The 115343-nt window shown below is 70.8% G+C and carries 96 protein-coding genes, 2 tRNA genes and 1 riboswitch (2 of these 99 cut by a window edge); of the genes, 38 read left to right on the forward strand and 60 right to left on the reverse strand.

The features are described from left to right. On the reverse strand, positions 1-506 hold the 5' end (the start) of the coding sequence (locus ACFPQ9_RS00995; protein WP_380844892.1) for an SIS domain-containing protein. It extends 583 nt beyond the left edge of the window; 506 of the gene's 1089 nt are visible here — the first part of the coding sequence; its start codon is at positions 504-506; its stop codon lies beyond the left edge, outside the window. 263 nt (positions 507-769) lie between these two features. Here ACFPQ9_RS00995 and nagB point away from each other — a divergent pair, with 263 nt between their 5' ends. After that, positions 770-1555 carry a glucosamine-6-phosphate deaminase gene (gene nagB / locus ACFPQ9_RS01000; RefSeq protein ID WP_380844895.1) on the forward strand — a complete coding sequence of 262 codons (786 nt, stop codon included), beginning with the start codon at positions 770-772 and terminating at the stop codon, positions 1553-1555. 94 nt (positions 1556-1649) lie between these two features. Here the strand turns inward: nagB and ACFPQ9_RS01005 are convergent, their stop codons facing one another. The 4 genes from ACFPQ9_RS01005 to ACFPQ9_RS01020 form a co-directional block, all read right to left on the reverse strand. Continuing rightward, on the reverse strand, positions 1650-3134 hold the full coding sequence (locus ACFPQ9_RS01005; RefSeq protein ID WP_380844898.1) for a glycoside hydrolase family 3 protein: 1485 nt from the start codon (positions 3132-3134) through the stop codon (positions 1650-1652). A 10-nt stretch (positions 3135-3144) separates the two neighbouring features. Beyond that, the gene (locus ACFPQ9_RS01010; RefSeq protein ID WP_380844901.1) at positions 3145-3975 is read right to left on the reverse strand and encodes a carbohydrate ABC transporter permease; all 831 of its coding nucleotides are present in this window, start codon (positions 3973-3975) and stop codon (positions 3145-3147) included. Further along, positions 3972-4970 (reverse strand): carbohydrate ABC transporter permease, encoded by a 999-nt coding sequence (locus tag ACFPQ9_RS01015; RefSeq protein WP_380844904.1) that lies wholly within the window; start codon positions 4968-4970, stop codon positions 3972-3974. The genes ACFPQ9_RS01010 and ACFPQ9_RS01015 overlap by 4 nt, the downstream gene beginning before the upstream one ends. Before the next feature lie 79 nt (positions 4971-5049). Then, on the reverse strand, positions 5050-6327 hold the full coding sequence (locus tag ACFPQ9_RS01020) for an extracellular solute-binding protein (protein WP_380844907.1): 1278 nt from the start codon (positions 6325-6327) through the stop codon (positions 5050-5052). 321 nt (positions 6328-6648) lie between these two features. On the opposite strand from ACFPQ9_RS01020, the gene ACFPQ9_RS01025 reads away from it, so the two are divergent. From ACFPQ9_RS01025 to mctP, 5 genes are all read left to right on the forward strand, one after another. Then, positions 6649-7413: a GntR family transcriptional regulator gene (locus tag ACFPQ9_RS01025; protein WP_380844910.1), complete on the forward strand. Its 765-nt coding sequence runs from the start codon at positions 6649-6651 to the stop codon at positions 7411-7413. 175 nt (positions 7414-7588) lie between these two features. Further along, positions 7589-9727 carry a carbon starvation CstA family protein gene (locus ACFPQ9_RS01030; protein ID WP_380844913.1) on the forward strand — a complete coding sequence of 713 codons (2139 nt, stop codon included), beginning with the start codon at positions 7589-7591 and terminating at the stop codon, positions 9725-9727. Continuing rightward, entirely contained in the window at positions 9699-9896 is a 198-nt protein-coding gene (locus ACFPQ9_RS01035; protein WP_380844916.1) for a YbdD/YjiX family protein, read from the forward strand. The genes ACFPQ9_RS01030 and ACFPQ9_RS01035 overlap by 29 nt, the downstream gene beginning before the upstream one ends. A gap of 139 nt (positions 9897-10035) precedes the next feature. Beyond that, positions 10036-10302, forward strand: coding sequence for a DUF3311 domain-containing protein (locus ACFPQ9_RS01040; RefSeq protein WP_380844919.1), 267 nt, complete (start codon positions 10036-10038; stop codon positions 10300-10302). Beyond that, the gene (gene mctP, locus ACFPQ9_RS01045) at positions 10299-11927 is read left to right on the forward strand and encodes a monocarboxylate uptake permease MctP (protein WP_380844922.1); all 1629 of its coding nucleotides are present in this window, start codon (positions 10299-10301) and stop codon (positions 11925-11927) included. Before ACFPQ9_RS01040 ends, mctP begins: the two co-directional genes overlap by 4 nt. A 39-nt stretch (positions 11928-11966) precedes the next feature. On the opposite strand, the gene ACFPQ9_RS01050 is transcribed toward mctP, so the two are convergent. Continuing rightward, positions 11967-15584, reverse strand: coding sequence for an NACHT domain-containing protein (locus ACFPQ9_RS01050; protein ID WP_380844925.1), 3618 nt, complete (start codon positions 15582-15584; stop codon positions 11967-11969). A 156-nt stretch (positions 15585-15740) separates the two neighbouring features. Here ACFPQ9_RS01050 and ACFPQ9_RS01055 point away from each other — a divergent pair, with 156 nt between their 5' ends. From ACFPQ9_RS01055 to ACFPQ9_RS01065, 3 genes are all read left to right on the forward strand, one after another. Then, a complete protein-coding gene (locus ACFPQ9_RS01055; RefSeq protein ID WP_380844928.1) occupies positions 15741-16247 on the forward strand; it encodes a GNAT family N-acetyltransferase in 507 nt (168 codons plus the stop codon). A gap of 52 nt (positions 16248-16299) precedes the next feature. Then, a riboswitch (cobalamin riboswitch) is annotated at positions 16300-16436 on the forward strand. A 125-nt stretch (positions 16437-16561) separates the two neighbouring features. Then, positions 16562-18919 (forward strand): ribonucleoside-diphosphate reductase subunit alpha, encoded by a 2358-nt coding sequence (locus ACFPQ9_RS01060; RefSeq protein ID WP_380844931.1) that lies wholly within the window; start codon positions 16562-16564, stop codon positions 18917-18919. Next, positions 18919-19932 carry a ribonucleotide-diphosphate reductase subunit beta gene (locus tag ACFPQ9_RS01065; RefSeq protein ID WP_380844934.1) on the forward strand — a complete coding sequence of 338 codons (1014 nt, stop codon included), beginning with the start codon at positions 18919-18921 and terminating at the stop codon, positions 19930-19932. The genes ACFPQ9_RS01060 and ACFPQ9_RS01065 overlap by 1 nt, the downstream gene beginning before the upstream one ends. Here the strand turns inward: ACFPQ9_RS01065 and ACFPQ9_RS01070 are convergent. Next, positions 19845-20084 carry a hypothetical protein gene (locus ACFPQ9_RS01070; RefSeq protein ID WP_380844937.1) on the reverse strand — a complete coding sequence of 80 codons (240 nt, stop codon included), beginning with the start codon at positions 20082-20084 and terminating at the stop codon, positions 19845-19847. The two genes, ACFPQ9_RS01065 and ACFPQ9_RS01070, sit on opposite strands and share 88 nt — an antisense overlap. Before the next feature lie 92 nt (positions 20085-20176). On the opposite strand from ACFPQ9_RS01070, the gene ACFPQ9_RS01075 reads away from it, so the two are divergent. Then, positions 20177-21142, forward strand: coding sequence for a helix-turn-helix domain-containing protein (locus tag ACFPQ9_RS01075; protein WP_380844940.1), 966 nt, complete (start codon positions 20177-20179; stop codon positions 21140-21142). Here ACFPQ9_RS01075 and ACFPQ9_RS01080 read toward each other — a convergent pair. From ACFPQ9_RS01080 to ACFPQ9_RS01135, 12 genes are all read right to left on the reverse strand, one after another. Then, positions 21078-22505: a bifunctional albaflavenone monooxygenase/terpene synthase gene (locus ACFPQ9_RS01080; RefSeq protein ID WP_380844943.1), complete on the reverse strand. Its 1428-nt coding sequence runs from the start codon at positions 22503-22505 to the stop codon at positions 21078-21080. The genes ACFPQ9_RS01075 and ACFPQ9_RS01080 overlap by 65 nt on opposite strands. Next, on the reverse strand, positions 22502-23587 hold the full coding sequence (cyc1, locus tag ACFPQ9_RS01085) for an epi-isozizaene synthase (RefSeq protein ID WP_380844946.1): 1086 nt from the start codon (positions 23585-23587) through the stop codon (positions 22502-22504). Before cyc1 ends, ACFPQ9_RS01080 begins: the two co-directional genes overlap by 4 nt. 298 nt (positions 23588-23885) lie before the next feature. Next, positions 23886-24536 carry a peptide deformylase gene (def, locus tag ACFPQ9_RS01090; protein WP_380844949.1) on the reverse strand — a complete coding sequence of 217 codons (651 nt, stop codon included), beginning with the start codon at positions 24534-24536 and terminating at the stop codon, positions 23886-23888. 169 nt (positions 24537-24705) lie between these two features. After that, a complete protein-coding gene (locus ACFPQ9_RS01095; protein WP_380844952.1) occupies positions 24706-25686 on the reverse strand; it encodes a tetratricopeptide repeat protein in 981 nt (326 codons plus the stop codon). Between the two features lie 109 nt (positions 25687-25795). Continuing rightward, positions 25796-27037 (reverse strand): HD-GYP domain-containing protein, encoded by a 1242-nt coding sequence (locus tag ACFPQ9_RS01100; RefSeq protein ID WP_380844955.1) that lies wholly within the window; start codon positions 27035-27037, stop codon positions 25796-25798. Continuing rightward, the gene (locus ACFPQ9_RS01105; RefSeq protein ID WP_380844958.1) at positions 27034-28323 is read right to left on the reverse strand and encodes an HD-GYP domain-containing protein; all 1290 of its coding nucleotides are present in this window, start codon (positions 28321-28323) and stop codon (positions 27034-27036) included. Before ACFPQ9_RS01105 ends, ACFPQ9_RS01100 begins: the two co-directional genes overlap by 4 nt. Positions 28324-28431: 108 nt before the next feature. Further along, on the reverse strand, positions 28432-28734 hold the full coding sequence (rsrA, locus tag ACFPQ9_RS01110) for a mycothiol system anti-sigma-R factor (protein ID WP_380844961.1): 303 nt from the start codon (positions 28732-28734) through the stop codon (positions 28432-28434). Then, on the reverse strand, positions 28731-29426 hold the full coding sequence (sigR, locus tag ACFPQ9_RS01115; RefSeq protein WP_380845195.1) for an RNA polymerase sigma factor SigR: 696 nt from the start codon (positions 29424-29426) through the stop codon (positions 28731-28733). Before sigR ends, rsrA begins: the two co-directional genes overlap by 4 nt. 257 nt (positions 29427-29683) lie before the next feature. Continuing rightward, the gene (locus ACFPQ9_RS01120) at positions 29684-30313 is read right to left on the reverse strand and encodes an alpha/beta hydrolase family protein (RefSeq protein ID WP_380845198.1); all 630 of its coding nucleotides are present in this window, start codon (positions 30311-30313) and stop codon (positions 29684-29686) included. A gap of 19 nt (positions 30314-30332) precedes the next feature. Then, on the reverse strand, positions 30333-31148 hold the full coding sequence (locus tag ACFPQ9_RS01125) for an SOS response-associated peptidase (RefSeq protein ID WP_380844964.1): 816 nt from the start codon (positions 31146-31148) through the stop codon (positions 30333-30335). A 75-nt stretch (positions 31149-31223) separates the two neighbouring features. Further along, positions 31224-31979 carry a dienelactone hydrolase family protein gene (locus ACFPQ9_RS01130; protein ID WP_380844967.1) on the reverse strand — a complete coding sequence of 252 codons (756 nt, stop codon included), beginning with the start codon at positions 31977-31979 and terminating at the stop codon, positions 31224-31226. Between the two features lie 41 nt (positions 31980-32020). After that, on the reverse strand, positions 32021-32662 hold the full coding sequence (locus ACFPQ9_RS01135) for a hypothetical protein (RefSeq protein WP_380844970.1): 642 nt from the start codon (positions 32660-32662) through the stop codon (positions 32021-32023). 249 nt (positions 32663-32911) lie between these two features. Here ACFPQ9_RS01135 and ACFPQ9_RS01140 point away from each other — a divergent pair, with 249 nt between their 5' ends. The 5 genes from ACFPQ9_RS01140 (at position 32912) to ACFPQ9_RS01160 (ending at position 39984) form a co-directional block, all read left to right on the forward strand. After that, positions 32912-36205: a helix-turn-helix transcriptional regulator gene (locus tag ACFPQ9_RS01140; RefSeq protein WP_380844973.1), complete on the forward strand. Its 3294-nt coding sequence runs from the start codon at positions 32912-32914 to the stop codon at positions 36203-36205. Between the two features lie 170 nt (positions 36206-36375). After that, positions 36376-37098 carry a M50 family metallopeptidase gene (locus ACFPQ9_RS01145; RefSeq protein WP_380844976.1) on the forward strand — a complete coding sequence of 241 codons (723 nt, stop codon included), beginning with the start codon at positions 36376-36378 and terminating at the stop codon, positions 37096-37098. A gap of 99 nt (positions 37099-37197) precedes the next feature. Continuing rightward, a complete protein-coding gene (aroA, locus tag ACFPQ9_RS01150) occupies positions 37198-38517 on the forward strand; it encodes a 3-phosphoshikimate 1-carboxyvinyltransferase (protein WP_380844979.1) in 1320 nt (439 codons plus the stop codon). Between the two features lie 10 nt (positions 38518-38527). After that, positions 38528-39538 carry a ribosome small subunit-dependent GTPase A gene (gene rsgA / locus ACFPQ9_RS01155; RefSeq protein ID WP_380844981.1) on the forward strand — a complete coding sequence of 337 codons (1011 nt, stop codon included), beginning with the start codon at positions 38528-38530 and terminating at the stop codon, positions 39536-39538. Between the two features lie 122 nt (positions 39539-39660). Continuing rightward, complete coding sequence (locus ACFPQ9_RS01160; protein WP_380844984.1) at positions 39661-39984, forward strand: DMT family transporter; 324 nt, start codon at positions 39661-39663, stop codon at positions 39982-39984. A 20-nt stretch (positions 39985-40004) separates the two neighbouring features. Here ACFPQ9_RS01160 and ACFPQ9_RS01165 read toward each other — a convergent pair whose 3' ends face one another. Further along, positions 40005-40613 (reverse strand): TetR/AcrR family transcriptional regulator, encoded by a 609-nt coding sequence (locus ACFPQ9_RS01165; protein WP_380844987.1) that lies wholly within the window; start codon positions 40611-40613, stop codon positions 40005-40007. A gap of 226 nt (positions 40614-40839) precedes the next feature. On the opposite strand from ACFPQ9_RS01165, the gene hisN reads away from it, so the two are divergent. Together hisN and ACFPQ9_RS01175 are read left to right on the forward strand one after the other, a co-directional pair. Beyond that, entirely contained in the window at positions 40840-41640 is an 801-nt protein-coding gene (gene hisN, locus ACFPQ9_RS01170; protein ID WP_380844990.1) for a histidinol-phosphatase, read from the forward strand. Between the two features lie 112 nt (positions 41641-41752). Then, positions 41753-42145, forward strand: a complete 393-nt coding sequence (locus ACFPQ9_RS01175; protein ID WP_380844993.1) for a CBS domain-containing protein — start codon at positions 41753-41755, stop codon at positions 42143-42145. Positions 42146-42215: 70 nt separating this feature from the next. On the opposite strand, the gene ACFPQ9_RS01180 is transcribed toward ACFPQ9_RS01175, so the two are convergent. After that, on the reverse strand, positions 42216-43670 hold the full coding sequence (locus ACFPQ9_RS01180; RefSeq protein ID WP_380844996.1) for a catalase: 1455 nt from the start codon (positions 43668-43670) through the stop codon (positions 42216-42218). 152 nt (positions 43671-43822) lie between these two features. Here ACFPQ9_RS01180 and ACFPQ9_RS01185 point away from each other — a divergent pair, with 152 nt between their 5' ends. The 4 genes from ACFPQ9_RS01185 (at position 43823) to ACFPQ9_RS01200 (ending at position 47151) form a co-directional block, all read left to right on the forward strand. Beyond that, entirely contained in the window at positions 43823-44239 is a 417-nt protein-coding gene (locus ACFPQ9_RS01185) for a Fur family transcriptional regulator (protein ID WP_030949880.1), read from the forward strand. Positions 44240-44384: 145 nt separating this feature from the next. Continuing rightward, complete coding sequence (locus ACFPQ9_RS01190; RefSeq protein ID WP_380844999.1) at positions 44385-45152, forward strand: ABC transporter ATP-binding protein; 768 nt, start codon at positions 44385-44387, stop codon at positions 45150-45152. Beyond that, positions 45149-46012 (forward strand): ABC transporter permease, encoded by an 864-nt coding sequence (locus ACFPQ9_RS01195; RefSeq protein WP_380845002.1) that lies wholly within the window; start codon positions 45149-45151, stop codon positions 46010-46012. Before ACFPQ9_RS01190 ends, ACFPQ9_RS01195 begins: the two co-directional genes overlap by 4 nt. After that, a complete protein-coding gene (locus tag ACFPQ9_RS01200) occupies positions 46009-47151 on the forward strand; it encodes an ABC transporter substrate-binding protein (RefSeq protein WP_380845005.1) in 1143 nt (380 codons plus the stop codon). The genes ACFPQ9_RS01195 and ACFPQ9_RS01200 overlap by 4 nt, the downstream gene beginning before the upstream one ends. Positions 47152-47215: 64 nt before the next feature. On the opposite strand, the gene ACFPQ9_RS01205 is transcribed toward ACFPQ9_RS01200, so the two are convergent. The 4 genes from ACFPQ9_RS01205 to ACFPQ9_RS01220 form a co-directional block, all read right to left on the reverse strand. Further along, positions 47216-47289 (reverse strand) — tRNA-Met (locus ACFPQ9_RS01205). A 281-nt stretch (positions 47290-47570) separates the two neighbouring features. Further along, positions 47571-49511 (reverse strand): tetratricopeptide repeat protein, encoded by a 1941-nt coding sequence (locus ACFPQ9_RS01210; protein WP_380845008.1) that lies wholly within the window; start codon positions 49509-49511, stop codon positions 47571-47573. Between the two features lie 227 nt (positions 49512-49738). Then, a tRNA-Met gene (locus tag ACFPQ9_RS01215) sits at positions 49739-49812 on the reverse strand. A 58-nt stretch (positions 49813-49870) separates the two neighbouring features. Further along, complete coding sequence (locus ACFPQ9_RS01220) at positions 49871-52828, reverse strand: UPF0182 family membrane protein (protein WP_380845201.1); 2958 nt, start codon at positions 52826-52828, stop codon at positions 49871-49873. A gap of 166 nt (positions 52829-52994) precedes the next feature. Here ACFPQ9_RS01220 and ACFPQ9_RS01225 point away from each other — a divergent pair, with 166 nt between their 5' ends. Then, positions 52995-53537 (forward strand): PPA1309 family protein, encoded by a 543-nt coding sequence (locus ACFPQ9_RS01225; RefSeq protein WP_380845011.1) that lies wholly within the window; start codon positions 52995-52997, stop codon positions 53535-53537. Between the two features lie 97 nt (positions 53538-53634). Here the strand turns inward: ACFPQ9_RS01225 and ACFPQ9_RS01230 are convergent, their stop codons facing one another. The 4 genes from ACFPQ9_RS01230 to ACFPQ9_RS01245 all read right to left on the reverse strand — a co-directional run bounded on the left by ACFPQ9_RS01230 (position 53635) and on the right by ACFPQ9_RS01245 (position 56824). After that, positions 53635-54732 (reverse strand): YlbL family protein, encoded by a 1098-nt coding sequence (locus ACFPQ9_RS01230; protein ID WP_380845014.1) that lies wholly within the window; start codon positions 54730-54732, stop codon positions 53635-53637. Between the two features lie 88 nt (positions 54733-54820). Continuing rightward, positions 54821-54985 carry a hypothetical protein gene (locus ACFPQ9_RS01235; RefSeq protein ID WP_380845017.1) on the reverse strand — a complete coding sequence of 55 codons (165 nt, stop codon included), beginning with the start codon at positions 54983-54985 and terminating at the stop codon, positions 54821-54823. A gap of 135 nt (positions 54986-55120) precedes the next feature. Beyond that, on the reverse strand, positions 55121-55582 hold the full coding sequence (locus ACFPQ9_RS01240; RefSeq protein ID WP_380845020.1) for a molybdenum cofactor biosynthesis protein MoaE: 462 nt from the start codon (positions 55580-55582) through the stop codon (positions 55121-55123). Between the two features lie 120 nt (positions 55583-55702). Continuing rightward, complete coding sequence (locus ACFPQ9_RS01245) at positions 55703-56824, reverse strand: SDR family oxidoreductase (protein ID WP_380845023.1); 1122 nt, start codon at positions 56822-56824, stop codon at positions 55703-55705. Positions 56825-57016: 192 nt separating this feature from the next. Between ACFPQ9_RS01245 and ACFPQ9_RS01250 the strand changes: the two genes are divergently transcribed. Next, a complete protein-coding gene (locus tag ACFPQ9_RS01250) occupies positions 57017-58480 on the forward strand; it encodes a zinc-dependent metalloprotease (RefSeq protein WP_380845026.1) in 1464 nt (487 codons plus the stop codon). Next, positions 58477-58998: an NUDIX hydrolase gene (locus ACFPQ9_RS01255; protein ID WP_380845029.1), complete on the forward strand. Its 522-nt coding sequence runs from the start codon at positions 58477-58479 to the stop codon at positions 58996-58998. The genes ACFPQ9_RS01250 and ACFPQ9_RS01255 overlap by 4 nt, the downstream gene beginning before the upstream one ends. A 148-nt stretch (positions 58999-59146) precedes the next feature. On the opposite strand, the gene ACFPQ9_RS01260 is transcribed toward ACFPQ9_RS01255, so the two are convergent. The 4 genes from ACFPQ9_RS01260 to ACFPQ9_RS01275 form a co-directional block, all read right to left on the reverse strand. Further along, positions 59147-59902, reverse strand: coding sequence for an AIM24 family protein (locus ACFPQ9_RS01260; protein ID WP_380845032.1), 756 nt, complete (start codon positions 59900-59902; stop codon positions 59147-59149). 19 nt (positions 59903-59921) lie between these two features. Then, a complete protein-coding gene (locus ACFPQ9_RS01265; RefSeq protein ID WP_030974882.1) occupies positions 59922-60602 on the reverse strand; it encodes an AIM24 family protein in 681 nt (226 codons plus the stop codon). Between the two features lie 11 nt (positions 60603-60613). Further along, positions 60614-62362 (reverse strand): TerD family protein, encoded by a 1749-nt coding sequence (locus ACFPQ9_RS01270; RefSeq protein ID WP_380845037.1) that lies wholly within the window; start codon positions 62360-62362, stop codon positions 60614-60616. A gap of 270 nt (positions 62363-62632) precedes the next feature. Further along, on the reverse strand, positions 62633-63229 hold the full coding sequence (locus ACFPQ9_RS01275; RefSeq protein ID WP_380845040.1) for a M48 metallopeptidase family protein: 597 nt from the start codon (positions 63227-63229) through the stop codon (positions 62633-62635). Between the two features lie 401 nt (positions 63230-63630). Here ACFPQ9_RS01275 and ACFPQ9_RS01280 point away from each other — a divergent pair, with 401 nt between their 5' ends. Beyond that, complete coding sequence (locus ACFPQ9_RS01280) at positions 63631-64785, forward strand: TOMM precursor leader peptide-binding protein (protein WP_380845043.1); 1155 nt, start codon at positions 63631-63633, stop codon at positions 64783-64785. Beyond that, on the forward strand, positions 64778-66148 hold the full coding sequence (locus ACFPQ9_RS01285) for an ABC1 kinase family protein (protein WP_380845046.1): 1371 nt from the start codon (positions 64778-64780) through the stop codon (positions 66146-66148). The genes ACFPQ9_RS01280 and ACFPQ9_RS01285 overlap by 8 nt, the downstream gene beginning before the upstream one ends. A gap of 83 nt (positions 66149-66231) precedes the next feature. Here the strand turns inward: ACFPQ9_RS01285 and ACFPQ9_RS01290 are convergent, their stop codons facing one another. From ACFPQ9_RS01290 to ACFPQ9_RS01310, 5 genes are all read right to left on the reverse strand, one after another. Further along, the gene (locus tag ACFPQ9_RS01290) at positions 66232-66453 is read right to left on the reverse strand and encodes a hypothetical protein (RefSeq protein WP_380845049.1); all 222 of its coding nucleotides are present in this window, start codon (positions 66451-66453) and stop codon (positions 66232-66234) included. Between the two features lie 139 nt (positions 66454-66592). Beyond that, a complete protein-coding gene (locus ACFPQ9_RS01295) occupies positions 66593-66916 on the reverse strand; it encodes a hypothetical protein (RefSeq protein WP_380845052.1) in 324 nt (107 codons plus the stop codon). Then, entirely contained in the window at positions 66913-67281 is a 369-nt protein-coding gene (locus tag ACFPQ9_RS01300; RefSeq protein WP_030947035.1) for a WhiB family transcriptional regulator, read from the reverse strand. Before ACFPQ9_RS01300 ends, ACFPQ9_RS01295 begins: the two co-directional genes overlap by 4 nt. Positions 67282-67456: 175 nt before the next feature. Next, complete coding sequence (locus ACFPQ9_RS01305; protein WP_380845055.1) at positions 67457-67783, reverse strand: hypothetical protein; 327 nt, start codon at positions 67781-67783, stop codon at positions 67457-67459. 165 nt (positions 67784-67948) lie between these two features. After that, positions 67949-70144: an ATP-dependent DNA helicase UvrD2 gene (locus tag ACFPQ9_RS01310; RefSeq protein ID WP_380845058.1), complete on the reverse strand. Its 2196-nt coding sequence runs from the start codon at positions 70142-70144 to the stop codon at positions 67949-67951. A 184-nt stretch (positions 70145-70328) separates the two neighbouring features. Here ACFPQ9_RS01310 and ACFPQ9_RS01315 point away from each other — a divergent pair, with 184 nt between their 5' ends. Further along, positions 70329-70571 (forward strand): mycoredoxin, encoded by a 243-nt coding sequence (locus tag ACFPQ9_RS01315; RefSeq protein ID WP_380845061.1) that lies wholly within the window; start codon positions 70329-70331, stop codon positions 70569-70571. A 91-nt stretch (positions 70572-70662) separates the two neighbouring features. Here the strand turns inward: ACFPQ9_RS01315 and nudC are convergent, their stop codons facing one another. The 5 genes from nudC to ACFPQ9_RS01340 form a co-directional block, all read right to left on the reverse strand. Next, on the reverse strand, positions 70663-71607 hold the full coding sequence (nudC, locus tag ACFPQ9_RS01320; protein ID WP_380845064.1) for an NAD(+) diphosphatase: 945 nt from the start codon (positions 71605-71607) through the stop codon (positions 70663-70665). Between the two features lie 156 nt (positions 71608-71763). Beyond that, positions 71764-73167, reverse strand: a complete 1404-nt coding sequence (locus ACFPQ9_RS01325) for a dipeptidase (RefSeq protein ID WP_380845067.1) — start codon at positions 73165-73167, stop codon at positions 71764-71766. 10 nt (positions 73168-73177) lie between these two features. Next, a complete protein-coding gene (locus tag ACFPQ9_RS01330) occupies positions 73178-76690 on the reverse strand; it encodes an ATP-dependent helicase (protein ID WP_380845070.1) in 3513 nt (1170 codons plus the stop codon). Between the two features lie 130 nt (positions 76691-76820). After that, a complete protein-coding gene (locus ACFPQ9_RS01335; protein ID WP_380845073.1) occupies positions 76821-80258 on the reverse strand; it encodes an ATP-dependent helicase in 3438 nt (1145 codons plus the stop codon). A 311-nt stretch (positions 80259-80569) separates the two neighbouring features. Then, on the reverse strand, positions 80570-81019 hold the full coding sequence (locus ACFPQ9_RS01340; protein WP_380845076.1) for an MGMT family protein: 450 nt from the start codon (positions 81017-81019) through the stop codon (positions 80570-80572). 186 nt (positions 81020-81205) lie between these two features. On the opposite strand from ACFPQ9_RS01340, the gene ACFPQ9_RS01345 reads away from it, so the two are divergent. The 3 genes from ACFPQ9_RS01345 to ACFPQ9_RS01355 all read left to right on the forward strand — a co-directional run bounded on the left by ACFPQ9_RS01345 (position 81206) and on the right by ACFPQ9_RS01355 (position 87506). After that, positions 81206-84028, forward strand: a complete 2823-nt coding sequence (locus ACFPQ9_RS01345; RefSeq protein ID WP_380845079.1) for a lysylphosphatidylglycerol synthase transmembrane domain-containing protein — start codon at positions 81206-81208, stop codon at positions 84026-84028. Between the two features lie 232 nt (positions 84029-84260). Further along, positions 84261-85811: an alpha/beta hydrolase gene (locus tag ACFPQ9_RS01350; RefSeq protein WP_380845082.1), complete on the forward strand. Its 1551-nt coding sequence runs from the start codon at positions 84261-84263 to the stop codon at positions 85809-85811. 144 nt (positions 85812-85955) lie between these two features. Beyond that, positions 85956-87506, forward strand: coding sequence for an alpha/beta hydrolase (locus ACFPQ9_RS01355; RefSeq protein ID WP_380845085.1), 1551 nt, complete (start codon positions 85956-85958; stop codon positions 87504-87506). 83 nt (positions 87507-87589) lie between these two features. On the opposite strand, the gene moeZ is transcribed toward ACFPQ9_RS01355, so the two are convergent. From moeZ to ACFPQ9_RS01415, 12 genes are all read right to left on the reverse strand, one after another. Continuing rightward, positions 87590-88768, reverse strand: a complete 1179-nt coding sequence (gene moeZ, locus ACFPQ9_RS01360; RefSeq protein WP_380845088.1) for an adenylyltransferase/sulfurtransferase MoeZ — start codon at positions 88766-88768, stop codon at positions 87590-87592. 63 nt (positions 88769-88831) lie between these two features. Continuing rightward, positions 88832-89611: a spherulation-specific family 4 protein gene (locus ACFPQ9_RS01365; RefSeq protein WP_380845091.1), complete on the reverse strand. Its 780-nt coding sequence runs from the start codon at positions 89609-89611 to the stop codon at positions 88832-88834. Further along, the gene (locus ACFPQ9_RS01370) at positions 89599-90618 is read right to left on the reverse strand and encodes an NAD-dependent epimerase/dehydratase family protein (RefSeq protein WP_380845094.1); all 1020 of its coding nucleotides are present in this window, start codon (positions 90616-90618) and stop codon (positions 89599-89601) included. Before ACFPQ9_RS01370 ends, ACFPQ9_RS01365 begins: the two co-directional genes overlap by 13 nt. A gap of 579 nt (positions 90619-91197) precedes the next feature. Next, the gene (locus ACFPQ9_RS01375; RefSeq protein WP_380845097.1) at positions 91198-92718 is read right to left on the reverse strand and encodes a hypothetical protein; all 1521 of its coding nucleotides are present in this window, start codon (positions 92716-92718) and stop codon (positions 91198-91200) included. A 176-nt stretch (positions 92719-92894) separates the two neighbouring features. Beyond that, on the reverse strand, positions 92895-94613 hold the full coding sequence (locus ACFPQ9_RS01380) for a DUF3492 domain-containing protein (protein ID WP_380845100.1): 1719 nt from the start codon (positions 94611-94613) through the stop codon (positions 92895-92897). A gap of 222 nt (positions 94614-94835) precedes the next feature. Then, positions 94836-96620 carry a dipeptide ABC transporter ATP-binding protein gene (locus ACFPQ9_RS01385; RefSeq protein WP_380845103.1) on the reverse strand — a complete coding sequence of 595 codons (1785 nt, stop codon included), beginning with the start codon at positions 96618-96620 and terminating at the stop codon, positions 94836-94838. Further along, the gene (locus ACFPQ9_RS01390; protein ID WP_380845105.1) at positions 96617-97606 is read right to left on the reverse strand and encodes an ABC transporter permease; all 990 of its coding nucleotides are present in this window, start codon (positions 97604-97606) and stop codon (positions 96617-96619) included. Before ACFPQ9_RS01390 ends, ACFPQ9_RS01385 begins: the two co-directional genes overlap by 4 nt. Beyond that, positions 97603-98589, reverse strand: coding sequence for an ABC transporter permease (locus ACFPQ9_RS01395; protein WP_380845107.1), 987 nt, complete (start codon positions 98587-98589; stop codon positions 97603-97605). Before ACFPQ9_RS01395 ends, ACFPQ9_RS01390 begins: the two co-directional genes overlap by 4 nt. Positions 98590-98593: 4 nt before the next feature. Continuing rightward, the gene (locus tag ACFPQ9_RS01400) at positions 98594-100315 is read right to left on the reverse strand and encodes an ABC transporter substrate-binding protein (RefSeq protein WP_380845109.1); all 1722 of its coding nucleotides are present in this window, start codon (positions 100313-100315) and stop codon (positions 98594-98596) included. A gap of 225 nt (positions 100316-100540) precedes the next feature. Then, a complete protein-coding gene (locus tag ACFPQ9_RS01405; protein WP_380845111.1) occupies positions 100541-100633 on the reverse strand; it encodes an Ms4533A family Cys-rich leader peptide in 93 nt (30 codons plus the stop codon). 56 nt (positions 100634-100689) lie between these two features. Continuing rightward, complete coding sequence (locus tag ACFPQ9_RS01410; protein WP_465269553.1) at positions 100690-102126, reverse strand: DUF3152 domain-containing protein; 1437 nt, start codon at positions 102124-102126, stop codon at positions 100690-100692. A 269-nt stretch (positions 102127-102395) separates the two neighbouring features. Continuing rightward, on the reverse strand, positions 102396-103427 hold the full coding sequence (locus ACFPQ9_RS01415) for an alpha/beta fold hydrolase (RefSeq protein ID WP_380845115.1): 1032 nt from the start codon (positions 103425-103427) through the stop codon (positions 102396-102398). Between the two features lie 239 nt (positions 103428-103666). Between ACFPQ9_RS01415 and ACFPQ9_RS01420 the strand changes: the two genes are divergently transcribed. The 4 genes from ACFPQ9_RS01420 to ACFPQ9_RS01435 all read left to right on the forward strand — a co-directional run bounded on the left by ACFPQ9_RS01420 (position 103667) and on the right by ACFPQ9_RS01435 (position 105615). After that, positions 103667-103891 carry a hypothetical protein gene (locus ACFPQ9_RS01420; protein WP_380845117.1) on the forward strand — a complete coding sequence of 75 codons (225 nt, stop codon included), beginning with the start codon at positions 103667-103669 and terminating at the stop codon, positions 103889-103891. A gap of 243 nt (positions 103892-104134) precedes the next feature. Then, positions 104135-104776, forward strand: a complete 642-nt coding sequence (locus ACFPQ9_RS01425) for a TetR/AcrR family transcriptional regulator (RefSeq protein ID WP_380845119.1) — start codon at positions 104135-104137, stop codon at positions 104774-104776. A 151-nt stretch (positions 104777-104927) separates the two neighbouring features. Beyond that, positions 104928-105155: a DUF3107 domain-containing protein gene (locus ACFPQ9_RS01430; RefSeq protein ID WP_380845121.1), complete on the forward strand. Its 228-nt coding sequence runs from the start codon at positions 104928-104930 to the stop codon at positions 105153-105155. Between the two features lie 190 nt (positions 105156-105345). Next, positions 105346-105615 carry a hypothetical protein gene (locus ACFPQ9_RS01435; RefSeq protein WP_330356098.1) on the forward strand — a complete coding sequence of 90 codons (270 nt, stop codon included), beginning with the start codon at positions 105346-105348 and terminating at the stop codon, positions 105613-105615. A 282-nt stretch (positions 105616-105897) separates the two neighbouring features. Here ACFPQ9_RS01435 and ACFPQ9_RS01440 read toward each other — a convergent pair whose 3' ends face one another. Then, the gene (locus tag ACFPQ9_RS01440; RefSeq protein WP_380845125.1) at positions 105898-106644 is read right to left on the reverse strand and encodes a ferritin-like fold-containing protein; all 747 of its coding nucleotides are present in this window, start codon (positions 106642-106644) and stop codon (positions 105898-105900) included. Between the two features lie 483 nt (positions 106645-107127). Between ACFPQ9_RS01440 and ACFPQ9_RS01445 the strand changes: the two genes are divergently transcribed. Both ACFPQ9_RS01445 and ACFPQ9_RS01450 read left to right on the forward strand, forming a co-directional pair. Beyond that, positions 107128-109605 carry a DEAD/DEAH box helicase gene (locus ACFPQ9_RS01445; protein ID WP_380845128.1) on the forward strand — a complete coding sequence of 826 codons (2478 nt, stop codon included), beginning with the start codon at positions 107128-107130 and terminating at the stop codon, positions 109603-109605. A gap of 242 nt (positions 109606-109847) precedes the next feature. Beyond that, the gene (locus ACFPQ9_RS01450; protein WP_380845131.1) at positions 109848-110729 is read left to right on the forward strand and encodes an alpha/beta fold hydrolase; all 882 of its coding nucleotides are present in this window, start codon (positions 109848-109850) and stop codon (positions 110727-110729) included. On the opposite strand, the gene ACFPQ9_RS01455 is transcribed toward ACFPQ9_RS01450, so the two are convergent. Then, positions 110726-111619: an NYN domain-containing protein gene (locus ACFPQ9_RS01455; RefSeq protein WP_380845134.1), complete on the reverse strand. Its 894-nt coding sequence runs from the start codon at positions 111617-111619 to the stop codon at positions 110726-110728. The two genes, ACFPQ9_RS01450 and ACFPQ9_RS01455, sit on opposite strands and share 4 nt — an antisense overlap. 206 nt (positions 111620-111825) lie before the next feature. Here ACFPQ9_RS01455 and ACFPQ9_RS01460 point away from each other — a divergent pair, with 206 nt between their 5' ends. Next, positions 111826-111978: a hypothetical protein gene (locus ACFPQ9_RS01460; protein WP_093747204.1), complete on the forward strand. Its 153-nt coding sequence runs from the start codon at positions 111826-111828 to the stop codon at positions 111976-111978. A 77-nt stretch (positions 111979-112055) separates the two neighbouring features. On the opposite strand, the gene ACFPQ9_RS01465 is transcribed toward ACFPQ9_RS01460, so the two are convergent. The 3 genes from ACFPQ9_RS01465 to ACFPQ9_RS01475 all read right to left on the reverse strand — a co-directional run bounded on the left by ACFPQ9_RS01465 (position 112056) and on the right by ACFPQ9_RS01475 (position 114520). Then, positions 112056-112661, reverse strand: a complete 606-nt coding sequence (locus ACFPQ9_RS01465) for a MarC family protein (RefSeq protein WP_380845137.1) — start codon at positions 112659-112661, stop codon at positions 112056-112058. Between the two features lie 168 nt (positions 112662-112829). Beyond that, the gene (locus ACFPQ9_RS01470) at positions 112830-113687 is read right to left on the reverse strand and encodes a PHP domain-containing protein (RefSeq protein WP_380845140.1); all 858 of its coding nucleotides are present in this window, start codon (positions 113685-113687) and stop codon (positions 112830-112832) included. Positions 113688-113878: 191 nt separating this feature from the next. After that, complete coding sequence (locus ACFPQ9_RS01475) at positions 113879-114520, reverse strand: DUF6758 family protein (RefSeq protein ID WP_380845143.1); 642 nt, start codon at positions 114518-114520, stop codon at positions 113879-113881. Between the two features lie 173 nt (positions 114521-114693). Between ACFPQ9_RS01475 and ACFPQ9_RS01480 the strand changes: the two genes are divergently transcribed. Then, positions 114694-115343: the 5' portion of an MFS transporter gene (locus ACFPQ9_RS01480; protein ID WP_380845146.1), read on the forward strand. Its footprint extends 577 nt past the window's final position; 650 of the gene's 1227 nt are visible here — the first part of the coding sequence; the start codon lies at positions 114694-114696; its stop codon lies off the right edge, out of view.

The following is a 115343-nucleotide window of genomic DNA, read 5'->3' on the forward strand; positions in this document are numbered from 1 at the left end:
GTCTTGGTCGCGGGAAGGGCCCGTTCCGGTCCGGCCATGATGTCGAGGTGGTACTCGGAGACGCCGGCCAGCGGGGAGTCGGGGTTGTTGGTCACCGCGAGGGTGATCGCGCCGGCCTCGCGGGCGGCCCGTGTGGAGGCGACCAGGTCCGGGGAGCCACCGGACTGGCTGACGGTGATGACGAGGACGTCGGTGAGGTCGGGGCGGGCGCCGTAGGCCGTGGTCGTCGACATCGAGGCCAGACCGCAGGGCAGGCCGAGGCGGATCTCCAGGAGGTACTTGGCGTAGAGCGCGGCGTTGTCGGAGGTGCCGCGGGCGGTGAGCAGGACGAAGCGCGGGGAGCGGGCGGCGATCTCGCGGGCGACCTCGCGGACGGCGGGGGCGCCCTGGGACAGGATCCGGCGCAGCACGGCGGGCTGTTCGGCCGTCTCGCGGGCCATGATCCGGCCGGGGAGGTGGTGGTGCGGGGCCTGGGGGTCGGGCGGGTACGGGGTCGTAGTGGTCATGGGCCCTTCCTGGTGTCGCGCTCATCGTGCCGGGCTTGACGACTCACCTCGGACGGTCCGGGCGAGCCGTCCGGGCGGACAGTGTCCATTCCACTCCCCCAGGGGGAATGGCGCCTGCCCGACGGGCTCTGGAAATGCCCGTATCGAAATCTCCGCGGGCTTTCGTGCACCTGGGCCGCGGGGCCCCGCTCTGTTAGATTGGTCTAAACCACATGCCCCTTCAGGGTGCCCTTCGAGTCCCTCTTCAGATCGGCAGGCCCAGCGTGGAAGTTGTCATCGTTCCGGACGCCAAGGCGGGTGGCGAGCTGATAGCCGAGGCCATGGCGCGGCTCCTCGGGCGCAAGCCCGACGCCGTGCTCGGCGTGGCCACCGGGTCGACGCCGCTGCCCATCTACGCGGCCCTGGCGGCCAAGGTGCGCGCCGGCGCCGTGGACACCTCGCGGGTGCGGATCGCCCAGCTCGACGAGTATGTGGGGCTGCCCGCCGAGCACGCGGAGTCCTACCGTTCGGTGCTGCGGCGCGAGGTGCTGGAGCCGCTCGGGATCGGGATGGACGCGTTCATGGGGCCGGACGGCACGGCCGAGGACGTACAGGGCGCGTGCGAGGCGTACGACGCGGCACTGACCGCCGCCGGGGGCGTGGACCTCCAGTTGCTCGGGATCGGGACCGACGGGCACATCGGGTTCAACGAGCCCTGTTCGTCGCTGGCCTCGCGGACCCGGATCAAGACGCTGACCGAGCAGACCCGGATCGACAACGCGCGGTTCTTCGACGGGGACATCGAGCAGGTGCCGCACCACGTCATCACCCAGGGGATCGGGACGATCCTGGAGGCGCGGCACCTGGTGCTGCTGGCCACCGGCGAGGGCAAGGCGGATGCCGTCGCGGCAACTGTCGAGGGGCCGGTCGCGGCCGTCTGCCCCGCCTCGGCGCTGCAACTGCACCCGCACGCCACGGTCGTGGTCGACGAGGCAGCCGCGTCGAAGCTGAAGCTGGCCGACTACTTCCGGCACACGTACGCCAACAAGCCGGGGTGGCAGGGGATTTAGGGCGGAGCCACGCATCTACACCGCCCCCCACCCCTCACGACGCTGAAGGCGCCGGTCCCCTGTGAAGGGGCCGGCGCCTTTCCTGTCGTTGCCTCTACTGCCCCGCGATGACCTCCGCTGCCGCTCGGCCGCATACTCGGGCCGCGCCGTGGGTGGCGATGTGCAGGGCGCCGCGAGCAGCCGCCTGGGGGACGCCCATCTCGACCACGATCGTGTCGGGGCGGGCCGTCAGCAGGTCGTCCAGGGCCGCCGCCATCCAGGGGTGGCGGTGTTCGTCGCGGACCACGGCCACGACCCGGCGGTCGCCGGCCGCTTCGAGGGCCGCTCGGGCCGCGCCCTCGCCCGTGAAGCTGCCCGTCCGTGTGCCGGGGAGGAGGCGGACCAGTTCGGCCGCCACGCCCCACGGGGTCTCGTCGCCGACCGCGATGTTCGCGACCGGGGTGAAGGCGGCGACGTACGGCGCCTCGGTGAGCGGGGTGAAGGGTGAGGCGGCGGTCTGCCTCAGGGCTCGGCGGGCGGCGACCAGGCCGATGTCCGTCCGGCCCTCGCCGTCGGCCGCCGGTGCCGCCGTCGCCGTCCAGCGGGCCAGCTCGCGGACGCGTTCGGCCGCCTCCGCCAGCCGTGCCTCGGCCAGTTCGCCGGAGCGGACGGCGCCGACCAGCGCGTCCCGCAGGCGCCGTACCGTCTCGTCGTCCGAGAGCCCGCCGCCCACGCAGATCGCGTCGGCGCCGGCCGCGATGGCGAGGACGCTGCCGCGTTCGATGCCGTAGGTGGCGGCGATGGCCTGCATCTCCATGCCGTCGGTGACGATCAGGCCGGTGTAGCCGAGCTCGTCGCGCAGGAGGTCGGTCAGGACCGGGCGGGAGAGGGTCGCCGGGTGGTCCGGGTCGAGCGCGGGGACGAGGATGTGCGCGCTCATCACCGCCCGCGAGCCGGCGGCGATCGCCGCGCGGAACGGGGCGAGTTCACGATCGGCCAGGACCGAGGCGTCCGCGTCGATCCGGGGCATGGCGTGGTGGGAGTCGACCGCCGTGTCGCCGTGGCCCGGGAAGTGCTTGGTGCAGGCCGCCACGCCGGCCGACTGGAGGCCGGCCACATAAGCCGCCGTGTGGCGGGCGACCAGGGCCGTGTCCGCGCCGAAGGAGCGCACGCCGATCACCGGGTTCGCGGGGTTGGAGTTCACGTCCGCCGACGGGGCCCAGTTGAGGTTCACCCCGCAGGCGGCCAGGCGCCGGCCGAGCTCGGCGGCCACCTCACGGGTCAGCTCCACGTCGTCCACCGCGCCGAGGGCGTGGTTGCCGGGGAAGCTGGAGCCGGTCCTGACCTCCAGCCGCGTCACATCACCCCCTTCCTCGTCGATCGCGACCAGGACGTCGTCGCGCTCGGCCCGCAACTGGGCCGTCAGCGCGGCCACTTGCTCGGGCGTGGCGATGTTGCGGCCGAACAGGCCGACGGAGGCGAGGCCCTCGCCGAGCCGGCGCAGCAGCCAGTCGGGGGCGGTGGTGCCGGTGAAGCCGGGCTGGAGAACCGTCAGCGCGTCGCGCGTGAGGGTGTCGGTACCGCTGGCGAATGTCGTCATCGGGGTGGCGTTATCCCTTCACGGCGCCGGCCGTCAGGCCGCTGACAGCCCTGCGTTGCAGGAAGACGAAGAGGATCAGGATCGGGACGGCGAAGAGGGTCGAGGCGGCCATCGTGGCACCCCAGTCGTTGCCGAAGACGGTCTGGAAGCTGGTCAGCCACAGCGGCAGCGTCTGGGCCTCGGCGTCCTTGTTCAGCACCAGGACCAGGGCGAACTCGTTCCAGGCGGTGATGAAGCCGAACATCGAGGTGGCCATCAGGCCCGGCGCGAGCAGCGGCAGGATGACCCGGCGGAACGCCTGCATACGGGTGCAGCCGTCGACCATGGCCGACTCCTCCAGCTCCGCGGGCACAGCCGCGACGAAGCCGCGCAGCGTGAGGACGGTGAACGGCAGGATCATCATCGTGTAGAAGGCCGTCAGCGGGACGAGGCTGTTGAGCATCGACGCGTCCCGGACGATCATGTACATCGCGATGATCATGACTTCCCAGGGTGCCATCTGGGCGAGCATGAAGCCGACGATGAAGCCGCGGCGCCCCTTGAACCGCATCCGCGCCAGGGCGAAGGACCCGGCCAGCGCGATGACCAGCGAGAACACGACGGCCAGGACGGTGACGGTCAGCGAGTTGGTGACGAACGTCCAGAAGTGGTCGGCGCCGGTCGCCGTCCGGAAATGCTCGAGGGTGACGTCGGTCGGGAACCAGACCGGGTCCTCGGAGACGATGTCGCCGGTCGGCTTGAAGGCCGTGGCGATCATCCAGTACACGGGGAAGACGAAGCCGACGAACAGGACGACGGCCGTGACGTTGGGCCAGACGCGGCCGATGAGCGAGCGCTTCACAGCCCGGCCTCCTCTTGTTCCTTTTCTTGCTTGAGCACGATCCGCAGGTAGTAGGCGGTCAGGCCGATCATGATCAGGATGGTCAGGAAGGCGATGGCCGCGCCCATGCCGTAGTGCTGGTTGCCGACGCCCTCGATGTAGGCGTAGACGGGCAGGATCTCGGTGAGACGGTCGGGGCCGCCCTGGTTGAAGGTGTAGACCTGCACGAACGCCTTGAAGATCCAGATGATCTCCAGGAAGGTCGTCGCGTAGAGGAAGGGCCGCAGGAACGGCAGGGTGACCGTGGTGAAGCTCTTCCAGGCGCCGGCGCCGTCGAGGGCGGCGGCCTCGTAGAGCTCGGCCGGGATGGTCGTCGTGGCGGCGTAGAGGTTGATCGCGACGAACGGGATGGACATCCAGACGATGAGCACGGTGACGACGAAGAACGTCGACATCTGGTCGCTGGTCCAGCTGTAGTCGGCCATGGAGTGCCAGCCGAGCTTGTCCAGCACCCAGTTGACCACGCCGAAGCGCTGGGCGAAGAGCCACTGGTAGACGGTGGTGGCGGCGACCACGGGCATGGCCCAGGCCAGCACCAGGCCCATCATCAGCGTGAACCGCATGCGCTTGCCGAGCCGGGCGAGCAGCAGCCCGACGAGCCCGCCGAGGAACATGGTCAGGCCGACGTTGACCGCCGTGAACAGGATCGAGCGGAGGGTGACCCGCCAGAACTCCTCGCCGGTGAGGACCTCGGTGTAGTTGTCGATGCCGTTCCACTCGGTGACGTGCTGGATCAGCTGCGCCATGTTGAGGTTCTGGAACGACAGCAGCAGGTCCTTCAGCAGCGGCCAGCCGAGCAGCAGCACGGAGGCCGCGCAGGCGGGCAGCAGCAGTAGGTAGGGGGCGAGCGCTCCGATGCGGGACGCTCTCGGGTTCGGCCTTCCGGATCCCCCGCCCCCTGCCGACTTGTGGACATCCGCCGGGCCGGAGGGCGGCCGTTCGGTCTGCACGGTCATGCTCGCGTTCACTTCCTCCTAGACCTGCCGATACGCGGGGAAGGAGGCCGCTGTGAGCGGCCTCCCTCCCCCGGTGCGCCTACTGCTGCTGGGCCAGACGCTTGTTGAACTCGTCCTCGACCTGCTTGGCCGCCTCGGCCGGCGACTTACCGTTCAGCACGGCGGTCATGTACGTCTTGACCGGGTTGGGCGCGTTCTCCACGGCCGCCCACTCCGGGATCAGCGGCGTGGTGCCACCGCCGGCGGCGGCCGGCGCGGCGGCCTCGGCGACGACGTTGCCCTTCAGGTTGGACTGCAGGGCCTCCTTGTTCGGGATGACGCCGTTGAGCTTGGCCAGCTCGCCCTCGTACTGGTCGGACAGCGCGATCTTCAGGAACTCCTTGGCGAGCTCCTGCTTCTTGCTGCCCGCGGCGACCGCGAGGTTGGAGCCGCCGAGGAAGACACCCTCGGGCTTGTCGGCCGTGGCACCCGGGATCGTGAAGTAGCCGATCTCCTTCTCGATCTTCGGGTTGGCCTTGATGGCGATGCCGGCTTCCCAGCCCATGCCGATGAAGGCGCCGACGTTGCCCTTGCCGAAGACCTCGCCCTGCTGCGGGGTGGCCTCGTCCTTGTCCTTGGGGGCCTTGGACAGCGCCTGGAACTTCTTGTACGTCTCCATGGCGGCGGCGACCTTCGGGTCGTCGAGGTTGGAGACGTACTTGCCGTCCTGCTCCTTCACCAGCTGGACGCCTTCGCCGATGGTGAGGCCGACGAAGTGGTACCAGTTCTGGCCGGGCAGGTAGAGGGGCTCGGCGTCGGTCTTCTCGCCGATCTGCTTGAGGTCGGCGTAGAACTCGTCGCGGGTCTTGGGCGTGTCCTTGATGCCGGCGTCGGCCCAGACCTTCTTGTTGTAGAGGACGACACGGTTGGCGAAGTACCACGGCGCCGCGTACTGCTTGCCCTCGAAGATGGAGGACTCGTTCAGGGACGCGACCCAGTCGGAGCCGATCTCGGACTTGAGGTCGGCCAGATCCGCGAGGCCGCCGGTCTTGGCGTAGGCCGGGGTCTGGGTGTTGCCGATCTCGAAGACGTCCGGCGGGTTCTCCTCCGACAGGGCGGTGGTCAGCTTCTGCTGGATGCCGTTCCACTGCTGGATCTCGAACTTGACCTTGGCCTTGGTCTTCTTCTCGAAGGCTGCCTGGACGTCCTTCTGCCACTGGTCCGGGGAGGAGCCGTCCATCACCCACACCGTGAGCGTCTCGCCGGCGTAGCCGTCGGCGCCGGCCTTGTCGCCTCCGTCACCGTTGTCGCCCCCGCACGCCGCCAGGGAGATCATCATGCCCGCGACACCTATCGCGGATATCAGCTTGCGCTTCACGCCACCCTCCTCAGGGATGCCACAAACCCCCCTGCCTCCCCGCACGAGCGTTGGGCCGGGACCTGGACCAATGGTGTAGACCAGTACGGGGAGCTTGGACCAGACCAGAAAGCGTGTCAAGGGGCATGGAAAGGGGCCTGACCAGCCGTTATGCGACCTACATATGAAGGAACCTTTAAGTAAGAAGTCAGCGAAAACCCTGATGCCGGAGTACTCTCGTCCGCTAGACCACTTGGCGCTGTGGACTAGACCAAAAGAGACGGCGACGGTATATAGAAGGGATCACGATGTGACCCGCATCCGGAGCCGGGAAGGCGAAGCATGAGCACCGACGTCAGCAGTGCGGAGAACGAGAACGGCACCACAGTCCGTACCGCCCGCGTGCCCAAGTACTACCGCCTGAAGAAGCACCTCCTGGACATGACCGAGACCCAGGCGCCGGGTACTCCGGTCCCGCCCGAGCGCACCCTGGCCGCCGAGTTCGACACCTCGCGCACGACCGTCCGCCAGGCCCTGCAGGAGCTGGTCGTCGAGGGGCGTCTGGAGCGCATCCAGGGCAAGGGCACGTTCGTCGCCAAGCCGAAGGTCTCCCAGGCGCTCCAGCTCACCTCCTACACCGAGGACATGCGCGCCCAGGGCCTGGAGCCCACCTCCCAGCTCCTCGACATCGGCTACATCACCGCCGACGACCGGCTCGCCGACCTGCTCGACATCACGGCCGGCGGCCGGGTGCTGCGCATCGAGCGGCTGCGCATGGCCAACGGCGAGCCGATGGCCATCGAGACGACCCACCTCAGCGCCAAGCGCTTCCCGGCGCTGCGCCGCAGCCTCGTGAAGTACACCTCCCTCTACACCGCGCTCGCCGAGGTCTACGACGTCCATCTCGCCGAGGCCGAGGAGACCATCGAGACCTCCCTGGCCACCCCCCGCGAGGCGGGCCTGCTGGGCACGGACGTGGGCCTGCCGATGCTGATGCTCTCCCGCCACTCCCTGGACCGGGACGGACAGCCGGTGGAGTGGGTGCGGTCGGTGTACCGGGGGGACCGGTACAAGTTCGTGGCGAGGCTGAAGCGGCCCGCCGACTGAGCCGACAGTACGGCAACACCCCCAGGGGCGCGGGGAACTGCGCGACCAGCCACGACGGCGCCGCAGACACATGACTACCTCACGGCACACCTGGCGGAGCGCAACCGCGGTGTAGCGCAACTGCCGCTCCTGTTCTACGTTCCTCCCGTCACCCCATGGACGGGAGGACCACCCGGTGCGTACCGCGAACCCCCGAACCGTCGTCATCTGGACGCTCGTCGCGCTGGTCGGTGCCGCCGGCTGGACCGTCCTCGCGCTCTCCCGGGGCGAGGAGGTCTCCGCCGCCTGGATGGTCGCCGCCGCCCTCGGCTCGTACGCCATCGCGTACCGCTTCTACGCCAAGTTCATCGCGTACAAGGTCCTGAAGGTCGACCGGACCCGGGCCACCCCGGCCGAACGCCTCAACAACGGCATCGACTTCCACCCCACCGACCGCCGGGTCCTGCTCGGTCACCACTTCGCGGCGATAGCCGGGGCCGGCCCGCTGGTGGGGCCCGTGCTGGCCGCGCAGATGGGGTATCTGCCGGGCACGATCTGGATCATCGCCGGTGTCATCTTCGCGGGCGCGGTCCAGGACATGGTGGTGCTGTTCTTCTCCACCCGCCGTGACGGACGCTCGCTGGGCCAGATGGCACGCGAGGAGATCGGCCCGTTCGGCGGCGCGGCCGCGCTGGTGGCCACCTTCGTCATCATGATCATCCTGCTCGGTGTGCTGGCCCTGGTCATCGTCAACGCCCTCGCGCAGTCCCCCTGGGGCACCTTCTCCATCGCGATGACGATCCCGATCGCCCTGCTGATGGGCTTCTACCTGCGGGTCCTGCGCCCCGGCCGGGTCAGCGAGGTCTCCGCCATCGGCGTCGCCCTGCTGCTGCTCGCGCTGGTCGCGGGCCGCTGGGTGGCCGAGTCGTCCTGGGCCGACACCTTCACCCTCACGCCCTCGACGCTGGTCGTGTGGATGGTGGCGTACGGCTTCATCGCCTCGATCCTGCCGGTGTGGATGCTGCTGGCGCCCCGCGACTACCTGTCCACCTTCATGAAGATCGGCACGATCTTCCTGCTCGCCCTCGGCGTGGTCGTGGCCCTGCCGACGCTGAAGATGGACCCGGTCACGGACTTCGCCTCCCGCGGCGACGGCCCCGTCTTCGCCGGCTCGCTCTTCCCCTTCGTCTTCATCACCATCGCCTGCGGCGCCCTGTCCGGCTTCCACGCGCTCATCTCCTCCGGTACGACGCCGAAGATGATCCAGAAGGAGACGCAGGTCCGGATGATCGGCTACGGCTCCATGCTGATGGAGTCGTCGGTCGCCGTGATGGCGCTGGTCGCGGCGAGCATCATCGACCCGGGCCTGTACTTCGCGATGAACGCGCCCGCCGGGGTCATCGGCGACACCGTGCAGAACGCCTCGCAGGTGGTGGGCAGTTGGGGCTACCAGATCTCCCCGGAGGCGCTCGCGCGGGCGGCGGAGAACGTCGAGGAGGCGTCCCTGCTCTCCCGGACCGGCGGCGCACCCACCCTGGCCATCGGAGTCTCGGAGATCTTCTCGCAGGTCACGGGCGGTGGCCTGCGTGCCTTCTGGTATCACTTCGCGATCATGTTCGAGGCGCTGTTCATCCTGACCGCGCTGGACGCCGGCACCCGAGTGGGCCGGTTCATGCTCCAGGACATGCTGGGCAACGTCTACCGGCCCTTCAAGAACGTCAGTTGGAAGCCCGGTCTGGCCATCACCAGCGCGATCGTGTGCGGCCTGTGGGGCTACTTCCTCTGGGTCGGCGTCCACGAGCCGCTCGGCGGCATCAACCAGCTCTTCCCGATCTTCGGCATCTCCAACCAGTTGCTCGCGGCCGTGGCGCTCGCCGTCTGCACGACCCTGCTGGTGAAGTCCGGGCGCCTCAAGTGGGCCTGGATCACGGGGGTTCCGCTCGTCTGGGACGCGACGGTCACCCTGACCGCCAGCTGGCAGAAGGTGTTCTCCAGCGACCCGAAGGTCGGCTTCTTCAAGCAGCGCCAGGTCTTCCAGGACGCCATCGACCGGGGCGAGGTGCTGCCGCCCGCCAAGTCCATGGACGACATGCACACCGTGGTCACCAACTCCACGGTGGACGGCGTCCTGACGGCGGCCCTCGCGATCCTGATCGTCGTCGTGATCGCCGACGCCGCCCGCGTCTGCGTCCGGCACATCCGGCGCCCGGCGCTGTCCACGCTGAGCGAGGCACCGTACGTCGAGTCGAAGATCATCGCTCCGGCGGGGCTGTTCCCGACCAAGGAGGAGAAGGAGGAGGAGCGCGATGCACTCGCTTCGGCGCGTACTCCGTAGCGTCCGCTGGTACCTGCGGGAGCTGACCGACGAGTCGGCGTACGACCGCTATGTCACGCATGTACGGCATCGGCATCCGGACGCCCGGGTGCCCTCCCGGCGTGACTTCGAACGGATGCGGACGGACCGTCAGGAGGCCGACCCGCGCCAGGGGTTCCGCTGCTGCTGAGCGCGCCGGCTCCCTGTGAGTGCCGTGCACACCAATCCTCCACATCCGATATGCGGACAGGGTCTTCCGCTGTAGTTGCACCGTCACCTACATTGCCCGGGCGTTTCTCAGGTGATCAGTGAGGGGACGGAGCCGTCAGATGTCAGATGCCCCAGAAGTGAACAGAGGGCCGGTGGTGACGCCTGTACGGGTCGTCATCGCGCTCTGTCTCGTCGCACCGTTCGTGGCGATGCTGTGGGTCGGTTCGTACGCCAAGACCGACCCGGCGTTCGCCGGCGTCCCGTTCTTCTACTGGTACCAGATGCTCTGGGTGCTGATCTCCACGCTGCTGACGATGGTGGCGTACAAGCTGTGGCAGCGTGACCAGCGTGCCCGCGCTTCCCAGAAGGGCGGTGCGGCGGAATGAACGACGGCGTGAACGGCGTCGCGCTCGGCGTCTTCATCTTCTTCTTCCTGGCCGTCACGGTCATGGGCTTCCTGGCCGCGCGCTGGCGCAAGGCCGAGAACGAGCACAGCCTCGACGAATGGGGCCTGGGCGGCCGGTCGTTCGGCACCTGGGTCACCTGGTTCCTGCTCGGCGGCGACCTGTACACGGCGTATACGTTCGTGGCGGTCCCGGCGGCGATCTACGCGGCCGGCGCGGCGGGCTTCTTCGCGGTGCCGTACACGATCCTGGTGTACCCCCTGATCTTCACGTTCCTCCCCCGCCTGTGGTCGGTGTCCCACAAGCACGGCTACGTCACGACGTCGGACTTCGTGCGCGGCCGGTTCGGCTCGAAGGGACTGTCGCTGGCGGTGGCCGTCACCGGCATCCTGGCGACGATGCCGTACATCGCGCTCCAGTTGGTCGGCATCCAGGCGGTGCTCGACGTGATGGGCGTGGGCGGCGGCGAGAACACCAACTGGTTCATCAAGGACCTGCCGCTGCTCATCGCGTTCGGCGTGCTGGCGGCGTACACCTACTCCTCGGGCCTTCGTGCCCCCGCGCTGATCGCGTTCGTGAAGGACACGCTGATCTACATCGTCATCGCGGTGGCGATCATCTACATCCCGATCAAGCTGGGCGGCTTCGACGAGATCTTCGCCAAGGCGGGCGAGGCGTACAGCCAGACCAACCCGGCCACGGGCGCGCCGCGCGGTGCGCTGGTCCCGGCCGAGGCGGGGCAGTGGACGTACGCCACTCTGGCGCTGGGCTCCGCTCTCGCGCTGTTCATGTACCCGCACTCGATCACCGCGACGCTGTCCTCGCGCAGCCGTGAGGTGATCCGCCGCAACACCACGATCCTGCCGCTGTACTCCCTGATGCTGGGCCTGCTGGCGCTGCTGGGCTTCATGGCGATCGCGGCCGGCATCAAGGTGCAGAACGGCCAGCTGGCGATCCCGCAGCTGTTCGAGAACATGTTCCCCGACTGGTTCGCGGGCGTGGCCTTCGCGGCGATCGGCATCGGCGCCCTCGTCCCGGCGGCCATCATGTCCATCGCGGCCGCGAATCTCTTCACCCGCAACATCTACAAGGACTTCATCAAGCCCGACGCCACGCCCGCGCAGGAGACCAAGGTCTCCAAACTGGTCTCCCTGCTGGTGAAGGTGGGCGCGCTGGTCTTCGTGCTGACGATGGACAAGACGGTCGCCATCAACTTCCAGCTGCTGGGCGGCATCTGGATCCTGCAGACCTTCCCGGCCCTGGTCGGCGGCCTGTTCACCCGCTGGTTCCACCGCTGGGCCCTGCTGGCCGGCTGGGCGGTCGGCATGATCTACGGCACGGTCGCCGCGTACGGCGTCGCCTCCCCGACCCAGAAGCACTTCGGCGGCTCGGCGAAGGAGATCCCGGGTATCGGTGAGATCGGTTACATCGGCCTGACCGCGTTCGTGCTCAACGTCGTCGTCACGGTGGTCCTGACGTTCGCCCTGAAGGCGGCGAAGGCCCCCGAGGGCATCGACGAGACGAAGCCCGAGGACTACACGGCCGATGCGGGCGACCCCGGCGTCCAGGTCGAACTGCCCCCGGCGACGGCGGGTTCGAGCCACTGACACACCGGATCCACCCGCACCCTGGCCGGGCGTACCGCACTAACTGCGGGTACGCCCGGCCATCTGCTGCCAGAAGCCGTCGAGTTCACGGACGCGCATGCCGACCCAGCTCGGTGTCTTCCTGTGCAGCAGCCTGGGCAGGTGACGGCGCATCCGTCCCGGCAGCAGGGCCTGCTGCTGACGGCAGAACGGCTCGCGGATCTCCCCGCGCGGCACACAGCCCCGGGGCGGGTACGGACAGAGCTGGAACTTGCAGTCGGGCAGGCAGGTCGCGCCGGGTGTGGGCGGGTCCCCCATGCCGGCCCGCAGGCCGGGGCGCAGCGGGCCGCGGTCGCCGCTGATGCAGGGCGGCAGCGACGTCCCCGGCTGTTCCGCCCGGGTCATCCGCTCCTCGACCTCGTCCGGATGCCCGTCCCGTTCGATGAGGTTCAGCATCACCAGCACATCGGCGACCAGGCACTGGGCACGCGCGTCGAGGGTGCTCCAGCCGACCGAGGGCGGGATCCAGAGGTTGTGCCTGCGGTACCACTCGCGGCTGCCGGTGCGGGCGCCGATGTTGTCGGCGACCCCCTTCTCGTCGATCCAGAGGTACCGCTCGGGCTGCCCGGTCTCCAGCGCGAGGGCCACCAGGTCGCCCGCTTCGGCGACGAACGGATGCAGGGACTGCCGGGGCGAGGCGCCGTTCGCTTCGGGATGCCCGGGTGGCCGGTTCACGGTGCCGGCCATCGACAGCCAGCGCTCCACTGTCTGCACGGCGGTCGCCCCGCCCAGCGTCCGGTGCGGCTCGCGTCCGCCGGCGTGCCCGTCCCCGCCCGGCGTGGTGTGCGCCTGCTGCTCATGGACGCCCACGATGTCGGGGAGCTCCCACAGGCACAGCGCCTGGAGCAGCATGACCTGCGCGTACCAGCACCGGGACTGCTGGAGCACGGTCTCCGCCTGCCGGATCAGATCGTCGCGACCGCCCTGGTCGGCCTGTGGATGCCGGATCCGGCGGTTGGCCGCGTACTTGAAGCCCTGGGCCAGCGCGGCCTCCAGGGCGAGCGGCAGATCGGGGGTGCCGCCGGTGGCCTTGGGGTCCAGGTGGCGCAGCCACTTGGTGAGGCGTTCGCGGGCCTCGTCACGGTGCGCCTCGTCGACGGAGCCCAGCAGCATGGGGATCATCCAGGCACGCATCACGAACTCCCGGAACAGAACGACCCGTTTCCTGCGGTACTCCTGATTGAGCGTGCGCCGGTCCTGCTGGAGCCGGGCGATGCGCTCGGTCCTGGCCCTGGAGGGCGCGCTCGTGGCCCGCGCCCGTGCCATGTGCTCGGCCCACTGCTCGTACTCCCGGCGCTTCCAGGCCCGCAGCTCGCCGAGCCGGTCGTTGTACTCCTCCACGGGGTCGGTGCTCAGCCCGATCCGGCCGCGGATCACGGCGAACGCCGCGTTACCGCCGGTGCCGAACTCCTGGGCGACGGCCAGGCGTATCGAGTAGGAGGGCTCCTTCACGCCGATCTGCACGAACTGCTCGTACAGCGGTGTGGTGTCGATCCGGTCGGAGACGCTCCGCAGGGCGGCCCCGAACTGCCTGAGCAGCCTCAGTTTGGCGTCGTCGAGGCTGCGCCGGTCGCCCTTGAAACCGGCCCAGGTCCCGAGCACCTCGTCCAGGATGTGGCCGAGCAGCCGCGGCGCGTCCTCCACGCTCTCGATCTCCACGGCGGCCGCGTAGAGGTCGAGCGCCTTCGGATCGTCCGTGCGGCGTTCCGCGGCCCGGCAGAGCCGGTGGGCCAGGGTGTGCCCGCGCACCCGTGAGCGGCGGAGCCGTTCCTCGATCTCCTTGGTCACCTCGGCGCGGACGCCTTCCCGGCGGGCCCTGACCCCCGTGGCCCGGCGGCGCGACAACAGCACCAGGGCCATGAGCAGTTCACGGCTGGGTCCGGGCGGCTGGAGCACGTGCTCGACGAGTTCCCCTGCGCCCCGCTCCCCCAGCTGTCGCAGTACGCGGTAGCCGAAGTAGGCCTGGATGATGCTGTGCGGGAAACGGACCTTGCGCTCGAAGCCCTCCACCAGGCCCAGCCTGTCGGCGTTGCGCGCGATCCGGGCGAGGGCGGCGCGGCACTGGTCCATGTTGCCCCCGCGCAGCCGCTTCCTCTCGTCCGGGCCGATCCGCCGGCACAGCACGTCCCAGATCTGCTGTCGGTGCCACTCGGAGAAGACGTTCCCGCGCCTGCCGTACCGGTCGAAGCCGCGTCCGCCGGCCCACAGGTGCTCGGCGCGGGCCTGCGCGCGCCGCATCGGGCCGGGGTGGACGTCCGAGTCGAACAGTTCCCCGAGGCCGACCTCCAGCTTGTCCTGGAGCAGTCCCACGCAGGCCAGGGCGGAGACCACCTCGACGGCGTCGCGGCGCTCGCGCCGGCTGAGGGCGACGTCCCGGCGCAGCCGGCCCTCGCACAGCGCCTCGTCCCAGGTCTCCAGCAGCCACAGCCGCAGCATGCCGCGGTCACGGCTGCGGGTGTTCATGTGCTGCGGGTCGTTGTCCGGCCGGTCGTGCTCCAGGGCGCCGTGACGGTGCAGTTCACGGGCGATCTGGAGGTAGACGGGCGACTCGGTCACCTCCGCCGTCTCCACGATCCAGTCGACGCGGCGCTCGTCCGTCTCCGGGACACGTGCCTGCACGAACCGCAGCGCGTCCTCCTCGCTGAGCGGTTCCAGCTCCACGATCGCGGCCGGGGTGCTCTCCAGCGGGCTGTGCGGCCGGGACGCGATGACCAGGGGCAGCTTCTCCTCGTAGGCACGCTCGATGGCCCGCCTGATGATGTTGTCCCGGTTCTGTTCGAGGCCGTCGCCGAGGAGCGCCTCCTCCAGTCCGTCGGCGATGACGACCGGCTTGTCGTCGGCGAGGAGTTGCTGCCAGACCCGCTCGGTCTTGGTGCGCGCGAGGATGCCCCGGGGTGCCTCTTCGGTGAAGCGCTGCTTGGCCATGCGCTCGAAGTCCAGGTCGGTGGCGCCGTTCGCGTCCCGCAGCCGGATCGGCACGGGTACGGCGTTGTGCTCCGCCAGCAGTTCGGTGAGCCGTACCAGGACGGCGGTCTTGCCCACGCCGACGCCGCCGACCAGCAGATACGGCCGACGGGTGGAGCGGTCCCGCAGTCGCTCGGCGATGACCTGGGCGATCTCCTCCCGGCCCACGATCTCTGCGGTGTCCGGGCCGGCGGTGAGGACCAGCCGGTGGGGAGCGTCCTGCGCCTTGGCGAGATAGCGACGCTTGGTCCACCGGTACCACCAGAACAGAAAGAGGGCGGCGGCCAGTGACGCGGCGAGCACCGGGCCGAGGAAGCGCAGGAAGGTATCGAATCCGTCGTTGCCCTTCCGCCACTTCTCGAAGCCGGTCGTATGACCCGCGATCACGATGTACAGGCCCTCCACGACCCACGCGAGCACGGCCAGCGCGGCCACGGTCCAGATGACCCGGGTGACATTGGTGTAGGTGAACCACCGGCGCCACTTCTTGGGGCGGGCGGTGCCACCACGGGCCTCCAGGCGGATCGCCATCCTGTGCCGGTGGCCCACGAATCCGTGTCTGACCCGGTCGGCCGCCCGCCTCGGAGCCAGCGTCGCCATCGGCGCGTTGCGCGGCCGCTTCTTGCCGGGCGGGCTGCCGACGACCCTCGTCATCGTTCGTCTCCTTCCGAGAACAGCTCTCGAAACGGAGCGGCCGCGGGGCGCCGACACCTATCTCCATGGAAGCACTCCCGGAACTCCCCGCAACCCGGCGGCCCTCGGCGGAAAACCCCGGGCCCGCCCGCCCGGCCGTCCGGCAGACTCGGGCCCATGGACATCGCGATCCGGCCGGCGGAACCCGGCGAGTTCGACGCGCTCGGCGAGATCACCGCCCGGGCCTATCTCCACGACGGGCTCCTCGACTTCGGTGAGGGCGACGAGTACCTCGGCGAGCTCAGGGCCGTGGCCAAGCGCGCGGCGGCCGCCGAGGTGCTCGTGGCCGTCGCGGACGGCCGGCTGCTGGGCGGGGTGACCTTCGTGCCGAGCGGCGGCCCCATGGCCGACATCGCGCGCTCCGACGAGGCCGAGATCCGGATGCTGGCCGTCGACCGGGCGGGCCGTGGACGCGGCGCCGGCGAGGCCCTCGTCCGCGCCTGCGTGGACCGCGCCCGGGGCACGGAGGGCTGCGTACGGATCGTCCTGTCGACCCAGCGCACCATGCACGGCGCCCACCGCATCTACGAACGGCTGGGTTTCGTTCGCACACCCGAGCGGGACTGGAATCCGATCCCGCAGCTCGTCGACATCACTCTCCTCACTTATGAGTTGACGCTCTGAAACCAGCGCGACACAACATCTGGGGGTGGCGTGGCGGGTGAGCACAAGATGTATGCTCATGCTCGCTGTCGCCGCAGGGGAATCCGGTGTGAATCCGGAACTGTCCCGCAACGGTGTACTTGTGCATGTCTGTTCCCGAACGTCTGCACAGGAGTCAGTCCGAGGACCTGCCGACAGCGCGCCCGGCCGACCCGGCCGGTGCGCCCTGACGTCCGGGCCTCGTGGAATGGGCCGGTGGACGCGACGCCGCGTGCGCTCGTGTGCTGCCCCCTGCCCTCCGCAAGGCCCCCGTGCCGAGCGAGGGAGAGCCCCACGTGACCATCGCGCCAGCCGAACCGGCTTCAGCAGCGGTCGAGCAGGAGAACGACGGTCCCGGTGCCGCGCTGCTGCGGACCCTGACCGAGCTGACCGCCGACCTCCCCGACGCCGACCCCGGCCGGGTCGCCGCCGCCGCGCTGCGCGGCCGGTCCGCCCGGGCCGACGAGGCGGAGCTGCGCGAGTTGGCCACCGAGGCGGCGGCCGGTCTCATCTCCGAGGACCCCGCCTACAGCAGGCTCGCCGCCCGGCTGCTGACCATCTCCATCGCCGCCGAGGCCGCCTCGCAGGGGGTGACGTCCTTCACCGAGTCGGTCGCCGTCGGGCATCGGGAGGGGCTCATCGCCGACCGGACCGCCGAGTTCGTGCGGATCCACGCGGCCCGCCTGGACGTGCTCGTCGACACCGCCGCCGACGACCGCTTCGGCTACTTCGGCCTGCGCACCCTGCACAGCCGCTACCTGCTCCGGCACCCGATCACCCGTCGCGTGATCGAGACGCCGCAGCACTTCATGCTCCGGGTCGCCGCCGGTCTCGCCGAGGACGACAGCGTCCGCGCGCTGGACGAAGTCGCCGCGCTCTACGGGCTGATGAGCCGCCTCGACTATCTGCCGTCCTCCCCCACACTCTTCAACTCCGGCACCCGGCACCCCCAGATGTCGTCCTGCTATCTCCTCGACTCCCCGATCGACGAGCTGGACTCCATCTACGACCGCTACCACCAGGTCGCCCGCCTCTCGAAGCACGCCGGCGGCATCGGCCTGTCGTACAGCCGCATCCGCTCGCGCGGGTCCCTGATCCGCGGCACCAACGGGCACTCCAACGGCATCGTCCCGTTCCTGAAGACCCTGGACGCCTCCGTCGCCGCCGTGAACCAGGGCGGCCGGCGCAAGGGAGCGGCCGCGGTCTACCTGGAGACCTGGCACTCCGACATCGAGGAGTTCCTGGAGCTGCGGGACAACACCGGTGAGGACGCCCGCCGTACGCACAACCTGAACCTCGCGCACTGGATCCCGGACGAGTTCATGCGCCGGGTCGACGCCGACGGTGAGTGGTCCCTGTTCTCCCCCGCCGACGTTCCGGAGCTCGTCGACCTGTGGGGCGAGGAGTTCGACGCGGCCTACCGCGAGGCCGAGGAGCGCGGCCTCGCGCGCAGGACCATCCCGGCCCGCGATCTGTACGGCCGCATGATGCGTACCCTCGCGCAGACCGGCAACGGCTGGATGACCTTCAAGGACGCCGCCAACCGCACCGCCAACCAGACGGCCGTGCCGGGCCATGTCGTGCACTCCTCCAACCTGTGCACGGAGATCCTGGAGGTCACCGACGACGGTGAGACCGCGGTCTGCAACCTGGGTTCGGTCAACCTCGGCGCCTTCGTGAGCAACGGGGAGATCGACTGGGAGCGCCTGGACGAGACGGTCCGCACGGCCGTCACCTTCCTCGACCGGGTCGTCGACATCAACTTCTACCCGACCGAGCAGGCGGGCCGGTCCAACGCCAAGTGGCGGCCGGTGGGCCTGGGCGCGATGGGCCTGCAGGACGTCTTCTTCAAACTGCGGCTGCCGTTCGACTCGGCCGAGGCGAAGCAGCTCTCCACGCGTATCGCCGAGCGCATCATGCTCGCCGCGTACGAGGCGTCCGCCGACCTCGCCGAGCGCAGCGGCCCGTTGCCGGCCTGGGAGAAGACCCGTACGGCCAGGGGTGTCCTGCACCCCGACCATTTCGCGAGCGTTCGCCTGACCTGGCCGGAGCGCTGGGCCGCGCTGCGCGACCGTATCGCCACCACCGGCATGCGCAACTCGCTGCTGCTGGCCATCGCGCCCACCGCCACCATCGCGTCCATCGCCGGTGTCTACGAGTGCATCGAGCCGCAGGTCTCCAACCTGTTCAAGCGCGAGACGCTGTCCGGCGAGTTCCTCCAGGTCAACTCCTACCTGGTGCAGGATCTGAAGAAACTCGGCGTCTGGGACGCCCGCACCCGTGAGGCGCTGCGCGAGTCGGGCGGCTCGGTGCAGGACTTCGCCTGGATCCCGGCCGACGTACGGGCGCTGTACCGCACGGCGTGGGAGATCCCGCAGCGCGGGCTGATCGACATGGCCGCCGCCCGGACCCCGTTCCTGGACCAGTCGCAGTCCCTGAACCTGTTCCTGGAGACGCCGACCATCGGCAAGCTCTCCTCGATGTACGCGTACGCCTGGAAGTCGGGTCTGAAGACGACGTACTACCTGCGCTCGCGCCCGGCGACCCGCATCGCCCGTGCCGCCCAGGCCACCATCCCCGTACAGCAGCCGACGCCCGAAGACGCCGTCGCCTGCTCCCTTGAGAACCCCGAGTCCTGCGAGGCCTGCCAGTAATGACCGCCCGAAACGCCAACCTGCTCGACCCGGGCTTCGAGCTCACCCTGCGCCCCATGCGCTACCCGGACTTCTACGAGCGCTACCGGGACGCCATCAAGAACACCTGGACCGTGGAGGAGGTCGACCTCCACTCGGACGTCGCCGACCTCGCGAAGCTGTCCGAGGGCGAGCAGCACATGATCGGCCGGCTGGTCGCGTTCTTCGCCACGGGCGACTCGATCGTGGCGAACAACCTGGTGCTGACGCTGTACAAGCACATCAACTCCCCGGAGGCGCGCCTGTATCTGTCGCGCCAGCTGTTCGAGGAGGCCGTGCACGTCCAGTTCTATCTGACGCTGCTGGACACCTATCTGCCCGACCCGGAGGACCGTGCGGCGGCCTTCGACGCCGTCGAGAACATCCCCTCGATCCGCGAGAAGGCCGAGTTCTGCTTCAAGTGGATCAACGAGGTCGAGAAGCTGGAGAGCCTGCAGACCCGGGCCGACCGGCGCCGCTTCCTGCTCAACCTGATCTGCTTCGCGGCGTGCATCGAGGGCCTTTTCTTCTACGGCGCCTTCGCGTACGTCTACTGGTTCCGCAGCCGGGGCCTGCTGCACGGCCTCGCCACCGGCACCAACTGGGTGTTCCGCGACGAGACCATGCACATGTCCTTCGCGTTCGACGTCGTCGACACCGTCCGCAAGGAGGAGCCGGAGCTCTTCGACGACCAGCTCAAGGAGCAGGTCACCGACATGCTGCGGGAGGCCGTCGAGGCCGAGCTGCAGTTCGCGCGCGACCTGTGCGGTGACGGCCTCCCGGGCATGAACACCGACTCGATGCGGCAGTACCTGGAGTGTGTCGCCGATCAGCGTCTGACGCGGCTCGGCTTCGCTCCGGTGTACGGCTCCGAGAACCCCTTCTCCTTCATGGAGCTCCAGGGTGTTCAGGAGCTCACCAACTTCTTCGAGCGGCGTCCGTCGGCGTACCAGGTGGCGGTGGAGGGCACCGTCGACCTGGACGAGGACTTCTGAGCCTCGATCTTGTCGCGTTCCTGGGCCTCCCTGATCTGACGGTCGATGCGCCGGTCGTGCACGATCCCGATCAGTGACGGGAGGACCAGGACTGCGAACATTCCCAGCACGACGACCATGGCGAGCAGTGTCTGTGTCTGTTCTGTATTCATGACACCACTGTCGCGCCGGACACTCCTTACGAACAGTGGCAGGACTGCCGCGCACCCTCGATTTACTGCCAATGGCGAGGCACACTGGCAGCATGTTGAAGAACGTCGCCGCCGTCCTCCTCGACGGTGTTCACCCCTTTGAACTGGGCGTCGTCTGCGAGGTGTTCGGCATCGACCGCAGCGACGAAGGGCTGCCCACGTACGACTTCGCCGTCGTCTCGGCGGAGGGGCCGACGCTGGGCACCCATGTCGGCGGACTCTCCGTCTCCACGCCGTACGGTCTGGAGCGGCTGGAGGAGGCCGACCTGATCGCGCTGCCGGCCGGCCGCGACTATGTCGTGCGCGACTATCCGCCCGAGCTGCTGGACTGCCTGGTCAGAGCGGTCGAGCGGGGTGCGCGGGTGCTCAGCGTGTGCTCCGGCGTCTTCGTGCTGGGCGCGGCCGGGCTGCTCGACGGGCGGCGGTGCAGTGCGCACTGGAAGCACGCCGATGAGCTGTCCCGGCAGCACCCCGGAGCGATCGTCCAGCCCGATGTGCTGTACGTCGACGAAGGGCCGGTGGTCACCAGCGCCGGCACCGCCGCCGGTATCGACGCCTGTCTGCACATCGTGCGCCAGGAGCAGGGGCCGGAGGTCGCCAACAAGATCGCCCGGCGCATGGTGGTGCCGCCGCACCGGGACGGCGGACAGGCCCAGTACATCGAGCGCCCGCTGCCGCGCACCCGGTGCGACACGGTCGGCGAGGTGCTGGGCTGGATGGAGCGCCATCTCGACGAGGACGTCACGGTCGAGCACCTCGCCGAGCGCGCGCACATGTCCCCGCGCACCTTCGCCCGCCGCTTCCAGCAGGAGACGGGGACGACTCCCTACCGCTGGATCCTGCGTCAACGTGTACTGCTGGCACAGGAGTTGCTGGAAGCGACGGACGAGACGGTGGACGCGATCGCGGGCCGGACGGGGTTCGGCACCGCGGCCGCGCTGCGCCATCAGTTCGTCACGGCGCTGGGGACGACGCCCCAGGCGTACCGTCGGACGTTCCGGGGGCCGACCGCCGCATAGGCCGCAGCAGCAGGGTGTGCGGGTGCAGCGTGATCCCGACCCGCGTCGCGTCGTTGGAAGCGGGCACCTGCTCGAACCGGTACTCCGTGGACAGGGCCGACGTGATCAGCGTCAGCATCGCCATGGAGAAGTGGTCGCTCGGGCACTTGCGGTTGCCGACGCCGAACGGGCTCATGGCGTATTTCGGCACCTCCTTCGCCCGTTCCGGAAGCCAGCGGTCGGGGTCGAAGTCGAGGTTGCGCGCGTAGGACTTCGGGTCGCGCTGGACGGCGTAGGGGCTGTAGACGATGTCGGCTCCGGCCGGAATGCGATAGCCACCGAGTGACGTATCGGTCACCGCCCGTCGTGTGAGAATCCAGATCGCGGGGCGCAAACGCATCGCCTCCACCACGACATTGTTGGTGTGCCGCAGGCTGCGTACGTCCTCGAATGCCACGGGACGCCCGCCGGTGACGGATTCGGTCTCCGCGCGTATCTTGTCGGCGTGTTCCGGGTGTTCCGCGAGCACATGGAGCAGCCACAAGATCGTGGAGGCCACGGTTTCGGCGCCCGCGGTGAATATCGCGACGACCTGATCGTGGATCTCCTGCTCCCCGATGGGGTCGCCATTCCCGTCCTTCGCCTCCAGCAATGCCGTCAGCAAATCGTCCGGCTTTTGACCGGATGCCCGGCGTTCGGCGACGACCTCGTCGACCAGGAGATGGAAATCGGCCAGGGCGCGGTCGAATGCGCGGTTGGCTGGGAGAGGCAGCTTGTAAAGCGGCCCGAGCGGGATCACCATCCGCCGGTACATACTGCGGAAGAGGGTGTCGAGCGCGGCGCACAGCCGGTCGGCCCGCTCGTCCATGTACGCGCCGCGCAGCAGACACCGGGCGACGATCCGCACGGCGATCCGGAAGGACTCGGCGGTGCAGTCGATGGTCTCGCCGGGCTGCCAGCGCTCGGTCAGCGCATGCGCCTCCTCGGCCATGATCGGCCCGTAGCCGGGGATCGCGTCGAGCCGGAAGGCGGGCTGGATGGTACGCCGCTGACGCCGGTGACGGGGGCCGTTGGCGGTGGCCACGCCCTCCTTGCCGAGCAGGCTCTCCAGCGATTCCCACAGCGGCCCGGCGACATGGAAGTCGGTGCTCAGCGCCAGCGCGCCGGTGAGGTCCGGCGTGGTGAGGGCGTACACCGTCTTCGGTCCGAGCTTGATCCGTACGACGTCGCCGTGCTCGCGCAGCGTCGTCATGAAGGCCAGCGGATCACGCACCATCCGCCAGCCGTGGCCGAGAAGCGGAACTCCCCCGCCCGCGAGGGGCGGTTCACGCAGTTGGGCAGCCGCAACCGGCTGGGCCTCGGGACGTACCGACTCGACGGTCATTTCTCACCTGCCGCTTCGTTGTTGACGTACGGGGGCGTGGACCGGTCGTCCCAGCTGTCGACCCGGTAACGGCCGGACTCGTGGTGGAACCAGTAGACGGAGCTGAACCAGTTGCGCATATTGCCGACGCAGGCGCGCACGGCGGCGCCGAGTTCTCTGCCCCACAAGGTTCCGTCGGCGAGCAGGTCCGCGAATTCCAGGGCCTCCCGCTCGGCCGCCAGGAAATCGGAGACGCAGTCCTCGACGCGTCGCCTTACTTCCGTCACCGTCTCTTCGAGCGTCAGCCCCTTGTGGGTGATGAGACTGATTCCGAGATTGTGCACCTCGTCGCCCGCTATTTCCTTCGGGAATGAACACAGATCGTTGTACCAGGCGGCGAATTCCTGGCTCAGCAGAGCCGCCCGTCGAAATGCGGGATGTTGTCGTACGGAGTCCGGCAGTTCCATTCCTGCGCTCGGCTCCAGCAGATCGGTCCAGATCGCGTGGGCGAATGTGAGCCGGCGCAGTTCGAGGTATTCCTCGACGCTGGGTATTATCCCTTCGCTGCGGTTGCGGAACTCCTGGTCGTACGCCTCGATCACGGCGTGGAAGTGCCGGGCGAACCGGATGTTCCAGGTATCGGTCAGGAACGAGTACAACCGCCTCACACTGTCCGCGAACCCCGCGACCAGCGGGTCCGCATGGTGCAGATGGTCCTCGGGGGATTCGAGCGCCCGGTGCAGCAGGTCTCTGAGCCGTCGCCAGGCGACGGGGCGTCGGTGGACGATGTCGCGGTCGTGCCGGTCGTCCCAGACGAAGAACCACGCGCTGTAGTCCGCAATCGCCTGGAGCACGTCGTTGGGCGCACCAATGTAGTACCCCGCCATCAGGTCCGTGTAGCAAAGGCCGTCGGCATATTCTTCGACCTTGTCGGCCGGCATCAGCCGTTTTTCAAGCAGCCAGGCACGGGTCTTCTCCTGGAGCTGGGGCCAATACGGATGCAGTTGCCTGGGAAAGGCCGCTTCGATCATCGGGAGAGAGAGCGACGGTGGAACCGGGACCGCCGTCGGTGTCGCTGTGGTGCTGTCCGAGAAAGCATGCACGAACAAACTCCTCTCAGCCGCCAGTTGTGCAGTCGTGCACGCCCCTGGCGCAGTGCCGGGCGTGCGCCGTCGCGTATCCCCGCACTTCCATTCAGCACCATAACTGACCGTTTTGGGAACGGATTTGCTTCTTTCACTACCCCCGAGTGCCGAGATTCTCCCTCTTTGTGACTGGATCTGGATCACTACTTGCGTGTATGGGTTCGAACATGCGACGGACATGCGAACGGCGCCTGGTCAGGAGGGGGAACCTGACCAGGCGCCGTGCGTAAGTGACGTGTGGGGCCGAAGAGCCTTCTCAGTCGTTGGCGACCACGGGGTAGCGGGGCTCGTTCTCGGCCATCTGCCGCAGCGCGTCCTTGCGCTCGCGCTTGGAGAGCCGGTCGATGTAGAGGTACCCGTACAGGTGGTCCGTCTCGTGCTGCAAACACCGAGCGAAGTAGCCCGTGCCGCGCACCTTGATCGGGTTGCCCTTCTCGTCCTGCCCCGTCACCTCGGCGTAGTCGGGCCGGGCGAGCGGCGCGTACGCGGTCGGCACGGACAGGCAGCCCTCGTTGCTGTCGTCCAGCCGGCGCCGCTCGGCGGGCAGCTCGACGAGCTTCGGGTTGCAGACGACGCCGACGTGCCGCTTGCCCTCGTCGTCCATGCAGTCGTAGACGAAGACCTTCAGGTCGACGCCGATCTGGTTGGCGGCCAGACCCACGCCCTCGGCGGTGCGCTGCGAGGCGAACATGTCCGCCACCAGCCGGTCCAGCTCGGCGCCGAACTCGGTGACGTCCTTGCACTCCTTGTGCAGGACCGGGTTCCCCACCACGGTGATCGGCCGCGAGGTGCCGCGCTCACGCCAGGCGTTCTCGCGCTCCTCCGTGTCCTCGGTGTCGACGACGAACCCCTCGTCGTCCACGGGGAGCACGCCCGCGTGCTGCTGCTCGGTGTCCTGCTGGGCCATGACCGACGTATGCCTTCCTCAGAAAAACAGGGGGTGTGGTGCTGATACAGGGTACGGGGAGTCGCGCCCCCGAAGGGGCGCGGGACTGTGTCGATATGCGGCTCCGCCGCGTGGGCGCGACCGGCCGCACACAGCCTGTGGCCTGCTGACGACCTGGCCCCAACGGCGACTAGCAGACCTCTTCCAAGTCCCGCCAATCCCTGGAATCCGGACTGTCCGCAACCCACCCGTCCAGCAACCCCCGCACCAAGGCGGCCGGGGCGGCAACACCACACTCCCGCTCCGGCACCCACAGCTGCCCGTCCGTCCGATGCCCCAGCGGCCCGGGATGCCCCGGCTCACTGTGATCGTGCGGATCCAGATGCTCCCCGTCGCCCTCATCGGACGGCATCCGCGACTCGGAACACATCCGGCACAGCAACCGCACCGAGGAAGACCAGTCCTCGGCGGCAAACCCCGCGTCCGCGGCCAGCTGCTCCAGCGCGTCCCGGTCCGCCTCGGTGGCGGCCTCCAGGAGAACCACCCAGGTGGGCACGGGCGAGGGCGCCCACAGCTCGATCTCGTCGAAGACGGGGAAGGCGTGCCCGGACGCCGTGGTCCGCTCACCGTGCGGCACCCCGTCGTGCAGCACGACCTCGCCCCAGCGCCGCCCGGAGGACGGCAGCGGAATCGACAGGACCTCGATCCGGGCGGGGTCGAGCCGTCGCCCCCACACGACCTCGGCCTCCCCCTCCGGGGACAGCCGTACGGCCGCGCTGCCGAGGTCCATGCCGACCGGCTCGCCGGACTCGGTCGCCCCACCGGGCACCCGCAGCCCGTAGGCCTGCCAGGCCCGCCGGGCCAGCGGCCAGTCCTGCAGGGCGGTGGCCGCGATGCCGACGTTCCACCAGTCGGGCGCCCCGGTCTCCCGGTCGAGCAGCGCCACGGCACGCAGTCCGGCCGCCCGGGCCTGTTCCCAGTCGTGCCGGAACTTGTGCAGCAGCGCGAGGTTGAACCAGGACTCCGAAAGCCAGGGCTCCAGATCGGCGGCACGTGTCAGCAGCGCGCCCGCGTCCTCGTACCGGCCGTCGCCGATGAGCGTGAACGCCCGGTCGGTGGCCTGCCGCCAGGAGGCGGAGGGCCTGTGCCGTCCCTTGCCGAAGATCCTCACGATTCCCGCCTGCCAGTTCCGTGGAGTGGGCTGGCTAGTGCTCGCCCCCGGACACACTCTCATTCGCATCCAACCACGTACGGCTGGAAGGGCGCTCATTACCCATGGGTTACCCCGCACCAGGCCCTGTCAGACCGTCTCTGGACAGGACCGTCGCCAGTGACCCCACCACCTCCGGCGAGTAGTCCCCGGCGGTGGCAAGGCGCAGCTCCTCCAGGGCCTTCAGCGGCCCGCCCGGCCCGGCGCCCCGCGCCTTCTCCTCGTAGGCGTTGACCGCCCGCACGATCCGCGCGGCGACCGGTTGCTCGGGACCGGGGTCGGCGAGCCGCTCCACGACCGTCGCGACCTGCGGACTCACCCCGGTCTGCCGTACGACCGCCCCGCCGAGCAGCGCGATCCTGCGCTGCTCCTCGACGGGCAGTACGGCGGTGGCGCCGGCCGGCACCGGGTCGAGCAGGCTGAGCTGCCCGATGTCGTGCATGAGGGCCGCGTGCTCCAGCACGGTGAGCTCGGCCTCCGACAGGCCCATCTCCCGCCCGACCTCCCTGCTGAGCGCCGCCACCCGCCGGGCGTGTCCCACCGGGGTGTACCCGGCGATCTCGGTGGCCCGGGCGAGTGAGGCGATGGTCTGCCGGTAGGTGGTCCGCACCGCGGCGTACCGGCGGACGGACATCTGCGTGAGCAGCAGGGGCAACGAGAAGACGGGCAGCGCCCACAGCCCGACCACCGCGACCGCCGGCGCCATCACCGCGCCCGTCGCGCAGACGGCCGACCCGACCCCGAGGGTCGCCCGCAGCTCGTCGCGCAGCAGCGGCCCGAAGGGCCACCGGGTGCGCGCGTGCGCCAGCGCGGCCGCGAGCACGGCGTCGCACAGGGTGGTGAGGGTGAGGATCGCCAGCAGGAGCAGCGCGTAGGAGGTGCCCCAGCCGTGGAACGTGCCCTGGTTGAACAGGGGTTGGAAGCAGGCGGCGGCGAAGCCGACGGTGAGCACACGCCGGGCGAGATGGTCCAGCACGGGGCGACCGCGCGCGATGTGCGGGACGCAGCCGAGCAGCGAGGCGGCCAGGACGACACAGACGACCTGGGCGACGCCGTGCCGGCTGGGCTCACCGCCGCTCTCCCCCAGCAGGGCGTACGACAGCGCGGCGGCGGCTCCGAGCGGCGCGGTCTCCCTGCCTTCGGCACCGGTCCAGCGGGTGAGCTCACCGAGAGTGACAAGAGTCCCGAACGCGAGGGCGATGCCGCGGTCGACGAGGCCGTTCCCCAGCATGCCGAGCAGACAGCCCGTGGCGAGGAGGGCGGCACAGCCGCGGACGGCAGTGAGCAGGGCGGGTGGCCGTGGGCCGCTCATCGGTGCGCCCCGGGGGCGCCTGCGACCTGCGGGCGGAGCACGAGCGCGGCTCTCTCGTCGGCGGTCACTGCGGGGTGCCAGCCGTGCTGGTCGACGGCCCGGACGAGGGCGGTGACCATCCGGGGGTCGAACTGAGAGCCCGCGCACTTCTCCAGCTCCCGCAGGGCGACGGACACGGGGCGGGCCCGCGAGTAGGACCGGGTCGACGTCATCGCGTCGAAGGCGTCCGCGACCGCCACCACGCGTGCCGACTCCGGGATCTGACTCCCGCTCAGCCCGTAGGGGTACCCGGTGCCGTCCAGCCGCTCATGGTGATGCAGTACGGCGGCCCGCGCCTCGCCGAGGAAGGAGATCCCGCGGACCATCTCGTGTCCGTACTCGGGGTGCAGCTCGATGACCCGGCGCTCCTCGGGCGTCAGCGGCCCGCTCTTGCGCAGCAGCCGGGTGGGCACGCCCAGCTTGCCGACGTCGTGCAGGATCCCGGCGAAGCGCAGCACCTCGACCCGCTCGTCGGCGAGGCCCAGCTCACGCGCGATCATCATGGTGGCCTGTCCGACCCGCTCGCTGTGGCCTCGGGTGTAGCCGTCCTTGATGTCGACGGCCTGCACGAGCGCCCGGATGGTGGCCTGATGGGCCGCGCGTTCCCGGTGGTACTGGGCGAACGCCCACCACGACACGCACATGGGCAGCAGCACGAGCAGCGCGGACACGGGGCCGTAGGGACTGCGCCACAGCACGGCCATCATCAGGCCGGCGAGACCGTGCACGGCGATCGGCGCGAGCGAGCGCGGGAACAGCTCGCGCCAGGCCCGGCGCAGGGGCCGGCGCTCGGCGAGCGCGAGGATCCCGCCGTCGAGGGCGGTCAGGACCAGGCAGAACGCCAGGACCGCTGCTCCGGCGTGCCCGAGCACATGCGGGAAGTCGGCCGCCGCCACGGCGTCCCGCTCGCCCAGCGCCCCGTACACCCATGCGGCCGCCCATACCGCGACCACCAGCTGGGCCGCCCGCCACATCCGCCGCAGTGGCTGTGGCCGGCCGCCGGCCGGGGTGATCAGCGCCCCCGGCACCGCGACCAGCGCGGCGGCGGACGGTGACAGCAGGAAGGCGGCGGCGAGCAGCACAGGGTAGAACGAGCCGGACAGCCGCTCGCCCCCGGCGTAGAGCGCGGCCAGCAGGACCACGGCCCACCAGGGGATGTGCGGCGACGGCAGTGTGTGCAGACAGCACAGGGCGCCGAGGGCGACGAGGCCGATGTAGACACGGGCCCGTACGGGTGTCGCCTCCATACGCCCCTCCCCGGCCGCGCGCTTCAGGCATCGGAGCCTAGGGCGGCGAGGGGGAGGTTCGTGGTCCTACGACCGGGGGATTAGCACGTTCGAGTGACGGGTGTGCGTTCAGGATTCCTGTGGCGTGGCCGAGACGTCGTGCTCGGGCACGGCCTGTCCCGAACGGATCAGATCGAGCCGTCCGAGGACCTTCGAACGCAGGTCGGTGGGCACGTCGTCATGTCCGCAGCACCGCTTGACCAGCTTCTTCACGGCCTCTTCGAGCCCGTACTTCTCCAGGCACGGCGAGCACTCCCGGAAGTGCTGCTTGAACTTGTCGCGGTCGACGTCCGGCATCTCGCTGTCGAGGAACTCGTAGAGATGATCGAGTACCTCAGAGCAGTCCGTCTCGTGCGGCTCTCCGCAGCTCATGAGCCCGAGCCTTTCGCTTCGTTCGACTCTCCGGCGCCGGCCGGGACCAGCCCACGCTCACGGGCGTAGTCCTCGAGCATGCCGCGCAGTTGACGGCGGCCCCGGTGCAGCCGGGACATCACCGTACCGATGGGTGTCCCCATGATGTCCGCGATCTCCTTGTACGCAAAGCCCTCTACGTCGGCCAGGTACACGGCGATACGGAATTCCTCGGGGATGGCCTGGAGCGCTTCCTTCACGTCCGAGTCCGGCAGATGGTCCAGCGCCTGCGACTCCGCGGAGCGCAGACCCGTCGACATGTGCGACTCGGCGCGGGCGAGCTGCCAGTCCTCGATCTCCTCCGCCGCCGAACGCTGCGGCTCACGCTGCTTCTTGCGGTAGGAGTTGATGAAGGTGTTGGTGAGGATCCGGTACAGCCACGCCTTGAGGTTGGTCCCCTCGCGGAACTGGTGGAAGGACGCGTACGCCTTGGCGTACGTCTCCTGCACCAGGTCCTCCGCGTCGGCCGGGTTGCGCGTCATGCGCAGTGCGGCCGAATACATCTGGTCGAGGAATTCGAGCGCGTCCCGCTCGAAGCGCGCGCTGCGCTCGGCGGTCGACTCCGCGGACATGTCCACGCTCGTGCCCAGGCCCTCGGGCTGCTCCGCCTGGCCGTTGTCGGTCCCTGCGTCGGTACCGGGAACCGGACCCACCTCCTCAAGATTGCGGGCAGGGCCGAAACCGGTCCCACCTGAATCGGAGGATAGACGACCTGCCGTACCTGCCGCCCCTCGAATAGGCGTGGTCTTGGCCGCGTGCAGCACCGTCCAGTCCAGGTCGGCGCGGCTGCTGCGGCTCTGGCAGTGGGTCGAACCCATGCGGCGGACTTCCTCTCCCACGACGTCGGCGCTGGTGCTTCAGCACCCGTGTCCGCCACAACAGAGGCCGGGTCCGCAACATTCCCGAACCTTTACCCCAGTGACCCGACCCACTTCACCACGGCATCAGTGATGATCGCCACGGCCGCGTCCTGATCGAGCGGCGCCCGCTTGGGCACGGCGAAGCCGTGATCGCCGTAGGCCACCTCGACCAGCTCGAAGTCCCCGTCCGGGAACTCCTCCGGCTTCCCGAAGGGGTCGTTGCCGCCCTGCACGACCAGGGTCGGCACCCCGGACCCGAGCAGCTCCTCGGCGCGGGACTTCTCGGGCTTGCCCGGCGGGTGCAGGGGGAAGCTGAGCGCGAGGACGGCGTGCGCGCCGAGTCCGACGGCCGTACGGCAGGCCACGCGGGCGCCGGCGCTGCGGCCGCCGGAGATCACGGGCAGTCCGGGCGCGGCGAGCGCGGGCCACAGGCCCCGCCAGCCGACGTCCAGCGTCTTCGGCGCGGGCGCCACCTTCTTGCCGGCCACCCGCCAGGGCTGCTCGACGAGGGCGACGGTCACACCGTGGGCGGGCAGGACCGCGGCGAGCGCCACGAGGTCGCGCGCCCCGATGCCGCCGCCGGCGCCGTGGCTCGCGGCCACGACCAGGCGCGGCTTCCTCGCCGGGTGCCAGGTGATGCGGGCGTCCCCCGCATCCGTACCGATGATCTCGGTCGTCACGTCAGACTTGGTCGTCACGTCAGAAAAGTGTGCCCTCTTCGGGCCCGTCCAGCTCCTTCAGCAGCTCCGGGCCGTTGTTGCGGACGTTGCTGACCAGGGTGGAGACGGGGTAGGCGCGCATCAGCCCGGCGGGCGGCGGGGTGAGCAGGGTGCGCAGTTCCTCGGGGTCCTTGCGGGACGGGTCGAGCCAGGCGTCCCAGCGGTCCGGCGTCAGCATCAGCGGCATCCGGGGGTGGATCTCGGCGAGCGTGTGCGGGCCCTCCTCGGGTGCGACGGCCAGCGGGGTCGTCTCGGCCTCCGTGGTGATGACGGAGCAGGTGACCCACCAGGCCTGCGGGTGCTCGTCGGGCAGGGTGGAGTCCCGCCAGAACTCGTAGAGCCCGGCCATCGCGAACACCGAGCCGTCGGCGGGCAGCACGAAGTACGGCTGCTTGCGCGGCCGCTTCCGCTTCCCCTCGACCTCCAGGTCCCGCTCCTGCCGGCCGGTGACCCATTCGTAGTAGCCGTCGGCGGGGATGATGCAGCGCCGGGAGGTGAACGCCCGCCGGTACGACGGCTTCTCGTGCACCGTCTCCGCGCGTGCGTTGATCATCTTGAAGGCGCTCTCGGGGGTCTTGGACCAGCTGGGCACCAGACCCCACTTCAGCTTGCGCAGCTGCCGGACCGGTCGCGGGTCTTCCGCGTCCTTCAAGGGGCGGTCGAGGACGACGTGGACCTCCTTGGTCGGAGCCACGTTGTAGTCCGCCTCGAGGGTCTCCTCGGGCTCCCACTTCTCGATCTCGAAGATTCCTGCGAGATCCTCGGCTCCACGACTGGCCGCATACCGTCCGCACATCTGCACTCACCCCTCCGAGCTGACGTTCAAGAGTGGCAGACCGCTCCCGCACGAGCCACGGCGCTCCGCCGTCGGTCAGCCCGTCCGGTCTTCCGCTGTGAGGTGTGCGGCGAAGAAGCCGTCGATGCGCCGCCAGGCGTCGGCGGCGGACTCCGGGTGCGGCCCGATCCCGGCGACACGCATCAGCGGACGCAGCGCGCGCGGCCCGACCTCGGCGTCGTTGAGGAAGGAGTGCCCGGCCTCCGGGTACTCCTTGACATCGTGGACGACGGCGAGCCGGTCGAGCGCCGCCTCCAGCCTGGGGGCCACGCCGCGCAGCGTCCGGTCGCGGGCTCCGTAGCTCGCGACGACGGGGCAGGAGCCGTCGAGCGCTGCGTCGAGATCCTTCGGCGGACGGCCGTAGTTGACGGAAGCGGCGTCGAACTCCCCGTCGCTCACGGCCAGGAGAGCGAAGGAACCGCCCATGCAGAAGCCGATGATGCCGATCCGTCCGGTGCAGCCGGGATCCTGGGCGAGGCGGGTGCGGGCGGCCCCGATGTCGCGGAAGGCACGGCCGTGTCCGGTCAGGGCGGCCCGGAAGGTCGGCACCAGGCAGCGCACGGCCCCTCCGTCGGTGAACAGGTCCGGCATCAGCACGAGGTACCCGGCGTTCGCCAGCCGCTCCGTCTGCCGGTGCATCACGTCATTGACGCCCAGCGCCTCATGCACCACGACGACACCGGGCCAGGGCCCCGGCCCGGCGGGCCGGGTCAGATGGCCGGTGAGCCGACGGGAGCCACCGCGGGCGGCGCTGAGCTCGCTGAGATCGACGATGCTGGTCGTGGCGGGCATACGGTCCTCCGGACGCGGGGACGGGACGGCCGTCGCGCAGCCTACGGCGCGATGTACGGCCGGACGTTCTCGCGGAAGTCCCTGGGCCGCACTTCGTTGTAGTACTTGTCCGCGTCCTCGCCCTTCGAGGTGAGCATGTACACCGGGCACTCGTCGGACCTGGCCTCCCCCGTGTGCTGGTACAGCTCTTCGCCGGTGCGCGCCTCGACGACCTTCAGGCGGTACGAGGTGTTGTACGTACGTACCTTGAACGGTTTGCCGCCGTCGCCCTCCATGTCGCACACCTTGCCGGTCGCGGTCGCCTTGGTGCGCTCCACGCAGACGACCAGTTCGGCCTCGGCCGGCTTGTCCGAGTAGCCGAGGAACCAGCCCTTCGGGAAGTCGCCGGCGGACGGTTCGGACTGCGACCAGTCGTCGCCGGGCTTGTTCATGAGCATCGCCGGGTGCACGGTCTTCTTCGTGCGGTCGTAGGCGGGCAGCCCCGGGTAGCCGAGCCCGTCCGTGCACACCCGCTCCAGGTCCTGGGCGAACGCCGGTACGTCCGGTCCGTCCGGTGCCGAGCCCGCCGACGGCGATCCGCCGGTGTCCCCTCCCGTACCGGCGGTGAGCGACGAGCACCCGCACAGCGCCACGCCCAGAAGCCCGGCGGTGATCCATCTGACGCCACGCGGCGTGGAAGACATCTCGGCAACCCCCGATCGAAGAAAGAACAGCAGGCAGGGCATGTCCCCCGAGCCATGCCCTGTCCCCCGTGCCCTGCTGGAGGAAAGCGTGCCGCCCACCGGGGGTCCCGTACATCGGGGAAGAACCCCCATGTAGTGGTGCGGCCACCGTGACTCGTGGGTACTACGCTGTGCGGGCTCGAAGGAGTATTCGACGGGTGCCGGCGGGGGACATCCCGGAAGAGGGCGCAGGGGGCCTGAGTGTCGTCGTTGTCGTCATCGGCACTGGTCGGCAGAGAACCGGAGCGGGATCTTCTGACCGCGGCGGTGGCATCGGCGGGCGAGGGGCGGGGCTCGTCGGTGTTCGTGCTGGGCGAGCCGGGCATCGGCAAGTCGCGCCTCGTCGAGGAGACCGCGGCCGCCGCCGCACGCTCCGGATGGCGGGTGCTGCGCGGGCGGGCCGCGTCCGCCGGGCGGGCGGTGCCGCTGCGACCGCTGGCGGAGGCCGTGTTCTCCGGGCTGCGCGGCGAAGGGGCACCCGAAGGCGGTGACCTGGGCCCCTACGAGCCGCTGCTGTCGCGGCTGTGCGGGCTGGCGCCGCAGGACGGTGCGCCGCTGGTGGGCTACGCCGAGGCGGTGCTGCGCCTCCTGGGTGCCCTCGGACGCTCCGGCGGCTGTGTCCTGGTGCTGGAGGACCTGCACGACGCGGACGCCGACACGCTCACCATCGTCGACTACCTCACGGACAACCTCCCCGGCCGGCGGGCCGTTCTGCTGGCCACCCTGCGCGGTGGGCCCGGTCCCGCCCTCGACCTCGCCGAGGCCGCCGCGTCCCGCCGTACGGCCCGTACCGTGCGCCTCGCCGGCCTCGGCCCCGCGCACACCGCTGAACTGGCGGCCCGCTGTCTGGGCCACGACGACGCGGGCAGGGTACCGGCAGCCGTACTGGAGCGGCTGCACGCCGTGTCCGAGGGTGTCCCCTTCGTCGTGGAGGAGATGCTGACCGCGATGGTCGACAGCGGCAGCCTCGTGCGGGGGCAGGGCGGCGGCTGGACGGTGACCGGCTCGCTGGACGCCGGCGTGCCCAGGACGGTCGCCGCCGCCGTTCTCCAGCGCGTGGACCACCTGGAACCGCCGGGCGTGGCACTTCTGGAAGCGGCGGCCGTCCTGGGCAGACGCTTCCCCGTGGACATCGCCGCCCGCGTCGCCGGCCTCGACCGGACGACGGCGCTCCGCCAGCTGCGGCAGGCGGCACACGCCCATCTGGTCACCGACGGCGCCACCGCGGAGGAGCCCGGCTGGCACTCCTTCCGTCACGCCCTGACCGCCGACGCCATCACCCACCGGCTGCTGCCCGCGGAACGCGCGGCGCTCTGCCTCGCCGCCGCCGACGCGATCGAGTCGGCCGGTGCGATCGAGCCCGCCACCGCGATCGAGCCCGCCGACGCGACGGGTCACCGGCCGCGGGGCACCGGCCGGCCTGCCCGGCAGGCCGGGGACGACGGCCGGGCAGGACCTCCTGGCCAGCAGGCCGGAGACGACGGCCAGGCGGGACCTCCTGCCCGACACCGGCAGGCCAGGGACGACGGCCAGGCAGGACCTCCTGGCCAGCAGGCCGGAGACGACGGCCAGGCGGGACGTCCTGCCCGACACCGGCAGGCCAGGGACGACGGCCAGGCAGGACCCCCTGGCCAGCAGGCCGGAGACGACGGCCAGGCGGGACCTCCTGCCCGGCGGGCCGGGAAGCCCGGTGGTCCGGTCGGCGGTGACCCCGGCGACGACCTGTACCGCTTGGCCGCGGAGCTGTACGTCGCCGGTGGGCAGCGGGCCCGGGCGGCCGTACTGCTCACCCGAGCCGGCCGGCAGGCGGTCCTGCGGGGTGCTCTGCTGACCGCGGTGGAACTCCTCGACCGGGGCCTGGAGCTGACCGCCGACGCGGCGCACGCCCCGCCCGAGGCCCTGGCCGGACTGCTGGAGGAACTCCTTGGAACGCTCGTCCTCACGGGCGACGTCCGGCGCGTCCCGGAACTCGGCGACCGGCTGGACCATGTCCTGTCCTCGTGGGGTGCGCCGCCCGCCCGCCGCGCCGCGGGTTTCCTGATCCGGGCCAGGGCCGCGGCCACCGCACAGCAGTGGGAGGAGGGCCTGACCTCCGTACGGCGGGCACGGGAGTTGCTAGGCGCCGAGCCGGACCCGGCGTCCCGCGCCGCCCTGGACTCGGTCGCCGCGCACCTGGTGCTCAACTCGCAGCGCCCGGACCGGCTGGAGAGCGCCAGGGCCCTGGCCGAAGGGGCCGTGGCGACCGCCGAGGCGGTCGGGCTGCCGGAGGTGAGCTGCAAGGCGCTGAACATGCTGGGGTACTGCCTGCGGCCGCTGGATCTGGACGGGACGGAGAAGGTGTTCGCACGTCTGGTGGCCACGGCCGACGCCCATGCGCTGCCGGTCTGGCGGATACGCGGCCTGCTGGAGCTCGGTGTACTGGACCGGATCAGGATCACCGGGACCGATCGGCTGCTGGCCGCGCGGAGGGCGGCCGAGGAGACCGGTGCCGTGCTCATGACGGCCTGGGCCGACATGCATCTGGCGCAGGCCCATGTGCTGCGCGACGAGCACGATCAGGCCCTGGAGGCCGCCCGGCGACTGCGGACGACGGCCCGCAGACTGCGGCTGGACGAGGTGCAGCTGATCGGCATCGGGGTGGACGCCATCATCGCCGCCTCCCGTGGCGAGCGGGAGAAGCTCCAGGCCGCGCTGCACGCCATGGAGAGCGCACTGGCCGGACGGAGCGCCGGAGCCCTCTGGGGCTACGCCGACACCTCCGTGTGGGGCTGGGCCCAGGGCATCTGCTCCCTGCTGCGGGAGGAACCCGACCGTGCGCTGGCCGAGTTCACCGAGGCGGACCGGGCCATGCGCGCCCTGCCCAGCACCCGCGGGGTCACCGGATTCCTGGGCCCGTACCTGCTCCTGCGTACCGTGCGGGGCGCGGCCGGCTGGGCGGAGCTGGACGGGGCCGTCGCGGACCGGCTCAGCCAGGTCCACTGGGACCGGCCCTTCGCGGGGTGGGCCCGGGCCGTGCTGCTGGGCCGTGAAGGCCGCGCCGGAGAGGCCGCCAAGGCGGCCGAGGAGGCACTGGCCGGGACCGACGCCATCCCCCTGGCCCGTCACCTGTGTCTGCGCCTGGGCGCCTCCGCGGCGCTCGCCGACGGCTGGGGGCACCCGGTGGAGTGGCTGTGCGCCGCCGAGCAGTTCTTCCACGACCGGGGCACGACACGGGTGTCGGCGGCCTGCCGCGCCCTGCTGCGGGAAGCCGGCTCTCCCGTTCCCCGCCGCCGCCAGGGCCACGACACGATTCCGCGGGAACTGCGTCGGGCGGGGGTGACCGCGCGGGAGTACGAGGTGCTGCGTCTGCTCGGCCGGGGGCTCGGCAACCAGGAGATCGCCGAGCACCTCTTCCTCTCGCCCCGGACCGTCGAGAAGCACCTCGCAAGTCTCAGGAACCGCACGGACCGCAGCGGCCGGGCCGCTCTGATCGCCCTGGCACGCCGGTACACCGACGGGCACTGACCCGTACTCCCCTACTCCCCGTACTCCCCGGAGCATTCCCGACCTCCGCGCTGTGACCTGCGCGTTCGCCGCCAGGAACGTTCGCCGCCGAGTCTGCGTCTCAACCAGCGCCCAGGCACGCGTGCCAGACTGCCAGCTTCCATCCGACCCCAAGGGAGCCAAAGCCTTACATGGACAGCACCGCATCCGCCTCGCTCGCCTCCCTCTGGGACGAGGTCGCCGGCACCCAGCCCGACCCGGACCTGTGGGTGGTGATCGCCACCCTGGTCGCCGCGCTCGTCGTGGTCGTCCCGCACGGCCTGTGGCGTCTGTCACGCAACGCCATCACGATCGCCCACGAGGGCGGCCACGGCCTGATCGCGCTGCTGACCGGCCGGACCCTGACCGGCATACGCCTGCACTCCGACACCAGCGGCCTCACCGTCAGCCGGGGCAAGCCGCACGGCATCGGCATGATCCTCACCGCGGCCGCGGGCTACACGGCGCCCCCGCTGCTGGGCCTGGGCGGCGCGGCACTGCTGGCCGCGGGCCGTATCACCCTGCTGCTGTGGCTGGCGACGATCCTGCTGGTGGCGATGCTGGTGATGATCCGCAACGCGTACGGCGCGCTGACGGTGTTCCTCACGGGCGGCACGTTCGTGGTGGTCTCGTGGCTCGCGGGACCCCAGATCCAGGCGGCGTTCGCGTACACCGTCGTCTGGTTCCTCCTCGTGGGCGGAGTGCGGCCCGCCTTCGAACTGCAGGCGAAGAGGTCGCGGGGCGGCGCGGGCGACTCGGACGCGGACCAGCTGTCCCGGCTGACGCACGTGCCGGCGGGATTGTGGCTGTTCCTGTTCCACGCGGTGTCGTTGTGTTCCCTGATAGGTGGGGGAAGGTGGCTCCTGGAGCTGTGACGCGTCCCGAAGGGGCGCAGGTCACAGGGGCGCGGGGAACTGCGCGACCGGCCCCCACGGCGCCGCACCCGAACGACCGCCTCCTTATAAAGTGAACCCATGGCCCAAAACCCCGCCGCACACCCCGCCCTCTGGCCCGCCCCCCACGCGAGCGGACCCGTCGACGCGACGGTCCACGTGCCGGGGTCCAAGTCGGTCACCAACCGCGCCCTGGTCCTCGCCGCCCTGGCGAGCGAGCCCGGCTGGCTGCGCCGCCCGCTGCGCTCCCGCGACACCCTGCTGATGGCGGGCGCCCTGCGCACCATGGGCGTCGGCATCGAGGAGGGCGTCGGCCCCGAGGGCACCGGTGAGGCGTGGCGTGTGCTCCCGGCGGGCCTGCGCGGCCCGGCCACGGTCGACGTCGGCAACGCCGGCACGGTGATGCGTTTCCTGCCGCCGGTCGCCGCGCTGGCCGACGGCCCCGTCCGCTTCGACGGCGACCCCCGCTCCTACGAGCGTCCCCTGCACGGAGTGATCGACGCCCTGCGCGCCCTCGGTGCCCGGATCGACGACGACGGCCGGGGCGCGCTGCCGCTCACCGTGCACGGCGGGGGTGCGCTGGAGGGCGGCACGGTGGAGATCGACGCCTCGTCGTCGTCCCAGTTCGTGTCCGCGCTGCTGCTGTCGGGCCCGCGTTTCAACCAGGGCGTCGAGGTCCGGCACACGGGCTCCTCGCTGCCCTCCATGCCGCACATCCGCATGACCGTCGACATGCTGCGGGCCGTCGGCGCCCAGGTGGACACCCCGGAGTCGGGCGGCGAGCCGAACGTCTGGCGGGTCACGCCGGGCGCCCTGCTGGGCCGTGATCTGACCATCGAGCCGGACCTGTCCAACGCCCAGCCGTTCCTGGCCGCCGCGCTGGTGACCGGCGGCAAGGTGCTCATCCCGGACTGGCCGGCCCGCACCACCCAGCCCGGTGACCGGCTGCGTGAGATCTTCACCGAGATGGGCGGTTCCTGCGAACTCACCGAATACGGGCTCGTGTTCACCGGTTCGGGTGCCATCCACGGCATCGATGTGGACCTGGGCGAGGTCGGCGAACTCACCCCGGGCATCGCGGCCGTGGCGGCCCTCGCGGACTCCCCCTCCACCCTGCGCGGGGTCGCGCACCTGCGGCTGCACGAGACGGACCGGCTGGCCGCGCTCACCAAGGAGATCAACGAACTCGGCGGTGACGTGACCGAGACCGCCGACGGCCTGCACATCCGCCCGCGCCGGCTGCACGGCGGCGTCTTCCACACCTACGAGGACCACCGTATGGCGACGGCCGGCGCGATCATCGGCCTCGCCGTGGACGGGGTGCGGATCGAGAACGTGGCGACGACGGCGAAGACCTTGCCGGACTTCCCCGAGCTGTGGACCGGGATGCTCGGGGCGTAGGGACACCGCCATGCGCCGCTACGGCAAGCACACCGACGAGGACGACATCCGCACCCGCCCCGGCCGCCGGAACACCCGGCCCCGGACGAACATCCGCCCCAAGCACGAGGACGCCGCCGAGGGCATGGTCCTCACCGTCGACCGGGGAAGGCTCACCTGTCTCGTCGACGACCGGGTCGTGATGGCGATGAAGGCCCGCGAACTCGGCCGCAAGGCCGCGGTGGTCGGGGACCGGGTGGCGCTGGTCGGCGATCTGTCCGGCAAGAAGGACACCCTCGCGCGCATCGTGCGGATCGAGGAGCGCAGTTCGGTGCTGCGCCGTACCGCCGACGACGACGATCCGTTCGAGCGGGTGGTGGTCGCCAACGCCGACCAACTCGCCATCGTCACCGCCCTCGCCGACCCCGAGCCGCGGCCCCGGCTGATCGACCGCTGTCTGGTGGCGGCGTTCGACGGAGGACTCGAACCGCTGCTGGTGCTGACCAAGTCGGATCTGGCTTCGCCGGACGAACTCCTGGACCTGTACGGGGCGTTGGACATCCCCTATGTCGTCACCAGCCGTGCCGAACTGGAGACCGGTAACGCCGCGGACCGGGTGCGCGAGCAACTGGACGGCCGTGTCACGGCGTTCGTCGGGCACTCCGGCGTCGGCAAGACGACGCTGGTGAACGCGCTGGTGCCGCGAGACCGCCGGCGTTCGACGGGACATGTGAACGCGGTGACGGGACGCGGCCGGCACACCACGACGTCGGCACTGGCCCTGCCGTTGCCGGAGCGGGAGGGCTGGGTGATCGACACCCCCGGGGTGCGGTCGTTCGGACTGGCCCACATCGATCCCTCGCGTGTGATCCACGCGTTTCCCGACCTGGAATCGGGAACCGAGGGCTGTCCGCGTGCGTGCAGTCATGACGAACCGGACTGCGCGCTGGACGACTGGGTCGCCCAGGGGCACGCCGATCCCGCGCGGCTGTACTCCCTGCGACGGCTGCTGGCCACGCGTGAGCGCAAGGAAGGCGACTGAGGAAGGCGATTGACCTTCGCGTTGTTTGTCTTCCTGTGAGTCCGGTAAAGGCATAATCGCACCGAGCCGGATCCAAGCCTGACGAAGCGGTCACAGTACGTGGGGATACGGGAGGACAGCACATGGCGTGGCTGCTGGTCATCGTGGCGGGGCTGCTCGAAACCGGCTTCGCCGTCTGTCTGAAGCTGTCGCACGGATTCACCCGGCTCTGGCCGACCGTCGCCTTCTGCATCTTCGCCCTGGGCAGCTTCGGATTGCTGACGCTCTCGCTGCGCAAGCTCGACGTCGGGCCGGCGTACGCGGTGTGGACGGGGATCGGCGCGGCGGGCACGGCGATCTACGGGATGATCTTCCTCGGGGACATCGTGTCGACGTTGAAGATCGTGTCGATCAGTCTGGTGATCGTGGGGGTCGTCGGCCTGCAACTGTCCGGATCGGCGCACTGAGGCCCGTCCGTCCCGCGGGGTCAGCCCGGCAACTGCCGGTACAGCGCGCTGCGTACGAGATCGGCGACACCTCCCTCGCCGGGTGGGGCGGCGACGCAGGACAGGGCCAGCCGCACGACGAGTTCGCAGGAGCGGGCCAGATCGGCGGTGTCGTGCTTGTTGTTGCCGGGCCCGGCCAGTACCGACACGGCGCGGTCGCGCACGATCCCCACGAAGTCCCCGGGTGACGGCAGGGGTCCGTCGGCACGGCGCTGTGCCGGGACCGCCGAGGAGGAGGGGACGGCGGACAGGGTCGGCGAGGGCAGGCGTTCGCTCCAGCAGCCGGTGAGCATGGCGCGTACGAGGGCGTTGTCCCGGGCGAGACCGGCGGTCCACTCCGCGGCGGCGGTGAGGCGGTCGCGGGCGTCGCTGGGGGTGGCGAGGGCGCGGTCGACGCCGGCGAGGTAGCCGTCGGCCTCCCTCCGCACCAGCGCACGCGCGAGCCCTTCCTTGCTTCCGAACTCGTTGTACAGCGTCTGCCGGGACACTCCGGCCGCCGCGGCGACGTCCACCATCCGCACGGCGGACCACGGCCGGCGCGCCAGCGCCGTGTAAGCGGCGTCCAGCAGGGATTCCCGCGCTGCAGGCATCATCGCCTCCCGGAGACGAGCGGCTCTGCGCCCAGATTTGACGCGCACCGGGTCACTGTCAAGGGTTCGCGAAGGCGTGCGGGGGCGCCATTCGGCCGGGGTGCGCGGGGTTTCGAGGGGCGTACCGGCCCAATACACCTCGGCCACGCCGCCAACCGTGGGCAACCCGCCCATGAGCCCCCGGCCTAGTAGCCCCAGCCCGACCACGGCAGATAGCGTTCGTCCCATGCCGGACTACCTCGACGATCTTCGCCTCGCCCACGTCCTCGCGGACGCCGCCGACGCCACCACCATGGACCGATTCAAGGCCCTCGACCTCAAGGTCGAGACGAAGCCGGACATGACCCCGGTGAGCGAGGCCGACAAGGGCGCCGAGGAGCTGATCCGGAGCCAGTTGCAGCGCGCCCGCCCCAGAGACGCGATCCTCGGCGAGGAATACGGCGTCGAGGGCACCGGGCCCCGCCGCTGGGTGATCGATCCGATCGACGGCACCAAGAACTACGTGCGCGGCGTCCCCGTGTGGGCCACCCTGATCTCGCTGATGGAGGCCGTGGAGGGCGGGTTCCAGCCGGTGGTCGGTCTGGTGTCAGCGCCCGCGCTCGGCCGGCGCTGGTGGGCCGCCAAGGGGCACGGCGCCTTCGCCGGCCGCAGCCTGTCGTCGGCGTCCCGGCTGCACGTCTCCCGGGTCTCGACGCTGGCGGACGCCTCGTTCGCGTACTCCTCGCTCGGCGGCTGGGAGGAGCGGGGCCGGCTGAACGGTTTCCTCGATCTGACGCGCGAGGTGTGGCGCACGCGCGCGTACGGCGACTTCTGGCCGTACATGATGGTCGCCGAGGGTTCGGTGGACATCTGCGCCGAGCCGGAGCTCTCGCTGTGGGACATGGCCGCCAACGCGATCATCGTGACGGAGGCGGGCGGCTCCTTCACCGGACTCGACGGCCGCCCCGGCCCGCACAGCGGCAACGCGGCCGCCTCGAACGGCCTGCTGCACGACGAGCTCCTGGGCTACCTCAACGAGCGCTACTGAACGCCCCCTTGTTGACCCCCTCTTTACCTGTCACTCTGAGAGTCCCCCCACTTGTGAATTTGTGAATCCATGAACTATCGGTGCGGGGGCACTTCAGGAGGTGGCTCCATCCATGCTCGTACGTGACGCCATGAGCACCGTGGTCCTCACCATCGGCCCCACCCACACCCTTCGCCAGGCCGCCGCACTCATGTCCACCCGCCGGGTCGGCGCGGCCGTGGTCCACGATCCCGACGCGGGCGGTATCGGCATCCTCACCGAACGCGACATCCTGATCTCCGTCGGCCTCGGGCAGAGCCCGGACACCGAACACGCCCACGACCACACCACCACCGACGTCGTGTTCGCCGCGCCGTCCTGGACCCTGGAGGAGGCGGCCCGCGCCATGGCACACGGTGGCTTCCGGCATCTGATCGTCCTGGATCACGAGGAGCCCGTGGGCATCGTCTCGGTCCGCGACATCATCCGCTGCTGGGCACCCGTACGACAGCACGTGCCCGCCTGAGCACGCACGACGGGCCGGGTCCCGGAAGGAACCCGGCCCGTCCGCCACGGCAGGCGATCCAGTGCCGGTGTCAGCCGCGCAGGTCCTGGACCGCGGCCTCCAGCCGCTTGCCGAAGTCGTCGTCCGCCCGGCGGAAGTTGTCGATCGCCCGCTCGACGATGTCCTCGCGCGAGACCGGCGCCATGGCACCCGCCAGGTTGGCGATCAGGCGCTCCTTCTCGTCCTGCGACATCAGGCGGTAGAGGTTGCCCGCCTGCACGAAGTCGTCGTCCTCGGCGTGGACGGGCGCCTCGTGGTTGCCGGTGCCGGCGGTGAAGCCGGTGAACGGCTGCCACAGCGGACGGTCCGTCTGGGCCGGGCCGCCGAAGCTGTTCGGCTCGTAGTTCTTCGCCCCGCCATGGCGGCCGTCGTAGAGGAAGCCGTCACGGGAGTTGGTGCGCGCCTCGGTGGCGTGCGGGCGGTTCACCGGCAGGTGGTCGGCGTTGATGCCGACGCGGTAGCGGTGCGCGTCGCCGTAGGCGAACAGGCGGCCCTGGAGCATCTTGTCGGGCGACGGACCGATACCCGGCACGAAGTGAGCGGGGCTGAAGATGCTCTGCTCGACCTCGGCGAAGACGTTCCGCGGATTGCGGTTGAGCTCCAGCCGGCCGATCTCGATCGGCGGGTAGTCCTCGTGCGGCCACACCTTGGTGAGGTCGAACGGGTTGAAGCGGTACGTCGCCGCGTCCGCCGCCGGCATGATCTGCACCTGCACGGTCCAGCTCGGGAACTCCCCGCGCTCGATGGCCTGACGCAGATCGCGCTGGTGGGAGTCGGGGTCCTCACCGGCGAGCCTGTTGGCCTCCTCCTGCGTGAGATTGCGGATCCCCTGGTCGGTCTTGAAGTGGTACTTGACCCAGAAGACCTCGCCGGCCTCGTTGTTCCACTGGTAGGTGTGCGAGCCGTAGCCGTTCATGTGGCGGTAGGACGCCGGGATGCCGCGGTCGCCGAACAGCCAGGTCACCTGGTGCGTGGCCTCGGGGCTCAGGCTCCAGAAGTCCCAGACGTTGTCCGCCTCCTGGCTGCCCGTGTACGGGTCGCGCTTCTGGGTGTGGATGAAGTCGGGGAACTTGATGGCGTCCTTGATGAAGAAGACCGGGGTGTTGTTGCCGACGAGGTCGTAGTTGCCCTCCTCGGTGTAGAACTTCAGCGCCCAGCCGCGCGGGTCGCGGACGGCGTCGGCCGCGCCGAGGTTGCCGGCCACCGTCGAGAAGCGCAGGAACGTCTCCGTCTGCTTGCCGACCTCGGAGAGGAAGGCGGCGCGCGTGTACGGGGTGAGATCGGCGGTCACGGTGAAGGTGCCGTAGGCCCCGGCACCGCGCGCGTGCACCACACGCTCCGGGATGCGCTCCCGGTTGAAGTGGGCGAGCTTCTCCAGCAGGAGCTGGTCCTGGACGAGGACCGGGCCGCCGATGCCCGCGGTCTCGCTGTTCTGGTTGTCGGCGACCGGAGCACCGGCCTCCGTCGTGAGCGGTCCCTGGGTCACGTGCGCCTCCTGCGTCGGTTCGAACAACTCCGGCCACTCCTGTCCACTGACCAAAGTCGAACTCCACCCTATCTTGGACTTTGTCTAAGTCAAGCCGAGCTCCAAAGTCACATCCATTCGGAACCTGGTCCTTATGCTGTTAAGGTGTCCTCATGAGCGACCTTCTGGAACGGCTGCGCGGACGCGGATGGCGGATGACCGCGCAGCGGCGCGTCGTGGCCGAGGTTCTCGCCGGCGATCACGTCCACCTGACGGCGGACGAGGTGCACGCGCGGGCCGTCGCCAAGCTGCCCGAGATCTCCCGGGCGACCGTCTACAACACGCTGGGCGAGCTGGTCACCCTCGGCGAGGTCCTTGAGGTCTCCACGGACAAGCGCGCCAAGCGGTACGACCCGAACGCCCACCGGCCCCACCACCACCTGGTCTGCGCCCAGTGCGGCTCCATCCGGGACGTCCACCCCACGGGCAACCCGATGGCCGACCTCCCCGCTTCCGAGCGCTTCGGCTTCACGGTCTCGGACGTCGAGGTGACGTACCGCGGCATCTGCCCGAACTGCGCGAAGGCCTAGTCGCCCACCTCCTGAGCCCCGGCACCGATGAGTGCCGGGGCTTTGCGCTGCCCCGGTGGAGGCGGGCGGGGTTTCGGAATCTGACGGGTCGTCATATGGTCAACGACACCCACACGTCCGTTCCGCACTCCGCGAGGAGACCGAAGTGGGAGAGCCGTATCCCAAACTCAGAGCGAACGACCTGACACGCACCTTCGGCCGAACCCCCCACACGGTCGATGCCCTCGGCCCCCTCGATCTGACCGTCGCCCACGGCGAGTTCGTCTGTGTCGTGGGCCCGTCCGGCTGCGGCAAGTCGACCCTCCTGCGGATCGCCGCGGGCCTGCTCCGCCCCAGCACCGGAACCCTGGAGATCCGCGCCACGAGCCCGCGCCCGGCCGCCATGATCTTCCAGGACTACGGCATCTACGACTGGAAGTCCGTCCGCGCCAACGTCCGCTTCGGCCTGGACATCCAGCGCGTCCCGCGCCGCGAAGCGAACGCCCGCACCGACGACTGGCTGGCCCGCATGGGCCTGTCGGACTTCGCGGACGCCTATCCGGCGGCCCTCTCCGGTGGCATGCGCCAGCGCGTCGCGATCGCCCGAGCCCTGGCGGTGGAGCCCGAACTCCTTCTGATGGACGAGCCCTTCGCGGCCCTGGACGCCCAGCTGCGCACGATCCTCCAGGACGAACTCCTCGACATCACCCAGTCCCTGAGGACGACCACGCTCTTCATCACCCACAGCCTGGAGGAGGCCATCGTCCTCGGCGACCGCGTCCTGGTCATGTCCGCCCGGCCGGGCCGGATCATCGCCGAGCACCGGCCGCCCTTCCCGCGACCGCGCACCGGCGACATCCGCGCCACACCCGAGTTCACCGCCCTGAAGAGCGAGCTGTGGGACCTGCTGCGGAAGGAGGCCGTACCGGCATGACGACGCTCACGAAGCCGCCCGCCGAGTCGGTCCTGATCCGCCGCCCGGGCCCGCACGAACTCCATCCCGCCCGCACCCACCGCCGCAGGCGGGCACTGGAGCTGTCCCTGGCACTCGCCGTGCCCGTCGCCCTGCTCCTGCTGTGGCAACTGGCCGCGTCCCGCGCCTGGATCGACGACCGGGTCTACCCGGCCCCGTCCACGATCCTCGCCGACGGCTGGGACCGGGCCGCGGCCGGCGAGCTGTGGCCGGACGTGTGGGCGACGCTGAAGCGCGTCCTGGCGGGCTACGCGGCGGGCACGGCGGCGGGATACGCCCTGGGCCTGCTGATGGGTTCCCTGTCCCTGGTACGGGCGGCGCTGGAGCCTCTCCTCGACGCGCTGTACGTCGTACCGAAGCTGGCCCTGCTGCCGGTCTTCCTGAACATGTTCGGCCTGGGCGAGGGCCCGCAGGTGGCCCTGGTGGCGGCGACGGTGTTCTTCTTCGTGTGGATCTCGACCATGTCGGCGGTGATGTCCATCCCGTCCGGTCACCGTGACGCCGGCCAGGTCTTCGGCGCCTCGCACCGGCAGATGTTCCGCCATGTCCTCCTCCCGGCGTCGCTCCCCGCCGTCCTGGTGGGCGCGCGGATCGCGGCGGGCGTGGCGGTGCTGGTCATCGTGGCCTCCGAGCAGATCGCCGCGACGAACGGCCTGGGCCATCTGATCTTCGACTCACGCGCGCTGTTCCAGAACGACGTCATGTTCGTCGGCATCGTCTGCGTGGCGGCCCTCGGAGTCCTCTTCTCCGAACTGATCCGCTTCGCCGGACGCCTGCTCACACCCTGGGCACCGAGGGACCGAGGAAGGGGCCAGTCATGAGACGAAGGCCACATGCGTACGGCGTCCTCCTCACCGCGGGGGCGCTGCTGGCGTCGGCGGCGTGCTCGTCGCCGTACGAGTCGGACTCCTCGCCGAAGGCGGCCGGAAACCGCACGATCCGCCCGGTCGACGGCTGCGGCACGAAGGCGTGGACGGACCCGGAGGACCTCTCCCCCGACCGCACACCGGCCCGCTGCCTGCCTGGCGCCCCTTCCCCGAATCCACTCCCCGAGCCCCGCAAGGTAACGATCGCGACGGGGACGCTGAGCGCGGAGTACGTGGCCCCGCTGCAAGTGGCGCTCGACAAGGGCGAGTTCAAGAAGGAGGGCCTCGACGTCACGCTGAAGGTCCTGCCGACCCCGGACGCGCTGCCCCTGCTGGCGAAGGGCGACATCGACGCGTTGTGGGCGGCCCCGGAGGCGGCCGTGATGAACGGCATCGAGGGCGGCTTCGACATCAAATGGGTCGCGGGGAACTTCTCTCCGGCCCAGAAGTCGAAGAGCGGCCTGTGGGTGCGCCTGAAGGAGGGCGAGAGCGCGAACCAGGTGGCGATGGCCGGCCGCAGGATGGGCACGATGATCGGCAAGGGCTCGGTCATCGCGTACCCCATGGAGAAGGCGCTGGAGAAACACGGCGGCGGCCTCGCCGACATCCAGTACCAGCAACTCGGCTCGGCCGACGTCCTCACGGCCCTGCAGAACGGCGGCGTCGACTCCGCGTGGCTCTTGGACCCGGTCTGGCGCGAGGTGGACGGCGAGCAGGGGTACGCCTTCCTGGGCGGCCAGCCGCGCGGCGAGCCCCTGGGCGGCATGCTCTACGGCCCCGCGCTCCTCCAGGACGACGTGGACGCCGGGGTGGCCCTTCTGAGGGCCTACATCCGCACGCTGAACTCGTACTTCGCCTCGGACTACAAGCAGGATGCGACCTTCGTCACCTATCTCGCCGAACTCCTCAAGGCGGAGGAGTCGATCCTCGAATCGACCCCGTCCCTGGTCATGGACTGGGAGATCCGCTCCGGCACGACGACCCGCCTCCAGGCGGCCTACGAGGCCCAGGGCGTGGCCGAGGGCACCCCGCTACCGGAGTCCCGGACGGTGAACCGTGCCCTGTACGAGGAGGCGGTGGGCCACCGGCCCTGACCCACCGGACCTGCGAAAACACCGAGGGCCGGGACCCTTTCGGATCCCGGCCCTCGGCCTTCAGTAGCGGGGACAGGATTTGAACCTGCGACCTCTGGGTTATGAGCCCAGCGAGCTACCGAGCTGCTCCACCCCGCGTCGGTGAACGCAACATTACGTCAAGGGCGAGGACAGAGGCAAATCGCTTTTCCGGCAGCTTTCCTTCAGGGCTGACCAGCACGTTTCAGGCTCGTCCCATTCAGCCCGTCCGGCGTTTGAGGACGAGGCCCGTTCAGGGCCGGAGCGGGGGTCTGGGGGCGGCAGCCCCCAGAGTCGGCCGGGGTCGAAGGGGCAGCGCCCCCTGGAGGACGGGACGGGTAGGGGCGGCGAGGGCGAGACCTGAGACGCCGGCCACAATGCCCCCGCACCCAGCACCACCCTCAGGCCGACAGCTCCTCCCGCAGAGCGTCCCGCAGCCGAGCCGCCCGCTCGGAAACCTCCGCCGGCCCCAGACTCACCGCCCGGTCGGCCCACCGCTTGCCCTCCGCCAGCTCGCCGCGACGCGCGTAGACCAGGGCGAGCCGCAAAGCCGACCGCCCGTGCCCGGCGTCGGCCGCCCGCGTCCACCACACCGCCGCCTCGGGCTCACTGCCCTCCCGGGCCAGCAGCAGCCCCAGATTGAACGCACCGTTGCGCGACCCGGCCTCGGCGGCCGTCCGGTACCACCGAGCCGCCTCCACCACGTCCCCGCGAGCCGCGGCCAGCATCCCGACCCGCACCTGTGCCCGCCGATGCCCCTGGGAGGCCGCCCGCTCGTACCACTCCTCGCACTCGGCCTTCTCCCGTACCGGCTCCCCCAGCTCGTGCGCGGGCTCCGGCGGCCGCCGCGCGTCCAGCACGGTCGCCAGCCGATACGCAGCCTCCGCGCTGCCGCCCCCGGCCGCGCACCGCAGATGCCGCTCCGCCGCGAGCTCGTCGCCGTCCCGCAGCCGGGCGATACCGACCTGCAGCGCGGCCTCCGTGTGCCCGGCGGCAGCGGCACGCTCGTACCAGCGCAGCCCGGCCCGCTCCTCGCCCCGCCCGGCGTACAGGATCCCGAGGTTGAACGCGGCGTCGACGCTCCCCGCCTCGGCGGCCTTGGAGAACCACGGCTCGGCACCGGTGGTGTCGCCGACCTGGAGCAGCAGGATCGCCAGCGCGTTCGCCGCCTCGCGGTGCCCGGCGTACGCCGCACGCCGGTACCACTGCTCGGCCTGCGCGGTACGGGCCTGCTCGGCGCAGAGCAGGCCGAGGTTGTACGCGCCGTTGACATCACCGGCGTCCATCGCGGCCCGGTACCACCGCTCGGCGGTCTGTGTCTCGCCGCGCTCGGCGTGCAGCGCGCCCAGCGCGTTCGCGGCGTTGCCGTCGCCGTCCTGCGCGGCCCGCAGCCACCACACGGCGGCGCTCTCGCTGTCCCCGGCGTCGCGCAGCAGGAAGCCGAGCGCACAGGCGGCGCGCGCCTCCCCGTCCTTGGCGGACGTCAGATACCAGCGCCCGGCCTCCTTGAGCTCCCCGCGCTTCTCCAGGATCGCCCCGAGGTGCAGCGCGGCCCGGCGGTGCCCGCGCGCGGCGGCCTGCCGGTACCACTGCTCGACCTCGTCCAGCACGGCCTCGTCCGGTTCGACACCGTTGTCGGCGCCGTCCTCGCCCGACCGTGTCACCTGCCGGTCGAGCGCGCGCGCCAGCCGGTACGCCGCCTCGCGGTGCCCGCGCTCGGCGGCGGCCCGCATCCACTGCTCGGCACGGTCGTCGCTGCGGTGCTCCAGCAGATCGGCGAGCGCGTACGCGCCGAGCGCGTGTCCCTGTTCGGCGGACTGCCGCAGCCAGTACTCGGCGGCGGGCTCGTCGCCCCGCTCACGGTGATGGCGTCCCAGCGCGTGCGCGGCCGCGGCCGACCCGGCGACGGCGGCGATCCGCCACCATCCGGCGGCCTCGTCGGCGTAGCCGCGCTGGTGCAGCAGCACTCCCAGATTGTTCGCGGCCGCCCGGTCCCCCACCGCGGTCGCGGCCCGCAGATGAGGCTCGGCCCCGTCGAGATCACCGCGGCGCAGCAGCATGGCCCCGACGACACTCATCGCCTCGACGTCGCCGGTCTCCGCGGCGAGCAACTGGCGCGCCTCCTCGGCGGCCTGTCCCGTCTCGTCCTGGTCGGCCGGCCGGTCGACGCCGAAGTCGCCCTCCGGTCGCACGAGCTCACCCACCGGCTGCGAGGCACCGTCCGTAGGACGCGGGGCATCGTTCTCCGGCTGCACGAAATCACCCGTCGACTGCACAAAGTCGGCAGGCTGCACAAACCGCCCTGTCTCCAACAGAGTTGCCTTGTCCCCCATAACGTCCATCGTCGCACCACCTGCAACCCGGGTACACCTGGTATACCGCAGCCCGTGAGGTCACTTCAGCGTTTTGTCGACATGCCCACAGAGAGACAAGTCAAACACAGTTCTGCCAACTCCCCACAGCGGCACGACCATCCCGGCACCCGGCACATGCGTTCGCACACCACGAAGGCCCGGATCCTTGGAGGATCCGGGCCTTCGCTGTCGTACGAAATGTTCGCCGACTTCAGTAGCGGGGACAGGATTTGAACCTGCGACCTCTGGGTTATGAGCCCAGCGAGCTACCGAGCTGCTCCACCCCGCGCCGTTGTGAAACAACCGTATCACGGCGCGGGGTGGGCTGTTCGATCAGTCCGCCCTCCCTAGGTTCCGGAGGGACTGCCGCTCGGTTTGGGACTCGCACTCGGGCTCGCGCTCGCGCCACCGCCGCTGCCCGCGCCGCCGCCGGTCTTGTCGGGCTGCGACTGCGCGTCCTCGGCGCGCCTGAGCGCGTCCTCCAGATCCTTCTGCGCCTTGCCGTACGCCTCCCAGTCGCCCTTCTTCAGGGCGTCCTGGCCGGCCTCGAAGGCCTTCTGAGCGTCGTCCAGCGCTTCTTGGACCGTCGGATTGTTGGACGTCGGCGGTGGTGTGGTGCCGCCGTCGTCGTCGCCCTCGTCCGGTGGCTGGGTGGTCGTGCCCTCCGCCCCGAAGACCTTGCTCAGGGCCTCGTCGAGGGTGTCCTCGAAGGCGGTGGTGCCGCCGTAGGACACCAACACCTTGCGCAGCAGCGGGTACTTGAGTCCACCACCGCGGACATAGACCGGCTCCACGTAGAGCAGTCCGCCGTCGAGCGGCACCGCGAGCAGGTTGCCGTACTCGACCTCGGAGTCGCCGCCTCTGAGGAGCCTGATGGTCTCGGCGATGTCCTGTTCGGAGTTGAACTGACTCTGGACCTGACTGGGACCGTTGACCGTGGTGTTGGTCGGCAGTTTCAGAATTCTGATCTTGCCGTAGTCACTGGTGCCCGCCTCGGCGTCGACCGCCATGAAGCCACTGAGGTTGTCCCGGCCGTTCGGCGTGAACGTCGTCGTCAGCGAGAACGCCTGCGCCGCCTGGTCGGGCATCTTCATGCTCAGGTAGTACGGCGGTGTCGCACTGCCCGACTTGTTGGTCGGGTCGTCCGGCACCTGCCAGACCTCGCTGCCGCTGAGGAACGTCGTGGCGTCCTTCACGTGGTAGCGGGTGAGCAGTTCACGCTGGACCTTGAACAGATCCTGCGGGTAGCGCAGATGATCCATCAGATCCTTGGAGATCTTGCTCTTGGACTCCACCGTGCCCGGGAAGGCCTTCATCCAGGTCTTCAGGACCGGGTCCTTGGTGTCCCACTGGTAGAGCTTGACCTCGCCGGTGTAGGCGTCGACCGTCGCCTTCACCGAGTTGCGGATGTAGTTGACCTGGTTCTGTTGGGCCACCACCGCGCGGTTGTCGTTGGTGGCGGTCAGCGAGTCGGCCGTGGTGTCACCGAGGGTCGTACGGGACGAGTACGGGTAGCCGTTCGTCGTCGTGTACGCGTCGACGATCCACTGGATGCGGTTGTTCACCACCGCCGGGTAGGCGTCGCCGTCGATGGTCAGCCACGGGGCGACCGCCTCGACGCGCTCCTTGGGCGTGCGGTTGTACAGGATGCGCGAACCGTCGCCGATCGCGCCCGAGTACAGGATCTGCGGCTCGCCGAACGCCACCGCGTACGCGGCCCGGTTGACCGGGTTGGAGAGGCTTACGCCGCTGTCGGCCTTGTAGCTGTAGGTCTTCTCGCCGCTGTCGTCGGAGTAGTCGATCTCCTTCTGGGGACCGCCGACGATCGAGTACATCGTGGTCTTCTCGCCGTAGTAGACCCGCTGCTCGTACGTCCCGAGGTCGCCCTTGGACGGCAGGTCGGACTCGGTGAAGTCCGGCCGGCCCTGGGAGTCGGCGCTGGTGCCCTCGGCGGCGACCACGCCGTAGCCGTGGGTGTAGCGGAAGTGGTCGTTGATCCAGTTCCGCTTCGGGATGCCGTTGAGGTTGATCTCACGCAGACCGATGACGGTGTCCTGGTCCTTGCCGTCCTTGGCGTACCGGTCGACGTCCAGGTTGGTCGGGAACGCGTAGTAGTTCCTGATCTGCTGGAGCTGCTGGAACGTGGGCGAGACGATGTTCGGGTCCAGGATGCGGATGCTCGCCGTGGCGTCGACGTCGTCGCGCAGCTTCGTCTTGTCCTCGGTCTTGCTGGTGCCCGGGTACTCGGTGACCTGGGTGCCGTCGATGCCGTACGCGTCGCGCGTCGCCTTGAGGTTCTTCTCGACGTACGGCGCTTCCTTGGCCTGCTCGTTGGGCTGGACCTGGAACTTCTGCACGATCGCCGGGTACAGGCCGCCGATGAGGATCGCGGAGAGCACCATCAGGCCGAAGCCGATGACGGGCAGCTGCCAGGTGCGCCGCCACAGGGTGGCGAAGAACAGCAGCGCGCAGATGACGGCGATGCAGAACAGGATCGTCTTGGCCGGCAGATAGGCGTTGGCGTCGACGTACCTGAGGCCGGTCCAGTTGTCGGTCGCCTTGAAGTCGCTGGACTTCACGGCCAGTCCGTACCGGTCGAGCCAGTACGCGACCGCCTTCAGGGCGACGAAGATGCCGATGAGGACCGACAGATGACCGGTGGCGGCGGCCGTGGCGCGCGCGCCCGGGCTGGTGATCCGCAGCCCGCCGTACAGGTAGTGGGTGAGCGCGGCGGCGATCACGGAGAGGATCGCGGCGGCGAAGCCGAAGCCGAGCAGGAACCGGTACCAGGGCAGGTCGAAGGCGTAGAAGCCGACGTCGAGGTGGAACTGGGGGTCCTTCTCACCGAAGGGGACGCCGTTGACCCACATCAGCCAGGTCCGCCACTGGCTGGAGGCGGAGGCGCCGGCGATCAGGCCGACGAGCGCGGTGATCGCGAGCAGCAGCCACTTCTTGTACGGCGCGATGCCCATGCGGTAGCGGTCGAGGCTCTGCTGCTCCATCGACATGGCGCTCAGCGGCGGACGCAGCCGGTGGGCCAGCCAGATGTTGAAGCCGACGGCGAGGGCCATCAACAGACCGAAGACGAAGAAGAGTCCGATCTTCGTCCACAGCGTGGTGGTGAACACCGAGGAGTAGTTCACCGACCGGTACCAGAGCCAGTCGGTCCAGAACCCCGCGAACATGGTGAAGGCCATGCCGAGGACGGCGAGTACGCCCAGTGTCATGAGCAGGGTCCGGACACGCCGGGACGGGCGTCCCACTCTGATCCGTGGCCCGGTCGGGCCTCCGCCGCGGTCCGGCATCTGGAAAGCCAAGGTTCGCACCCCGAAGTTCGCTGTTGGTCTTCGTCAGGCCCGCGTCTTCGTGGACCCCTCGTGGCCCCCCGTGATCGCGGGCCCACACCTATGCAACTTACTCACCGTTTACTCGGTTCCCGATTCCGGCCAGGAACGAGAGAGGATTGTGACCATGTCCAACACTCCCATGGCTGCGAACCCGCTGACCCGGGCCGTCCTCGAGATCGACGAGTACGCCTCCGGCCTCGGCTGGGACCAGCCCGCCCGCCTTTTCGCCCTCGTCGACACCGCACGGCTGCGAGTCCAGGAACCCGGCCTCGCCGCCCAGCTCGGCCTGGGGGACGAGGAGGAGTCCTCCGGCCTGACCCCGATCGAGCAGGACGAACTTCCAACGGGCAAGCAGCTCGACGAGTTCCTCGGCACCATCGCCTGGCCCGACGCGGTGGCCGGCTGCGCGCTCACGGTGGAGCGTCTGATGCTTCCACCGTCCGCCGAGGCGCAGGTCCCGCAGGGCCTGAGTGACGCCAAGCTCACGAAGTGGGTGGCGGAGCACCCGGACCGTCAGGAGGTCCGTATGACGGTCGCGGTCCTGCGCGACGGCACCCGCGAGTCGGCCCTGCGCCTGCGCGAGAAGGACACCCCGACGGAGGTCCTCACCGGCCCGGACCTGGTCCCGGGCCTGGCGGAAGCGCTGAAGGCGACCTTCGAGGACTGAGGTCCTCCGGTACGGCTTCCTGCTCTTCCGGTACTACGACGGCGGGGGCGCCCCTCGGTGTGAGGGGCGCCCCCGCCGTCGTACGGATGCCTGTTTCTCAGCCCTTGGTCGTGCACTTCGGCAGGTCGGCAGTTGCTCCGGAGCGGATGTCCTTCAGAGCGCCGAGGGCGTCGTCGATGGTGTCGACCTTGACGAGGGTGAGTCCGCCGGGCACGTCTCTGGCGGCGGTCGCGCAGTTGTCGGCGGGCGTCATGAAGTACCGGGCGCCCTTCTCGCGCGCGGCGATGGTCTTCATCTCGATGCCGCCGATGGGGCCGACCTTGCCGTCGTCGTCGATGGTGCCGGTGCCGGCCACGAACCTGCCGCCGGTGAGGCTGCCCGGGGTGAGCTTGTCGTAGAGGCCGAGCGAGAACATCAGGCCCGCGCTGGGGCCGCCGACGTCGGCGAGCTTGATGTCGATGCTGAACGGGAAGGTGTGGTCGGTCCCGGCGGAGATCCCGACGATGGCGCGCTTGTCGCCGGTGTCGGTGGACTCGGCGGTCCTGATGGTGACCTTCTCGGTCTTCGTCGGTGTCCGGCGCTCCTTCTCCGCGGCGGCCTGCTCCTTGGCGGGGACGATCGTGAAGACGACGTCCTGTCCGGGCTTGTGCTTGGTCACCAGCTCGGCGACGTCCCCGGGCTCCTTGATCGTCCTGCCGTCGACGGCCTTGATCACGTCACCGGCGTGCAGTTTGCCCTCGGCCGGGGTGCCCTTGACGACGGTGGAGACGATCACCCAGCTCTGCACGGGGATGTCCAGCGCCTTCAGGGCGGCGACCTTGGCGCTCTCCTGGGACTGGCTGAACTCCTCGGCGTTCTCCTGGGTGGACTGCTCCTCGGTCTTGCCGTCCGGGTAGAGGGTGTCGTGCGGCACGACCTTGTTGTCGTGCGCGAGCCAGCCGTAGACGGCCTCGACCAGGTTCATCTTGTAGTCGGCGCTGGTGACCCGGACCGTGGTCATGTTGAGATGCCCGCTCGTCGGGTAGGTCCTGCGCCCGGAGATCTGCAGCACCGGCTCACCGTCGTGATCGCCGAGGGTGTTGACGGTCGGCCCCGGGGACATCTCCGCGTACGGCACGGGAATGAACACTCCCGCGCACAGGAGCGCGATCAGCATCAAGGTGGAGGCGAGCATCGTCGCGGTGCGGCGTGGCATGCCAAGACAGTACGTGACGGTCCTGTCAGAGCCCCGTCAGGGCCGCGAACCCGACTTCGTGATCATGTGCTGGGCGATCATGCAGCGATCATGTGCGGGAGGAAGGCTTCTCCATGGCCGCGCGGAAGCGTGCGTAGCCGTCGAGCTCCGGGCCGTCGCCCCGCGCCTTGCGGGTCCGGTTGGCCCAACTGCCCCACAGGCCGGCGATGACCGCAGCCACGAGCGGAATCAGCAACCAGGCGAGCGCCGCCATGCCGTCCTCCCATCCCCAATGAGTGACCGACTGATCAGCAGATTAACCACTGGCACTGACAACGCTCACGCCAGGGGTGCGGTTACGCAAGCCGAGTGGGGTGGACGGGGCCGGCGGGGGCTCGGGAGGGGGCCCTCAGCAGGCGCCGACCCACTCCTCCGTGCCGTCCGAGAACTTCTGGTGCTTCCAGATCGGCACCTCGTGCTTGAGGTCGTCGATCAGCTTGCGGCACGCCTCGAAGGCCTCGCCGCGGTGGGGGCAGGAGACGGCGACGACGACCGCGAGATCTCCGACCTTGAGGTCCCCGACCCGGTGGACCGCGGCGAGCGCCCGTACCGGGTACTCGGCGACGACCTTCTCGGCGATCCGCCGCATCTCGGCCTCGGCGCTGGGGTGGCACGAGTACCCGAGCTCGTCGACGTCGGCACCCTCGTCGTGGTTGCGCACGGTGCCCACGAACAGCGCGGTCCCACCGGCGGCGTCGTCCCCGACGGCACGGAAGACCTCGTCCAGGGAGAGGGCCGTCTCGCGAATGGCGATGAGCTTGACGGGATCCTGAGCGCCCTGCTCACCGGGGTGATCGTTGGTAGGTGCCATGGCTCCATCGTGCCCCACGCGTGCGAGGACGGGGAATAGCGTCATCGCCCGGCACACACGCGTGCGGCCTTGGAGCCTCCTACAGCTCGGCCCGCTCCAGGGCGCGCAGCGGGGCGGCGGTCAGATCCGCCGCCTGGCCTTCCGCGCCCGCCGTACCACCGCCGCCGCGCCCAGCAGGGCCACCGTCGCTCCCGCCGCGCCGGCCGCCGTGGCGTCCTTGCGGCCGAGTCGCCGCCCGGCGACCGTGTGCCGACCGGAGACCTCTTCCAGCAGCTCCGCGAGAACTTCCTCGTTGGTCCACTGCGGCCGCCACCCCGCGTCGTGCAGCCGGCTGCCGCTGACCACCCAGGGATACATCGTGTAGGCCAGGTCCCCGGCCGGGGACGGCGTCAGCCCGATGCGGTGCAGGCGGGCCGCCGCTCCCAGCGCGACCGCCGACGGCAGCTCCATGCGCCGGATGCCGCTGAGCTCCTCGACCTCCTCCTGCTCCAGCCAGCCGTCGCATCCGACGGCGAGTTCCCCTTCGACCTTCTCCAGGACGGCGTACTCGAGCGCGCTGCACAGGTCCTCGACGTGGCAGAACTGCCAGGCGGGCCTGGATCCGGCGACGACGAGCAGCCGGGGCGACTCGAAGTACCTGGTCAGCGCGGTGTCGGTGCCGCCCACCAGCACGGCGGGGCGCACGACGGTGACATTGAGTCCCGGGTGGGCCCTGGGGGCCCGGCGCGCGAGGCGCTCGATCTCCAGGAGGTCTCCGACGCCGGTCGCCTCGGCCGTGGCCCGCAGTTCGGCGTCCTCGGACAGCGGCAGCTCGTTGTCGTCGAGCGCGCCGTAGACCATCGCGGAGGTGCACAGCACCACCCGGTGGATCCCGGCCGCCGCGGCGGCTGTCAGGACGGTCTGCGTCCCCCGAACGTTGTATGCCGTCCGCGCGGCGGAATCCGTCTCCAGATCCAGGTCCAGCGCCAGGTGCACGACCACGTCGGCGCCGCGCAGCTTCTCGGCGATGGCAGGGTCCCGTACGTCCAGGATGTGCCACTGCGCGGCGGCGCAGTCACCGCGCCGCTCGTCGATGGCGATGACCTGCTTGACCTCGTCGGACGCGACCAGCCGCTCGGTGAGCAGCGCGCCGATCCCGGACGCGGCACCGGTCACCGCGACGACGGGTCCGCGCACGCCGCGCGCGGCGTGCGGGGTTGACTGGTTTCGCGCTGCGCGAACCTGCGGATCAGGGGAACTCACCGGGCGTCTCCAGCGGTTGTCTTTAGTACGAACGCGAGTGACGCGTACGTACCAGGTGGCATCCATCCTGCCGCAGGCCGAGAGTCGGCGAAGCACCGAGGCCCGATCGGCTCGCGGTGTCTACGCTGGGTGGTGTTATCGGGCAGTCGTGCCGCCGGCGCCAGCCGGTGGCCTTACAAGCCGAGGAATCCCGTGAGTGACACCCCATTCGGATTCGGCCTTCCGCCGGAGGAGCCGGAAGACGGCGACGAGGGCAAGAAGAAGGACCAGCAGAGCGGTGGTGGTCAGGGCCCGGCCAACCCGTTCGGTTTCGGGCTGCCGGGCGCCGGAGGCATGGGAGGAGGTGCGGACAATCCGTTCGCAGCCATGTTCGGCTCGCTGAACCCCACCGACCTCGGGGCCGCGTTCCAGCAGCTCGGGCAGATGCTCTCGTACGAGGGCGGCCCGGTGAACTGGGACATGGCCAAGCAGATCGCCCGCCAGACGGTCTCCCAGGGCACCGCGGACGGCACCAAGGACGCGAGCGTCGGCCCGTCCGAGCGCACCGCCGTCCAGGAGGCCGTACGCCTGGCGGATCTGTGGCTGGACGACGCGACGTCGCTGCCGTCCGGCGCGGGCACCGCCGTCGCGTGGAGCCGCGCGGAGTGGGTCGAGGCGACCCTGCCCGCGTGGCAGGAGCTCGTCGACCCGGTCGCGGAGCGCGTCGGCACCGCGATGGGCGATGTCCTGCCGGAGGAGATGCAGGCCATGGCGGGCCCGCTGATCGGCATGATGCGTTCGATGGGCGGCGCCATGTTCGGCACGCAGATCGGGCAGGCCGTCGGCGTGCTCGCGGGTGAGGTCGTCGGGTCCACCGACATCGGCCTGCCGCTCGGCCCGGCCGGCAAGGCCGCGCTGCTGCCGGTGAACATCGAGACGTTCGGCAAGGACCTGGGCGTGCCGAAGGAGGAGGTGCGGCTGTATCTCGCCCTGCGCGAGGCCGCCCACCAGCGCCTCTTCGCGCATGTGCCGTGGCTGCGCTCGCACCTGTTCGGCGCTGTCGACGGCTACGCGCGCGGGATCAAGGTCGACACCGCCAAGCTGGAGGACGTGGTCGGCCAGTTCGACCCGCAGAATCCCGAGCAGCTTCAGGACGCGCTCCAGCAGGGCATGTTCCAGCCGGAGGACACCCCGGAGCAGAAGGCGGCCCTGGCCCGTCTGGAGACGGCTCTGGCGCTCGTGGAGGGCTGGGTCGACGCGGTGGTCCACGCCGCCGCCAAGCCCCGTCTGTCGTCCGCCGACGCGCTGCGCGAGACGCTGCGCCGCCGGCGTGCCTCGGGCGGCCCGGCGGAGCAGACGTTCGCCACGCTGATCGGTCTGGAGCTGCGCCCGCGGCGCCTGCGTGACGCCTCCCGCCTGTGGGCCTCGCTCACGGACGCGCGCGGTGTCGACGGCCGTGACGCCCTGTGGGCCCACCCGGACATGCTGCCGACGGCCGGCGACCTGGACGACCCGGACGGTTTCGTGCACCGCGAGCAGATCGACTTCTCCGAGCTGGACAAGATGCTCGGCGAGGCGGCGAGCGGCGCCGGCGAGAAGCCCAACCTGAAGAAGGACGACGACTCCAAGGACGACGGCTCCAAGGGCGACGACGCAAAGGGCGACGGCACCGAGTGAGCCTGTACGACGACGCGGTCCTCGTGCTGAAGGGGTACGAGGACCAGGAAGAGCTGCGCCGGACGTATCTGGAGCATCTGGAGACGCACCCGGACGGCATGTGGAAGGTCTGCGGCGACGGGCACATCACGGCGAGCGCGCTGGTGATCGACCCCACGCGCGGGCGGGTGCTGCTGACGCTGCACAAGAAGCTGCGGATGTGGCTTCAGATGGGCGGCCACTGCGAGCCGTCCGACGACACGCTGGCGGCGGTCGCCCTGCGCGAGGCGACCGAGGAGTCAGGCGTGGCGGGGCTGTCCCTGCTGCCGGGCGGCCCGGTCCGCCTGGACCGCCATCACACACCGTGCGCCTGGCACCTCGATGTCCAGTACGCGGCACTGGCCCCGGCAGGCGCCGTGGAGGCGATCAGCGACGAGTCCCTGGACCTGCGCTGGTTCGCCTACGACGAGGTGGCGGATGTGGCCGACGAGTCGGTCGTACGTCTGCTGGAGGCGACGCAAGCGCGGCTGGCGGCCTGAGAAGGTCGGGCTGCGCCCCTGGAGCGGGGCGCAGCCCCGGCTCCAGGGGCGCGGGGCTGCATCGATTTGCGGCTCCGCCGCGCGGGCGCGACCAGCCACACACGGCCCGCAGCCGAAATGCGCCCCTCAGCCCCGCAGTCCGCGGCCGTCAACTCCAGACGTTGCCCTGGTTCTGCCCCCGCGCCCCCTGCTGCCCCATGCCGTACTGGGCGGCGAGGCCCGAGCCGATCTGGGCGTTCTGCGGCGGCAGCAGTTCGCTGGGCTGAACCAGCGCGTAGCCGGAGCCCATGAAACTGAGCTCCCAGCCCTCACCGGTGTTGCCGCGGCGCCGCCACACCCCGGAGGAGTGCGTCTGGGCCTGCATCTGCACCCGCAGCGCGGTGGACCAGGCGACGATCGCGTCGGCGTCGCAGTTGACGTACTTGTCGGGCGTCACCGTCATCATCAGCGGCATGCCGGAGGTCATGAGGGCGACCTTGCCGCGGCCGGTGATGTTGAGCTGGTACTTACCCGAGCCGGAGATGCCGTAGAGGCTGTCCACGGCGATGACCTCGTGGTGCAGCGAGGACTCCATCGCCAGCACGTAGCTGCTGTCGACGGTCAGCCCGTCCTGGTCGACGTCCATCAGATGGATGTGCTGCTTGAGGTTGGCGAGGTAGACCGTGCCCTGTCCGTGACAGCGCATGAGGTCGAGGCCCTCACCGGTGTGGGCGCGCGAGCGCGACTGCTGGTTGCTTTGGTACTCGGCGTCGAACTCGACGAGTCCCTGGTAGGCGACCATCGTGCCCTTGCGGGCGAGGATGTCGTCGTGACCCTCCAGGTTGACGCGGAGCATCTGCTTGTTCTGCAGGCTCCAGCGGTCCTGGGTCTGCTGGTCGTTGTAGGCGAAAATCGGGCTCTGCATGGCGTTCTCTCGCTCCCCCTCAGCCCCGGACCCGGAGACGGTCGGTGCTGTCCTCGCTGGGCTGGACGACGACGATGCCCTGGCCGGAGAAGGCCATCTGGTAGGCCTCACCGCTGCCCCGGCCGATGAGTGACTGCGCCTTGAAGCTGCGCTTGCCCTTCACCTTGAGGTTCGGCGACCAGGCGACGAGCGCGTCGGGGTCGACGTACGTCTCGTCCTCGCCGCCGCCGCAGTCGACGACGATCGGCTTGCCCCGGGAGGTCAGCGCGACCCAGCCCTGCCCGGAGATCTTGGTGTTCCACAGGCCCTGCCCGGCGAACTTCGCCAGGCCCTTGACCCGCTCCACGCCCCACGTCAGATGCGCGTCGAAGGCGAGCAGGTTGGTGGCGTTGACGGAGATGCCGTCGCCGTTGAGGTTGATCACGACGACGTTGGCGCCGTAGTCGGCGAGGTAGAGCAGTCCGTCGCCGGAGCACTTCATCAGGGGCGCGCCCTCGCCGGTCATCCAGTCCTTGGCGATCTGGCGCACGGCGGGCGGGTTCGGCTCGTACTGGACGAACCCTTCGTAGGCGACCATCGAGCCCACGCGCGCGAGGAGGTCGTTGCCCGTCTGCATGGCGACCTTCAGCATGTGGTTGCCGTGGTTCTCCATGCGGGCGGTGACAGGTGCGGGGGCGTAGCCCGCGAGTGGCTGGTTCATGACGGGCTCCCTCAGATCTCGTACGGCTGGACGACGATGAAGTTGCCGGGAGCGGCCCGGAACTGCAGGTTCACGCTCTCACCGGTGTCGCCGGGGTAGGCGTTGCGGCGCATGCGGACCTGGCTGGAGACGACCACCTGGGCGGCGGACGACCAGGCGACCACGGCGTTGCAGTCGGCGAACGTCGTGGGCGTCACCGGCAGCACCACGGGCGTGCCGTGCGTCTTGACGACGATCGTGCCGGTGCCCGTGAACTGCATCGTGAACAGCGCGCCACCGGGGATGCCGTGCCCCTCGATGCGGCGGACCTCGTACTGGAGGCCCTCGTCGAAGGCGAGGACGTTCTCCGCGGAGACACAGATGCCGTCGCCCTGGAGCTCGATGGGGTGCACCATCGAGTTGTTCTCGGCGAGGAAGACCTGGCCCTGGCCGGAACAGCGCATCAGCTGCATCTCCTGGCCGGTCGCGTTGCCGACGATCCGGCCGGCGAACCCGGCGCCCTTGTAGCTGAAGTCGACCTTGCCCTGGTAGAGCACCATGCTGCCCTGCCGGGCGAGCACGGGCTGTCCGCCGATGCCGAGGTCGACGCGGACCATCTTCTTGTTCTGCTGTGTCCAGCGCTGACCGGTCGGCGTCTCCTTGAACTGCTGGAGCGCGGCGGCGACGCCGGGGCCCTGGGGCGCGCCTTGCGGGGCACCCTGCGGGGCTCCGTAGGGCGCCTGCTGGCCCGGGACCTGCCCGTAGGGGGGCTGCTGGCCGTAGCCCGGGGGCGGGGTCGGCTGGCCGCCGTAGCCGGGCGGCGGGGCCGGGGCCTGCGGCGCCTGGGGTGCCGCGGGCGCCTGAGGGTAGCCGTAGCCGGGAGGCGGCGGCGCCGAGGGCTGGCCGTACGGCTGCTGCCCCGGCTGGCCGTAGGGCGCGGGCGCCGGGGCGGGCGGCGGCGGGGTGCCTCCGGGCGGCGTCATGGGCGCGATGATGGTCGGCTGCGCGTGCACCGAGGGCGCCGGGCTCGGCGGGGGCGGGGTGGCTCCCGGCGGGGGCGGGGTGGCTCCCGGCGGGGGCGCGAAACCCTGTGCGGCCGGGGCCGGTGCGGGCGCCGGAGGGGGCGGCTGCGGGGCCGGAGCGGGAGCTCCGGCAGGGGCGCCGAACGCGGGCGGCGCGGCGGCCTGGGCGGGCGGCGCGAAGCCGGGATTCGCACCGGCCTGGGGCTGCTGCGGGGCGGCGGGCGCCTCGTCCTCGGCGACCTCGCCACCGAAGTTCTTCAGCAGCGCCTCGAGACCGCCGTCGAAGCCCTGGCCGACGGCGGCGAACCGCCAGACGTCCTTCAGGTAGAAGTCGCCCAGCATCACGGCACGTTCGGTGGTGAACTCCGAGCCGTTGAAGGCGTACCGGGCCACCTCCTCGCCACCGGCGACGATACGGATGTATCCGGGGCTGATCTGCGACATCTGTCCGGCGCCGTCGATCGTCGCCGTGAAGGACAGCTTCTGGATCTGCGGGGGGATCCTGTCGAGCGTGACCCGGAAGGACTCCGTGTCACCGGCCTGGGTGCCGAGGAGCTGAATGGACTCCTCGGGGGACTTCGGCTGGTTGAAGAAGACGAAATAGCGGTCGTCCGAGAGCCGTTCGTCGGCGTCGAGACCGAAGCAGCTGATGTCGAAGCTCAGCCCTGGGGCGGCGATCTGTACCCCTACGTACAGATCCGTGCCCGCGGTGAGGTCACTGATCTTGGCCTTGTGGCCGCGTTGGAATTCCCTGGCCATGCGTAACGACCGTCCCCCATCCCGAATGTAAGTGCGTCGCGCCAGGCTAACGGCAAACTCGGACATCGGACGAAGCCGGTACAGACCCGGTACACAACCCGCGCCCCGTCGAACCGGAAACACTGCCCACGGGCTGCCTCATGAACCGCCCCATGAACCCGCCCTATGGACCGCTTGGCCGCCTCATGGGCTACCGCACGGACCGTCTCACGAACTGCCTCATCGATTGCGTCGGAGAACGGAACGGCCCCGCGGCCGGCCCCTTCGGGCTCATTCGCCGCGCGCGCCGGGCAGATGGGGCAATCGCTCGGCGGCGACCACGCCTTCGAGGTAGCCCTTCGCCCGCTCGGTGCGCGGATACGCCTCCAACAGCCGCCAGAAACGGGGCCCGTGTCCGGGCACCAGCAGATGCGCGAGTTCGTGCAGGAGAACGTAGTCGACGACGTATTCGGGCATGCCCTGCAGCCGGTGCGAAAGCCGGATGCTGCCCTCGGCCGGGGTGCACGAACCCCAGCGGGTGTTCTGGTTGGTGACCCAGCGCACCGAGTTGGGGTGAGCACGGCCGTCCAGGTACTGGTCCGACAGCCGCTCGGCCCGCTCCGCAAGCTCCGCGTCCCCGATGACCCGCTTGCTCTCCTGGGCGGCCAGTTTGTCCAGCATGACGTTGACCCAGCGTTGCTCCTCGGCCTCGGACATCCGGGCAGGGATGAGCACGACGGTGCGATCGCCCTCGCGGTACGCCGAGACCGTCCGGCGGCGCCGGGCGCTCCTGCGGACCTCGATCGCGCTCGCCCCCGAGCCGCTCGTCGGCGGGCTCGTCGTACTGCGCTGTGGCGTTCCGGCGCGGTGCAGTGGGTCGGCGGACACGCCCCGACGTTACCCGTTGCACATGGGGGAAGTCCCGACTCCGGGACGGTTCGATCCCGATCCCCCACCATGCGTTTGATTTGTACGACGAATATCCACTGCCTGTGGACAACTTTCGGCACCGGCCGCCGCATCAGGGCATGCTGAAAGTCGTCGGCGAAGCTGCGACCAAGCTTCCCCGACATACGGGGATGTTCCATGACGCCTACGGGGGCCAGTTCATGTATGCGGGGAATTCGACCAATTCAACCAATTCAACTCCACAAGCTGCACGGGCTCCAGGGGCTGCACGAGTTCCGCGGACTGCGCGGGCTCCACGAGCACCACGGGCTCCACGGGCTCCGCTGGTGAAGCCGTCTCTCAGGCGCGGCTGGCGCGACCTCAACACCGTGCAATTCGGGATGACTCCGGCACACGCACTGACGCTGGGACCGATGGACACGGCGACGGGCAGCTTCCTCGATCTGCTGAACGGCACACGCGGACTGGAGTTGCTGCGCGAGGAAGGCCGTCGCATGGACCTGCCGGACGGTCATGTCGACGGGCTGGTGCGACGCCTGGCCGGGGCCGGACTGCTCGACGACGCGAAGGGCGGCGGCCCGGCCGGCGACGCCCTTCGCCACAAGAAGGAGGTACTGGACCGGCTGCGCCCCGATCTGGCCTCACTGTCCCTGACCACGTCCGAACCCGGTGAGGCGATGAGCCGCCTGACCGCCCGCCGCTCACTGCGTGTGCAGGTACAGGGCGCCGGCCGGGTGGGCTCGATGGTGGCCTCGCTGCTGTCGGCAGCCGGGGTGGGCGACATCGACGTACGCGACGTCGGCCGGGTCGAGCCCTGGGACGTGGCACCGGGCGGACTGCCCGCGGATGCCGTAGGCGACCGCAGGGACGAGGCCGCGCGACGCACCGCACGCCGCTGCGCACCCGGCCGCCCACCACGCCGCGGCCCCCACTCACCCCCGGGCGAGGAGACCACCGGCCACTCCCTGGTGATCATCGCGCCCCGCGACGACGTCGCCGTGCACGCCCCCTCCCCCTCCACCGCCGAACCCCTCGTCTCCTCCGGCACGCCCCACCTGTACGCCGGTGTCGTGGAGGGAACCGGCATGGTGGGCCCGCTCGTACTGCCCGGCGAGACCGGCTGCGCCGGCTGTCTGAACGAGGGGCGTACGGATCGGGACCCGGCGTGGCCCCGGCTGGTCGCGCAGTGGCGCTCGGGCTCGGGAAGGACGCGCGAGGTACGGCCCTGCGACCTCACGCTGGCCACCACGGTCGCCGGTCTGGCCGCCGCGCACGCCCTCGCTTTTCTGGACGGCCGGGTTCCGTCCAGCGCGGGTGCACGCTGGGAAGTGTCACTACCCGGTCTGACCTGGCAGGCCCGGCCGGTGTGGGCGCGTCCTACATGCGCATGCGGCGCAGCGGAGAAAGGTGAGGGAGAACACCCCTCCGAGGACGAGGAGCGGCACGAGACAATGGCCGAGCAGCGGTCGTCGAAGGAGTCACGCCGTAGGGCAGACGCGGAGCGGCCCGCTGGGACCTGGAGGGCGCATGTCTGATCTTCCCCGCAAGGCGGTCACCCGTACCGCCAAGCTCGCCGCACTCCCGCTCGGCTTCGCCGGACGGGCAACCTGGGGACTCGGCAAGCGGATCGTCGGCGAGTCCGCGGAGCTCGTCGGCCGCGAGCTGCAGCAGCGCACCGCGGAGCAGATGTTCAAGGTGCTCGGCGAGCTCAAGGGCGGCGCCATGAAGTTCGGCCAGGCTCTGTCCGTCTTCGAGTCGGCTCTGCCCGAGGAGATCGCCGGCCCGTATCGAGCGGCGCTCACCAAGCTTCAGGAGGCGGCGCCTCCGATGCCGACGCGCACCGTGCACTCGGTGCTGGCGGAGCGGCTCGGCGAGGACTGGCAGGGCCTGTTCCTGGAATTCGAGGACAAGCCGGCCGCCGCCGCCTCGATCGGCCAGGTGCATCGCGGGGTGTGGCACGACGGTCGCGAGGTGGCCGTCAAGGTGCAGTACCCGGGAGCCGGCGAGGCCCTGCTCTCCGACCTGAACCAATTGAGCCGCTTCGCCCGACTCTTGGGTCCGCTGATCCCCGGCATGGACATCAAGCCGCTGATCGCCGAACTCAAGGACCGCGTCTCGGAAGAGCTGGACTACGGCCTGGAGGCACAGGCCCAGCAGGCCCACGCGGAGGAGTTCGCCGGCGATCCGGACGTCGTCGTGCCTGCGGTGGTCCATCAGTGCGAACAGGTCCTGATCACGGAGTGGATCGACGGCATCCCACTCTCGGAGGTGATCTCCGACGGCACCGAGGAGCAGCGCAACCGCGCCGGCCAGCTCCTCGCCCGCTTCCTCTTCTCCGGCCCGGCCCGCACCGGCCTGCTGCACGCCGACCCCCACCCCGGGAACTTCCGCCTCCTGCCGGCAGACCCCGACGGCGAGGACGACTGGCGACTGGGCGTCCTGGACTTCGGCACGGTCGACCGTCTCCCGGGAGGCCTGCCGACGCCCATCGGCGACTCCCTGCGCATGACCCTGGACGGCGACGCCGAAGCGGTCTACGAACTCCTCTGCGAGGAGGGCTTCGTCAAGGAGTCCATCGACCTGGACCCCGAGGCCGTCATGGACTACCTGCTGCCGATCATCGAACCGGCTCAGATCGACGAGTTCACCTTCACCCGCGGCTGGATGCGCAGCCAGGCCGCACGGGTGGCCGACCCCCGCTCCCCCGCCTACCAACTGGGCAAACAGCTCAACCTGCCCCCGGCGTATCTCCTCATCCACCGGGTGACGCTGAGCACGATCGGGGTGCTGTGCCAGCTGGGCGCGACGGTACGACTACGCGAGGAACTGGAGGAGTGGCTACCAGGATTCGTCCTGGAGGAGCCGACCGCTGAGGAGGGGTCGGCGGCGGAGGCGTGAGCTGACGCTGCCTGCGCGGAAACGCTGGGGGCGGGGAGGGGGGAGGGGCGGGGGGAGGCCCCCAAGGTGGAGCAACCGCCGCCCTACCACCAGCCCGAATCCAGCCGCCCCTCGATCGCCCTGAGGTTCTCCCGCGAGCAGGTGTCGCAGATGTAGCGCCGGGTGCCGTTCTCCACGGAGCAGGTCCACGTGGGCTGCGGGGACCGGGCCTCGGTGCCGCATCGGGCACACACGAGAGGCTGGGGCTCTGTGGTGGAGCCGCCGTTTTCGCTGCCTCTGTCACTGTCTCCGGAACGACTCGTCACGCGGCGACGATACCGCCGCCTCCTCCCGATCGCCGGGCACAACGCACCGCGGGGGCCGGTCCGTTCGTACGGACCGGCCCCCGCGGGGTGTAGTCAGTGCCTCCCCGCTCGGGAGGCGACCGCATGGCGGTGGCGTGGGCTACTGCATGACCGCCATGGCCAGCGCACGGCGAGCACGCATCGAGGCGCGCTCGGCCCTGCGCTGCATCCGGCGCGCGGACGCCAGGCGCACGGCCCGGCGTTCCCGCGCGGCCTCGTGCTGTCGCTCGTGCATATGCGCACGTGCCAGGGCTTCTTGGATGAGTTGCATCTCTCGGTTCCTGTTCTGACGCGAGTCGTTCGCGCCACTGGTGGTGAAGTCTTCAGGCGCGGAGCCTGCGAGCTCGTTGGTGGACGGCTTCATCGGGGCCTGCTTCTGGGGGTCGTGCGTGAGGGGACGGTCGATCGTGCCTGCGGTGTTCATGCCGTGACCGGGTTCTTGCGCGGGCGACCACGCGGCCGCTTCCGGGCGACGACAACACCCTGGACGAACAGCTCGCCACCCCAGACGCCCCAGGGCTCACGCCGCTCCTTGGCGCCGGCGAGGCAGGCCTCGATCAGCGGGCAGGTGCGGCAGAGGGACTTGGCGTACTCGACGTCCGCCGGCGACTCGGCGAAGAAGACCTCCGGGTCGTAGGAGCGGCAGGGGACGGGTACGCCGAGGTTCTCGATGGCGTCGTCGAGCGCGGTGAGCGCAGTGAGCGGGGTCAAGGTCGTGTCCTCCGTGGGGCCGGGCTTGGGGATCGCTTCTGAGGGCGGTACTGACGGGGCGTGCGCTTCGAGTTGCACGGTTGGTTTTCCTCGTCTGTTCGTTCCGGCCCTGTTGGGCCGGGTGGCGGCTGGTACCGGGTTTTCCTTTGTCCCGAGGCCCCTTCGCTCTGTCGTCCCTGTGGGAGGACAAACAGAAGGGCCGCGGATCCCGGATGGGGTTCCGCGGCCCTGAAGGCGCCGGCCTGATCGGCTGTCAGGCTGGATCACTCCAGGGTTCTGGCCCACGGAAGGCCCACATCTGGTGGTGCTGCGTCGTCTGCTTCCGGAATCCGGCACCGGTCGCTGCAAAGGCATAGGCCTGCGCCTTTGCCTCTACTGCCGCTTCCAGTGCCTTGGTCGGTCGCTCATTGCGCTCACGGACGGGAAGACCCGCCAGAGACACGGAGGACGCCGGACGGACGGCACGGATGCCGGACAGACCGGTGCCCTGGTTCGAGGCGCCGAGCATGCACAGGGAGGCGACGACCGAGCGATCGGTCATTTTGACGTTGCTGATGGAGCTGGCGTTGATGCTGATCACTGGACTCGCCTCCTCTCGGCGTCTCGGGGGACTGGGGTGAGCCAGTCCGACGGGTATGCAAGTACAACACGGAATTGGGGCCTCCGAGAAGGCCTCCGTTCCCGTGGCTAAGAACCTATGGGGATTGCTGGGGCATGCGCAAACTATTTTTTCGACGAGTTCGTGTCATTCCCCGTCCGGGCCCTGCTCAAGCTCCTGGCCTGCGCAGATGGCCAGCACATCGGCTCCGTAGCGGTCGAGCTTGCGCTTGAGGACTCCTGGGATGCGGGACAGATCATCCGGACTGGTCGGTTCCGCCTCGGCGATGGCCATCAGGGTCCTGTCCGTGAAGACGCAGAAGTCGGGCTGTCCACTGAGCCGCGCCTGGACGCCCCGCCATTCGCGAAGGCGCTCGTAGAGGCCCTCGTCCATGTCGGTCGGGCAGTCCTCGCAGCGCATCAGTTTCATCTCGCCGGCGTCGGTGAGGGTGCGCCCGCAGACGCGGCAGCGGGCCGGGCTGCGCTGTGTCCGTCTCGGGGCGGCGTCCGGTCTGGTGGTGAATCCTCGCTCGACGCCACCGGAGCCGTGGGCTGCGGCGCGTCCGACGGTGGCGGTGGAGCCGGGGCGCAGTCCGTCGAGGAAGCGGCTGGGGCGGCGGTTGGGGCGGCCCCCGGGGGCGCGGGTGAGTGCCCAGGAGACGTGGAGGTGGCGGCGGGCGCGGGTGACGCCGACGTAGAGCAGGCGGCGCTCCTCCTCGACCTGCTCGTCGGTCTTTGCGTAGGTGATCGGCATCATGCCCTCGGCGACGCCGACGAGGAAGACGACGTCCCACTCCAGGCCCTTGGCCGAGTGCAGGGAGGCGAGGGTGACGCCTTGGACGGTCGGGGCGTGCTGGGCGTTGGCGCGCTCGTCGAGTTCGGCGAGGAGGTCGGCGAGGGTGGCGCCGGGTTTGGCGGTGGCGAAGTCCTGGGCGAGGTTCACCAGTGCCGCCAGTGACTCCCAGCGCTCTCTGACGGCGCCGGAGCCGGCCGGTGGCTCGGTGGTCCAGCCCTCCCCCGAGAGCACGGCTCGCACTTGGGAGGGCAGGTCGACGGCGTCGTCGAGGAGGCTGTCGTTGCCGCCGAAGCGGGCGGCGCCGCGCAGGGCGATGCCGGCCTTGCGCACTTCGGGCCGGTCGAAGAAGCGCTCGGCGCCGCGCAGCTGGTAGGGGACGCCGGCGTCGGCGAGGGCCTGTTCGTAGGCCTCGGACTGGGAGTTCGTGCGGAACAGGATGGCGATCTCGCTGGCGGGGACGCCGGCGTCCATGAGTTCCCGGATGCGGCGGGCGGCGCCTTCGGCTTCGGCGGGCTCGTCCGTGTACTCGGTGTAGACGGGTTCGGGGCCGGGGTCGCGCTGGGAGATCAGTTCCAGGCGGTGGTCGGCGGCGCGTCCGCCGGCCTGGGCGAGCAGGCCGTTGGCCAGGTGGACGACCTGGGGGGTGGAGCGGTAGTCCCGCACCAGTTTGACGACGGTGGCGCCGGGGTGGCGGGTGCGGAAGTCGAGCAGGTGGTCGGGGGTTGCACCGGTGAAGGAGTAGATCGTCTGGCTGGCGTCGCCGACGACGCAGAGGTTGTCCCGTTCGCCGAGCCAGAGTTCCAGCAGGCGTTGCTGGAGGGGGCTGACGTCCTGGTATTCGTCGACGACGAAGTGCTGGTACTGGGAGCGGACCTGGTCGGCGATGTCGTGCCGGTCCTGGAGGATCGCGACGGTGAGCAGCAGGACGTCTTCGAAGTCGATGACGGAGCGGTCTCGCTTGAGGTCCTCGTAGACGTTGTAGATCTGGGCGATCTCGGCAGGGTCGCGGGGGGCTTCGCGGCCTGCTTTTGCTGCGGCGGGGGCGTAGTCGGTGGGGACGGTCTGGGTGACTTTGGACCACTCGATCTCGGCGGTGACGTCGCGCAGCTCGTTGCGGTCGAGGCGGATGCGGCAGGCGGCGGCCGCGTCGGCGACGAGTTGGATCTTGCGGTCGGCGATCCGGGGCATGGAGCCACCGATCGCTTTCGGCCAGAAGTACTGGAGCTGTCGCAGGGCGGCGGAGTGGAATGTACGGGCCTGTACTCCGGCGGCGCCGAGGTGGCGCAGTCGGCCGCGCATCTCTCCGGCGGCCCGGTTGGTGAAGGTGACGGCGAGCACGCTGGAGGGCTGGAGGATGCCGGCTCGGACTCCGTAGGCGATGCGGTGGGTGATCGCTCTTGTCTTGCCGGTGCCGGCGCCCGCGAGTACGCACACCGGTCCGTGCAGGGCGGTGGCCACCTCGCGCTGCTCGGGGTCGAGCCCGTCGAGCACCGCGTCGGCCGTGTCCGGTGCCTGCGGGAAGAGGGTGGAGTGCGTTGCTGCTGTCACACGGCCATGCTGCCAGGTCGCCGGGGACGGCTGTGTCGGTTGTCCACAGGCAGGTATCGATTGTCGTACTTATGCGGCAGGCGTCACGTGGGGGGCATACCCCGGGTGGGAATGGTGGCCCGGTCGCGTACGTTCCCTCTCTGGACGACCTGTTCCGCCGAGCTATCAGAGGAGCGCGCGAGACATGCAGGGCACTGTGACGATGTACAGCACCACCTGGTGCGGTTACTGCCAGCGGCTGAAGAAGCAGCTGGACCGCGAGGGCATCGCGTACACGGAGATCAACATCGAGCAGGACCCCGCGTCCGCGGCTTTCGTCGAGAAGGCGAATGGCGGAAACCAGACGGTCCCGACCGTGCTCTTCGCGGACGGTTCGACGATGACGAACCCGTCGCTGGCTCAGGTCAAGCAGAAGATCAGCGCCTGATCGCACCGTCGGTGCGGTCCTTGGAAGGCGGTCCCTGAGGCGCTTCAGGGGCCGCCTTCGTGCTGTCCGCGTGGCGCTGACGCGGGTCGTCTCAGACGAAGCTCCTCGTGGGCAGGGGCTTGCCGTACCAGAGCTCGATCAGGCGGGCCGCGATGGAGATGCCGTACGGCGGCAGGACCTCGCCGGCTTCGAAGGCGACGCGCAGTTCCTCGCGGGAGAACCAGCGGGCTTCGTGGATCTCGTCGCCGTCGACCTCGACGTCGGTGGAGGTGGCGCGGGCCATGAAGCCGAGCATGAGGCTGGACGGGAAGGGCCAGGGCTGGCTGGCGACGTACTCGACCTGGCCGACGGTGATGCCGGCTTCCTCGAAGACCTCGCGGCGCACGGTCTGCTCGATGGACTCGCCGGGCTCGACGAAGCCGGCGAGCGTGGAGAAGCGGCCCTCGGGCCAGTGGACCTGGCGGCCGAGGAGGATGCGGTCGTCCTCGTCGGTGACGGCCATGATCACGGCGGGGTCGGTGCGGGGGTAGTGCTCGGCGCCGCAGGCGGGGCAGCGGCGGATGTGGCCGGCCGCGGCGATCACGGTGCGCTCTCCGCAGCGGGAGCAGAAGCGGTGGGTGCGCTGCCAGTTCTCCAGGCCGACGGCGTGCACCATCAGTCCTGTGTCGCGCGGTGACAGCAGCAGGCCAGCCTCGCGCAGGCCGGCCGCGCGGGCGGACTGGTCGATGCGGCCGGGCAGGGCGTCCTTCTGGAGGGCGAAGTAGCTTACGCCGTCCTCGTCGATGCCGAGGAAGTAGCGGTGGGCTTCGGTGAGGGGGGCCTCGAAGGAGGGGGTCATGACGAGTTCGGTGCGCCCGTCCGCCGTCTCGTCGATGAGGACCTGGCCGCCGGAGACCACGAAGCAGCGGGTTGTGGGGTGGCTCCACGCTGCGGCGAGCCAGGCCTCGTCGAGCCGGTGGTGGGCGGCGCGGTCGACGCCGCTCGGGGCGGTGAGCGAGATGGGTCGTTCGGCGGTGTGGTCGGTCCAGGTGGTCACGGGTGCTTCCAACTCCCCCAGTGGAACGGTGTGCTTCGGCGGGCGGATCGGCGGGATGCGGGACGGGAGGCGCCCGGTCGCGGCAGGGCTGGGCGGTGCGGGGCGGCGTCTCCAGTGTGCCCCGCGCGCGGTGCGCCTCCGGACGGGTCCGGTGGCTCAGGGCTCATGGCGCCAGTTCGCGGCGAGGTCGCCCCACAGGTAGGCGGTGGTTTCGACGCCCTTGAGGAGCAGGTCCAGCTCGACCTTCTCGTTCGGGGCGTGCCAGCCGTCGGAGGGGACGGAGATGCCGAGGAAGAGCACGGGTGCGGCGAGGACGTCCTGGAGGTCGGCGGCCGGTCCGGAGCCGCCTTCGCGGGTGTAGCGGACGGGGCCTTCGAAGGCTCGGCTCATGGCGCGTACGACGGACTGCAGGGCCGGGTGGTCCAGGGGCGTCAGGCACGGGCGGGTGCCCCCGGTGAACGTGATCTCGCTGCGGATGCCCGCGGGCATCTGATCGGTGGCCCAGGTGTGGACGGCCTTCTCGATGTGCTCGAGGTCCTGTCCGGCGACCAGCCGGAAGGAGATCTTCACCATCGCGGAGGACGGGATGATCGTTTTGCTGCCGGGGCCCTGGTAGCCGCCGCCGATGCCGTTGACCTCGGCGGTCGGGCGGGCCCAGATGCGCTCCAGGGTGGTGAGGCCGGCCTCGCCGTGGGTGGCGTACGACTTGGCGGTGCGCAGCCAGCGTGCTTCGTCGAAGGGCAGCTCGGCGAAGAGTTCGCGCTCGCGGTCGGTCAGCTCGACGACGCCGTCGTAGAAGCCGGGGATCGCCACGCGTGCGTGGTCGTCGTGCAGGGCGGCGACCAGGCGGGCGGCGGCGGTCGCCGGGTTGGGGACGGCGCCGCCGAAGGAGCCGGAGTGGATGTCCTGGTCGGGGCCGTGGAGCCGGATCTCGCATTCGGCGAGGCCGCGCATGCCGGTGCATACGGTGGGGGTGTCCTCGGCCCACATACCGGTGTCGGACACGATCACGGCGTCGGCCGCGAGCCGCTGCGCGTGCTCTTCGACGAGGGCGCGGAAGTGCGTGGAGCCGGATTCCTCTTCGCCCTCGATGAGCAGTTTGAGGTGGACGGCGGGGGTGGTGCGGCCGGTGGTGGCGAGGTGGGTGCGGACGCCGAGTGTGTGGAAGAACACCTGGCCCTTGTCGTCCGCCGCCCCGCGCGCGTAGAGGCGTCCTTCGCGGACGACGGGCTCGAAGGGCTCGCTGTCCCAGCCGTCCTCGCGGGCGGCGGGCTGGACGTCGTGGTGGCCGTAGACGAGGACCGTGGGGGCTTCGGGGTCGTCGCAGGGCCACTCGGCGAAGACCGCGGGGGCGCCGGGCGTCGGCCAGACCTCGGTGGTCGGGAAGCCGGTCTCCTTGAGTTTGGCGGCGAGCCAGTCGGCGCTGCGGCGTACGTCGGGCGCGTGGTCGGGCTGGGCCGACACGGAGGGGATGCGCAGCCATTCGGCGAGGTCGTCGAGGAAGGCTGCACGGTGCTGCCCGATGTACGTGCGGACGGCGCTGTCCGGGGTCTGGCTCATGGTCACGAGCCTATCGGCCCGCACCGACATCCTGGTTGGGCGGTTCCTCACAGTTCATCTCGTCGACGGGCTCTTCGCTCAGCAGTCGCTCCAGGGCCGACCGGCCCGGCAGGTCGTCCGGGCGTACGACTTCGCCGGTGCGGACGTACAGGAACGCGGCGTCGACGGACTCCAGGGGTACGCCCTGCTGCTCGGCCCAGGCGAGCCGGTACAGGGCGAGCTGGAGCGGGTCGGCGGTGGGGGCGCGGTTGGTCTTCCAGTCGACGATCTCGTACGTCGTCCCGTCGCCGTCGCCGGTCCGGTAGACGGCGTCGATACGGCCCCGTACGACGCGGCCGGCGATCGCGACCTGGAAGGGAGCCTCGACGCGGTACGGCGTGCGGTGGGCGTACTCGGTGCGTTCGAAGGCGTCCTTGAGGGCCTCCAGGTCGCGCTCGTCGGCGATCTCTGCCTCGCTGCCGGGGAGGTCGTCCGGCTCCAGCATGGGCAGCGTCAGCGCCTCGAAGCGGGTTTCGACCCAGGCGTGGAATCGGGTGCCTCGACGTGCGGCGGGTTGTGGGGGGCGCGGCATGGGGCGCGCGAGTTCCTGCGCGAATCCGTCGGGGTCGGCGGCGAGGCGCAGCAGCTGGGACACGGTGAGCGAGGCGGGCAGGGGTACGTCCGTGACGCTCGTGCGGGCGCGCAGGAGTTCGCCGGTGAGGGCGTCGAGGTCGCGGTCCCAGGAGGCGAGGGTGCGGGCCTCCTCGGGGGTGAGGGGGGCCGGTTGTGCGGGGTGTGGGCGGGCGGGGGGCTCCGGGGGGTGTGCCTGGTGCGGGATGGCCGGGGTGGTCGGGACGGCCCGGGTGGCCGGGGTCGGGCGGTCGCTGGTCCAGGCGTCCCAGTCCTCGGGGTCCTCGTCCTGCGGATCGTCGGCGAACTGCGGATTGTCGGCGAACGCCTCGTCGTCGTCCGGTGGCGGGGGCCAGTCCGGGTCGTCGTAGGTGTCGGGGTCGTGGGTCGCGGCGGGGTGGCCGTCTTCGTGGGCTGCGAGGTTCTCGAGGTGGGTCAGGACGGTCTCGGCGGCCGCGCGGCGGCGGGTCAGGGCGGCCGGGTCGAGGGGCAGGGGCCACAGCTGGTCGGTGGTCTCCCGGTGCAGGGCCGGGTTCTCCTCGTCGTCGGCCGGTTCGTCCGTCCATGCCTCGATCTCGCCGTATCCGGCCGCGCAGTGGTCGTAGAGGGCCTGGAGGAAGTCGGAGGGGCCCCGTCGCTTCTTCTGGGTGGGGCCCCACCAGTGGCCGGAGCCGAGGAGGAGGGAGCGGGGGCGGGTGAAGGTGACGTAGCCGAGGCGGAGTTCTTCGGTGTGCTGGTGGTCCTTCATGGCCTCCTGGAAGGTCTTCAGGCCGCGGGAGTCCCAGGAGGCGACGTCGGGGAGGGTGTCGGTGTCGCCGCGCAGTTCGTGCGGGAGCACCTTGGCCTGGGCGGTCCACTTCTCGCGGCCCTGGGTGCTGGGGAAGGTGCCGGTGACCAGGCCGGGGGCGACGACGACGTCCCATTCGAGGCCCTTGGACTTGTGCGCGGTGAGCACCTTGACGGTGTTCTCACCGCCGGGGAGGGCGTTGTCGAGGCCTTTCTCGTACTGGGCGGCGGTGCGCAGGAAGCCGAGGAAGGCGAGCAGGGTCGCCTCGTTGTCGCCGGCCGCGAAGGAGGCGGCGATGTCGAGGAAGTTGGACAGGGTCTCGCGGCGGCGGGCGGCCAGCGCGTGCGGGGAGGCCGACAGCTCGACCTCCAGGCCGGTGACGGCGAGGACGCGGTGCAGGACGTCCATGAGCGGGTCGGACAGGGCGCGGCGCAGGTCGCGCAGTTCGGTGGCGAGGCGGGCGAAGCGCACGCGCGCGTCCGGTGAGAAGGGCAGCCCGTCGTCCCCGTCGCCGTCCAGCGGTGTCTCCAGGAACGTGTCGAGGGCGTCCGCGAGGGAGATGACCTCGGCGGGGTCGACGCCTTCGACGGCCTCGGCGAGCCGACGGTCGGGGTCGTCGTCGCCGTCCACGCGCGCGTGGGACACCAGTACGCGTGCCCGGCGGCCCAGGAGGGCGAGGTCGCGCGGGCCGATGCGCCAGCGGGGGCCGGTGAGCAGACGGACCAGGGAGGCGTTGGCGCCCGGGTCCTGGAGGACCTCGCAGACGGCGACCAGGTCGGCGATCTCGGGCAGGTGGAGCAGGCCGGACAGGCCGACCACCTCGACGGGGACGTCACGGGCGACGAGCGCGCCCTGGATCTCGGCGAAGTCGGTGGCCGTGCGGCACAGGACGGCGATCTCGCCGGGTGCCTTGCCGGTGTTCACGAGGTGGGCGACGGAGTCGGCGATCCAGTCGATCTCCTCGGCGTGGGTGGGCAGCAGGGCGCAGCGGACGATGCCGTCGCGTTCGGCGCCGGGCGCCGGGCGCAGGGCTTCCACGCCCGCGTGCATGGCGCGCAGGGGCTCCGCGAGGCCGTTGGCGAGGTCGAGGAGGCGGCCGCCGCTGCGGCGGTTCTCGCTGAGGGCCTGGCGGGTGGCGGGGCGGCCGTCGGCGTGGGCGAAGTGCTCGGGGAAGTCGTCGAGGTTGGCGACGGAGGCGCCGCGCCAGCCGTAGATCGCCTGGCAGGGGTCGCCGACGGCCGTCACGGGGTGGCCGGTGCCTTCGCCGAACAGGCCGGCGAGGAGGACGCGTTGGGCGACGGAGGTGTCCTGGTACTCGTCCAGGAGGACGACGCGGAACTCGTCGCGCAGGATGCCGCCCACTTCGGGGATCTGGGCGAGCTGTGCCGACAGGGCGATCTGGTCGCCGAAGTCGAGCAGGTCGCGTTCGCGTTTGGCGGCGCGGTAGCGGACCACCAGGTCGGCGAGTTCACGGCGGGCCGCCGCCGCTTCGGGGACCTTGCGCAGGTCGGCGTTGGTGAGTTTGGCGCTCTGGAGGGTGAGCAGCAGTTCGGCGTCGTGTGCGCGCAGCCTCTCGGGCCGTACGAGGTGCTCGGCGAGTTCGGCGTCGAGGTTGAGGAGGTCGCTGACGAGGTCGGCGAAGGAGCGGGTGAGGGCCGGGTAGGGGCCCGGGGCTTCGCGCAGCACGCGCGCGGCGAGCTGATAGCGGGTGGCGTCGGCGAGGAGGCGGGAGGTCGGTTCGAGGCCGATGCGCAGGCCGTGGTCGGTCAGCAGGCGGCCGGCGAAGGCGTGGTAGGTGGAGATCACCGGCTCGCCCGGCGGGTTGTCGGGGTCGATGACGTCGGGGTCGGTGACGCCCGCCTTGACGAGTGCCTTGCGTACGCGTTCGGCGAGTTCACCGGCGGCCTTGTTGGTGAAGGTCAGGCCGAGGACCTGTTCGGGGGCGACCTGGCCGGTGCCGACCAGCCACACCACGCGGGCCGCCATCACCGTCGTCTTGCCCGACCCGGCTCCGGCCACGATCACCTGCGGGGCGGGCGGCGCGGTGATGCAGGCCGTCTGCTCCGGGGTGAACGGGATGCCGAGGAGCTCCTTGAGCTGATCGGGATCGGTGATACGGGCGGACACCTCAGGAAGGCTAGCGGCGAGCACTGACAGTGGATGCCAGACCGCCTCTCGGGCCGGAAGAAGCACAGGTCAGCACGGGTGGTGTGATCGATCACTCCGGATATCGATCACTCCGGATGCTGACGATGCGTCACTCCACCACGTGTCGCCCCTCGGGTCGCGCACTGCACGACGCCCGGAACGCGCAGTGTGTGCAGTGTTGTCCCGCGTTGGGTGCGAACCGTTCGTCGAGGACCTTGCCCGCGGCCGTGGCGAGCAGGTCGCCGACCCACTCCCCCTCCGGGCCGTCCAGGGGCCGCTGTCCCTGCACCTTGGGCAGGGTCTCGCCGCCGTCGCGTTTGGCGGCGCCCTGACGCAGCTGGACGAGTTCGGCGCCGCCCGGCTCGGGGCGCACGCCGTCGAAGGCCTCGTCGACGGCTCCCTCGCGGACGGCGAGCTGGTAGACGGCGAGCTGGGGGTGCCGGGTCACCTCGGCCGCACTGGGTGCCTGCTTGCCGGTCTTGAAGTCGACGACGTAGGCGCGTCCTTCGCCGTCGGCCTCGACGCGGTCCATCTGACCGCGGATGCGTACCTCGAAGTCCCCGGCTTCCAGGGTCACGTCGAAGTCGTGCTCGCTCGCCACCGGGGTGCGCCCCGCGCGGTCCATCACGTGCCACTTGAGGAAGCGTTCGAGCGCCACGCGCGCGTTGTCCTTCTCCTGCGCCGACTTCCACGGCGCGTCGAAGGCCAGCGCGTTCCACACGGAGTCGAGGCGTTCCATGAGGACGTCGAGGTCGGCCGGGGTGTGTCCGGAGGCGACCTCGTCGGCGAGGACGTGCACGACGTTGCCGAAGCCCTGGGCGGTGGTGGCGGGCGCGTCGGCCTTCACCTCGCGACCCAGGAACCACTGGAGGGCGCAGGTGTTGGCGAGCTGGTCGAGGGCGCTGCCCGAGAGCACGACGGGCTGGTCGCGGTTGCGCAGCGGCACCTTGGACTCGGTCGGCTCGAACATGCCCCACCAGCGGTACGGGTGGGCGGCCGGGACCAGTGCGCGGCCGTCCTCGTCCGCGAGCGCCGCCAACCGGGCCAGCCTGTGCGCGGCGGCCTCCCTGAGCGTGTCGGAGGCGCGCGGGTCGACCGTCGTCGCCCTGAGTTCGGCGACGAGCGCGGCGACGGACAGCGGGCGGCGCGGGCGGCCGGTCACGTCCCTGGGTTCCACGCCGAGCTCGGTCAGGAAGCGGGAAGGCTGGTCGCCGTCGTCGGCGGCGCCCTTCACCGCTGTGACGACCAGGCGTTCACGCGCGCGTGTGGCTGCGACGTAGAACAGGCGGCGCTCCTCCGCCAGCAGTGCCCCCGGGGTGAGCGGCTCGGCGAGTCCGTCGCGGCCGATGCGGTCGGCCTCCAGGAGGGAACCGCGGCGGCGCAGGTCGGGCCACAGGCCCTCCTGGACGCCTGCGACGACGACCAGGTGCCATTCGAGGCCCTTGGAGCGGTGCGCGGTCATCAGGCGTACGGCGTCGGGGCGTACGGCACGTCGTGTGAGGGTGTCGGCGGCGATGTCCTCGGCGTCGATCTCTTCCAGGAAGTTCAGGGCGCCCCGGCCGCCGGTGCGCTCCTCCGCGCGGGCCGCCGTCGCGAACAGCGCGCACAGGGCGTCCAGGTCACGGTCGGCATTACGCCCGGCGGCGCCGCCACGGCGCGCGGTCCGCTCCAGGCGCGCGGGCCACGGCGTGCCCTCCCACAGGTCCCACAGCGCCTCCTCGGCCGTACCGCCGCCCGCGAGGCGTTCGCGGGCCTTGCGGAGCAGCGCGCCGAGCCGTTGGGCGCCACGCGCGTACGTGGGGTCGTGCACCGCCAGCCGCTCCGGCTCGGCGAGCGCCCGCGCGAGCAGGTCGTCCGAGGGCGGCGGCAGGGCGTTGCCCGCGGCCCGCTCCTCCTCGCGCAGGGCGCGGCCGAGCCGGCGGAGGTCGGCGGCGTCCATGCCGGCGAGAGGGGAGGCGAGCAGGGTGAGGGCGGTCTCGGTATCGAGCCAGCAGGCGTCCTCCCGGGCGGACGCTTCAGAGGCAGTCCCTTCCGGCTCCGCGGAAGAGGCCACCACTGCCGCCTCCGTCGAAAGAGGCTTCTCCGGCGGAGGCTCGTCCGACTTCCCGGAGGGTGCCTCTTCGGGACCGGTCTCCCCTGCCGTCCCGCCCGCCGCCTCCGCCACGGCCACCGCCCGCAACGCCGTCAACAGGGGCGCTACGGCAGGCTCGTGCCGCAGCGGCAGGTCGTCGCCGTCGATGTCCAGGGGCACCCCAGCCGCCGTGAGTGCTCGGCGCACCGTCGGGATCGTGCGCGACCCCGCGCGTACCAGCACGGCCATCTCGCGCCAGGGCACGCCGTCCTCCAGGTGGGCGCGGCGCAGGATGTCGGCGATGTTGTCCAGCTCGGTGCCCGGCGTCGGGTAGGTGAAGACCTCGACGCGGCCGCCCTCGCGGACCGGGGCGAGCTCGCGGTGCGCGCGTACCTTCTCCGCCGGGAGCCGGGTCAGCGGCATGCGCTGGGTCAGCAGCCGGGTCGCGGTCAGCAGGCCGGCGCCGGAGCGGCGGGAGGTGCGCAGCACCTGGACGGGCGCGGGGCGGCCGTCCGCGCGCGGGAAGGCGTGCGGGAACTCCAGGATGCCGTTCACGTCGGCGCCCCGGAACGCGTAGATCGACTGGTCGGGGTCGCCGAACGCGACCAGGTTGCGGCCGTCGCCGGCGAGCGCCCGCAGCAGCCGTACCTGCGCCGGATCGGTGTCCTGGTACTCGTCGACGTACACGGCGTCGTACTGCGCGGCCAGTCGCGCCGCGGTCTCGGGGCGGCGGGCGAGGAGCACCGCGCGGTGGACGAGTTCGGCGTAGTCGAGCACGCCCTGCAGGTCGAGCACGTCGAGGTACTCGGCGAGGAAGGCGGCCGCGGCGCGCCAGTCGGGGCGGCCGATGCGGCGGGCGAAGGCGTCCAGGGCGTCGGGGGCGAGGCCCAGCTCGCGGCTGCGGGCGAGGACCGCGCGGACCTCGTCGGCGAAGCCACGGGTGGTCAGGCAGGCGCGCAGGTCGTCCGGCCAGCGCACATGGGCCAGTCCGAGCCGCTCCAGGTCCGGCTGGCCCGCGAGCAGCCCGCGGACGGTCACGTCCTGCTCGGGGCCGGACAGCAGCCGCAGCGGCTCCGTGAACAGGTCGCTGTCCTGGTGGGCGCGGACCAGGGCGTAGCAGAACGAGTGGAACGTCGTCGCCCGGGGCGCGCGGGCCGCCCCCGTGCGCAGCGCCATGCGGTCGCGCAGTTCCACCGCGGCCTTGCGGCTGAACGTCAACACCAGGACGCGCTCGGGGTCCCCGCCGCGGGCGATGCGTGCCGCCACCGACTCGACGAGCGTGGTGGTCTTGCCGGTGCCCGGACCTGCGAGGACGAGCATCGGGCCGGTGTCGTGGTCAACCACGGCGCTCTGTGCGGCGTCCAGACGAGGGGGAGCCACTCGGACCGCAGGGGTACGCACCAGGCGGTAAGCGCCACGGGTCCCCTGTCGCACCTGGGGGTGCGACAGGCGCCTGGTGGAGGAAGAGGAGCTCACGTGGTTCGCCGGTCCTGGTGGGAGTGCAGGTTGTCACTGCCGGCGCGGAGCGCCGTCTTCGCTGGGTCGTGGTCGGGTGACGGGTGGACGGCCCCTCGCGTGTGCAGGACGGTGGGCACGGGGTGAGGGGGACACGCGCAGCCGACGCTACGCCGCGGGATGGTGCGGAAGCAGGGCTTCCGATTCATCCCTCAGGGCACTCGTGTCACGTGCGTCCCTCGTACAACGAACGTACGTCATGTCACGCGCGTGCCCTGTTTCCCCCGTACGGATCAGGGGTCACACGGCGGGCGCTCCGATGGCGGAAGCTGTCAGGTGTGACCCTGTGCGCGTCCGCCGCCGTCCCACCGCGCCCGCTTCATGTCCAGGCGCGGCAGGTGGCCCTCGGCGGCCCTGCTCGCCTCCTTCAGGGGCGTGCCCTCCGCGCGGTACTGCTCCAGGGCTCTGAGCTCGTGTCCGGGCAGCAGGACGCCGTCCGAGCGGACCACGCGCCACCACGGCACGGCTCCTCCGTAGAGGGCCATCACCCGGCCGACCTGCCGGGGACCGCCCTCTTCCAGCCATTCGGCGACGTCTCCGTACGTCATGACGCGCCCCGGCGGGATCAGCTCGCTGACCTCGAGGACCCGCTCGGCGTACTCCGGCAGCTCGCCGGCGTGCTCCGGGCCGGTATCGGCGGACTCCGGGGCGGTCTCGGCGTACTCCGGACGGGCGTCGTCTTGGGCCGGGCGGGCGTCGTCCGGGAGGCTCTCCTCGCTCATCCGCCCCATCCTGCCCCACGGCACCGACAATGTGACGCGCTCGCCACTGTGCGTATCCCTCGCCCTGCGGCGGCGCTTCCGGCAGACTGTGCGCCCCCGCATTTGCACCCTGATGCCCCCGTGTGTCGGTGGAGCATGCCACCATCGTGCGGGCGGTGACTGGTGATACGAGATCAAGAAGAGACGATGAAGCAGCAGGGTGTGCACCCGGAGGATGCGGAGAGCACCTCTGACGCTTCGTCGCGCCCTGGCACCGTGAACGCCGGCAAGAAGGACGCCGCCGACCGCGACGACGGCAGGAAGCACGAGGCCGGCAAAAGCACCGACCCCAGCGAGGCGGGCCGCAAGGCCGTCGAGGGGAAGGCCGCCTACGACCTCGAACTCGACGAGGTGCACGCCGACGAGGTCGAGGGCGACGAACCGCTGCTCCCCGCGCGCGTGCATCGTCCGTCGGACCTGATGCGGCTCCTGGTGGGCGTGCTCGGCATCGCGTTGCTGCTCGCGATCGCGGCGTTCGCGCACGGCACGACCTCAGGACTCGAGCAGGACATCAACAAGGGCACCGGGCAGGCGCCCGACGTGTTCAGCAAGATGGCCGGGCTGGTCTCCAGCATCGCGATCCTGCTGGTGCCGGTCGCCTTCGCGATCGAGCGCCTGATCAAGCGCGACGGGCTGCGTATCGCCGACGGCGTCCTCGCGGCGGTCCTCGCCCACGGAGTGACGCTCGCCACCGACCTGTGGGTCGCACGGGCCGCCCCGGACTCCATCCGCGACGCCCTCACCCAGCCCGCCCCCGGCGACGTCGGCTCCCTCACCGACCCGGTGCACGGCTATCTCGCGCCGGTCATCGCCTACATGACGGCGGTGGGCATGTCCCGCAGACCGCGCTGGCGTGCGGTGCTGTGGGCGGTCCTGATCCTGTACGCGTTCTCCATGCTGGTCACCGGCTACACCACGCCGTTCTCGATCGTCCTGACGCTGCTGATCGGCTGGACCGTCGCCTACGGCACGCTGTACGCGGTCGGCTCGCCCAATGTCCGCCCCACCGGCCGGACGCTGATGGCGGGCCTCAGGCACGTCGGCTTCCGCCCGGTGAGCGCGGCCCGCGAGGAGCTCTCCGAGACCCAGGAGACCACCGACCGCGGCCGACGCTACTTCGTCACGCTCGAGGACGGTCCGCCGCTCGATGTGACGGTGGTCGACCGGGAGCAGCAGGCTCAGGGCTTCTTCTATCGCGCGTGGCGCAATCTGACGCTGCGCGGCTTCGCCACCCGCAGCAGCCTGCAGTCGCTGCGGCAGGCCCTGGAGCAGGAGGCCCTGCTCGCCTACGCGGCCATCGCGGCCGGTGCGAACGCGCCCAAGCTGATCGCCACCTCCGAGCTCGGCCCGGACGCCGTGATGCTGGTCTACGAGCACACCGGCGGGCACACCCTTGACTCGCTGTCGGACGAGGAGATCACCGACGATCTGCTGCACGGCACCTGGCGCCAGGTCAAGGCATTGCAGTCGCGGCGGATCGCGCATCGCAGGCTCGTCGGCGACGCGATTCTGGTGGATCGTTCCGGCAAAGTGATCATCACAGATCTGCGGATCGGTGAGATCGCGGCCAACACTCTGCTGCTGCGGATGGACATCTCCCAGCTGCTGGTGACGCTCGGCCTGCGCGTCGGTGCCGAGCGCGCGGTGGCCTCGGCGGTGAGCGTGCTCGGCCCCGACGCCGTGGCCGACTGTCTGCCGATGCTCCAGCCCATCGCGCTGAGCCGCTCCACGCGCGCGACGCTGCGCCGGCTCGCACGTGAGCGGGCCCAGCGCGAGCGCGAGGCGGTTCTGGAGGCGTCCCGGCAGGCCAAGCACGCCCGTAGCGAGGAGGCCGCGGACGACACCGAGGCCCCGGTCGACAAGCCCGGCACCAGCCTCGACAAGCCCGACAAGAAGACCGTAAGGGCGCAGGCACGAGCGGAGAAGCGGGCGATCGACGATGCCGTGGAGGAGGCGCGCGAGGAGGACCTCTTGACGCAGATCCGGCACGCGGTGCTGCGCATCAGGCCGCAGGCGCCGGTCGAGCCGGCCCGTCTGGAGCGGGTGCGTCCACGCACGCTGATCAGCCTCATCGCCGGTGCCATCGGCGCGTACTTCCTGCTGACGCAGCTCACGCACATCGAGTTCGGCCCGCTCGTCGCCAACGCGCAGTGGGGCTGGGTGGCCGCGGCCGTGCTGTTCTCGGCGGCCAGCTACTTCGCGGCGGCGATGGCGCTGCTGGGGTTCGTGCCCGAGCGGGTGCCGTTCCGGCGGACCGTGGCGGCGCAGGTCGCGGGGTCGTTCGTGAAGATCGTCGCGCCGGCCGCGGTCGGTGGCGTCGCCCTGAACACGCGCTTCCTCCAGCGCGCGGGAGTGCGGCCCGGGCTCGCGGTGGCGAGTGTCGGCGCTTCGCAGCTGTTCGGGCTCGGCTGCCACATCCTGATGCTGCTGTCCTTCGGCTATCTGACCGGCACCGAGAAGACGCCGTCGCTGTCGCCGTCCCGCACCGTCATCGCGGGTCTGCTGACGGTGGCGGTGCTGGTGCTCGTGGTGACCTCGGTGCCGTTCCTGCGGAAATTCGTCGTCACGCGCGTGAGGTCGCTGTTCGCGGGTGTCGTGCCGCGCATGCTCGATGTGCTCCAGCGGCCGCAGAAGCTGGTCACCGGCATCGGCGGCATGCTGCTGCTGACGGCCTGCTTCGTGATGTGCCTGGACGCGTCGATCCGGGCGTTCGGCAGCGAGGGGACATCACTCAGCATCGCCAGCGTCGCGGTCGTCTTCCTCGCGGGCAACGCGCTCGGCTCCGCCGCCCCCACGCCGGGCGGTGTGGGAGCCGTGGAGGCGACGCTGACCGTCGGTCTGATCGCCGTGGGCCTGCCCAGCGAGGTCGCCGCGCCTGCGGTCCTGCTGTTCCGTCTGCTGACCCTGTGGCTGCCGGTCCTGCCGGGCTGGCTGGCGTTCAACCACCTGACCCGTAAGGGCGCTCTGTAGCGCGAGAGGGCGCACGGGAGGCTGTGCGGGCCGGGCAGGCATCGGCGGCGGGCGCGTCGTACGAGAGACCCCGGGAGGGCTTGTCGTACGAGGACCCGGTCGCCGTACGTTGTAAGGGTCCGGAAGGTGAGGTGCCGCCGTACGTTGTAAGGGCCCGGAAGGTGAGGCGCCGTCGTACCTCGTACGGCCTGTGCCCCGAGCGCCCCACCTCGTGCGACCTCAGGATGGGACCATGCCGAAGCCTCCCCGGATGCGCGCCGCGGCCTTGACCGCCACCGCTCTGCTGCTGTCCTCCCTGCTGGCCGGTTGCAGCGACGACGACTCCGGGAACGACGAGGACCTGACGGCTCAGGAGCTGAGCTGGAAGGACTGCCCGGCCCCCTCCCAGGCGCAGGGCGGCGGAAGCAGCCCGTCCCCGCTGCCGGACGACGGCACCTGGCAGTGCGCCACGATGAAGGCGCCCCTCGACTGGAACGACCCCAAGGGCGACACGATCGGCATCGACCTGATCCGGGTGAAGTCCAGCGGCGGCGAGAACGGGCGCATTGGATCGCTGATCTTCAACTTCGGTGGACCCGGCATCTCCGGAGTCACCACACTGCCCTCCTTCGGCGCCGAGTACGAGAAACTGCGCACCCGCTACGACCTGGTGAGCTTCGACCCCCGCGGGGTCGGCCGCAGCGCGCCGGTGCTGTGCGAGGACGACCAGCAGCTCGACGCCTACTTCCAGCAGGACAGCACACCGGACGACGCCGCCGAGCGGACCGAGCTGGTGGACGGCACCAGGCAGTTCAACGCGGCCTGCGAGAAGAACTCCGAGGAGATGCTGCCGCGTGTGCGCACCACTGACGCCGCCCGCGACATGGACCTGATGCGCCAGGTCCTCGGTGACGACAAACTGCACTACTTCGGCTTCTCGTACGGCACCGAACTCGGCGGCGTCTACGCCCACCTGTTCCCCAGGAACGTGGGCCGCGCGGTCTTCGACGCGGTGGTCGACCCGACGCAGAACTCCGAGCAGGGATCGCTCGCCCAGGCCGCGGGATTCCAGCTCGCGCTCGACAACTTCGCCGCCGACTGCACGTCCCAGGTCGAGGACTGCCCGATCGGGGACACCGCCGAGGACGTCAAGGCCCGCATCGCGAAACTGCTGAAGGACCTCGACAGCAAGCCCATCGAGGGGATCTTCCCGCGCGAGCTGACCGAGTCCGCCGCGACCAGCGGCATCCTGCAGGCGCTGTACTCGAAGGACCTGTGGCCCTACCTCACCCAGGGTCTCCAGGAGGCCTACGACGGCAACGGCAGGATCCTTCTACTGCTGTCCGACTCGCTGAACGGGCGCAGTGAGAACGGCGAGTACAGCAACGTCGCCGCCGCCAACGTCTCGATCAACTGCGCCGACGAAAAACCGCGGTACACCCCCGAGTACGTGCAGAGGAAGCTGCCCGAGTTCCAGTCGGCCTCGAGCGTGTTCGGCGTGGGCTTCGCCTGGTCCATGCTCAGCTGCACCGACTGGGCGGTGGCGGGCGCCGCCGAACGTCCCGACGTCAGCGCGGCCGGTTCGTCGCCGATCCTCGTCGTGGGCAACACGGGCGACCCTGCCACGCCCTACGAGGGCGCGCGGAACATGGCGCAAGCGCTCGGCAGGGGCGTCGGCGTCGAGCTGACGTACAAGGGGCAGGGGCACGGCGCCTACAACAGCAAGAACCGGTGCGTGCAGGACGCGGTCAACGGCTATCTGCTGGACGGGAAGGTCCCGACGGCCGGCACGGTCTGTTCCTGAGACCGATCCGACGGACCTCAACTCATAAGAATCCGCAGGTCAGAGAGTTATCCACAGGCTGCGACGGTCAATTCGTGATCCGCCTACTATGGCCTGACCGCCATCCGCGGCACAGCGCGGACGGCCTGCGAGGGGGGAAGCGACATGACGCGTTTCGTACGGTGGGCGGCCGTGGCGGCCGCCTCCGCGCTCTTGGCGACGGGGTGCAGCGGCAGCTCGTCCGAGGGCGCGCGGGCCGGTGACAGTACGAGCGACGCGGGTTCATCGACGCCCACCACCGGCCCGGCCGCCACCACATTGCCGTCCTCACTGACCTCGCAGAAGCTCGACTGGGGTGACTGCAGGGCGACCGGGGACTCCCCGGCGCCGGGCGACGAGTGGCAGTGCACCACGCTCAAAACGCCGCTGGACTGGGCGAAGCCGGACGGCAGGACGATCGGCGTCGCGCTGATCCGCACGAAGGCCACGGGCGACGACCGCATCGGCTCGCTGCTCTTCAACTTCGGTGGCCCCGGCAGCTCGGGGGTGTCCACGATGCCGTGGTACGCCACCAACACCTCCGAACTGGCCAAGCGGTACGACCTGGTGAGCTTCGACCCGCGCGGGGTAGGTGCCAGCGAGGGCGTGCGGTGCCGCAGCAACGAGGAGATCCAGACCTCCGAGTCGGTAGACATCACCCCGGACACCGCGGCCGAGGAGACCGCCTACTTCCAGGACGCCGCCGCCTTCGGCCAGGGCTGCCAGAAGGCCGAGGGGAAGCTGATGGCGCATGTGTCGACCACCGACACCGCCCGCGACATGGATCTGATCCGCCAGGTCCTCGGCGACCGGAAGATGCACTACTTCGGCATCTCCTACGGCACCGAACTGGGCGGCGTCTACGCCCACTTGTTCCCTCGCACCGTCGGGCGGATGATCCTGGACGCGGTCGTCGACCCGAGCGCCGACTCGCAGGGACACACCGAGAACCAGGCCAGGGGCTTCCAGCGGGCGCTGAACAACTACCTGAAGTCCACCGGCCAGGGCGCCGAAGAGGGCACGCAGAAGATCGTGGACCTACTGAAGCGGATCGACGCGAACCCGCTGCCCACGTCGTCCGACCGCAAGCTCACCGAGTCGCTCGCGCTCACCGGCATCATCCGGCCGCTGTACAGCGAGGCGAGCTGGCCGACCCTGACCAGCGCCCTGGCGGCGGCCGAGCGGGGCGACGGCACGGAACTGCTGGCGCTCGGCGACGACTACAACGACCGCGACGCGTCGGGGCGCTACGGCACGGGGACCCACTCGCAACGAGTCATATCGTGCCTGGACGACAAGCAGCGGCCGACGATCGAGGAGACGAGGAAGCTGCTGCCGCGGTTCGAGAAGGTCTCGCCGGTGTTCGGGCCCATGCTCGGCTGGGACACGGCCGGCTGGTGCCACGACTGGCCGGTGGCCGGACAGTACGACACCCCGGAGGTCAGCGCACCGGGTGCGCCACCGATCCTGCTGGTCGGCAACACGGGCGACCCGGCGACGCCCTACGAGGGCACCCGCAGGATGGCCGACGAACTCGGCAAGGGTGTCGGTGTGACACTCACCTGGAACGGCGAGGGCCACTCCGCGTACGGCAAGGGCAGCGACTGCGTCGACTCCACGGTGAACGCCTATCTGCTCCAGGGCAGGGTGCCGAAGGACGGCAAGGTCTGCTCATGACGACGGCGGGGGCTCCGGGCACCCATGGTGCGCGAAGCCCCCGCCGCTGGAGCAGGACCCGCCCTGACGGCGAGGCCGTTCGCTCAGTAGACCGGCTTGTCCGGCTCGATCTGGTTGACCCAGCCGATCACGCCGCCGCCCACGTGGACGGCGTCGGCGAAGCCCGCGGACTTCAGGACCGCCAGGACTTCCGCACTGCGGACACCCGTCTTGCAGTGCAAGACGATCTTCTTGTCCTGCGGGAGGCTCTCCAGGGCGGTACCCATGAGGAACTCGTTCTTCGGGATCAGACGGGCGCCGGGGATCGAGACGATCTCGTACTCGTTGATCTCGCGGACGTCGATGATGTCGATGTTCTCGCCGTCGTCGATCCACTCCTTGAGCTGCTTGGGAGTGATCGTCGAGCCGGCGGCCGCCTCCTGGGCCTCCTCGGAGACGACGCCGCAGAAGGCCTCGTAGTCGATGAGCTCGGTGACCGTCGGGTTCTCGCCGCACACGGCGCAGTTCGGGTCCTTGCGGACCTTGACCTGGCGGTACTGCATCTCCAGGGCGTCGTAGATCATCAGGCGGCCGACCAGCGGCTCACCGATGCCCGCGAGCAGCTTGATGGCCTCGTTGACCTGGATGGAGCCGATGGACGCGCACAGCACGCCCAGCACGCCACCCTCGGCGCAGGAGGGCACCATGCCCGGCGGCGGCGGCTCCGGGTACAGGCAGCGGTAGCAGGGGCCGTGCTCGGACCAGAAGACCGAGGCCTGGCCGTCGAAGCGGTAGATCGAGCCCCACACGTACGGCTTGTTCAGCAGCACGCAGGCGTCGTTGACCAGGTAGCGGGTCGCGAAGTTGTCGGTGCCGTCGACGATCAGGTCGTACTGGCTGAAGATGTCCATCACGTTGTCGGCCTCGAGCCGCTCTTCGTGCAGGACCACGTTCACGTACGGGTTGATGCCCTTGACGCTGTCGCGGGCGGACTCGGCCTTGGAGCGGCCGATGTCGGCCTGGCTGTGGATGATCTGACGCTGGAGGTTCGACTCGTCGACCTCGTCGAACTCCACGATGCCGAGCGTGCCGACGCCGGCGGCGGCCAGGTACATCAGCGCCGGCGAGCCCAGGCCGCCGGCGCCCACACAGAGCACCTTGGCGTTCTTCAGCCGCTTCTGCCCGTCCATCCCTACATCGGGGATGATCAGGTGGCGGGAGTACCTGCGAACCTCGTCTACGGTGAGCTCGGGGGCCGGCTCGACCAGGGGTGGCAGCGACACGGGGACTCCGTTGGTCGGTCGATCACTACATTTGTTCTCCTGGTAACAGTGCCATGGCCTTTTTCATTCCGAGACACCTGTTCCGATCCGCGAGACGATTTCGTCCCAGTAGCCGGGCATGGTCTCCCAGGGGTCGGCGCGGCCGCCGCGGTCCGTGTGGTCGGTGAACCAGATCGTCGCGGCGCCCTGCCAGCGGGCGATGCGCAGTGCCTCGTCGAGGTGGCCGAGGGGCACTCCGTGGACGAAATGGCAGAAACGGTCGGGGGGATAGTCCGCCGTCCACTCCGCGACCTGCGACCAGCGGTAGTCGCGCCATGCGCCGGAGAAGGTGACGAGCTGGTCGGCGCACTCGGCGTAGCCGGGGTGCGGGTGGGTGCCGTGGCCCAGGACTATGTGGGCCTTGTCACGCAGCGCGCGCAGGGTGGTGATGGTGCGCAGTACCTCGGGCAGTGCGGTGCCGTCGGTCGGGCAGCGGTCCAGGAGGAAGCCGTCGACGCGGTACCAGTCCAGATAGCGGTGTGCCTTGGAGATCACCTCGCCGAAGACCCGGGCGCCGTGGGCGGTGCCGAGGTGCACCCGGTCGAGATGGGCGGTGTCGAGATGGCCGAGAACCCGGACCCCCGCGTTGCGGAGCCGGCCCGCGGCTTCGAGGCAGTGGGGGTCGGGGCGGGCGCCGGGGCCGTCGGCGACGTTGAGGACGACCCAGTCCAGCGGGGTGCCGGGGCGGGTGAGTTCGCCCCATTCGGTGGGGGCGAGGAGGGGGTGGGCATAGCCCGGCACGCCGAGACCGGTGTGCAGACCGGTGCTCGGCGTGGTCCGTTTCATGCCGGTCAGATACGGCATGCCGCCTCCATCCAGATGTCGCCCAGGGACTCCTCGAGGTTGATCCGGGGGCGCCAGCCGAGCCGGTCGCGTGCGGTGCGTACGTCGGCCTGCTGCCAGCTGCCGCAGCCGTCCGGATAGGCGACGGGGGCGCCGTGGGCCGCGTGGGTCGAGTGGACCGCGTGTGCGGTGTGCGCGGTCGCGTGGGCCGTATGGGTCGCGTGGTCCGGGTCGGACCGCGGGTGGCCGATGGTGGGCCGCAACGGGCCGGGCGGGCCGTCGAGTTCGTGCAGGGCGCCGCCGTAGCCGGCCACGCGGGCGAGGATCGCTGCGGCGTCGCGCAGCCGGACGGCGCGGCCGGAGCCGATGTTGATGACGCCCTGTGCGGCGGAGAGCGAGGCGGCGTGCACGGCGCGTGCCACGTCGCGGACGTCGACGAAGTCGCGTTGGGCGCCGAGGCCGGTGAGTTTGAGCTCGCCGTCGCCCGACTGCATGGCGCGGCGCATGGCTTCGGCGAGGCGGCCGAGGGGGGAGCCGGCGGGGGTGCCGGGGCCCGCGGGTGAGAAGACGCGCAGGACCACGGCGTCCAGGCCGGAGCCCAGGACCAGTTCGGTGGCGGCGAGTTTGCTGACGCCGTACGGGCCGCCGGGGCGGGGGACGGCGTCCTCGGCGGTGGAGGAGCCGGGCTGGCTCGGGCCGTATTCGGCGCCGCAGCCGATCTGGACGAGACGGGCGCCGCAGCCGCTGCGGCGCAGGGCCTCGCAGACGGTGGCGACGGCGACGGTGTTGTGGCGGGTGAGTTCGCGGGCACCGCCCCTCGTGGCGCCGGCGCAGTTGATGACGACGCCGGGGTGGACCGCGTCGAGGAAGCGGGTGAGGGCTCCGGGGCTGCCGGACGCGAGGTCGAAACGGACGTCGGCGTCGTCGCCGCGGCCCAGCGCGGTGAGTTGGACCGCGGGGTCGGCGAGGAGGCGGTCGGCTACGAAGCGGCCCAGATAGCCGTTGGCTCCGATCAGCAGGACTCTCATCGGGCGGCTCCCGGGGCCGAGGGGAGGTCGGATCGGGAGGTGATCATTGGGGGTCTCCTTCGAGGACTTCGGGCAGGAGGGTTGCGGCAGTTCTGTGGGGGTGTCCGCCTGCGGTGACGCGCGCGGCTCGATGGGGGTGCGCGTGCCGTGGCCTGCGGGCGTGCCGCGCGGGTGGGGCCGCGCCGGGGGTGTCCGTGGTCGGTCCGGTGACGGCTCGGTGCCGTCGGATGCGCGGCGGTGTGGGGGTGGGCCACGGCGGTGTGAGCGCCGGCCACGGCGGTGTGAGCGCCGACCGCAGCGGTGCGAGCGCCGACCGCAGCGGTGCGAGCGCCGACCGCAGCGGTGCGAGGGCCGACCGCAGCGGTGCGAGGTCCAGCCGCGGCGATGCGAGGGCCGACCACGGCAGTGCGAGGGCCGACCACGGCGATGCGAGGGCCGACCACGGCGATGCGAGGGCCAGCCGCGGCTGTGCGAGGGCCGACCACGGCGATGCGAGGGCCGGCCACGGCTGGCGGGCGCTCCGCGGTGCGTCCGCTTCCTGCCGTACACCGGCGCGGCGGCTCGTCGGTCGGTGGTGCGTCAGCATGCGTCGTCCGCCCTCGTGTGCGCGGACGCTCGCGTCAGCGTGCGCATCGCGTGCAGCAGCAGCGCCAGGGCGCCTGCTCCGCAGGCCGTGGTGGGGATGGCCGCCGGGCCCCAGACATCGAGGAGGGCTTGGACGGGGGTCCCCAGCCAGGCGCAGCCGGGGAGACGGGCGGCGAAAACGGTCGCCAGGGCGGTCGCCTCGGCAGAGGCCGCCGCGGTGAGGACCAGGGCCGGGGCGTGGGTGAAGCCGTGGATGGTGAGGAGGCGGGCCAGGAGCAGGAGGGCGCCCAGCGTGAGGGTCTGGGCGGGGGCGGCGGGCTCGTCGAGGGCGGTGGCGGTCAGCGCGAGCAGGGCCGTAAGGGCACCCAGATAGAGGGCGAGCGTGGCCAGGAGCAGGGGCTTCGCCGAAGTGGCGAAGTCCTTCAGGGCCCGACTGGCCGAGAGCTTGTGGCGGGCCCGTACGGCGAGGAAGTGGGCGCACCAGGCGGCGGGGGCGCAGGAGAGGGCCAGGGCCAGGACAGGGGCGACGGCGAGGGGCCAGGGGCCGTGGGACGTGCCGGCGGGGAGGCTGTCGGGGCCGCCGGTGACGGCTGCCCGCAGGAGCCCGTCACCGAGGAGGGCGTAGCCGAGGAGCCAGCAGATCCGGGTCGTCGTCGGGTGGACGGCGTGTTGGCCGGCCAGGGGGCCTCGGGCGAGGGCCGCACGCAGGGCGAGGATCACGGCGAGGGCGCCCACGGCGGCCGCGATCAGGCGGTTCTGGCCATGGGTGAGGTGCAGGCCGGTCACGGCCGCCGCGCAGAGGGCTCCGGGGAGGAGGGTGAGGAGCAGCCAGTCCGCTCGTGCGCGGGGGGTGGTGAAGGGCCGGGTGCCCTGGGGTGTGTCCGTGTCTCGGGACGTCCGGGCGTACATCTCCTCCGCCAGGGAGAAGACGTCCCGGTGCAGGAAGCGGGCAGCCGTGCGGTCGGTGACGCCGTGAGCTTCGAGGCCGGCCGCGATCTCCAGGGGGTCCACCGCGCGTTCGCACAGGTCGCGGTGGCGGTGCATCAGCGCCTTGACCGGGTCGGCGCCGCCTCGACGGTTGGGGCGAGGGGCGAGGGACGGCTCGTCGGCGGGCGTCGCGGACGGAGCACCGGTCGGGTCGTGCCGTGCGGCTTCGTTCGCCGTGAGGGACGGAGCATCGGCCGCGACGTCCCGTACGGCCTTGTCCGTCGTGAGGAACGGAGCATCGGCCGCGACGTCCCGTACGGCCTCGTCCGCCGTGAGGAACGGAGCATCGGCCGCGACGTCCCGTACGGCCTCGTCCGCCGTGAGGAACGGAGCATCGGCCGCGACGTCCCGTACGGCTTCGTTCGCCGTGAGGGACGGAGCATCGGCCGCGTCGTCCCGTACGGCCTTGTCCGCCGCGAGCCACTCCTCCGACCGCTCGTCCCATGCTCCGTGGCCGGTCGGGGCAGCGGGCCGGTCGAACCCACCCAGGCTGCTCGCCGCGCGTCCCCCGTCGCGGAGACCACTCATGACGTCCCCTCGGTCACCAGGGTCACTCACCACATCCCCGTAGGCACCGCGGCCACTCACCACATCCCCGTAGGCACCGCGGCCACCCACCACATCCCCGTAGGCACCCAGGCCGCTCATCACCTCCCCGCCGTCCCCAGAACCGTCCCTCACACGCCACCCCTCGCCCCGCCCGCTCATCGCGCGCCCTCCGGCGCAGGGATGGCCGTGGCGCGTACGGGCGTGCCCGGTGGGCGGGGTGGGGTGCCGCGGGCCGCCAGGCGGGGGGTGCGTTCGGTCCAGCGGCCGGGGACATGGGCCTCGGCCGGGACGGCGAAGGGCAGGGGTTCGCCTGCCTCGTCGAGGACGACACGGCGGACCGGAGTGCGCGAGACGATCTCCAGGTAGATGCCGTGAAACGCCGCGACGTTCTGCTCGACGGTGAACAGTTCGAGCGCACGCGCGCGTGCCGCCGCGCCCAGGCGTTCGCGGCGCTCGGGGTCGCGCAGCAACGCCACGCACGCCTCCGCGAGCGCCCGCGGATTGCGCGGCGGTACGACGAGGCCCGTGCCGCCGATGACCTCCACCACCGCGCCGACGTCCGTGGACACCGTCGCGCGACCGCAGAACATGGCCTCGACCAGACCGATGGGGAAGCCCTCGACGACGCTGGACAGGACGGTCACCGCGCCCGCGGCGTACGCGTCGGCCAGGGCCGGGATGTCCGGGGCGCCGATCTCTTCGAAGGAGACCGGGTTGTCGCCGACCCGGTGCGGGCCCTCCGCCTCGTCGGGGAAGAGCTGCGCGGCCAGCGCCCGGCAGTGGCCGAGGTAGGCGGCGCCCTCCGGGCCGGCCGGGCTGCCGACGATCCGCAGCCGCGTCTTCGGCTCCTCCTTGCGCACCTCGGCGAAGGCGTGCAGCAACGACACCAGGTCCTTGGTCGGCTCGACCCGGCCGACCCAGACCAGCGAGTCGGGGTCCGCGCACTGCGCGTGCTCCGCGCTCTCGCCGACCTCCGCGAAGCGGGTGGCGTCCATGCCGGGGTAGACCGTGCGGAGCTTGGCGCGGTCGGCGCCGCACCGTTCCTGCCAGCGGCGGGCGTGGCCATTGCCGGGCGTGACGAGGGCGGCCCGCGCGTAGGTCTCGGCGGCGAGTCCGCCGTGGAAGGCGGCGAGCAGGGAGCGCACGGCCGGCGAGGAGTCGGGGGTGGCCAGATAGTGCGTGCGGAGCCGGACGCCGTACTCGGTCAGCAGCAGCGGTACGCCCCAGAAGTGGTGCGCGAGCAGTCCGGGCAGGGCCGCTGAGCCTCCGGCGGTGGCGTGGCAGAGGTCGGCGGCACCCAGGCCGTCGTCCTCGTACCAGTCGAGCGAGAGCGGGCGCAGGGCGCGTTCCAGATGCGCGGCGACGGCCAGCAGATCGGGCACACGCGCCTCGCGCGCCGTCCGCAGGGCACCCCGGGACCGGCAGGCGCGCTCCAGGGCGCGTACGGCGGCCTCGGAGCGGAGCGCTCCCACCAGGCCGCCCTCGTCGCGGGCGAGTTCGGCGAGACCGTACAGCGCGCTGCCGAAACGGTCCGCCTCAATGGCCGACGCGCCCTCGGAGGCGTCGTCGGAACTTCTGCCGCCGCCCGCGCAGAGCACGGCCGCCAACTCGCCGTAGCACTCGGCGAATCGCCGGCGCGCCCGACGGCCGTACACCACTCCGTCGTCCTCGGCGGACCACATCGGCGCGGTGCGCACCCGGCTGACCTGCGCCGGCAGCGGGACCCAGCCCTCGTCCTCCTGGCGCTCGCTGCGGCTGAGCGCGTAGATGTCGAACTCGTGCTGGCCGAGCCCGCGCACGAGCCGGTCGCACCAGAGCCTGGCGTCACCGCTCACATACGGATAGCCACCCTCCGCAATCAGTCCGATGCGCACGAGTACACCCCCGATCTCCCTTAAGGGGAGCCGCCGTTCCCGCGACGGCTCGCAGCGGGACGAACGTAAGCGGACAAGGCGGTGGTGCGACGGACGGTTGTCCATCGCACCACCAAAAGGGGTGAACGGTCGTAACTTTCCCGTGCGGGTCGCGTTCTGTCGCGCTAGGAGATCGAATGCGCACGGATCGTCACACCTGAACCGCGCCGCCGGACCGGACGGTCACACCGCGGCCAACTCCCGTCGTGCGGCCCGCCGCTGGGCGGCAATGCGCGGATCGAGTGCGGGTACGGCGGCCAGGAGCTGTTTGGTGTACGGGTCCTGAGGATTGTCGTAGACCTCGTCGGCGGGGCCCTCTTCGACGATCCGGCCGCGTCGCATCACCGCGACCCGGTCGCTGACCTGGCGTACGACGGCGAGGTCGTGCGCGACGAAGACGAGGGCGAGGCCGAGTTCGCGCTGCAGCTCGCCCAGCAGCGCGACGACCTGGGCCTGGGTGGTGACGTCCAGCGCGGAGACCGGTTCGTCGCAGACGATGACGCGCGGGTCGGCCGCGAGCGCCCGTGCGATGCCGACACGTTGGCGCTGGCCGCCGCTGAACTCGTGCGGGTAGCGGTCGTAGTGCGCCCCTTCGAGCCCCACGCGGTGCAGCAGTTCCCGCACCCGCCCCCGGATGCGCCCCTCGTCGCGCTCACCGCGCGCGCGGAGCGGGTCGGCGATCGACTCGCCCACGGTGCGGCGGGGGTTGAGGGAGGAGACAGGGTCCTGGAAGACCATCTGCACGGCCGGATTCACGCCCACGCGCGCGTGCCGGTCGTGTCGGACGTCCCCCGCGTACTGGACGTCTCCCGCGTACTGGGCGTCACCCGCGTACCGGACGTCACCCGCGTACCGGACGTCCCCGGCCGTCGGCTCCAGCAGCCCGACCAGCATGCGCCCCAGAGTCGTCTTGCCGCTGCCGCTCTCCCCGACGATGCCGAGGGTCTCGCCGCGGTGGATGGTCAGCGAGACGTCGTCGACCGCCGTGAACGCCCGCTTCCCGCGCCCGAATGCACGTCGCAGACCGGACGCCGCGAGGACGACCTCGGGAACTGCGCCACCGGGGGCGCCCTCCGCGTCCAGGCCGGCCTTCGCTCCGCTGACCTCACCCCGCACATCCACCTGCGGCACATCCACCTGCGGCACGCCCACCCGCGGCACATCCACCCGCGGCACAGCCCCCAGCAGTTCCCGCGTGTACGACCGCGCGGGCGCCCCCAACACCGCGGCGACCGGCCCGTGTTCCTCCGCGTGCCCGTGCCGCATCACCAGCACCTCCTCGACGCTCTCGGCGGCCACGCCGACGTCGTGCGTGACGAGCAGGAGCCCCATGCCGGTCTCCTCGCGGAGCGTGTGCAGGAGGTCGAGGATCTGGGCCTGGACGGTCACGTCGAGTGCCGTCGTCGGCTCGTCGGCGATCAGCAGATCGGGCTCGCAGGCCAGGGCCATGGCGATGAGCGCGCGCTGACGCATGCCGCCGCTGAACTCGTGCGGGCGGGACCGGGATCGCCGTGCCGCGTCCGGTATGCCGACCCGGTCCAGCACCTCAACCGCACGCGCGCGTGCCGCTCGTCGCGAGGCACGCGCGTGCACGCGGTACACCTCGGCGATCTGGTCGCCGATCGCGTAGTACGGATCCAGGGACGACAGCGGGTCCTGGAACACCATCGCGGCCTGGCCGCCGCGCAGCCGCCGCAGTTCCTCGTCGGACGCCCGCTGTACGTCGACTCCGGCGACGTCGATCGCGCCGCCGACCCGCGCGCCCGTGCCCCGGTGCAGCCCGAGCAGGGCCGAGGCGACCGTGGACTTGCCGGAGCCGGACTCGCCGACCAGGGCGAGGGCGGCGCCGCGCGCCAGCCGGAAGGTGAGGCCGTCGACGGCGCGCAGGTCGCCGAAGTCGACGGTCAGGTCGCTCACTTCGACGAGCCCCCGCGCGGGAGCCGTCTCGATATCCCCGATGTCGCTCATGCCAGCACCACCCGTCGATCGGCCACCGCGTACAGCACGTCCGCGACGGCGTTGGCGACGACCACGAAGAAACCGATGACCAGGACCATGCCTACGACGACCGGAAGGTCGACCACCTTGACGGCGTGGACCAGTTCCTGTCCGATGCCGGGCAGCCCGAAGAGTGTCTCGGTGAGCACCGCGCCGCCCACCGCGCTGCCGAAGTTGTTGGCGTTGAGGGCGATGACCGGCGCGAGGGCCCCGCGCAGCGCGTGCCGTCCGATGACCGACCGCTCGCCGACGCCGTAGGCGCGGAAGGTGCGGATGTGGTCCTCGGCCAGGGTCTCCAGCATCGACGCCCGGGTCAGCCGGGCGAAGGCGGCGGCCTCGATCAGGGCGAGCGAGAGCCAGGGCAGCAGCAGGTTCCACGCCCACTGTTCGGGGTCGTCGGTGAAGGCGACGTACTGCGGGAACGGCAGCAGTTGCAGCTGCCCGCAGACGACGATCATCAGGACCAGGCCGATGACGAAGACCGGGGTGGCCACGCCCGCGAGCGTGACGCCGGTCAGCAGCCGCTCGGTGAGACGGCCGCGTCGCCATGCGGACAGCACGCCGGTGCCGACGCCGAGGATCAGCCACAGCACCATGGCGCCGAACACGAGCGACAGACTGACCGGAAGCTTCGCCAGGATCAGCGCGGTGACCTGCTGGTCGCTCTGGTACGAAAGACCGAGGCAGGGTGCCGAGCAGTGCTGCACGGCCGTGCCCGTCGAGTAGTCCTGGCCGGCGACCAGGCCCTGGAGGAAGTCCCAGTAGCGCGCGTACAGCGGGTCGTTCAGGTGCAGTTGCTCGGCGACCTGCTGGACCTGGGCGGGCGAGCAGCGCGGGCCGCAGGTGATCTGGGCGACATTGCCGGGGGTGACGTAGAAGACGACGTAGACGATCACCGAGATGGCGAAGAGGGTGACGACGGCGCCCAGAACCCGGCGTGCGAGGAAGCCGGTCATGCCTTGGCCCCCCTCTTGCGGCCGGTGCCGACGCGCAGCCGGGACGCCGCGCGCGGGTCGAGCGCCGTGCGCACGCCGTCGCCGAGGACGGTCAGGGCGAGGACGGTCACGAAGAGCGCGCCGGCGGGCAGCAGAAGATACTGCGGGGCGGCCTGATACCAGACGTCGGCCGCGGTGAGCATCTGTCCCCAGGACGGCGTCGGGGGCTTCACGCCGACGCCCAGGAAGGACAGGGCGGCCTCGACGGTGATGTTGGCCGGGACGAGCAGCGCCGCGTAGGTGATGACCGGCGCGGCGATGCCGGGCAGCAGCTCACGGCGGGCGATCCGCCAGGTGCCCCAGCCGCTGAGCCTGGCCGCGGCGACGTAGTCGAGCCCCTTGAGGGTGAGCGTCTGGGCGCGCACGATCTTCGCGATGTTGCCCCACCCGATCAGCCCGATGACCAGGGCGACCAGCACGGGCCGCGGGAAGCTCGACGGCACGATCGCCAGCAGTGCGAGCGCCATGATCATCAGCGGCATGGCGACGATGACGTCGGTGAACCGGCTGAGCACCTGGTCGACCCAGCGGCTGCCGAGCGCGGCGGCGACGCCCACGACGACGCCGATGGCGACCTCGACGAGGGTCGCGGCCAGCGCGACCCCGAGGGAGACCCGGGCGCCGTACACCAGGCGCGCGAACAGATCCCGCCCGGTCTGCGGTTCGACGCCGAGCCAGTGGTCGGCGCTCACGCCCCCGAAGGAGCCGATGGGCACGCCCCCGCGCGCGGAGTCCACCAACGACGGGTGGTACGACGTCGGGTCCTGGCCCTCGATCGCGGTGAGCAGGGGTGCGGCGAGCGCGAGAAGGACGAGCAGCGCGACGACGACCGCCGCGACGAGGGCGGCACGCTGCGTGCGCAGCCGCCGCCAGAACTGACGGGCCCCCGAGGCCCCCGGGGCGGACACCCCGGGAGCCTCGACGGCGAGAACTGCCTCACTCACGGCGCTACTTCACCGCGACCTGGGAGATGTCCAGGACACCGGTCCAGTCGCTGATCACGACGTTCTTGATGTCCTTGCCGTACAGCCGCTTGTAGACGGGGTGGAACAGCGGCACGGTCAGCGCCTGCTCGCCGATCTTCGCGTCGAGCGCGCCCCACCGCTTCGCGGCGGCGTCGAGGTCGGTCAGCTTGTTGATCGCATCGATCTCGGCATTGACTGCCGTGTCGTCGAGCAGCCCCGTGTTGAAGTTCGCGCCGTCCTTGACGATCTGCCGGCCGTCGAAGATCGGGGCGAGGAACGGACCGCCGGAGGGCCAGTCGGCACCCCAGTGCGCCAGGAAGAACCCGGGTTCGGTCTTCACGCTGTGGATCTTGTCGGAGTAGTCGTTCTCCTCCAGGCCCTGGAGCTTGACCGTGATGCCGGCCTTCTTGAGCGCGTCCTGGACGGCGGTGGCGATCTCCGGGCTGGTCTCGAAGTCCTTGGCGTTGGAGTGGGTCAGGGTGACAGTGAGCCCGTCCGCGTAACCGGCCTCATTAAGTAGCTTCTTGGCCTTCGCCGGATCACCGGCGGCACCCGCCGGGAAGTGGTCGTACGGCGTGTAGCCGAAGGACTTCTGGTCCGGCAGGAAGGTGGTGGCGGGCTCGGCCAGCGCGGAGCCGCCGGCGGCGTTGACGACCGACGACCGGTCGATGGCGTACGCGATCGCCTGCCGCACCTTGGCGTTGTCGAACGGCTTGATCTCGGGGTTGAAGGCGATGTAGTTGGTGTAGCCGAAGTGACCGGTACCGACCCGGGCGGCCAGCTCCTTGTCGCCGGTCACCTTGGCGAGCTCGGCCGGGCCGAGGTTGGTGTCCGTGGTGACGGCGGAGGCGTCCGCGCCCTGGGACGACGACAGCCGCTGGTTGATCACGGACGAGTCGAGCCCGGACCGTACGTCGATCTTGTCGGGGTAGGCCTTGCGCTCGGCGTCCGTCGAGGCGGACCAGTGCGTGTTGCGCTCCAGGACGAGCCGCTCACCGTCGTTCTCATTGCTGACGACCTTGTACGGCCCGGACGAGACCGGGTGCTGCTCGTATTTCGTGCCGGTGTCCTTGGCCTTCGGCACGGGCGTGAACTGGGTCTGCGTGGCGAGGTAGGGGAACTCGCCCTCGGGCTTGTTGAGATGGAAGACGATCGTCCGCGCGTCCGGCGTCTCGATCGCCGAGAGCCCCTTGTCGCCCTTCTTGTACGGCCCCTGGTAGTCGGCGGCACCGACCAGCCAGTCCCGCAGATACGGGGCGCCGCCGGACAGCTCGGGGGCGAAGGAACGCTCGATGCCGTACTTGATGTCGGCCGAAGTGATCGGCGTCCCGTCCTCGTACTTAATGCCGTCCTTCAAGGTGTACGTCCACACGGTCGCGTCCTTGTTGGGGCGTCCGGTGTCGGTGGCGAGGTCGGGGACGACCTTGGCGCCGGCCTCGCCGTTCTCGCGGTTGCGGGTGGTGAGGGTGCGGAAGACGAGGGAGGGGACGTTGCCGCCGCCGGAGGTGTAGAGGCGGGCGGGGTCGAAGTCCTGCTGGGGGTTGGAGTTCAGGACCGTGAGCGTGCCGCCCTTGTGGGGCGTGGAGTCGCCGCCGGAACTCTTGGCATCGTTGTCCTGAGGGCCGCAGGCGACGGCGCCCGCTGCCACGACCAGGCTGACGGATGCCGCGGCCACGCGGCGCGCTGTGACGGACGGTTGACGCATCGGAGACGACCTCTCGGGATTGATGGGATCCCGCGATCCTGCGATCCCGCCGGTATATCGAATGGCGAGACACAGTGACGCGAAGTGAGACAGAAGTGAGCAGACGTCTGCCCCGGCGTCGGACCGTCGGGTCGTCAGGTACCCGCGACCACATCACGGGACAAGAAAAAGGTCACGTGATCACGGGAGGGAAAGAGATCGCGACGCGAACGCCAAGGGCGAGCGTCAGCGACAGAGAATGTCGGCCACGCACAGAGCGGTCACGCCGATGAGCGCCAGCTCGATGGCGGCGCGAGAGGAGGCGTGACGGGACGACATGTGCAGAAATATGGATGATCTCGCTGCACATGTCAATGTGACGTCCGAGTCACCCGTCAACTCCTGGGATAAGCCCAGGGGTTGGCCCGGCAGTGGATCCCGTCGTGGTCGAGGAACTTGGTCTGCTGCTGCATGACCGGGGCGAGCTCGCCGTCCTTGTCGCAGGTCACATGGCCGAAACCGAGCCGGTGGCCGACCTCGTGGTTGATCAGCATCTGCCGGTACTCATGGATGCGGTCGCCGTACGTCTCCGATCCCTGCGCCCATCGGTAGGCGTTGATCATGACGCGCTCGGTGGAGGCCGAGTCGCACGAGACGTTGTCCTCGGTGGTGTCGAGTCCGGACTTGGCGCACCAGTCGGCGGTGGTGCCGGGGCTGGCCAGCGTGATCACGAAGTCGGGCTTGCCGGTGTATATGCGCTCGAAGGTGCGGGCGCCGTTGTGGGCCCAGCTGCGGTCGTCGTTGAGGGTCTTCTGCACGGCCTCGGCGAACAGCTCGCCGTCCAGCCCGAGCCCCTGCTCGACATCCACGCGGTAGGTGAACTTCTGTCCCGTGCCCGGCGCCTTGTCGACTCCCTGTATCGCGTCGAACTTCCCCGGACCCCTGAGGGTCGCACCGAGCGGGTACGTCACGGCCATCTTCTGGCCGTACGTCAGCGTCGTGACGCCCTGCGAGCCGGAGTGCGTCGGCCGTCCGTCGCCGCGCGAGGCGGAGTCCCGGGCGTCGCGTGCCTGGTCGGCGGCGGACTGCGACTGCGTGTCGGCGTCGTCCCGCCCCTTCGCGACCTGGCCTGCGACGACGACGGCCAGCACGGTGACGACGGCGGCAGCGGCGATACCGGTGAAGGTCCGCCCCTTGCCGCCCTGCGCCGGCACGGGCTCGCCGGTCGGCGGGGCGTCGTCGTCCACGTCGGCGCCGGCACCGCCCCTGGTGTCCCAGTCGGTGGTGGAGGCGTGCGCGGCGTGTGCGGTCCCGGTCGTCCGGGGCGCGAAGACGTCGACGTCCTCGTCGAAGGCGTCGACATAGTCCTGCCGGGGCCCTTCCGAGTGCGCCGCCCGCCGGGGACGGGGCAGAGGCACACCGGTCGCGGGGGCCGCACCGGCCGCCCCCGCAGTGCCGTACGCGACCCCGGTACGCCCCCTCAACTCACCCCATCCACCGCCGGGTTCACGCTGCTCGGGGTGGCTGCCGCGGGCCTGGGGTATGCCATGCGCGGGCGTCCCGTCCCCGTACCGGGGCACGCCCTGGGCGGGGGTCCCGCCCGAGTACCGGGGCACACCCTGAGCGGGCGTCCCGTCGGGGAACCGGGGCACACCCTGGGCAGGGGTCCCGTCGGGAAAGTGGGGGAATCCATGCGCGGGAGTGCCATCGGGAAGCCTGGGCGTGCCGTGCGCGGGCGTGCCGTCGGGCAGCCTCGGGACACCATGGACGGGCGTACCGTCCGGGAGCCTCGGGACACCGTGGGCGGGAGTGCCGTCCGGCAGCCTGGGCACACCGTGCGCGGGCGTCCCGTCGGGGAAGCCCTGCCCGCCGTACGCGGGCCCCGGTATCCCCTGTCGTGCGGGACCCGGCGCGGGTCGAGGACCCGGAACCCTCCCCGGCCCGGCAGCACCCGGACCGGAACCGGGGCCGGGCGCGGACGGCCCCCGCTGGACCGCGCCGGTATCCGGCTGCGCCCCCCGGGAGCCCTGTCGTGCGGTGGTGTCCGCGGTGTCGCGTTTGGCGCCGGATCCGCGGCGGCTGTGGCGTCCCACGTCGCGCCTCAGCTCCCCGGGTTCTCGGACGCGGCTTCGCCGTCTCCGGCGACGTCGGCCCGCTCGCGTGGATTCACGGCCTGCGACTGCCCCGTCTCGACGAGGAGTTCACGGAACGCCCGGGCGACGACCTCGGGGTACTCCATCATCGCCACGTGCCCGGCGTCCGGCAGGGTCAGCAGCCGGGAGTCACGGAAGCTGTGCGCTGCCTTGCGGCTCATGCGGTAGCCCACGAGCTGGTCCCGGCCGCCGTAGATGAGGAGGGTCGGCGCCAGCACCCGCTCCGCCTGGCGCCACAGGGCGTGCTGGCCGCCCAGTGTGTAGGCGTTGACCAGCCCGCGCGCGGAACGCGTCATCGCGTCCCAGAAGTACGGCAGCTGCAGCCGGCGCTCCATCTCCTCGACCGCGTTGCGGAATCCTTCCGGCGTGGCCCGCCCGGGGTCGCCGTAGCAGAGGTGCATCACGCCGCGGACCCGCTGCTCCGCCGTCCACCCCCGGGTGAGGCGGGTGAAGAGCGCGGTCACCCCGGGCACCGCGAGCAGGCCGGTCGGTACGGCGGTGCGCTGGACCCGGATCTCCGGCAGCGCGGGCGACACGAGGGTGAGCGTGCGGACGAGGTCGGGGCGCACGGCTGCGACACGCGTCGTGACGGCGCCGCCGAGCGAGTTGCCGAAGAGATGCACGGGGCCGCGGTCGGAGGCGTCCAGATAGCGGATCACCGCGCGTGCGTGCGCGGTGATCGAGTAGTCCCCGTCGTCCGGTGGCGGCGAGTCGCCGAAGCCCGGCAGGTCGACGGCCTCGCCGTCGACCTCGCCCTCCAGCTGCTGCATCAGCGCCGACCAGTTCTGCGAGGAACCGCCGAGTCCATGGACGTAGAGCGCGGGCGCCAGCCCCTCGCGCGCGGGCGGTCTCGCCCGCACCGTCAGCGTGATCCCGGGCAGTCCGACCGATCGCAGCCGCTCGCCCTCCGCGACCCGGACGGTCGCCACCTTCGGAAGCGCGCTGGCGGCCGGCGCGGACGGGAGCTCGGTCGAAGACATGCGGCAATGTTACGAGACGATCACGCAGTGGTTCATGTGTTCGCCGTCACAAGTCGTCAAGTACATGGCATCCGGAAGGCCGGGGAACCGGAGGCGAGCACGGCCCACAGATCCCCCGGCGCATCGCATAGCGTGCGAAACCGGTGTCTCCTAGGCTCATACGCAGGGCACCCGGATGTGGACCCCAGCTTCGCCCAGGGACGCCGTCCCCCGGGGACGTTCTAGGAAGGGAGCCCGCCATGGCCGTCGATCCGACCGACCCCGACACGTTCGTGGACGAGGACACCGAGGAGTCCGAGGAGTTCGACGTCGAGGCCCCGCCGGCCGACGCGGCCGAGCAGCATGCCGACGTCAGGCGCGACCGCGACGACACGCTGGACGACGCGGACCGGAACGAGGCGAACGAGGCCGATCTGATCGAGCAGGCACGCGTCGTCTCCATCGACGAGGACGACTACCGGTGACCGAGGACGACTGCCGGTGACAGAGAACGACCATCGCTGACGCAGCACGACCACCCGTGAGAGTGCCGCTGAGCAGGAAAGAGGCCATTCGGTGCCCGCTCTGCCCGGGTTTCAAACCCTGTGCGCGACTTTCGCCACCGTCCGGTCCGTGAAATTCTGCGCTCGCACCGCGCACACCAGGGTTACCGAAAAGTACGATGGCGGCGCGGCGCACACCGCATGTGGACGACATTGGGAGGCGGCGTGACAGCCATCGAGCAGACAGAGGCGGCACGCCCGCGGGGCACGCGCCTGCCGCGCCGTGCCCGACGGAACCAGCTGTTGGGCGCCGCCCAGGAGGTCTTCGTCGCGCAGGGCTACCACGCCGCGGCGATGGACGACATCGCCGAGCGCGCCGGCGTCAGCAAGCCGGTGCTCTACCAGCACTTCCCGGGCAAGCTCGACCTCTATCTCGCGCTGCTGGACCAGCACTGCGAGTCCCTGATCCAAGCCGTTCGCCACGCGCTCGCGTCGACGACCGACAACAAGCAGCGCGTGCGGGCGACGATGGACGCGTACTTCGCGTACGTCGAGGACGACGGCGGCGCGTTCCGCCTGGTCTTCGAGTCGGACCTCACCAATGAGCCCGCCGTGCGCGAGCGCGTCGACAAGGTCACGAACGATTGCGCCGAGGCGATCTGCGACGTCATCGCCGAGGACACCGGCCTCTCGCGCGCCGAGTCGATGCTGCTGGCCTCCGGCCTCGGCGGTCTCGCGCAGGTCGTGGCACGCTCCTGGCTGCACAGCGACCGCAGCGTCCCGCGCGACCAGGCGGTGCAGCTGCTGACGTCCCTGGCATGGCGCGGTATCGCGGGCTTCCCGCTGCACGGTATCGAGCACCACTGACGCCCACCGGCCCCACGGGCACGTTTGTTCCCGCCCGCTGTTCGCTGTTGGCGTTCTTGGTCGGAGCGTGTACGTCCCCTCACCGGGCTAATGTGTGCTGGGTACGGCGCGGAAGGTCGCGCACTTCACTGACCGTCGGAGGGACATAGCCGTGGAGGTCAAGATCGGCGTGCAGCACGCGCCCCGCGAGATCGTTCTGGAGAGCGGTCAGAGTGCCGAGGAGGTCGAGAAGGCGGTGTCCGAGGCGCTGTCCGGGAAGACGCAGCTGCTCAGCCTCGTGGACGAGCACGGCCGCAAGGTCCTCGTCCCGGCCGACCGCCTCGCCTACGTGGAGCTCGGTGAGCCGGCTCCGCGCAAGGTGGGATTCGGCGCGCTGTAACAGGGCGCCGACGCGGCAGATCACGGGAGGGCCCGGCGACACGAGTCGCCGGGCCCTCCCGTTTCCCGTCCCCTCCCCCTCCACGAATGGCGCACAGCCCGATCACAGAGGAGGATTGCATTCCGCAGGTCAGGGGTATGACGGGCTACGACCGTTTCGAGCCGGCCGGCCATGTGGGAGGGACCCCAACATGCTCTTGGAAGCGATCAGCTCCGCGATCCTCGGCCTCGCCCTGGCCTGGGCCGCCGCGCGCCGCCTGCCGCACCGGCTGCCCGCCCGCTCGCTGGTCCTCTCGACAGGTGTCGCGGGCGGTCTTTTCGGCGCCTTCATCACGCACACCGCGCTCGACTTCGGCAACCTCTTCGTGATCCTGATCGGCGCGGCGGTCGTCTCCGCCGCCTCCCTCTCCCTACTGGTCCGCCCGGCGGGAAGACTCCGCCGTCACTCGGCGACCGCGTAGACCCGGAGGACCGGCGGCCGCCGGACAACTGACGTCGGTGATCTCTTCCAGCCACGGAGGCCGGTGACCTCCTCCAGCCACCGACGCCGGTCATCTCCCAGCCACTGAAGCCGGTGATCTCCCAGCCACTGACGCCGGTGATCTCCCAGCCCGTCCGGCGTTTGAGGACAAGGCCCGTTCAGGGCCGGAGCGGGGGTTCAGGGGGCGGCAGCCCCCTGACCGGGGTCGCAGGGGCGGAGCCCCTTGAGGACGGGACGGGTAGGGGCGGCGGGGGCGAGAAAACTACGCCGCAAGCCCCAGCGCAGCCATCCGCTTCGTATGCGCCTCGGTGATCCGCGAGAACATCTTCCCGACCTCGGCGAGATCGAAGCCGTCCGCGACGCCACCGACCAGCATCGTCGACAGCGCGTCCCGGTCGGCGACCACCCGCTGGGACTGCGACAGCGCCTCCCCCATCAGCCGCCGCGCCCACAGCGCGAGCCGCCCGCCGACGCGCGGATCGGCGTCGATCGCGGCCCGCACCTTCTCGACGGCGAACGACGCGTGCCCGGTGTCGTCGAGCACGGCGAGCACCAGCCCGCGCGTGTCGGAGTCGAGCCGCGCCGCGACCTCCCGGTAGAAGTCACTGGCGATCGAGTCACCGACGTACGCCTTGACGAGCCCCTCCAGCCAGTCCGAGGGCGCCGTCTGCTTGTGGAAGCCGTCCAGCGCGGCGACGAACGGCTCCATCGCCTGCGTCGGCTCGGCCCCGATCTCGGTCAGCCGGTCCCGCAGCTTCTCGTAGTGGTGGAACTCGGCCGACGCCATCTTCGCCAGCTCCGCCTTGTCCGCCAGCGTCGGCGCCAGCTTGGCGTCCTCGGCGAGGCGCTCGAACGCCGCCAGCTCTCCGTAGGCCAGCGCGCCGAGCAGGTCCACGACAGCGGCCCGGTACTGCGGATCGGCGGAGGCCGTGGCCCAGTCCTGGGCGGCGACCCCGGTGTGTTCGACGGCGGTGGCGGAGGCGTCAGAGGTGTTGTCAGGCGTCGTCATGAAGCGCACAATAGCCCGCTCGTCGAGTCACGGAAGTCCCTGGTCAATCACTGTGACGCCGACTACGTGACCAATTCGGCCATCGCATGTGCGCGTTTCCGGGGTATGGTGGTAATGCGCCCGCTGAGTACTCAGACGTATCTCGACGGGCCGCACGTTATGAGGATGCCCGGTCGGTGGCCCGATCGGCTCCGACCCGACAGCCCTCCCCGGCCGTACGGCACTGTGCGTACGACGACCGGAGGGACACCCTCAGCGGTACGAGCGCTAGAGCGTCGGCAGTGGTCCCGTGCCCTACGGCCAGCCCGTAAGGCAGCCGACGTCCCCGGCACGGTCCGTCAAAGACCCCCCGCGCTCGCCTCGCACCGCGCACACAGAAGAGGCAGCACCCTGACTACGACTTTCCGAGAGCTCGGCATCCTTCCCGAGACCGCTGAGGCCCTTGAGGCCGTCGGCATCGTCAATCCCTTCCCCATCCAGGAGATGACCCTCCCCGTCGCCCTCTCCGGCACGGACGTCATCGGCCAGGCCAAGACCGGTACCGGCAAGACGCTGGGCTTCGGTCTCCCGCTCCTGGAGCGCGTCACCGTCCCCGCCGACGTCGAGGCCGGCCGCGCCGAGCCCGAGGCGCTCACCGACGCCCCGCAGGCGCTCGTCGTCGTCCCCACGCGCGAGCTGTGCACGCAGGTCACCAACGACCTGCTGACCGCCGGCAAGGTGCGCAACGTCCGCGTCCTGGCGATCTACGGCGGCCGCGCCTACGAGCCGCAGGTCGAGGCCCTGAAGAAGGGCGTCGACGTCATCGTCGGCACCCCGGGCCGCCTGCTGGACCTCGCGGGCCAGAAGAAGCTCAACCTCAAGCACATCAAGGCGCTCGTCCTCGACGAGGCCGACGAGATGCTCGACCTGGGCTTCCTGCCCGACGTCGAGAAGATCATCAACATGCTGCCGGTCAGGCGCCAGACCATGCTGTTCTCGGCGACCATGCCGGGCGCGGTCATCGGTCTCGCGCGCCGCTACATGTCGCAGCCCACGCACATCCGCGCCACCGCGCCGGACGACGAGGGCGTGACCGTCGCGAACATCTCGCAGCACGTGTACCGCGCGCACAACATGGACAAGCCCGAGATGGTCGCGCGCATACTGCAGGCCGAGGGCCGGGGACTGGCCATGGTCTTCTGCCGTACGAAGCGCACGGCCGCCGACCTGGCCGACCAGCTCCAGCAGCGCGGCTTCGCCTCCGGCGCGGTCCACGGCGACCTCGGCCAGGGCGCCCGCGAGCAGGCGCTGCGCGCCTTCCGCAACGGCAAGGTGGACGTCCTCGTCTGCACCGACGTCGCCGCGCGCGGCATCGACGTCGAGGGTGTCACGCACGTCATCAACTACCAGTCGCCGGAAGAGGAGAAGACGTACCTGCACCGCATCGGCCGTACGGGCCGCGCGGGCAACACGGGTACGGCGATCACGCTGGTCGACTGGGACGACATCCCGCGCTGGCAGCTCATCAACAAGGCGCTGGAGCTGGACTTCAACGACCCGCCGGAGACGTACTCCACGTCCCCGCACCTCTTCGAGGACCTGAAGATCCCTGCCGGCACCAAGGGTGTTCTGCCCCGCTCGGAGCGCACGCGCGCCGGGCTGGCGGCAGAGGAGGTCGAGGACCTCGGCGAGACCGGCGGGCGCGGTGCGCGCGGTCGCGGTGGCCGGGGCGGCCGGGACGACGCCCGTTCGTCCTCGCCGGAGCGCGAGCGCCCGGCGCGTACGCCGCGTCGCCGTCGCCGTACGCGCGGCGGATCCCCGCTGGACGCGACGTCGGCCCCGGCCACGGGCTCCGTCGAGGAGACCACCGAGGCCGGTACGGCCGAGGCGGTCACCGCCTCGCGTACCCCGCGCCGCCGTCGCCGTACCCGTGGCGGAGCGGTGTCGGAGGCGGCGCCGACGACCACGGCCGCCGAGGCCGCGGTCGAGACGGCCGAGGGCCCGTCCCTGGACACGGCGGACGAGACCCCGGCCAAGCCGCGCCGCCGCCGCACTCGCAAGTCGGCGGAGCAGCAGGCGACTTCGGCGGAGACCGTGGCCCCCGAGGCGGAGACCGTGGCACCCGAGACGGAGGCCGTGCAGGCGTCCGAGCCGGTTACGGCACCGCAGGCCGCGGAGCCCGACGAGGCCCCCGCCGCCAGGCCGCGCCGCCGCACCCGCAAGGCGACCGCAGCCGCCGAGACCGCCGTCGACACCGCCGAGGCGGTACAGGAGGCCCCGGAGGCCGCGGAGACCAAGCCGCGCCGCCGGACCCGTAAGGCGACGGCCGAGGCCGCTGTCGACACCGCCGAGGCCACGGAGACCAAGCCCAAGGCACGCCGCACCCGCAAGACCGCGGCCGCCGCCGACGCGCCCCAGGCCGCCGACATCCCGGCCCAGACGGCCCAGGAGCCGGAGGCCGCCGAGGCCAAGCCGCGCCGCACACGCAAGGCGACCGCCGAGGCCGCGGTGGACACCGCCGAGGCCGCGGAAGCCAAGCCCAAGGCACGCCGCACCCGCAAGGCCACGGCCACCGCCGAGGCAGCCGTGGACACGGCCGAGGGCACGGAGGCCAAGCCGCGCCGGACCCGCAAGGCCGCCGCGACCGTTGCCGAGCCGGAGGCCGCCGAGGCCAAGCCGCGCCGCACACGCAAGGCGACCGCCGAGGCCGCGGTGGACACCGCCGAGGCCGCGGAAGCCAAGCCCAAGGCACGCCGCACCCGCAAGACCGCGGCGTCCGCGAAGGCCACCGAGGTCGCCGACATCCCGGCCCAGGCCACGCAGGAGCCGGCTGCCGAGGATGCGCCGGCCCCGCGCCGCCGCACCCGCAAGGCCGCCGCCACGGTGGCGGCCGCCGACGGCACGGCGGAGGCCACGGAGGCCAAGCCCAGGGCACGCCGGACCCGCAAGGCCACGGCTGCCGCGGAGCCCACGGAGAGCTGATCTCCCGCACGACGGCCCGGTCCCACCTCACGTGGGACCGGGCCGTCGGCGTCTCACCCTCCGACCGACCCCGGAGAACTCAGGAAACGGCCGTAGGCGCCTCACCCTCCGACCGGCCCCGGAAGGACTCGGGGAGTTCGTGAGCACCCGCTGCCCAGGCACCACCCGCCCTCCCTCCGCCCGCACTGATCCCCCGACGGCTGGGCTCGGAGGGTTCAAGGCCACCCGCTACCCTCCCCCTCGTGACCACCCAACCCGCCTTCACCCCGCCCCCGAACGCCCGCGCCTACCGCCTCGACACCTCGCGCGGCGCCTTCGCCGTCGTCGACCACCCCGTCGCCCCCGGCATCGAGGCCCGGGGCTCGGCCCTGCTGCTCCCCGGATTCACCGGCAGCAAGGAGGACTTCACGCTCATGCAGGAGCCGCTGGCGGCACGCGGCTACCGCACGATCGCCGTCGACGGACGCGGACAGCATGAGTCGGACGGCCCGGAGGAGGACGAATCCGCCTACGCGCGGGGCGAGTTGGCGAGGGACGTGCTGGCGCAGGCGGAGGCCCTCGGCGCTCGCGACACCCCGCTGCACCTCTTCGGCCACTCGCTGGGCGGCCAGATCGCCCGCGCCGCCGTCCTCATCGACCACACGCCGTTCCGGTCGCTCACCCTCATGGCGTCGGGCCCCGCCCAGATCTCCGACTCCCAGCAGCAGCGCGTGAAGCTCCTGCGGGACGCGCTCGCGGTGATGACGATGGCCGAGACCTGGGAGGCGATCCTCGCCATGGGCCCGCCCGAGGAGGTCGGCGGCCCGGCCAAGGGCATCGGCGGCCAGGACCTGCTGCGGCGCCGCTGGCTCGGCACGAAGCCCGCCCAACTCCTCGCCACCGGACGTCAGTTGACCACGGAACCGGACCGCGTCGACGAACTGGCCGCCCTGCCGCTGCCGTTCCACGTCCTGTCCGGCGCCAGCGACGACACCTGGCCGGTCCCGGTACTCGACGACATGGCCGCACGTCTGAAGGCCCGCCGCACGGTCATCCCCGGCGCCGAGCACTCCCCCAACGCCGACCAGCCGCTGCCCACCGCCCGGGCCACCGCCGATTTCTGGGACAGCGTCGCGGAGGGCTAGTACTGCGCCTGGAGATGCTCCCAGAACCCGTCACGCAAGGCCCGCCGCAGATCGGCCTGCCCCCGCAGCGAGTACTGGAGCAGCCCCTCCGCCTCCACCAGCAAGTCCTGGTCGACCGACCCGGGCAGATAGGGATGCCCGGGCAGCAGCTCCACGAGTGACTCCCGCCCGCGCGCCGCGAGCCACTTCGCCGCGATCTGCGCGCCGACGAAGCGGACGTCCTCCCGAGTCGGCCGCGCCCCCGCCCCCTCGTACGCGGCGGACGTGCGCCGGGAGACGTACGGCTTGAAGAAGTCGAGGTCGAAGGTGCGCTGGCTGTCGACCTCCCAGAGCAGCGGCTCGGCCTGGTTGCGGCCCTCCGGGGCCTCGATCCCCCACAGGTGCACCCGCGCCCCGTACCCCTGCGCCGCCTCGACCGCCGACACCAGGTCCTCGTCCCCGCCGAGCAGGGCCGCGTCGCTGATCGCGCGATGTCGGGCCAGGGACTCCAGATCGGTCCGGATCAGGGAGTCGACGCCCTTCTGCTGGTTGTTGGCGTTGAGGTTTCCCAGCCGCACCTTCACATCGGGGAGTTCGGCGATCGACTGCTGCTCGGCGGTGTGGATGCGGCGCCGGGCACCGTCGTACCAGTAGACGCGCAGCAGCCTGCTGTCGGCGAAGATCGTGCGGGCCCGGTCGATGAGCGCCTCGATGAGCCCCTCGGCGTCCAGGTCGAAGGCGCGGCGGTCCTCGGTCCCGGCGACCAGCCGGCCCGCGGCCGCGTACAGGTAGCCCGCGTCGACGAAGATCGCGTGGGTCGAGGGCGTCTTCGCCACCTCGGCGAGCATGCGTTGCAGCAGCTCGTTGGTGTGGTCGATGCGGGCGGAGAGTGCGCCGAGGTCGTCGTTCATCGTCTCCATTGTCCCGGCGGTCACGCTGCGAACACAACCGGTCCCGGTCAGTCTCCCCTTGATCGTCGGCCAACCTCTTACCGGTCAGTAGTTAGCCGTTCGAAAAATTTCTTTAGCGTAGGGAATGTTTGTAACGTGAAGCACGTTCCCTACTTGTGTAACCGAGTAGTTCTCCTCAGGAGGATGACCAGACGAAGGGAGAAGCCATGCGCTTCGAAATCATGCGACTCGACGAGTTCGACGGCACGCCCGTGGACAGCACCGTCGTGGACGCCGCCTCCGTCAACCGGATCGTTCAGCAGGCCGCCGCGACGGGGCAGCGGCTGTGGATCCGACCCGCCGAGACCACGGCCTCGTAACAGCCGCGGATCACCGAAGAAGCTTCGAAGCCCCCGTACGCCACCCACGGCGTACGGGGGCTTCGCGCGTCCGCGGCTCAGGCGCCCTGGATCACCTGGGTCACGCCGTTGATGATCTGCTGCACGGCGATGGCGGAGAGCATCATGCCAGCGAGCCGGGTCACCAGGACCACGCCGCCGTCCTTGATGACGCGGATGATCAGCAGCGAGTACCGCATCACGAGCCACAGCACGACATGGATGGCGACGATCGCCGACCACACCGACACCTGCGAGGCGACGCTGCCGGCCTTCTGCACGGCGAGGATGACCGACACGATCGCACCCGGCCCGGCCAGCAGCGGCATGCCCAGCGGGACGAGGGCGACGTTGACGTCCTTGGTCTGCTTCGGCTCGTCGGTCTTGCCGGTGAGCAGGTCGAGCGCGATCAGCAGGAGCAGCAGCCCGCCCGCGATCATCAGCGCGGGGACGGAGACATGCAGATAGTTGAGGATCTGGTGGCCGAGGAGCCCGAACACGGCGATCACTCCGCCCGCGACACAGACGGCCTGGAAGGCCATCCGCTTCTGCACCTTGGCCGGCCGGCCCGCGGTGAGCGCGAGGAAGATCGGGGTGATCCCGGGGGGATCCATGATGACGAACAGGGTCAGGAACAGGGAGCCGAAAACGGCGACGTCGAACATGCGTGAGGAGCCTTGCGAGGAGAGGGAGAACGCGCGGTGGGCAGGCAGCGCCGAGCGGTGCCGCTACCGCTGGGGGAAGGTGTCCCGCGAGGGGGAACGGACGGGCACGGCCGGCGACGCCGGGTGCCCCACAACAGACGTGAAGGTGAGCGACCTGCGCTTCAGGGCCTAGGCCCCGCCGGTCCCCGGCACGGGAAACGCCCCGGTCGCCCGTCGCGTGATCTCGCCGTACACCTCGGGATCCGTCGTGTACTCACCGAGCACGCACGTCTTGCGGCTGCCGTGGTAGTCGCTGGACCCGGTCGGCAGCAGTCCGAGTTCCTTGGCGAGCCCGCGGAGCCGGGCGCGGGTGTCGGGGTCGTGGTCCATGTGGTCGACCTCGATGCCGTCGAGCCCGGCCGCGGCCAGCTCGGCGATCGCGGACTCCGGCACCGTACGGCCCCGCTTGCTCGCGGCGGGGTGCGCGAACACGGTCACCCCGCCCGCGGCCTTGACCAGCCGGATCGCCTCGAACGGGTCGGTCTCGTGCTTCGCCACGTAGGCCCGGCCGCCGTCGGCGAGCCAGTCCTCGGTGAAGGCGTCGCTCACGGTCGGGACGACCCCGAGCTCGACCAGCGCGGAGGCGACATGCGGCCGCCCGACCGAGCCGTCACCGGCGATCCGCAGCACCTGCTCCCAGGTGACGGGCACGCCCAGCCCGTTGAGCTTGGCGACCATGCCCTGGGCCCGCGGCACCCGGTCGTCCCGCACGAGCTCCCGCTCGGCGAGCAGCGCGGGCTCCTCGGGGTCGAAGAGGTAGGCCAGCATGTGCATGCTGATCCCGTCGATACGACAGGAGAGCTCGGCGCCGGTGACGAGGGTGAGCCCGTCCGGCAGAGCAGCAACGGCTTCGGCGTACCCGCGGGTGGTGTCGTGATCGGTGAGCGCCACGACGTCCAGCCCGGCCGCGGCGGCATTGCGCACCAGCTCAGCGGGGGTGTCCGTACCGTCGGAAGCGGTGGAGTGGGTGTGCAGATCGATACGCACGACGCGAACTCCAGTCGGGGACGATACGGAAGGGGCCGCTCAAGGATAACCGCATTTTCCACGCCCCCTGTCACACCCGCACGCGGCAAGCGCCCCCTACATCCACCCACCTCAGGGGCGCGGGGAACTGCGCGACCAGACACACACAACCCGCAGCCGCCCGACAAGCGACACCCCCACCCCGGTGGGCGCTACGGCTCGAGCAAGCGCGGCGACAACGCCCCGCAGGGCACCAGTTCCACCTCGGCCCCCGCGTCCCTCAGGTCCGTCAGCACGAGCTCGTCGTACATCAACAGGCCCGACTGCTCGGGCCACATGACCGCCCACAGCCACATCCCGAGCGCCTCCCCCGCGAACACGGCACGGTCGTCGGGCGTGCCCGACACATGCCACAGCGGTGTGGGGCGGCCGGCGGCGAGGACCTTGGCCTGGGGCGGCTTCTCGACGTTCATGTACGACCCGGGGTCGGGGCCGTCGATGCCCGCGTAGCGTGCGCCGAGACCGACCCCCAGCTCCTCCGCGACCAGGATCAGCTCGCCCATGCCGCCGAGCGGTCCGGGTCCGGAGCAGGCCACCGCACTTCCTCTGCCGCCGCTGCGGTCGTCACCCGCGCTGGCGACTCCGGTGAACAGCCAGCCGATCGGCAGCGGCCACGGCATCCATACCGGCACCTGCGTGCGATGCACGACCACGCCGAGGGCCTCGACGCTGGGCGGGATCACGGGCTGCACCGGATGCACGGTGCCGTGCACATCGCATTGCCAGGTGTCGGCGAAGAGTCCGGGAGCCCTGACCCGGCCACCACACTTCGGGCAACTGGGTTCGCCCCTCATAGGCCCCCACGGTCCTACCCCTTGTGCGCCACGTCAAGGACGATCACCCGTCCGGACGGAACCGGTACGGGAAAACCCGGATCCCGCAGGATTTAGATGTAGCTTGCATTAATTAGCTTATCTAACATATTCTGTGCATCGACCACACACCTCAGTCCGGATGGGAGAACGGTATGGACCCCCTCGACGCGGGAGCGGGCGGCCTTCTGCGGCAGCCGCGGGCCGTGTGGGCGACCGCCGGCGCGTCCGTCGTCGCCTTCATGGGCATCGGGCTCGTCGACCCGATCCTGCCGTCCATCGCCGGCGGCCTGAACGCCACGCCCGGCCAGGTCTCCCTGCTCTTCACGTCGTACTTCCTCATCACCGCGGTCGCGATGCTGCTCACCGGCTACGTCTCCAGCCGGATCGGCGGCCGCAGGACCCTGCTGCTGGGCCTCGCGTTCGTGGTGGTCTTCGCCGGACTCGCGGGCACGTCCGGATCGGTCGGCGAACTGGTCGGCTTCCGCGCGGGCTGGGGGCTCGGCAACGCGCTCTTCGTCTCGACGGCCCTCGCGGTCATCGTCGGCGCGGCGGCCGGCGGCAGCGCGGCGGCGATCCTGCTCTACGAGTCCGCCCTCGGCCTCGGCATGGCGTGCGGGCCGCTGCTGGGCGCCCTGCTCGGCGACGCCAGCTGGCGCTACCCGTTCTTCGGTACGGCCTTCCTGATGGCCGTCGGCTTCCTGTGCATCGCCGCGTTCCTGAAGGAGCAGCCGAAGCCGGCCCGCAAGACCTCGATCCTCGACCCGCTCAAGGCGCTCGGCCACGGCGGTCTGGCGTCCGCGGC

Source organism: Streptomyces coerulescens (genome assembly GCF_042657965.1).
GTDB classification, from domain to species: Bacteria; Actinomycetota; Actinomycetes; order Streptomycetales; family Streptomycetaceae; genus Streptomyces; species Streptomyces coerulescens.

Bases quoted from the DNA above. Each gene is read 5' to 3' on its own strand.
- ACFPQ9_RS01350 (WP_380845082.1), top strand. From the start codon at position 84,261: ATGCCGAAGCCTCCCCGGATGCGCGCCGCGGCCTTGACCGCCACCGCT.
- ACFPQ9_RS01235 (WP_380845017.1), bottom strand. From the start codon at position 54,985: ATGGCGGCGCTCGCCTGGTTGCTGATTCCGCTCGTGGCTGCGGTCATC.
- ACFPQ9_RS01375 (WP_380845097.1), bottom strand. From the start codon at position 92,718: ATGAGTGGTCTCCGCGACGGGGGACGCGCGGCGAGCAGCCTGGGTGGG.
- ACFPQ9_RS01285 (WP_380845046.1), top strand. From the start codon at position 64,778: ATGTCTGATCTTCCCCGCAAGGCGGTCACCCGTACCGCCAAGCTCGCC.
- rsrA (WP_380844961.1), bottom strand. From the start codon at position 28,734: ATGAGCTGCGGAGAGCCGCACGAGACGGACTGCTCTGAGGTACTCGAT.
- ACFPQ9_RS01420 (WP_380845117.1), top strand. From the start codon at position 103,667: ATGGCCGTCGATCCGACCGACCCCGACACGTTCGTGGACGAGGACACC.
- hisN (WP_380844990.1), top strand. From the start codon at position 40,840: ATGCCGGACTACCTCGACGATCTTCGCCTCGCCCACGTCCTCGCGGAC.
- ACFPQ9_RS01070 (WP_380844937.1), bottom strand. From the start codon at position 20,084: ATGAATACAGAACAGACACAGACACTGCTCGCCATGGTCGTCGTGCTG.
- aroA (WP_380844979.1), top strand. From the start codon at position 37,198: ATGGCCCAAAACCCCGCCGCACACCCCGCCCTCTGGCCCGCCCCCCAC.
- ACFPQ9_RS01295 (WP_380845052.1), bottom strand. From the start codon at position 66,916: ATGAACACCGCAGGCACGATCGACCGTCCCCTCACGCACGACCCCCAG.
- ACFPQ9_RS01390 (WP_380845105.1), bottom strand. From the start codon at position 97,606: ATGACCGGCTTCCTCGCACGCCGGGTTCTGGGCGCCGTCGTCACCCTC.
- mctP (WP_380844922.1), top strand. From the start codon at position 10,299: ATGAACGACGGCGTGAACGGCGTCGCGCTCGGCGTCTTCATCTTCTTC.
- ACFPQ9_RS01200 (WP_380845005.1), top strand. From the start codon at position 46,009: ATGAGACGAAGGCCACATGCGTACGGCGTCCTCCTCACCGCGGGGGCG.
- ACFPQ9_RS01185 (WP_030949880.1), top strand. From the start codon at position 43,823: ATGAGCGACCTTCTGGAACGGCTGCGCGGACGCGGATGGCGGATGACC.
- ACFPQ9_RS01220 (WP_380845201.1), bottom strand. From the start codon at position 52,828: ATGCCGGACCGCGGCGGAGGCCCGACCGGGCCACGGATCAGAGTGGGA.
- ACFPQ9_RS01370 (WP_380845094.1), bottom strand. From the start codon at position 90,618: ATGAGAGTCCTGCTGATCGGAGCCAACGGCTATCTGGGCCGCTTCGTA.
- ACFPQ9_RS01080 (WP_380844943.1), bottom strand. From the start codon at position 22,505: ATGACCGTCGAGTCGGTACGTCCCGAGGCCCAGCCGGTTGCGGCTGCC.
- ACFPQ9_RS01385 (WP_380845103.1), bottom strand. From the start codon at position 96,620: ATGAGCGACATCGGGGATATCGAGACGGCTCCCGCGCGGGGGCTCGTC.
- ACFPQ9_RS01025 (WP_380844910.1), top strand. From the start codon at position 6,649: ATGAGCACCGACGTCAGCAGTGCGGAGAACGAGAACGGCACCACAGTC.
- ACFPQ9_RS01325 (WP_380845067.1), bottom strand. From the start codon at position 73,167: ATGAGCCAGACCCCGGACAGCGCCGTCCGCACGTACATCGGGCAGCAC.
- ACFPQ9_RS01160 (WP_380844984.1), top strand. From the start codon at position 39,661: ATGGCGTGGCTGCTGGTCATCGTGGCGGGGCTGCTCGAAACCGGCTTC.
- ACFPQ9_RS01345 (WP_380845079.1), top strand. From the start codon at position 81,206: ATGAAGCAGCAGGGTGTGCACCCGGAGGATGCGGAGAGCACCTCTGAC.
- ACFPQ9_RS01040 (WP_380844919.1), top strand. From the start codon at position 10,036: ATGTCAGATGCCCCAGAAGTGAACAGAGGGCCGGTGGTGACGCCTGTA.
- ACFPQ9_RS01460 (WP_093747204.1), top strand. From the start codon at position 111,826: ATGCGCTTCGAAATCATGCGACTCGACGAGTTCGACGGCACGCCCGTG.
- ACFPQ9_RS01055 (WP_380844928.1), top strand. From the start codon at position 15,741: ATGGACATCGCGATCCGGCCGGCGGAACCCGGCGAGTTCGACGCGCTC.
- ACFPQ9_RS01265 (WP_030974882.1), bottom strand. From the start codon at position 60,602: ATGAACCAGCCACTCGCGGGCTACGCCCCCGCACCTGTCACCGCCCGC.
- ACFPQ9_RS01195 (WP_380845002.1), top strand. From the start codon at position 45,149: ATGACGACGCTCACGAAGCCGCCCGCCGAGTCGGTCCTGATCCGCCGC.
- ACFPQ9_RS01130 (WP_380844967.1), bottom strand. From the start codon at position 31,979: ATGCCCGCCACGACCAGCATCGTCGATCTCAGCGAGCTCAGCGCCGCC.
- ACFPQ9_RS01035 (WP_380844916.1), top strand. From the start codon at position 9,699: ATGCACTCGCTTCGGCGCGTACTCCGTAGCGTCCGCTGGTACCTGCGG.
- ACFPQ9_RS01105 (WP_380844958.1), bottom strand. From the start codon at position 28,323: ATGGAGGCGACACCCGTACGGGCCCGTGTCTACATCGGCCTCGTCGCC.
- ACFPQ9_RS01225 (WP_380845011.1), top strand. From the start codon at position 52,995: ATGTCCAACACTCCCATGGCTGCGAACCCGCTGACCCGGGCCGTCCTC.
- ACFPQ9_RS01005 (WP_380844898.1), bottom strand. From the start codon at position 3,134: ATGACGACATTCGCCAGCGGTACCGACACCCTCACGCGCGACGCGCTG.
- ACFPQ9_RS01340 (WP_380845076.1), bottom strand. From the start codon at position 81,019: ATGAGCGAGGAGAGCCTCCCGGACGACGCCCGCCCGGCCCAAGACGAC.
- ACFPQ9_RS01365 (WP_380845091.1), bottom strand. From the start codon at position 89,611: ATGCCGTATCTGACCGGCATGAAACGGACCACGCCGAGCACCGGTCTG.
- ACFPQ9_RS01440 (WP_380845125.1), bottom strand. From the start codon at position 106,644: ATGACGACGCCTGACAACACCTCTGACGCCTCCGCCACCGCCGTCGAA.
- ACFPQ9_RS01400 (WP_380845109.1), bottom strand. From the start codon at position 100,315: ATGCGTCAACCGTCCGTCACAGCGCGCCGCGTGGCCGCGGCATCCGTC.
- ACFPQ9_RS01280 (WP_380845043.1), top strand. From the start codon at position 63,631: ATGACTCCGGCACACGCACTGACGCTGGGACCGATGGACACGGCGACG.
- ACFPQ9_RS01405 (WP_380845111.1), bottom strand. From the start codon at position 100,633: ATGTCGTCCCGTCACGCCTCCTCTCGCGCCGCCATCGAGCTGGCGCTC.
- ACFPQ9_RS01240 (WP_380845020.1), bottom strand. From the start codon at position 55,582: ATGGCACCTACCAACGATCACCCCGGTGAGCAGGGCGCTCAGGATCCC.
- ACFPQ9_RS01165 (WP_380844987.1), bottom strand. From the start codon at position 40,613: ATGCCTGCAGCGCGGGAATCCCTGCTGGACGCCGCTTACACGGCGCTG.
- ACFPQ9_RS01260 (WP_380845032.1), bottom strand. From the start codon at position 59,902: ATGCAGAGCCCGATTTTCGCCTACAACGACCAGCAGACCCAGGACCGC.
- ACFPQ9_RS01065 (WP_380844934.1), top strand. From the start codon at position 18,919: ATGACCGCCCGAAACGCCAACCTGCTCGACCCGGGCTTCGAGCTCACC.
- ACFPQ9_RS01135 (WP_380844970.1), bottom strand. From the start codon at position 32,662: ATGTCTTCCACGCCGCGTGGCGTCAGATGGATCACCGCCGGGCTTCTG.
- ACFPQ9_RS01415 (WP_380845115.1), bottom strand. From the start codon at position 103,427: ATGTCTTCGACCGAGCTCCCGTCCGCGCCGGCCGCCAGCGCGCTTCCG.
- ACFPQ9_RS01075 (WP_380844940.1), top strand. From the start codon at position 20,177: ATGTTGAAGAACGTCGCCGCCGTCCTCCTCGACGGTGTTCACCCCTTT.
- ACFPQ9_RS01445 (WP_380845128.1), top strand. From the start codon at position 107,128: ATGACCCTCCCCGTCGCCCTCTCCGGCACGGACGTCATCGGCCAGGCC.
- ACFPQ9_RS01100 (WP_380844955.1), bottom strand. From the start codon at position 27,037: ATGAGCGGCCCACGGCCACCCGCCCTGCTCACTGCCGTCCGCGGCTGT.
- ACFPQ9_RS01175 (WP_380844993.1), top strand. From the start codon at position 41,753: ATGCTCGTACGTGACGCCATGAGCACCGTGGTCCTCACCATCGGCCCC.
- ACFPQ9_RS01050 (WP_380844925.1), bottom strand. From the start codon at position 15,584: ATGACGAGGGTCGTCGGCAGCCCGCCCGGCAAGAAGCGGCCGCGCAAC.
- ACFPQ9_RS01145 (WP_380844976.1), top strand. From the start codon at position 36,376: ATGGACAGCACCGCATCCGCCTCGCTCGCCTCCCTCTGGGACGAGGTC.
- ACFPQ9_RS01455 (WP_380845134.1), bottom strand. From the start codon at position 111,619: ATGAACGACGACCTCGGCGCACTCTCCGCCCGCATCGACCACACCAAC.
- ACFPQ9_RS01230 (WP_380845014.1), bottom strand. From the start codon at position 54,732: ATGCCACGCCGCACCGCGACGATGCTCGCCTCCACCTTGATGCTGATC.
- ACFPQ9_RS01465 (WP_380845137.1), bottom strand. From the start codon at position 112,661: ATGTTCGACGTCGCCGTTTTCGGCTCCCTGTTCCTGACCCTGTTCGTC.
- ACFPQ9_RS01315 (WP_380845061.1), top strand. From the start codon at position 70,329: ATGCAGGGCACTGTGACGATGTACAGCACCACCTGGTGCGGTTACTGC.
- ACFPQ9_RS01435 (WP_330356098.1), top strand. From the start codon at position 105,346: ATGCTCTTGGAAGCGATCAGCTCCGCGATCCTCGGCCTCGCCCTGGCC.
- ACFPQ9_RS01355 (WP_380845085.1), top strand. From the start codon at position 85,956: ATGACGCGTTTCGTACGGTGGGCGGCCGTGGCGGCCGCCTCCGCGCTC.
- ACFPQ9_RS01210 (WP_380845008.1), bottom strand. From the start codon at position 49,511: ATGGACGTTATGGGGGACAAGGCAACTCTGTTGGAGACAGGGCGGTTT.
- def (WP_380844949.1), bottom strand. From the start codon at position 24,536: ATGGCCCAGCAGGACACCGAGCAGCAGCACGCGGGCGTGCTCCCCGTG.
- ACFPQ9_RS01015 (WP_380844904.1), bottom strand. From the start codon at position 4,970: ATGACCGTGCAGACCGAACGGCCGCCCTCCGGCCCGGCGGATGTCCAC.
- ACFPQ9_RS01475 (WP_380845143.1), bottom strand. From the start codon at position 114,520: ATGAGGGGCGAACCCAGTTGCCCGAAGTGTGGTGGCCGGGTCAGGGCT.
- rsgA (WP_380844981.1), top strand. From the start codon at position 38,528: ATGCGCCGCTACGGCAAGCACACCGACGAGGACGACATCCGCACCCGC.
- ACFPQ9_RS01125 (WP_380844964.1), bottom strand. From the start codon at position 31,148: ATGTGCGGACGGTATGCGGCCAGTCGTGGAGCCGAGGATCTCGCAGGA.
- ACFPQ9_RS01270 (WP_380845037.1), bottom strand. From the start codon at position 62,362: ATGGCCAGGGAATTCCAACGCGGCCACAAGGCCAAGATCAGTGACCTC.